Origin of the sequence: Arenibacter catalasegens (genome assembly GCF_002909235.1) — a bacterium.
Taxonomy (GTDB): domain Bacteria; phylum Bacteroidota; class Bacteroidia; order Flavobacteriales; family Flavobacteriaceae; genus Arenibacter; species Arenibacter catalasegens.
Genome location: NZ_PHQQ01000015.1, coordinates 1 through 115,343, shown reverse-complemented (window position 1 = coordinate 115,343; position 115,343 = coordinate 1). Strand labels below are relative to the sequence as shown.

Genomic DNA, 115,343 nt, shown 5'->3' with positions numbered 1-115,343 from the left:
TGAAGGGGTTGTTGTTGCTCCTGAAAATTCTACTTCTTTTGGTTTTTCTGCAACCGAAATAATATTTTACGGCGGTATGTTAATTGCAGCCTTGCTGTTTGGCTATAAACTGTTCCAAATAAACCGACTAAAACGTCAAGGTGAAATCCGTTATTTTAAGGACTTTACTAGGGTAGTGGTAAGAAACAGCAATTTGGCCTTTTCTTTTTTTAGGTCTATTTTCTTGGGGGACCAAGTGTTGGAAAAGGAACATCAGAGCATCATTCAGCACGAGTTGGTACATATCCAACAAAGACATAGTTGGGATTTGTTGTTCTTTGAGCTGATACGTATTGTGGGCTGGTTTAATCCCCTGGTCCATGTTTATCAAAATAGGGTTTCCGAATTGCACGAGTTCATCGCCGATGCAAAAGTGGCCAAGACCCAAAAAGCGGAGCAGTATCAATTGTTGTTGTCGCAGGTTTTTCAGACCCAACATATTTCTTTCATCAATCAATTTTTTAAATCATCATTAATCAAAAAACGAATCGTCATGTTACAAAAATCAAAATCAAAAAACGTTTGGCAGTTAAAGTATCTTCTAATAATTCCCTTGATATTAGGGATGCTGGTGTATACCTCATGTGAGGGAGAAAGTATTATTGTAGACAAAGGGGATGTAAAATTCCAATCAACTAACGATGTCCCCTTTGCAGTCATAGATAAGGTACCAATATTTCCTGGATGTGAAGACTCGGATAATAAAAGGGACTGTTTTAACACCATGATGCAAAAACATATTGGAAAGAATTTTAGGTATCCTGATGAAGCACAGGAAAAGGGCATTCAAGGACGGGTAAATGTAATGTTCACTATAGGGGAGGATGGAAGTATTGGCAATGTTCGGATGCGAGGGCCGGATAGGTTACTAGAAGTGGAAGTCGCACGTATTATTTCTTTATTGCCCCAAATGACCCCCGGAGAACAAAAAGGAAAGAAAGCTCGGGTTCCATTTTCTATTCCTATTACATTTAAGCTTGAGGGAAGTGAAGAGAAGGAAGCTCAACCTTTAACATATAAATATGACGGTAGCGGATATGTTCCATTTGCAGTTGTTGAAGAAGTTCCTATTTTTCCTGGCTGTGAAGAGGCCACGGATCCAAGGGCATGTTTCAATGAAAAGATTCAACGACATATTGGAAAGAATTTTAGATACCCTGAAGAAGCCCAGAATAAGGGGATTCAAGGTAGGGTTCATGTGATGTTTGTTATTGGAGAAGATGGTAGTATTGGAAACCTGAAGGTTCGAGGTCCCGATAAGTCTTTAGAAGGTGAAGCCGCCCGTATTATTTCTTTACTGCCCCAAATGAAGGGTGGTAAACATAAAGAAAAAGGGATAAAAGTTCCCTTTTCTATTCCTATCACCTTTAAATTGCAATAAATTAGTGATAAATATATTCAGGATTATTTTTTTACTAATATTCACCAAGGCAGGAGCCCAGTCATCGTCCTTGACGGTAGCTGACAGTCTTTATGCTATTGGCAATTATACTTTGGCTATAAATGAATATGCCAAGGTGGCAAGCCCGAATGCCCAATTACAGATTGCCCGAGCCTACAATGCTATAGGGAATTACGAAAAGGCACTGGCACAGTATGAAAACATAGTCCAAAAAACGAATTCCAAGAATTGGCAACATATGAACTTGGAAGGCTGTATCTAAAACTTAAGAAACACGCTCTTGCCAAGGAGGTCTTTTCTCAATTAGTAGATGGAAAGAATCCTAACCCTGAATACTTCTACTATCTAGGGGAGTCCTTAAAAGAATTAAATCTTTTTCCCGAGAGTATTGCTGCCTACAAGCATTCGGTAAAGGTTGATAGCACCCATTTGCGCAGTTTGTTTCAATTAGGGAAATATTATGTATTGCAAAGGGAACGGGACTCAGTTCTGAAATATGTGGATAAAGGATTGCATTTTTACGAAAATGATGTGAGCTTAATCAATCTCAAGGCCCTAGCTAACTACAATGATAATTTGCTATGGCTTGCTTTACCTTTATTTGAACGGCTGGTTGACTTGGGAGAGGATAAGGAATATATTTTTGAAAAAATGGGGTATTCATATTTTGCCATCGGAAAGTACGAGAAGGCAAAAGTGGCCTATGAGAATCTATTAGCGTTTGACGAGGAGAACCCTATTGCACTTTATGGCATGGGGAGTGCATATGCGAAATTGCAGCAACTGGATAGTGCCAAGATCTACATTAAAAAATCTATTGAGGTTCAGAAAGTGGTGTTGGACAAGGAGTATAATGCCCTGGCCAGACTGGCGGTTGAACAAGACGATTTAAAATTGGCGATCGAATATTATAAAAAGGCTTTTAAGGAAGATCCAACGGGATATTTATATAAATATGAAGTTTGCCTATTAACCGATCAATACTACAAAAATCCTCAAATGTCCCTAAAATGCTATCAGGAATATCAGGAGCAATTTGGTGGTAAAAGAGATTATTTTTCAGAATTCACCTCCAAAAGGATAATGCAATTAAAGGAGGAAATTCATATGGAAACTCCTTAAATTGATCAAAATATTGTAATTTTCGCCCAGAATCTGGCATACATGAGGAAAGTTGCGGTTTTGGCTTGTTTTTATCTTTTTACCTCTTGCAACTGGTTTACTTCCAATGAAGAAAAAACCCAAGAATTGGTAAATGAGGAAATGCGCAATATAAATTTCAATGAGGTTGATCGCTATCCCTTATTTGACGATTGTGATGAAATGATGGATAAATCAGGGCAATTGGATTGCTTTCAAAACACCCTTTTATCTCAGTATACGGAGACCTTGGAGGATTTTGAGTTTCAATTTGTGTCCGACATTAACACTACTATTTACGTGGATTTTATGGTGGACTTTAATGGGGAAATATCCGTGTTGGAAGTGCAACGAAATGAGGATATTGAAAATCAGATTCCAGAATTTCGCAGTATCATCACCCAAAGTCTAAAGGGGCTGCCCCCATTGTCGCCCGCATTAAAACGCGGGGTGCCCGTATCCTCAAAATTTAGGATTCCCATTATTGTGAATTCTAAATAAACAACGGTATAAACCTAAAATAACTCCTGAATTGGTAAACGAAAAGATAATATTGGGGATTGATCCAGGAACTACCATTATGGGCTTCGGCTTAATTAAAGTGGTGAATAAAAAGATGGAATTTCTTCAGATGAACGAGCTCTTGCTTCAGAAATATAACGATCCCTATACCAAGCTAAAACTCATTTTTGAACGCACTATAGAACTGATTGACACCTACCACCCTGATGAAATTGCTATTGAGGCACCTTTTTTTGGAAAAAACGTACAATCTATGCTCAAGTTGGGGAGGGCCCAAGGGGTTGCAATGGCCGCAGGCTTATCGCGCCAAATTCCTATTACAGAGTACTTGCCTAAAAAGATTAAAATGGCTATTACGGGCAACGGTAACGCCAGTAAGGAACAGGTTGCCAAAATGCTGCAAAGTGTATTGGGCTTAAAATCGCTCCCCAAAAACCTGGATAGTACCGATGGCCTTGCCGCTGCCGTATGTCATTTTTATAATGAGGGCCGAATAGAAGTGGGGAAAGGTTATAGTGGCTGGGATGCTTTTGTGAAACAGAACGGTGACAAAATCAATAAACAATAATCAATTACCAATAATTTATTTATGGGTACCGATAGTAATCCTTTAGCAGAGAAGTCCTATGCTTTTGCATTGAAAGTAGTATTGTTATATAAGGAAATCATTAGAAATGAAAAGGAGTTTGTATTATCCAAGCAATTGTTAAGGGCAGGAACATCAATTGGGGCAAATGTATCCGAAGCGAATGGTGCAATTTCAAAAGCGGATTTTTCCGCTAAAATTTCTGTTGCGTATAAGGAGAGTCTAGAAACAAAATATTGGTTACACCTTTTAAAAGATTCAGATTATATTTCTTCAATTGAAGCAAATAAGTTAATAGCAGAGGCAGATGAACTATCTAAAATTATGTTTTCCATTCTAAAGACTACAAGGATAAACAACGCAAAATGATTCATAATTCACATTGTTTATTGCTAATTGTTAATTGTTCACTGTAAAATGAGCGGCATCTATATCCATATCCCTTTTTGCAAGCAGGCATGTCACTATTGTGATTTTCATTTTTCGACCAATATGGGGAAGAAGGAGGCTATGATATTGGCATTGATAAAAGAGTTGGAGCTTCGGAAGGAAGAGTTTAAGGATGAGGTGGTACAAACCATTTACTTTGGAGGCGGAACTCCTTCGGTTTTGGATACGGTCGAAATCGACCAGATAATAGCAGCTGTTAATTGTAATTATTCCGTAGTAGCTAATCCAGAGATAACCTTGGAGGCTAACCCCGATGATCTGTCCAAGGAGAAAATAGAAGAATTAGCCAAGTCCCCTATCAATAGGCTGAGTATAGGTATCCAATCCTTTTTTGAGGAAGACCTGAGAATGATGAACAGGGCGCACAATGCCCAAGAGGCTGCAGCATGTATTGCTCTGGCAAAACTTTATTTTGATAACATTTCCATCGATCTTATTTATGGCATTCCTGGACTGACCAATGAAAGGTGGATTTCCAATATAGACAAGGCATTGGATTTTGGAGTTCCCCATATTTCCAGTTATGCCCTTACCGTGGAGCCTAAAACGGCCTTAAAATCATTTATAGACAAAGGGCTTATCCCACCCGTAGATGATGAATTGGCAGAAGCTCACTTCCATATCTTGGTCCAGGAATTGGAAGCGGCCGGATTTGTAAATTATGAGATTTCTAATTTTGGAAAACCGGGATTTTTCTCTAAGAATAACACCGCCTATTGGCAAGGAAAAAAATATTTGGGCATTGGTCCATCCGCACATTCCTATGATGGTATTCGTAGAGGATGGAATATAAACAACAATGCCAAATACATAAAAGCACTTGCCGAAAATCAACTTCCCATGGAAACAGAGGTTTTGTCCAGAACGGATCGTTATAACGAATATATTATGACCGGCTTGCGCACCATCTGGGGAGTGTCTTTAGAGCGGATAAAAACCGAGTTTGGCGCAAAATACCATACGTATATAATGGAACAATCCAGTAAAAAATTGGAAGACGGATTACTTTTTGTAGAAAAGGAGCATTTACTGGTCTCGAAAAAGGGGAAATTTTTGAGTGATGGGATTGCTGCCGATCTATTTTTGGTTAACTTGTCCTGAACTTGTTTCAGGATCAAAGTTCTTTTTATGACAAAAGGTTATTTCTATATCCTTAGTAATTCAACAAGAAATTTATTGTATGCCGGGGCGACTAGATATGTTATTAAACGATTGAGACTTCACGAACTAGGTATGGGTTCAGTTTTTACAAAGAAATATCATGTTAAATATTTGATATATTTTGAAGAATTTGAGGAGATTGGAGATGCCTTTAAAAGAGAAAAGCAAATAAAAAATTGGCATAAAGACTGGAAATGGAATTTGATAAAGGAAATGAATCCGGAATTGTTAGATTTAAGGCATCGATTTGAATAACTAGTGCGGCAATAAGAGTTACTGAAACAAGTTCAGCATACATGAAAACCATTATAAAATACAACACCAAAAATTATACTATAGACCTTTCCAAGCCCTTGGACATCTCTATTTCCATTACCGGTAAAAGTTCCAATGTAAATGCATGGTATGTGGATCCGCCTAAAATTGAGCCCCATAGTGAGGGCGAATTTATTGGCAAGGTCTCCGAAGGGGCCTCGACCAATTTTAACGATATTTATTTTAATCCACATGCTCACGGTACCCATACCGAATGTGTTGGGCATATTACCGATGAGTTTTACTCGGTAAACAAGAGTCTTTCCAAGTACTTTTTTATGAGTGAGGTAATCACAGTGGCGCCAGAAAAAATAAATGGAGATTTTGTTATCTCCAAAAAACAATTACAGTACGCCCTAGGAAATAAAAAAAGGGAAGCAGTAATCATTAGGACTATACCCAATCTCAAGGATAAACTTACCCGACAATATGCCCATACCAACCCCCCATACTTGATGGAGGAGGCTGTTCAGTTATTAGTAGACATGGGCGTAGAGCACCTACTGGTGGATCTTCCTTCCGTGGACAGAGAAAATGATGACGGAGCACTTTTGGCCCATAAAACCTTCTGGAATTACGATGGAAAACGGCGATTTCAAGCTACAATAACGGAGTTTGTTTTTGTAGCGAATTCCATTATGGACGGCAAGTATTTTTTAAATTTACAGATAGCGGCGTTTGAAAATGATGCCAGTCCCAGCAGGCCTGTTCTGTATTTAATAGAGGACTGATGCAGAATGGTATGGGATTACTTTTAAAAGTTGAAGAAATAGGAATGTTCCTACTAGGGGTTTATCTATTTGGTCTGTTGGATTATAGCTGGTGGTGGTTTATTGGTCTAATTTTGGTGCCCGATATTGGTATGCTGGGTTACCTCCTTGGAAATAGACTAGGGGCTATTGGTTATAATTTATTTCATCATAAAGGTTTGGCCATCGCAATTTATTTTCTTGGGATTTATCTTTCATTACCTTTGTGTCAGTTATTAGGGATTATCCTATTTTCCCATGCTTGCATGGACAGGATATTTGGATATGGACTTAAATATAATAAGGGGTTTAAATACACCCATTTAGGAGAAATCGGGAACAAAGATGAGTGATATATTGGAACTTTTTTTGGGTCTTGTTTTGGGGGCCATTACTATGTACTGGGTATTTTCTGTTTTTCGAAAAAAGAGGAGCAAGGAACTCACGGAACATCAGTCCACTATTCTATTGGATAAGATAAAGAGCGTATGTAAATTAATAACGGTGGAGGGCGATTTTGCGGAAATATATCGCTACGAAAATACTAAAGAACGTTTTCTAAGTTTGGTAAGTAGTAAGAAGAAAGCTTTGATTATTATAAACGCCAAAGCGCATATTGGTTTTGATTTAAAGAAATTACAAATGCATGCCGATAACGATAAGAAGAAAATTATTCTTACTAATTTTCCGCAGCCTGAAATTTTATCAATTTCTCCAGAACTTCAGTTTTACGACATACAAAACGGACTTTTCAATTCGTTTACGCCAACAGATCTTACTTCATTGAATATGGAGGCAAAGAAACATATAATGGATAAAATTCCCCAAAGCGGATTATTGGATACGGCCAATAAAGAGGCCTTGGAAGCGGTACTTTTAATAGAAAAAATTGTGGAAACCATTGGTTGGAAACTGGACTATACGGCCTTAGAAATGAACAATCGTAAAAAGCCGTTTTTGGATTCGTAATTTCCCTTTGTTCACAGGGTCTAAATAGGAAAATTGTTTTTTATTGTAGCAGCCAAAATGCATTTTTATAAAAGGCTGCTAAGGATAGATTTATAGGACAAACTATCTGTGAAAATTTAATTTATACTGTAATATTTTTAACAATGACCGTATATAGCTATGGTCAAAACAAAGAAAACATGAAGAATTTTGATTCCAATTATGTGCACACCGTTTATTTTTGGTTAAAGAACCCCGACAGTGTAGCGGATAGAAAGGCTTTTGAGACATCGATCTTGAAGTTTATGCGGGATTCCGAATATGCCAAGACCAATTTTGTGGGTGTACCCCCAAAAGCAACTCGCGATGTAGTGGATGGTTCATTTACCTATTCCTTGGTGGTCTCTTTTGAATCCGCAGATGCACAGTTAAAGTATCAAACAGAGGAAGCACACAACTTGTTTGTTGCGGAATCCAGTAATTTATGGACCAAGGTCATCGTGTACGATTCCTTGGGAATCTAGGGTGGTTTTATGATTACTTATAGAGAAGCCAAGTCCAAAGATTATATTAAAATTGCAGAATTGCATGTAATAAGTTGGCAACAGCATTACAGGGGTGATTTTAGCGATCAATTTTTGGATGAAGAAGCTGCTTCGGAGAGAGAAGAAGTTTGGAAAGATAGACTAATCAACCCCTCTCCCAATCAATTCGTCTTAGTTGCCGAACAGGACGGAGAAATCTGCGGATTTGCATGCGCTTTTATGGACGATAATGTCCAATTCGGTGCCCTTTTAGATAATTTGCATGTTTCAGAATCAGCTAAAGGCCGAGGAATAGGCAAACACTTAATCAGTTTGGTGGCTCAAGAGGTTTTAAGGAATAATCCCACTACCAAAATGTATTTATGGGTGCTGAAGAACAATAGAATTGCTATAGGGTTCTATGAGCGTTTAGGGGGAGTTAACATAGAAACTGTGATAGGCAATGATATAGGGGACAAAGAAGTGCTCAAATGCCGGATGGTTTGGGACTCGCTTCAACTGTTGGCAAAGGATGATAGTCATACAATTAAGTAGTTATGAACATCGAGGAATTTAGGGAGTATTGTATTTTAAAAAATGGCGTTACCGAAGAATTTCCTTTTGATGCTTCCACCTTGGTATTCAAAGTGATGGGGAAAATGTTTGCGCTTGTTCCCTTGGAAAGGATTCCATCCCAAGCCAATTTAAAATGCGATCCAGAAAGGGCCATTGAGCTTCGTGAAACCTATGACGGTAAAATTATTCCTGGATACCATATGAGCAAAGTACATTGGAATACCCTTTATTTGGAGGGGCTAGATCCAAGTTTTGTAAAGGAATTGATAGACCATTCCTATGCCTTGGTTGTGGCTGGACTTACCAAAAAGCAGCAAGCTGAACTTAAGACATTAAATTAATAATAATCGAATTATATACATTTCAAATTCCTAAATGGAGCACTTAAAAGTATTTTATAAAAAAAGAGTTGAAGTTCACCAAGAGTTGTTAGGCAAGGTGAAACAGCAACTAGCACTATCAAGTACCGTTCGATTGATACTTTTTGTTATTGCGACTACCTTGGTCTACCTTGTTTTTGGTGACACAAAATTGGTCCTCGCCGTAATTATCGTGACCATCGGGATATTTTTATATCTGGTTTCCAAGCATACGGACTTACAGTACAAAAGGGATAAATTATTGGCGCTGATTAAAATAAACGAAACTGAGATTCATGTGCTGGATAGGAATTTTCATCATCTTCCCGATGGTTCGGAATACAGGAATCCTACACATTATTTTGCCCAGGATATCGACCTATTTGGCAAAGGTTCATTCTATCAATACAGTAATCGTACAGCATTGAACCAAGGCAGTGATATGTTGGTGGAAATGCTCTTGTCCAATGATATCGATAATATAGAATCCAAGCAAAAATCGGTGGAGGAGCTTGCAAAAATGCCCGATTGGAGACAGCAATTTTCAGCTATCGCTATTTTGGTAAAAACGGATACCACCACTAAAACTATAGTTTCGTGGCTGAAGGGGTATAAGGCGTATGTTCCCAAGGCAATGCGCTTTCTGCCTAATGTATTTTCCCTGGTTTCCGTGATTTTAATTGGAGGTTACCTGCTAGGAATTTTGCCAGGTTTCCCCATTCTAATTATTCTTTTGGCTGGTTTATTGGTCAGTGGTTTTTACCTAAAAAAAACTTCAAAATTGGCCTCCGATGCCAATAGGGTGCAAAGCACCTTTCATCAATATCAAAAGTTGATATTAAAAATAGAGGAGGAGGAATTTACCACAGAACTTTTAAGGAAGAAAAGTAATGGTGTTGTTTCCAAAGAACAGCTGGCATCAAAAATTTTAAAGGAGTTTTCGGAGATACTAAGTGCTTTGGATCAACGGAACAATATGTTTTTCGCCTTACTTGGAAATGGATTTTTACTTTGGGATTTGCGTCAAGCATACAGGATAGAGCAATGGATAGGTAAACATGGATTAAAAGTTGAAAACTGGTTCCATACCATTGCTATTTTTGATGCCTATAATAGTTTGGGAAATTTTGCCCATAACCACCCGTCCTATTCGTATCCAAAGCTGGTGGAAAACGGGATTGTCCTGAAATCGGTGAAGGCATCACATCCTTTGTTGGATCCTAAAAAGGCAGTTCCCAATGATATAAACATTCTTAAGGAACAGTTCTTTATTGTTACAGGGGCCAATATGGCGGGGAAAAGTACATTCTTAAGGACAGTTTCCCTTCAGATTGTCATGGCCAATATTGGCCTTCCCGTATGTGCATCTGCAGCCGAGTATTCGCCGATAAAATTAATTACCAGCATGCGCACTACCGATTCCCTTACAGATGATGAATCGTATTTCTTCTCGGAACTAAAGCGGTTAAAGTTTATTGTGGATGAAATTCAAAACGACAAATATTTTATTGTTTTGGACGAGATCCTAAAAGGGACCAATAGCTTGGACAAGGCAATTGGATCCAGGAAGTTTGTTGAAAGATTAGTGACTTCAAAGTCGACCGGAATTATAGCCACCCATGACCTTAGTTTGTGCGAGGCTTCAGAAGAGTTGCCACAGATTAAAAATTATTATTTTGATGCTGAAATCATAAACAACGAACTTCATTTTGATTATACCTTCAAAACAGGTATCTGTAAAAATATGAATGCTTCTTTCTTGTTGAAGAAGATGGAAATAGTGGAATAGTCTGCTTGGGAGCAAGGATATTTACAAAACACGTAAGGTTAATATTTGCTAAGGCCTTGGGAATAAAGAACAACAATGGATTCGCTAACACAGATCGTATTGGGTGCCGCGGTGGGAGAAGCCGTATTAGGAAAGAAAGTCGGTAATAAGGCTATGTTCTATGGAGCCATTGCGGGAACCATTCCAGATCTCGACGTTTTGGCCAATTATGTTACGGATAGTGTAACGGCCATAGAATGGCACAGAGGTGTTAGTCACTCTATTTTCTTTTCGGTAATATTTGCCCCTATCTTCGGATGGCTGATCTTTAAATTGGAGCGTAATGGACCTGCCAGTTGGAAAGATTGGTCTTGGTTAATGTTTTGGGGACTCTTTACGCATCCCATTTTGGATGCTTTTACTACTTGGGGTACTCAACTGTTTTGGCCTTTTGACCTTAGATTGGCTTTTCAGAACATCTTTGTTATTGATCCCTTATACACCCTCCCCTTTTTGGCGTTTCTTATAATGGCCCTTAGACAAAAGCGCGACTCGCCAATTCGTGGACGTTATAATACTATGGGGTTGATAGTTAGCAGTGCCTATTTGGGACTGACCTTGGTGCTTAAGGGAATTGCCTTTAAAAAGATAACGGATAGTCTGGATGCCCAAGGGATAGCCTATAACGACATGGATGTGAGACCGTCTCCATTTAATACTATTCTATGGTCTGCCAATGTGGATGCAGGTGATGCTTACCTAATTGGGAACTACTCTTTTTTTGATAATAAGCCCATTGAATTCAGTAGATATCCTAAAAACCATGAATTATTGGGCAGCTTGGCTGGGAACGATAAGGTAATGCGACTCAAGAAAATTACGGAAGGATGGTTTACCATAAATGAGAAGAATGGAGAGCTATTTTTTAATGACCTACGATTTGGATTGATGAGTTTGGAGCCCAATGAGCAACAATTTGCCTTCAATTATAAGTTGGTTTCCAAGGACGGTGATCTATTGGTAGAAGAAACTCCTAAAATGAAGCGCGATGCCAAAAAATTACTCCTAGCTCTTTGGGGAAGGATGTGGGGGAATTAAAATGTTGATTTAAATAAGGGAATGGCTAAGAAGTTGTATAAAATAAAGCACATCATTTTTTGGTCTGGTATTGGCGGGGTAATATTCTTTGTAGTAGCTGTGGTAATTGGTGGCCATCTTTTGGAGGTGTACAGTCATAATCGGCAATTGATAAGTGAATCCTATGCCAAGGGTACGGAGTATGGGGCTGTTCTTAGATGGGGTGCAATAATCCCCAGTGGAATTCTTATGTCTGTCTTTGCGTTTCTTTCGCCAATGGTCTTGCCAAAGAGTCTATTGATCAAGTTGGGATTCTGGGGCCTAGGATTATTTTATGGTATGGCTACAATAGTGGTTGGTATTTTTCCCTGTGATGCCGGCTGCAACCCCGAACTTATAGATCCTTCCACTTCCCAGATCATCCATAATTTTTCAGGAGGAATTACTTATTTAACAGTGCCCTTCTGTATTCTTGCAGTGGGGTTGGGATCCAAGAACTTTTTGCGGATACTTTCCGTAATTTTTGGCTTGATGTCCATTGTTTTTACTTGGTTGCTACTTGGAAACTTGAATAGTTCCTACCTTGGACTTTTCCAGAGATTGCTGGAAGGGTCCATATTGGTTTGGATATGTTATGTATCTATATTCATCAAAAAATTATGATTCCTTATAAACTCTTCACCTGTACCTCGTGAAAGGCATTGGCTTGTAACTTAAGCAATTCCTCGGCCTTCTGTTTTTTATAATTGTAGATTTCTTCCTCCTCAACTATTTCACCATAAATTTTATTATTTAACAGCGTATCTGTTTCCAATACTTTTTCCCGTTGACTTACTTTTTGGGTAACCCAGGTCCTAACGGCACTTTCTTCATCTTCCAGTTTATAATCATACGCGCCTTTTGGTGATAATAACTTTGCGATTATGGGTGAAGTTTCTATAGCCAAGAATAACAGAAAGATAAAAAAGGAAGGCATCCAGGGTAGTTTGTCCAAGGCATTTATACGTGCCATTAATCCATCGAAACCATCAATAATAGGTTGTGTGGTTGTAATCTGATCGGCATATTCCAGATCCAAGGCCGCTATCTGTGTTTCCAGAGCTGTGATTTTAACAGCGTTGGTTTGTTTTAGTGATTGAAGTTCCGTCTGGGCGGCGTCGTGTTTATCCCGTTTTTCCTTATACACAGGTCCTTTTCCCAATAATTTGGTGCCAGCCGTGCCTTCAGCTTCTGAAATATAGGTATCGTACAGAGCGTTGGTTTCGGCCTCTTTAGTAGCTATTTCATTTCTTAGGCCCAAAATAGCGGCATTCAATTTTTCTGTTTTTGGGGTGTATTGGGTAGCGATTTGCTCTTTATTAACAAGTGTCATCGTATTTTTTTCTTCAAGAAGCACTTGATTGATTTCCTTTTCGAAAATTTTCATTTCCAAGGGTTTGGATATAACAATAGCGATGATCACCGCCAAAATTATTCTAGGGGTAGCCTGTAGAAATTCACTTTTAAAGCTATTGGTCTTCTTTATGGTGGAGACAATAAAGCGGTCGAGATTAAAAATGAGCAGACCCCAAATAAGGCCAAAGAAAACAGAGGAGTAGACATTGTCGAAGACAGTGAATAGGGCGTAGGCACTGGCGATAAAGGCCATAACAGCGGTAAAGAATACCGTTGCGCCAATTCCGGCATATTTGTTTTGCTCTCCCTTGGAGCAGGTTTTTAGAATATCGGCATCTGCTCCAGAGCAGAGAATAAAAAATTGCTGTAACATAGTGTTCTGATTTTGATTGATGTTCCTATAGGTTGTTAGAACGTAGAAACAAATGATTTGTTACAGAAAATTATCATAAATATTGGGTATTTTTTAGACGCTTTTGACTATTGGTAAAGATATGCTGTCCCAGGCTCAGATAAATTCTAGATGGCTGGCCATGCGTATCAAGGTGGCCGTATTTTTAGCTTCAAATTTTGCCAACAAGTTTTTTCGATGAGTGTCCACAGTAGTGATACTTATAAAAAGTTTGGTTGCAATCTGGTTATTGGTAAGGCCATCGGAAATAAGGGATAATACTTCTTTCTCCCTTCTTGTAATTATTGGTATTTTTGAGCCCTCATTTTTTTTGACAATCAATGCGGCTTCCTCACTTAAATATTTTTCACCGTCCATTACTGTTTCAATGGCATCCAATAATTCTTCTTTGGTTGCATTTTTCAACACATATCCGGAAGCTCCATTATCCATTATTTTGTTGATGTAGCTCTGTTGATTATATGAACTTAAACCTATAATTTCAATTTTGGGAAATTTCAATTTTATTTCCTTACAGAGGTCTATGCCGCTTATATCCGGTAGGTTTATGTCCAATAAGATGATATTTGGTTTATGGTTTTGCAGGAATGCCATGCAGGATGTTGCGTTCATGGCATGTCCCATCCACTCCAATCCCTTTTCATTTTGCAACAGTGACCTTATGCCCTCGATTATCATATAATGATCATCGACAATAAATATTTTTGTTGTCATTTAAATATTAAATTCAATGTGCATCGATGTTCCTTTTGTATATTCAGAGTCTACGTTTAAATTTCCTTTTAGAAATTCGACCCTATGCTGAATATTGGTCCAGCCCATTCCTTTCGATTTTTTTAAAATTAGAGTATCGAATCCGTCGCCATCATCCTCTACAGTTATGGCAAGTTGATGCTCCGTTTTAGTTATTTGCACAATGACAGTTTCTGCCCTTGCATGTTTTAATGTGTTGTTGATGAGTTCCTGAACAATTCTATAGATTGTAATGGCTACCGTTTGGTTTATCAGTGCACCCTCAAGTCCAATGGACAGATAGTTGATCTGTAATGCCCCACTCTTGTTTATATGGTTGCAAAAATCTTTGAGTGCAGTATCCAGCCCGAATTTCAGGAGGGATTCTGGCATCATATTATGGGCCACCCTGCGCATTTCTTTAATAGAACTGTCCAGCATATCCATACTCCGTTCAAATACCTGTTGATTTTCATTCGTCATGACCATATTTTCTTTAATAGTCTCAAAGGAGTATTTAATTCCAGAAAGCATTCCTCCCAAGCCGTCATGTAGGTCTTTGGCAATTCTAGTTCTTTCTTGTTCTTCTCCCTTAAGGACAGCTTCAGTAGCTGCAAGCTGCTTTTCGGTCTCCAGTTCATTAATACGTGTCAATTGAAGTTTTTGTTTATGGCTATAGCTTCGATACGAGATAAGACTTAAAAGCATGAAGGTGGCTATTACACCGAAAAGCAAATAATTCAATATGTTTTTTTGTTTAATGGTAAGCTCTTGAATTTTTTTATTGTATTCCAAATTGGAGATTGTGCTTTCTTTTTTTTCGGAATCGAACTTGGCTTCCAAAAGTTGGATATTCGTTTTGGTTTTATCCCCTACAACAGAATCATTCAAAATTTCAAACTTCTTTCTATATTCCAATGCTTCCGGAAATTGGTTTGTTATCTCGGCCAATTCAGAGGCTTTTAGGTACAGATCCTTAAGTTCGTATTTTGACTCTAATTTTTGTGCCAAGGATATTCCTGTTAGTATGTGGGATTTGGCATTTAGGTATTGTCCTTGGTTCTTGTACAGATCTGCCAATCCCATATAAGCATACATCTCATATTCCTGGGCATCTTTTTCCTTTGATAGGGCAATTACATCAGTGTAGTATTTTAGGGCTTGACTTTGGTCGTTTTTTGCATTGAACACATCTGCTGTACCCAGCCATCCGTCCAAAAGGACGATATAATCGTCGGTTCTTTTACCTATTTCGGTTATATGCGAATAGTGTTTCAATGCATTGTTGTATTCCTTTAAATAGAGCTCGGCTGTTGCTATATTAAATGTGGATGAAGAGATAGCATAATCATTTTTAAGTTCATGGGCGAGTGTCAATGATTTTTCAGCATATGCCTTTCCCTTTTTGTAATCCTTAAGATTGATAAAAATAGATGCTAAATTATTATTTAGAATCCTCTGTAATCTCTGGTCTCCCAATTCTTCGGCAATTTTTAAGGCCCGTAGATAGTGGTCCGTTGCCAATTGAAAATCTGATAGATAATGCCATTCACTGCCTATATTGATCAAAGCCACGGCAATGTCTTTCTTGCTTCCAATAGTTTCATAAATGGCAAGTGCTTCTTTACATAAGGTCAGTGCTTCCCTATATTTACCTTGGGAGTTTAGAATTTGGATGGCGTGACTGGCATATGCCGCCCTTCCTTTATCAAAATCTAGCGCTAATGAACGCTGTTTTGCAGCATTGAAATACCAAAGGGCAGAGTCGGGTAGATTATTAGCCAATTCCTCGCCATATTGGTAATACAGGTTTATAAGTACAGTATCATTGGGAGCTGTTTTTATTTGACGCCCTATACTGTCCAGTTTAGTGGTCTGGGCAAAGGCAAATTGCAATGGGGCCAAGTATAGTACCGACCAAACAATTAATTTGCACCAATAGTATAATGCAGACATAGCTTACAATTTGCTCCATTAAAGGTAAGCATAGTGCCGATACCTTATATCCCTTTTTTCCATGATTTTTAGTAGGATAAAAATCCTGTTTTTAGGGGATTGTACAAATGGTGTTTAATATGGAATTTTACAATGTATAAATTGTATTTGCGTCAATATTGAGTTGGAATGCAGATGCAAATAATTGGGGGGTTTCTTTCAAAGAAGTAACGGTTATTTATTGAAGTTTAACTATAAATTTTATTGGAATGAAAAAAAAACATGTTATGCTAGTGGCCATACTAGGCCTGTTAGGAATATCAGCCTATAAAATAGGGGAGGACATTATTGCCAAATTGGGAATGGACCATGCGAATGCCCAAAATTATATAATGGCAAATTTTACTGGGAGTTTTGGAACGGAATATGACGTGAAGAATAATTTCATGAGTCTTCCCAGATTGAAGATGTTATCATCTATAGTGGAAGGAGACAAGGTAGGTGCGGCCAAAGAACTCTGTGAGTATATAAGGAAGTATTGTAATAGCGAGGAGTTCATTGTTAAGTACCAAAAGAAAAGAGCCGACAGTAAGCCTAGTTCAGAGCCTCCTAGAATGGATGAGGCTGTACTGCAGGGAATGAGGGATGGGATTAAGGATTTGGAGGCAGCCATAACCGACCTCAAAAAGGCGCCTAAGGAAAATGCCCAGGCAATTGGCATGTACCAACCTATGGTGGATGAACAAAAAGCTTCCTTGGCCATGTATGAAGATCCAACACCCAATAAAACGAAATGGGAAAAAAATTATCCAGCAGACCCTGCGGTTCTGGTAAAAAGAAAATTAGAGGAATACCTTAGCCTAGTTGCCAAAGTGGATTTTAACGCAAAGCTAACTGCTCCCGATAATTATAAAATTAAAAAGTTCGTCAATCCGGATTATGAGAGTAAAACGCCCCAATGGAAAGCCTATTATAGGGCGGGTAAGGAAGTGAATAGTGAAGTTACTGCTTTTGTAAAAGCTTGGCTCCAAGGCGAGATTATTTCTTCAGTAAAAACTAAAATGCCTGTGTCATTGGAAGATTCCAATAAGGGTAATTCTACCGTTAGTAAGGCCTCCCCATCCGTTGCGGTGGAAAATGGCAATGATGACCAAAATCAAAATACAAGCACACCGGAGGGCGAACCAAAAAAATCACTTTTGGCCAAGATGAAGTCAAAGGCAAAATCGATTATTAATGAATAATGTTTTTAATGCAGCGGTATCCTTTTTTGGTAATTCGGTCTGGTCCAATACCTACAAGGTTTTAGAAATCATGTAGGTATTCATCTCCCATGTCCTGCAAGAGTTTTTTGAAACTTATGGGTATTTGGGTATGATCGTAGCCTTCCTTTTCGCTTTGGGTTTAAGTCCTACAAGGTTTTAGAAACCTTGCAGGACTACCGAATGATGTGTAGGTAAAGGAAGCTCCTTCCCCATGTAGGGGAAGGTGCCATCCCGACCTTTTTGTCGGGATGGCGGAAGGGGTAGTGTACATCCTTAGGCTATTGTAATGTGGCTATTTGGGTACCCCTAGTATTACTCACTTTCTACCCGCCCCATCTTCTTTCCCGACTCGTTGTCGGAAAAGAATCCACCCCTCTCTGTCCAGGGTGGGGAGCCACTTTTGGCAGATAAATCGATCAGAATATATGTCCCAATGTTGGAGAATTAATCTACCCTAATTAAGTATTGCAAAAACAGGGCGTCATTGTTAATAGATTTAGCGTTAGCCTTTGCAGTAACATCCTTTTTTGGCACAAATCCTGCAAGGTTTTTTAACCTTGTAGGTATGGTGTTAGGTCATGATTGATTATCTGATTTTTTCGATTAGTTTTGTTTCTAATCCTACAAGGTTGCCAAACCTTTTAGATATAAAGGTTTGGGTGGGGTTAAAGTCCTTCAAGGTTTTGGAAACCTTGAAGGACTACTTAAGTTTTGTTTGGAATGTGGTCGATCAACAGCCACCCAATTTTACGACAGGGTAATCGCTTACATCAATGCTAGGGTCTTTACTCTTTCTAACCAATTCGATTGCTTCATCTGTCTTATATTGATGGGGTCCAATATAAAAGGTCGCTCCTTTTTCGGCCAATTCCTTTATATATTCCACTGGATCTGAATTTTTCTGAGGCGGTGGTTGAGGTACAGTGTACAAATGTCCATAATATACAGAAGGCTCTTTTATAGCCTTTAATTTTTGATTGGCGCTACTTTTTAAAGTTGGTGATTGGATATTATCTTCTTCCACTTTTAGTGTAGAATTTGGTTTTCCAAATTCCCCTTTAGGGTCATTATATAATGGGACCGGATGCACATAATTATTTTCCTTATATGCCAATTTTTTATATGCATTGTATAATTGCATTACTTCAACATAGGTTTTTTTTATTTTATCAATACTACCCTTGGGCTCGTTGTGGTAACTGGAGACTTCAACCCTATAGCTATTTGCTTTTTTTAAATACCGATCAATAGCATTTTTCAGTTCTTTGGAATAATTTTCAGTATTGACGTGGGTTGCAATAGTTGGAGGAGGGGGAGGAAAATCGGAGCTTACAAAGGGTGGTATTTCCGATTTCAGCGCCATTTTTTTGGAGTTATGATTATTGTACTTCAACGCTTCTATCAGTTCAACTTTTTTTTCGGTTTTAGGTGGTGTTGGGTTTAGAGGAATAGGACTTGGCTCCCCTTTTTTTATGTTTGGAACCGGATCTGGAGTAGGTGGGGGTGGAGGACATTCTGGAAAGGGCTGTGCCTCCTTTATTTGCGTATCCGTCATGCGACCATAAATCTGTTCCAAGGTTTTTAAATCTTTTAGAGGAACAACCCTTTTTTCTTGGGGCTGTGCATTGTATTTTTTGGCGAGTGTGTTGAATTCCTGAATTTCGGTCTTGGTGGCACCCTCTTGGTGTTTAGGTATTGTATTTTCAACGACGTTGATTGTGGCCACGCCATAGTCCATTAGAATAGCATCCACTTTTTTTATGATATTGTCCGGTGTTTCTTTCTCCACCCTAATTATGGCCCTAACACTCTGAATTCTTTGTTCTTTCGTAAGGCCCTGGTTGTATTTAAGTAAGTGGGGTTTTAATTCTTCAAGTGTAACCAAATCAACATTGACCAACAGCTGTCCATTTCTATTTATGGCGATCACAATTTCATCCATTGTAATATTTTGGAATTTTGAATAATAAATTGCTTCCGGTTCAGTATCCTTTTCTATTACTTCCTTTTGGTGGTCCTGCCCAATTGGAACGGTCTCTATTTTTTGAATTTCAAGGATTTCTTTAGTACTAAAACTGTAAAGTAAGAGTGCCATTAAAGGCAATATCATTAAACTTTTTAACCATATGGCTTTTTGTGATGTTTGTGTTTTCATGATGATGATTCGTTTTTTGATTGATGAATAATGAATGGCATTTGCCAATGGTGGCGCTACGGCATTTGATGAGAATGCCAATACTAAGTTTTGATAGTTGGGAACACTTGCTCCATTTTTTAATACGGCCTGATCAGCTAAAAATTCGTGGTTGAGTTTTACTAAATGCTTTACCCAGTAAACCAAGGGATGAAACCAGAACAGAACATGAAACAGTTCCAAGAATAAGATATCCAAACTGTGTTTTTGTTTGGCATGGGTTTCCTCGTGCCAAAAAACTTCCTGCGGAATTTTCTGGGTTTCATAATCTTTTCGGTTGAAAAATATATAGCTAAAAAAGGTATGTGGAGCAATGAGTTCTCGAAGCAACACATGATGAATTCGTCCCGATTTTCGTCTCGGGTTGTTCTTGATGCTTTTGATCAATGACTTTAAGTTGGCTAAAAACTTAAGACCGAAAAGGATTGCTCCCAAACTATATAAACTCCATAACAAAATAGGGAGAATGTTGGTCTCAGCTTGTGGAATTGCCTCTAGATATATACCGCTTTGTTCAGGGTGTTGGTTAAATAGTATAGGTTCCACAGTAACCGTAACGTATTGGGTGAATGTAATTAGCGGGATGCCTAGCGAGATTATAAATGCAGATAAGAGGTAATATCTTTTAAAATGGTGTATGTGTATCTTTTCCAGTACCATCTTGTAAAACACAAGGAGTATGGCTAGGCAGGCACTAAATTTTAGAAGATAGATCCACATGGCTATTTGTTTTTAATTTCGGTATCTATCAAGTTTCTTAGTTCTTCTAACTCTTCCTTGCTCAAATCTGTTTCTTTTGCGAAAAAGGAGGCAAATTGGGAGGTGCTATCATTAAAAAAGGTTTTAATGAGTCCGTTTAAATGTTTGGAGAAATAGTCCTTTTTCTTTACCAAAGGAAAATATTCCCTAGCGTTCCCCAATAGGGTATACCCTACGAAACCTTTGTCCGTCATCCGTTTTAATAAGGTTGCCACGGTAGTAGTGGCCGGTTTGGGTTCTGGATAGACCTCCAATAGATCCTTCATAAAAGCTTTGTTTAGCTTCCAGAGGTGGTTCATTAATTCTTCTTCGGTTTTTGAGAGTTTCATGTTCAATTAATCGATTGTGTTCTACAAACATAGAATAAAAATTATAATTCTACAAGTGTAGAGGTGTTAATTTTTTGGGACCAAGTGAAGTGTTAAAGTGGTGAGGGTTAGATTGTTTATTGCCAATTGTTTATTGTTAATTGATTTTGCGTTAGCTATTGCAGCGGCATCCTTTTTTGGATAGAATCCTGCAAGGTTTCTAAAACCTTGTAGGTATCACGGTTAGTTTGGGGCTCAAGTCCTACAAGGTTTCCAAAACCTTGCAGGACTGCTTGAAATGAGCCAAAAAAGATATAGCGGAAAGAGCGACCCGCTAGGGGAACGCCCAAAAGAAAAAGAATAGTGTATGTGGGAATAAATGGAAAACCTTCTCCCAGGGCAGTGTCGGGAGAATTAAGGACCCGACCCTGCTTTAATGGAAGGTTGTTATTTATTTGGAGAGTTCCGTGAAATAGTGATAAAAATAAGGAATGGTCTCTATGCCCTTTAGGTAGTTCCAGACCCCAAAATGCTCGTTGGGCGAATGGATGGCATCACTATCCAGCCCAAACCCCATAAGGATGGTCTTGCTTTTTAATTCTTTCTCGAAAAGGGAAACGATAGGGATACTACCCCCACTGCGCTGAGGTATTGGGGTCTTACCAAAGGTAGTTTCGTAAGCTTTGGATGCGGCTTTATAGGCGTTATTGTCGATAGGCGTTACATAGCCTTGTCCACCGTGATGCGGGGTAACCTTTACGGTAACTCCGTCCGGGGCCAGATTTTCAAAATGTGTTTTAAACAGTTCTGTTATTTCTTTCCAATCCTGATGTGGTACCAAGCGCATGGAAATTTTGGCAGAGGCCTTACTGGCAATAACGGTTTTTGCTCCCGCCCCTATGTATCCACCCCAAATGCCATTAACGTCCAAGGTAGGTCTAATAGAATTACGTTCGTTGGTGGTGTACCCCTTTTCACCGTAAACTGCGTTTATATTTAGTGCTTTTTTATAGTTCTCCAAGTTAAAAGGAGCCTTGGCCATTTCGGCACGCTCTTCTTTGGAAAGGTCTTCCACCTTGTCATAAAACCCGGGGATGGTTATATGGTTGTTTTCATCGTGCAATGCGGCAATCATTTTGGTCAATACATTGATTGGGTTGGCCACTGCACCACCGTATAGGCCCGAATGCAGATCTCTGTTGGGTCCGGTTACTTCAACTTCCACATAGCTAAGTCCTCGCAAACCTGTGGTTATAGAGGGCACATTATTGGCAATCATGCCGGTATCCGAAATTAAGATGATATCATTAGCCAACTTTTCTTTGTTCTTTGCAACAAAAGTGCCCAAGTTTTCACTTCCTACTTCCTCTTCCCCTTCGATCATAAATTTTACGTTGCAGGGCAATTGGTTGGTTTTTACCATAAACTCCAAGGCCTTAACGTGCATATACATTTGTCCTTTGTCATCGCAGGCACCTCTAGCAAAAATGGCACCTTCGGGGTGAATGTCGGTAGGCTTAATAACTGGGTCGAAAGGAGGGGAGTTCCAAAGGTCGATAGGGTCCGCTGGTTGCACGTCATAATGGCCATATACCAATATAGTAGGCAAATCGGGATTAATTATTTTTTCACCGTAAACTATAGGGTACCCATTGGTTTCACAAATCTCCACGGTGTCGCACCCTGCTTCTAAAAGTGAAGCCTTTACGGCTTCCGAAGCATTGATAACGTCCTGGGAATAAGCAGGGTCGGCGCTAACCGAGGGTATCTTTAATAGCTGTATTAATTCGTTAATAAAACGTTCTTTGTTTTCTGTTAGGTACTCCGAAATCTCGCGCATAAAATGGTTTAATTGAAGGCTAAATTTACAAAAAAGAACTTTTTAATGCCTAAGTATTTTAAAATTGAAAAATTACTTTATATTTGCATCCCGATAATAATCGGAGTCAATGCAGGCGTGGTGGAATTGGTAGACACGCTAGACTTAGGATCTAGTGCCGCAAGGTGTGAGAGTTCGAGTCTCTCCGCCTGTACAAAGGGAAAGCCGACTTTTAGGAGTCGGCTTTTTTTGTTTCAGGTACAACATAGGTACAACATTTTGACAATTCTTTTTTCAAAATATAACCAGTAAGAAGAGAGTAATTCGAACTTCGGAACGAAAGTAGTGTGCGCCCTATGCCGTTTTTACTTTTCGCTTATATTCCCGAACGCTATAAAAACGGCACAGGATCCGCGCGTAAAGTTTTGGTAAGGATTTGGGGTCATTCTAACTTATGATAAAATTCTTAGCCTAACCGAGCATATAATTTTTAAAATTCCAACCGATATCTTGTCAATATTATTAGGGTCTATTGCCGCAACTTGTGAGATTGCTAATCTCTAAGCCTGTAAGCATGTGAATGAATTCTTACTTTTAGAAGTAGGCTTTTTTATTTTGTCAAACATTGGTCAAACATTTGAATGATTTACAACTGCCCAAAACTCACAACTTTTTTACTCGATCCCCAAAACAAAGGATTACTTTCTCATTGATACTTGTAAACTTGATTCAATCTCACTCCTTTTATAATATACTCTGTACCCAACCCCATAGGCGTTAAGCTTTCCTTTTTTGGTCCAATGCCAAAGCGTACTGCTGTCGATTTTGAAATAATCAGCAACTTCTTGCCTTGTCATCAGCTCTACTGGTTCCTTGGGTTGGAAGTGTTTTTTTAAATTTTGAAGTTCTTGTTCCATAATGGATAATTTTTCTAGAACTGTTTCCATTGCTTTTGGTAAATCTTCGAATCGTAACTGGTTCATAACAAATGATTTTAAAAGTGGTTCTATAATTTATTTTTTGCGTTCATAAACGCAAGCAATCTCTAACCGAACAGTCAAGCCCTACTTTTTGTTGATATTTGGGATACCCATGCAGACTTATTGTTTAATTCTAAAATATATAGGGCAATCAAATTGCTTAATATTTGTAAATTGTTAGCGCCAAATAATTTTTAATGTATACAATTCGGATAGCCATTTAATCGTTAGAATTCCTAGATGTCCATCATCGAAGGGCTATAGGTCATAGAAAGGAATTTTTGCACTATAAACAGTCTATTAAAAATGAAGCTTACGGATAACCTTATTGCCGAATTACAAAACCGTCTTAAAGTTGGTAACAGGAGAGGGGTACATTTAAATGCCTTACCGGGCCGCTCACGTTATAAATTTGATATCAGTCGGTTAAGTTATATCAATGAAGACCTGCCTAATGAATTTGTTTCGGCTTTATTAAGTGAGAATCCGTTAAAATTTAAAGTGTCTTGGAAGAACAATGTTTCAGACTTTAATAATCTTTTTGAAGAGGATCAAATTAACCTTGTTCAGATAAAAAAATCGTTTGAGAACCTTATCAACCAAACAGATGCCATAGAATCTGAAAAAGGCATCAATACCTTTGGTTTTGGATATCCGTTACTGGTACGCCGTGATGTTTCGGATAATAAACTTACGGTAGCACCATTACTTATTTGGTCATTGCGTATTAAAAGAACAAGTGATTTTAACACATGGGTTATTCAGCGTAATGATGATGATCCTATTTACTTCAATGAGATACTTATAAATCACCTGCAAAGTGATGCAGATGTTAAGTTAGATCAAATTTCATCTGAAATGATGGATGATGGCTTAATAGATTTGGACGAATTAGTGGCAATATGTCAAGGTGTCATTGAAAAAATCAATACCAGCCCAGATCCCAATTTAAAAACAGTTTTAGAATCTAGCCTTACCAAAGTAAAACGGATAAAAGAGAAAGCCCATTATGAGAAGCTGCCTTTAACAGTTAATAATGCAGAAATTGAGTACGGCGGCATTTTTTCAATTTTTGAAGTGCAGAAGCAAAGTATCATCAATGATTATGAACAATTATTGGGAGATGATGAAGCTCTGGAAGAAGAGGATTTAAAAGACCATATATTTCAATCGATTTCTTCAGTAGATACTGACCCATCCCAACAGGGCATTCTAAATGCACTGGGCACCAAACGACATTTACTTATACAGGGACCTCCAGGAACAGGGAAAAGTCAATCTTTGACCGCAATTCTTGTCAATGCTTTAGAAAACAAGAAAAAGGTAATTGTTGTATGTGAAAAAATAACAGCTCTTGAGGTTTTACAAAAGGCATTAATTGAGCTTGGCTTGCAAGATATGGTGCTCATGATTAACGATGCTGTAAAGGACAGACGTAAAGCGGTTAATTCAGCACGACAAAAACTTGAGGATTCCAAGAACTTCTATACGTCCACTAGCCGATTGGAATTGGATACAATAATTACAAAGGCGCAAGAACTAATAGATGCCATTAACGCTAAACATAAAAAAATCAATGAAAAGATTATTGGTGATGATGATTGGACACAAGTAGTTGGCAAATTTTTAAAAAATAGAGGAATAGTTGAAGGGCTTGATGATTTAGATTTAGAAAACATTCCTTTTAAGTTTAATTATGATGAATTATACGATCATATTGAGGATATTAAGAAGGCAGAGACACTATATAAGAGTTATGAACCATTCGTTAATAAATCATTCATAAACACATTAAAATATTGCAGTGAAAATCCATATGCTATAGAGAACGATTTGTTAACCGACTTTAAATCATATAAATCTCAGTTTACTATTGTTAACAGCCAAATTCAAGAACTTCGCGAAAAATATGCTGGTCTGACAGATGTTTTAGATTTAAAAAAGACGAGTACAATCTGGTATAAATTTTTAGCCTTATTCAGTAAAGAGAAAGGTGAATTTATAAAAGATCAAAACGATGTTAATATATCTATACAAAAGTTATTCGAAAAAATTAAGGGAGATGATTGGTTTGGAGGGTTTCATAATTATAATTTTGAATTAAAAACACAAGTTGAATATCTTGAAATTGTTCTTAATGATTTTGATGAATTTATAAATAATGAAAACGACTTATTTACAAAAGAATATAAATGGTTTAATTTTTTAAACGCTTTAGACGATTACAAGAAATTGGTAATTATTCCCAAATTAATAGGTAAAGAAAATTGGGAGAAAATCTTTTTATGGGGTTATCTCAATAAACTGCTTTATAAATATTCTTCTAATGATTTGCCAACAGATGATAAAGAGCATAAGGAATATACACTGGCAGTAAAAGGTTTAAAAGGAGAGCAACTTAAGTTTATCAAGTTATATTGGAAGGCCAGATTCGTAAAGGATTCTGATAGGTTTAATAACAGCTTTCTACTTAAGGTTCGTAACCTATACAATAAACGCAGTAGTTCTGTATATAAGCGCCATTCATTAAGACAGATAGTAAATTATGATATTGATCTATTTACATCTTGTTTCCCTATTATTTTAACAACGCCCGATGCTTGTTCTACCTTGTTTTTGAATCGACGAAAATTCTTTGATCTCGTGATGTTTGATGAAGCCAGTCAATTGCGATTGGAAGATAATTTACCGGCATTATTAAAAGGTAAGCAAGTGGTGATTGCAGGCGATGAACATCAAATGCCACCGTCCAATTATTTTAGTAAAATATTTGAGGGTAGTATAGAAGATGAGGACGAGTTAGAGGAGGAAGAACAAGAAGAGCAAGAACGCGTATTGGATAATTCGCTCTTGGGCTGTGAATCATTATTGGAATTTGGAGAGCAATTGGAATTTCAAAAAAGCTATTTAGATTTTCATTACCGTTCCAGACACCCATATTTAATAGATTTTTCCAATCATGCTTTCTACAATAGCCGTTTAAAACCACTACCCAATCAATTTGAATACAATCCTATTAATTTTATTCAAGTAGATGGAACTTTCTCAGATCACACCAATGAACTGGAAGCTGAGATGGTACTGTCTATTATTGAAAATAATATCAATCCATACCCTAATGGAGAATACCCTTCTGTAGGTATTGCCACTTTTAACATTGCGCAACGAAACTTAATTTTAAGTAAGATTTATGAGCGCAATAAATTTGTAAAATACCGAGATTTCAATGATAAAATGCTCCATCTACAGGAAAATGGATTTTTTGTTAAGAATCTAGAGAATATTCAGGGAGATGAACGAGACATTATTATTCTATCCACAACCTATGGTATTAATAAGGATGGAAAATTTACACATCGCTTTGGTCCTTTAAATCAAGGAAAAGGTTATAAGTTATTAAATGTTATCATAACAAGGGCCAAGTATAAGGTGTATGTGTGCTCCTCCATACCTCAAGAAGTATTTTTAGATTACAACCAATATTTGGTCACGCAAGGAGATAATAATAGGAGAGGTGCATTTTTTGCTTATCTAGCCTATGCAAAAGCGGTTAGTGAAGATAATAATAAGCTAAGGGAAAGGGTTCTTGAGGACTTGTCTGCAAATATTAAGGAAGAAATAAGGCTTGGAGACGCTTTAGGGGATTTGGAATCGCCTTTTGAAGAAGAAGTTTATCAAGTATTGGTCAATCATTTTGGAGAAGATAAAATAAAACCCCAGGTAAAATATGCAGGATTTAGAATAGACATGGTATTTGATGCAGGAAATCCGACTATTCCAAAAATTGCAATAGAGTGCGATGGCGCAGCTTATCATAGTTCTAAAGAAGCGTACTTAAATGATATTTACCGACAGAAAATACTGGAAAGTAATGGATTTGTGTTCCATAGGATCTGGAGTACCAATTGGTGGCGTAACCATAAAAATGAAACCAAAAGGCTGATCAACTTTATTGAAGAAACATGTAAAACTAGGGAAAATGGAAGTACTTCAGATAAAAACCTTGTGAAAGAGGCTTTTACTGATATCATTGTTGCAAAAGAGGATTCGTTGGTTGATTTAAAGAAAGAATATCAAACCGAAATACAAGAATTTGTAGAGCTTGATGAAATACCTACTGAAGTAAATACTAAGGAAGAGAGAGATCAGCATATTCAAAAGATATTTGGGCGCATTCAAAAGGAAGTTCAGCCTATTCAAAGGGAATTATTTGAAGACCGTGTGCAGCTCAATAGTAAGGTTGAAATTAAATATATCAATATTGGAAAAAATTTAAATGTCCACTTAGTTGACGAACGGATTAAGAAATTTACCATGAACATTGATCTTCAGAAAATTGATGTTAAATCTCCATTAGGAGTGTCATTAATGGGAAAATGTGTTGGAGATACGGCTCAAGTTGGTGATTTAGATAATTATGTTGAGGTTTTAACTCTTGAAAATCAATAATGAATGATACCGTATATTAACATTGAATGAGCAACAGAACATCTATCTTAGTTGCTGATCTTCATATTCTGTATTGAATTCAATATCTTTTCCTTCTATTCTTAGTTGCGGTCCATTTGGCACATCTTTTCAGGAAGGTTGATCAGGAGTGTCGTCATAAAAATCACCACCAGTTTTTAAACCTTCTTAATTTTTCAAATTAAACCACCCGCCTTGAAGGTGGTTTTCTTATTTTTAGGTTTTCAAAATTGAATTCATATTTATGACCAACGTAAAGGAATCTGCCAATTTTATATGGTCCATAGCCGACCTTTTAAGAGGGGATTACAAACAAAGTGATTACGGAAAGGTGATTCTGCCGCTTACCGTTTTAAGACGATTGGACTGTGTCCTTCAGGACTCAAAGGCCGATGTTCTAAAAAAGTTCGAGCAGGTTAAATCCATGAATATTCAGAATTTAGATCCCATTCTGAACAAAGTGGCCGGCTACAATTTTCATAACAGCAGCTTGTTCGACTTTGATAAGCTCATTGCCGATCCCAACAACATTGCCGCTAACCTTCGCAATTACATCAATGGCTTTTCGGAAGAAGCTAGGGAAATTATTGAACAATTCGAGTTTGACAACCAGATTACCAAACTGGACGAGTCCAACTTGTTATTTATGGTATTGAAACGCTTTCAGGAAATCGACCTACATCCAAAGAACATCTCCAGTATGGAAATGGGCTATATGTTCGAGGAATTGATCAGAAAATTTGCCGAGATTTCCAACGAAACGGCAGGGGAACATTTTACCCCAAGGGAAGTTATCCGCCTTATGGTGAATCTCCTATTTATGAACGATAGGGATATTTTGACCCAAAAAGGTATAGTAAAAACTATTTTTGATTGCTGTGCGGGAACGGGCGGCATGCTGTCCGTGGCCGAGGAATATCTACATGAGCTAAATCCGGATGCAAGATTGGAAGTGTTTGGACAGGAACTCAACCCGGAGTCCTATGCCATCTGCAAGTCGGATATGTTGATTAAGGGACAAAAACCCGATAATATTGCCAAGGGCAACAGCTTACGAAACAAGAGCGATACCAAGGTGAAAGGAGATCAGTTCATAGACCATAAGTTCGATTATTTGATTACCAACCCACCTTTTGGGGTTAAGTGGAAAAAGGTAGAAAAAGAGGTAAAGGAAGAACACGAATCCCTTGGCCATGGTGGGCGTTATGGAGCCGGATTGCCTTCTGTTAGTGATGGCTCCTTTTTGTTCCTGATGAACCTGATGTCCAAGATGAAGCCCAAAGGTGTAGGCGGCTCTCGGTTGGCCATTGTGTTTAATGGTTCGCCCTTATTTTCTGGCTCCCCTAGCAGTAAACAGAACGAAAGCAGCATACGTCGATGGATCATTGAAAACGATCTGTTGGAAGCCGTTATAGCCCTGCCCGATCAATTGTTCTACAACACGGGGATAAGCACGTATATCTGGATCATTAGCAATCATAAGGCAAAAGAGCGAAAAGGAAAAGTACAGCTTATAAATGCCGTAGCCTTCTCAAAGAAAATGAGTAAATCTTTGGGAAATAAACGCAACGAGCTATCGGATGACCACATTGCCAATATCACTAAATTATATGGTGATTTTGTAGAGACCGACTGCTGTAAAATATTCGACAACAAAGATTTTGGCTACTCCAAGGTCACGGTAGAACGTCCTTTGATGAAAAATGGTGAGGTAGTAAAGGACAACAAAGGTAATCCCAAGGCCGATTCCGTGCTAAGGGATACGGAAAACATTCCGCTAAAGGAAGATATTGACGCCTATATGCAGCGTGAAGTATTGCCGCATGTGCCGGATGCTTGGGTCGATGATAGTAAGACCAATATTGGATATGAACTAAACTTCACCAAGTACTTTTACGAATACAAGCCGTTGCGCTCCTTGGAAGAAATAAGGGCTGATATTTTGGCCTTGGAAGCAGAAACGGAGGGATTGATTAAAGCGGTGATATCCTAGGATGAAGATATACAATAAATATAAAGATTCCGGGGTAGATTGGATTGGGGAAATTCCTGAACATTGGGAGATCAATAGATTGGCGAATTTTGGAAAATTTTTGAAAGGTAGGGGGATTACGAAAGCCGATTTAACGGATAATGGTGTTCAAGTAGTTTTATATGGGGATATATATACAAAGTATGATTTATATACGAAGAAGCTAGAGCGAAGAACGTCATACGAAAATGCACAGAGAGCAATTGAAATTTATAAGGGCGATTTGTTGTTTACTGCATCTGGCGAGACTAAAAAAGATATAGGGAAATGTGTTGTTTTTTTGGGAGAGGACGAAGCTTATGCGAGTGGTGATGTTATAATTTTTAGACAGTTAAAAAATAACTGGATGTTTTTGGCTTATGTTTTTAATTCTTATCACGTAAACATACAAAAGGCGAGATTATCCAAAGGTGAAATTGTTGTTCATATATACGCTTCTCAATTAAGAAACATTCATTTTGTCCTACCTCCCCTCGAAGAACAAACCCAAATAGCCAATTACCTCAACCAAAAAACGGCAGAAATTGACACGCTGATCGCCAAAAAGGAGCAATTAATAAAACTTTTGGAAGAAGAACGCACGGCCATGATCAACCAAGCCGTCACAAAAGGCCTCGACCCCAATGTACCCATGAAAGATTCGGGTATAGATTGGCTGGGGGAAATTCCGGAGCATTGGGAGTCAAGGAAAATTGGTCACGCTTTTGACAGAATTGGTAGTGGTACAACTCCTGAATCTGGAAATCCATTATATCACGAAAACGGAACGATTAATTGGTTGAACACCGGAGATTTAAATGATGGCGTTCTTTTTTCATGCGGGAAAAAAATAACTGAAAAAGCAATAGATGACTATTCCTCACTAAAAAAGTTTCCGAGCGGATCTCTTGTTGTGGCAATGTACGGCGCAACCATTGGAAAAACTGCTATAGTAAAGTTCGAAACAACAACGAACCAAGCCTGTTGCGTTTTGTGTGAAAATAGTACAATTGGAGTTGAATTTCTTCAGCAATGGATTATCGTAAACAAAAATCATATAATCAATTTGGCTATTGGTGGTGGTCAACCAAATATTAGTCAGTATATTATTAAAGACATTAGGGTTTGCTGTCCGGTTATATATGAGCAGTACGAAATAGTAAAGTATATAAAGAAAATTGCCAGCAATATGGATGGTATAATTTCAAAAGCACAACAAGAAATTGACTTACTAAAAGAATATAAAACCGCCCTAATCAGTGAAGTGGTTACAGGCAAGGTAGATGTAAGGAAACAAGTTAGTAAAGGCCAATTATAGTAATAAGGTACGACATGGGAGATAAATATCGTTTAGAACATATTAAGGATACTGAAAGTTTGGTTGCTTTAACAGCAAAATTAATCGAACAGATCGGTTTTAAGGCTATTAATATAATAGACCAAAATACTTTAGAGGCTTATGAAGAGGGTATTGTAAGCGAAAGACTTTTTAAATTTTTCTGTTTTTTAAGCGAGCTAGGCGGAAAAGTTCAGGTAGTACTTGATAAAATAAAAGCTGGCTACAATGAAGGTGACAATATTATTTTAATTAGTACCCACAGAAAAAAAATTTCTCCATATTTCCAGGCCTGGATAAAGAAGGAAATTGGCACAGATAAGATTGATTTTTGGAATTCTGAAACTTTTTCTAAGACGTTGGACAAGCATTTACCTGAATATTGGGGACATAACGACGTTTTTTTGAAAACTTTTGAGGACTCTTTTATCCAGTCTATATCTGGCAATTCAGAATTGAAACAAATACTCAAGCTTGATAGTAAGTTTGAAGATCTTCTGAACATCTTCATTGAACCGAAAATCTTTTATATTAAGGAAAGTACAGAGACCCAAAGACAAATTCGAGTTCGATTTAAATTGGAAGATTATCTTCAAAAAGGAAATTATATTATCTCTGGTGATGCCGGAACAGGCAAATCAACTCTCCTTAAAGAGATTGGCAAATTAGCAATAAAAAATAATGAGACTTCACAGGAGAAAATACTTCCTATAAGATTAAAAACTGGGTTAATTGCGACCCTGGATTACAGCATAGAAAACGCTGTAGCCAGTGAAATCAAGGACTTTGTTGGCCAGGAAAACTATAATAAAGTATTTCACGATTATAAGGTTTTGTTACTCGTCGATTCTATTGATGAATTTGAAATAGACAAACAAAATTCCATACTTGCCGAGTTGGATAAGATTCTTTCTAATGAAAACACGAAGTTCATTTTGGCTACAAGAAATTACGAATCTTTATCTAAAGAGTGCACCATACCTGTTCATCTTTTGACTTATGTCTCAAATTTTGATTTGAGACAGGTAAAGCAATATTTAACCACTTTTTTCAAACAAGATTTAAAGAAATCTGACGAGTTATGGGACAGCCTTCTTGATAACAAAATACTTGATAAAATACCTGCCACTCCACTAACAATATCACTCTTATCAATTTTGTATGAGGAAAATGGATACGAGGTACCTGCTACAATTACTGACGTTTATGATAACTTCAATACTTTTTTATTAGGACGGTTAAATGTAAATTCTAATCTCGATTTTTTAAAAATCAATCTCAAGGAGAAGGTTTTATCTATGTATGCTTTAGAAATTATCCAAACACCTAACAGAAATAGAAAAAAGAAAGATGAGTTTATTGAATACCTGATAAATTACTTTAAAGGCCAGTCTATAACTATTGAAAAAGGAGTGATTCCAGAATTAATAAAAGGTATGACCGATGGAACTGGGGTGCTTTTAATAGATGAACTTGGTTTTGTTACTTATCAACACGACCATTTCTTAGAATATTATGCTTCCCGTGAAATCTTTAATAGTGAGGACAGAGTAGATTTAGAGAATCAAGTAATCGACAAGTTTACCGAATATAACTGGCAGAACACGGCTATATTCTATACTGGCAGAACAAAGAATATGTCAAAGTTTCTGGATAAATTAATTGAAAGGGTTGATAAGTATAAAAGACTACCAGACCAATTGTTATCTATTTCCGGACTGGGGTACGTTCTGCAATCCCTTTGGATGACCGATTCAAATTACCGAAAAAAGGCAGTGATAAAAGCGTTGAACCTAATTATAAAAGCCGATACCGGTGTAAAACAGTTAGCTGAACAAGATTTCCCTTTTTTTAAAGGTATTAAAGATACTGACATTGCCTTGTCCAATCTGGCTTGGTTCTTTTTGCATTATAATTCAATAACCTTGAGAGATCCGTTAAATCTAGCGTTTGATGAACTTCATAAAAACGTTCAATTACTAAAGGGGACTTTATTTGAAAGCGATTTATATACAGAATACTACAAATTATTCTGTATTGCTTCCACACTAAATACTGGTCGTGTGGCGGACAATAAAAAGCTTGATTTGCTTTTTGATGAAGATAAAATACTTTCAATCCCACTCTTTGTTTTCCTTTTTAATGAGGCCATAGAACTATTGGAGTACAGCAACCAATCAAAAGTTAGGAAAGATTATAAGTTGGAATCGAAAAAGCGTAAACACATAAACGGAATTCGCTTTTTGCTTGATCATCCTTCTTCCGAATTGAGGCACACCAACTTTGAAAGATTACAGGTGCCTAAAAAAGTTGAAATTTTTACTGAGGGTAAAACAGATGCATCAATTATAAGTCATGCTTTCAGAGTATGTACGATGAATGAAGAGCCATATTGGAATATTACTGCAGTTGAAAATATTACAACATCTAAGGCAGGAGGAGCACAACAATTGGCCCAACATTTAAAAACGTTATCCAATAAAATCCATACGGAGTCAGATAAGACTAAAATTGTAATTGGAATTTTCGATAATGATGCAAAAGGGTATCAAGAATTCAATGGATTAAGCGGTGATTTTGTGAAATCCAATGGAATAGTTAAAAAGCACGAATTTTTAAACATCTTTGCAATTTTACTTCCAATACCAGAAGATTTGTTGGAATTCAGTCAAAATAAGCAGGTTTTTAAGTTTTTCGAAATAGAGCATTATTTTGACAAAGTTCTTCTTCGAGAACAAAAAATGATAAGTGAAACGTCTATTGTCGGAGTTTATGAAATTACTGGAGATAAAACTAAATTTAATAATCATATTTTAAATCTAGTAGACCCAAGTGTTTTTAGTCGTTTTTTGTCTCTTTTTGAAGAACTGGATAGAATTTGCAATAAGGAAATTAACTATATGGAGTAGAACCTAGAAAATATATGTAGCCTTAATTTTTGATGAATAATATATTGAAGAAAGGAGCCTATATTTTGAAACTAACTTGAATTATTTCTCCCTCGATGATTTTCTTTAAAAGTATATGCAAAGTCAATTTCAAAAGGAGAAATATACACGTATTGCCGAAATGGTCATTGAAAAGTTAACCTATTGCGGTAGATTTATTTTGAATATATGAGCATATTAATCAGCATTGAAGATTTAGTATCAGGAAACGTGGTGGAAGGTACGCGTATGGAGTTTAAAAAGGGATGGAACCCTTCTGCCATCATGCGTTCGGTCTGTGCTTTTGCAAATGATTTTGAAAACGAGGGTAGTGGCTATATTATTGTCGGCGTAGAAGAAAAGGATGGCAAACCTATTCGACCAATTTTCGGTTTCGACCCCACCCAACTCGAAAAGGTTGAAAAGGAATTGGTGGGATATTGTAACCTTATCAAACCTTCATATTTCCCAAGATTGTCCCTAGAAGCCCTAGATGGGAAACACGCATTGGTTATATGGGTGCCTGGGGGAAGTAATAGACCCTATAAAGTACCAGATGATGTAACTGCCAAGCACAAAAACTATAATTACCGTCTCCGTTTTCAATCTAATAGTATTGTTCCGAATGCTGAACAGGAAGCGGAACTGCTACAACTAACGGCCAAAGTTCCCTTTGATGATCGGGTGAATACGCACGCCAGCGTTAGCGACATGAGTTTTCCTTTGATGCGCGGACATTTGGAAAAAACCAAAAGCCGGTTGTATGGAGAAAGCAGCCATATGACGGTAGAAGAACTTGCCGAAAAAATGAACCTTTCACAAGGTGCCAATGAACATTTGTTTCCTAAAAATGTGGGTTTACTAATGTTTTCCGAGACACCCGAGGAATTTTATAAAGGGGTTCAAATAGATCTGGTAGAATTCCCTAAAGGTCTTGGAGGGAAGGATTTTAACGAGAAAATTTTCAGGGGGCCTATTCAAAATCAATTGGTGGATGTTCTATCTTATATCAAGACCAATTTTATAAAGGAAAAGGTGATCAAGTATGACGACAGGGAGACTTCGGATAGGGCTTTTAATTATCCTTACAATGCCATTGAAGAGGCACTTTCCAATGCGGTATATCATCGAAATTATGAACTGCAAGACCCTATTGAAGTACGAATATTACCGGAAGCCATTGAAATAATCAGCTATAATGGTGCCGACCCATCTTTAAAGCAAGAAGATTTTGATAAAGGGGTTGTTAGGGCCAGACGGTATAGAAATAGACGTATTGGGGAATTTCTAAAGGAACTAAGACTGACGGAAGGTAGAGGCACTGGTATTCCTACTATTGTAAAAGCCCTAAAAGATAATGGTTCCAATGCTGCCGAATTTGATACGAACGAACCTTCTAGAACACATTTTTTAATCGAAATTCCAATTCATCCAAGTTTTAACGACCAAGCTAACGACCAAGCTAACGACCAAGCTAACGACCAAGCTAACGACCAAGCTAATAAGCTAATTATAGAACAAATAAAGGTACTAAAGTATTGTGAGAAACCCAGGTCTAATAAAGACATACAAGAGAAAGAACTTCAATTAAAAGTACATACTGATAATTTTAAGCGGTACATAGAGCCACTTATAGAGCAAGGTCTTTTAAGCAGGACTATTCCAGATAAACCCAGTAGTCCCAATCAAGAATATATTACGACAAAATCGGGCAAAGGTGTTCTTGACATCCTAAAAAATAAGGTTGGGGACAAAAATAACGATGATTATGGTGATAAAGGTGGTAACGGAGAAGTAACTAAGAGGTAACTAACAGGTAACTAAGATGGTAATTAAGTCAGGAACTAGGAAAACAACTGAATAAGGATATTGGAATATGTCAAAGGGAATACATACTGAACTTACATTTGAAGAAGCCATAGAAACCTCCTTATTGGAGAATGGGGGCTATATAAAAGGATATTCCCAAGATTTTGATGCGAAATTAGGCCTGTTCCCCATGTATATTATTCAGTTTTTGCAAAACTCTCAGCCTGCGCTTTGGGATAAGATCGTAAACATCCACAAGGAAAATGTTGAGCAAAAAGTAATGCAACGTTTATTGAAAGAGTTGGACAACCGTGGTACTTTGGATGTGCTGCGCAATGGTTTTACGGACTATGGGGTGAAGTTCAAAATGGCATACTTCCGTCCGGAAAGCACCTTGAACCCAGAGGCCGAGGTTTTATATGCAACCAATAATTTATCGGTCACCCGCCAGCTGTATTACGAGCGAAACGGCAGCAATTCGTTGGATATGGTTTTAAGTCTAAACGGCTTGCCAGTTGCCACCATAGAATTAAAGAACCAGTTTTCAGGTCAAAACGTGTCCAATGCCAAAAAGCAATACGTTTATGATAGGGAACCAACGGAACCTATCTTTCAGTTTAAGAAACGTACTCTGGTCCATTTTGCCGTAGATACCGACGAATGCTTTATGACCACTAAATTGGCCGGCAACGATACAAGATACTTGCCCTTTAACCTAGGCGACAATAATGGGGCCGGCAACCCACTAAACAAAGAAGGTTACAGAACAGCCTATTTATGGGAAAATGTTTGGGCCAAGGATAGTTTTATGGATATTATTGGAAAGTTCCTGCATTTGAATGTAGAAACATTCCAACTAAATGGTGTCCAAAAAACGAAGGAAACCCTGATCTTCCCGCGCTATCATCAAATGGATGTCGTTCGCAAACTTACAACAGATACCAAACGTAAAGGTGCTGGCCATAATTACTTGATACAACATTCCGCAGGTTCGGGGAAATCCAATTCCATTGCTTGGTTGTCGTATCGATTGTCCAGTCTGCACAATGCCAATAATGAACGAGTTTTCGATTCCGTTTTGGTTATAACCGATCGCAAGGTATTGGACAGCCAGTTGCAGAGTACCATTTATCAGTTTGAACACAAACAAGGGGTGGTCCAAAAAATAGAAAAGAACTCCCAACAATTGGCCGATGCTATTACAGCAGGATCCAATATCATTATTACTACCCTACAGAAGTTTCCCTTTATCCTAGAAAAAATAGGAGAGTTGCCAGCTAGGAAGTATGCCGTAATCATAGATGAGGCACACTCCTCCCAGGGCGGAGAGGCCACCAAGAAAATGAAAGAAGTCCTTTCTGCCAAATCGTTGGAAGAAGCAGCATTGGAAGAGCTTGATTCTGGATTGGAAGAAGATGCGGAAGATCAAATCCGGAAATCCATGGAGGCCAGGGGAAAACAGGATAATCTCAGTTTTTTTGCTTTTACGGCCACCCCGAAGACCAAAACGGTCGAGGTTTTTGGCACACCCGATAAGAGCGGTATTCCAAAGCCTTTCCATCTTTATAGTATGAAACAGGCAATCGAGGAAGGTTTCATTCTGGATGTACTTAAGAATTATACCACCTATAAAACCTATTTTAGGCTGTCAAAGGAAATAGAGGACGACCCAAAAGTCAATAAAAAACAGGCAGCAAGAGCTATCGGGCGTTTCTTATCACTGCATCCCCATAACCTGGCCCAAAAAACAGAAGTAATCATTGAGCATTTTAGGCAGGTCGTTTCCAAGAAGATCGGCGGTATGGCCAAAGCGATGCTGGTAACGGGTTCTCGATTGCACGCTGTGCGCTACAAAGAAGAGTTTGACAAGTACATCCAGAAAATGGGCTACCTCGACATCAAGACAATCGTAGCATTTTCTGGTAAGGTGATTTATGACCTATATCCGGAAGGAGTAACAGAGGTAGGGATAAATGGCTTTAAGGAAAAGGAACTGCCACGAAAATTTGCTTCCTCGGAATATCAATTGCTCATAGTGGCCGACAAATACCAGACCGGGTTTGACCAACCTTTGCTGCATACGATGTATGTAGATAAGAAGTTGTCCGGTGTAAAATGTGTCCAAACATTGTCCCGCTTAAACCGGATGCATACAGGAAAGGAAGATACTTTTATACTGGATTTCGCCAATGAGGCAGAGGAGGTATTGGCTTCCTTTCAGCCCTACTATGAGCTTACCTCAATAGAATCGAATACCGACCCCAATCATTTATTCGACCTAAAAACTGAAATTGAAAAGGCACATATAATTTGGCAGACCGAAATCGATAACTTTTGCAACGTTTTCTTTAAATCCGCGATTACCCTATCCGTAAAGGAACAAGGTAAATTAAACGCCTACATAGACCCTGCCGTTGAACGGTATAAAAAATTGCCTGTAGAAAATTCTAAAGAAGATATATTTGGCACCGAAGTTACCCAGGATAATTTTAAACATGCTTTGCAGTCGTTTACCAGGTTGTATTCATTTTTGACCCAGATTATGCCTTTTTCGGATGTGGAGTTGGAAAAGCTCTATACGTATGGTCGATTCTTATTGAAGAAGTTACCTCGAAAAAGTCAAAACGACCGCTTTAAATTGGGGGATGAAGTGTCCTTGGAATACTATCGGTTGCAGAAGATAGGAGAGCAGCGATTGTTGATGGAGAGCGAAGGAGAATATCAATTGGAGGGAATTTCCGGTGCCGGAATCCGTTTGGCAAATAAAGAGGAACAAGAAGCTTTATCCGAAATTATTAATCTATTGAACAAAAAATTTGGCACCGAATTTAGTCAAGCGGATAAGTTGTTTTTCGACCAAATAGAGGCAGAGTTGGTGGCCGATGATAGATTGTCCGAACAAGCCAAAAACAATTCGTTGGACAATTTTAAATTTGGCTTTGAGGACGCTTTTATGGATAAGCTGATAGGTAGAATGGAACAAAACCAAGACATTTTCAGTAAAATGATGGACGACAAAGATTTTGGAATGCTGGTTAAAGAGTATATGTTGAAAAAGGTTTTTAAACGCTTGAATGGGTAGTTTGTTAAGTATTGGAAAGGACGGCTGATAAACATCACTTGATATATCTTGCGTGTTTTCTGTGTGCTAGGATTTTGACTATAGACCTAATTATTAATCGACTTTAGGCATTTATAATTTAATTACGGGTCTCGGGTTCACTGTGAAAGTTCCTTAAACCTACAAAAGGCATTCGCCAATTTTATTTGGTGTGGGCTTTTGCACTCCGCTTCAAAAATAGCTGGGTTTGCCACCATAATAAAACGTGTACGGGCTCTAGAAACGGCCACATTAAATCGGTTGGGGCTAAATAGAAAGTCCATTCCACGTGGAGCTTCATCCAAGCTGGAAGTGGCTACAGAGTAAATAATTACGGGAGCTTCCTGACCCTGGAATTTGTCAACCGTGCCAACCTCCAAATTGGGCAAACGTTTTTTGATGGCCTGTACTTGTGCATTGTAAGGAGTAATGATTTTTATATCACTGATCGTCAAGGTAACTTCTTCATTCTTTTCATTAATAAAAGTAACATTGCCACCAGTCAGGTGCTCCACAATTTCCGACACCATATCAACCTCTTCGGAAGAGGAATTGGTATTTCCAGTGTGTTCGACTTCTTCAAGGTACAATCCAGCTCCAGCATACTTTGAGCCTATAATCTGCTGTTGATCGAGATGGTCTTTTGATTGTAATCTGTTCTCATAAAAGAGTTCTGATACAAACGCATTAATAGATGAATGCATGCGCCAGGTTTTATCTAAAAAGACCCCTTGTTCATCAGAAATTGTTTTCTCGCCCTGTAATACGTGTTCCAGAGCTGATACTTCAGTGCCGTCCGGATGTACGCCTTGCTGGGGTTGTTTCAATTGTTGTGGATCGCCCAAAAGAACGAGGTTTGAGCAGCAGTGCGAAACAGCAAGCGTATCAATCAAAGACAACTGGCCAGCTTCATCTACAAAGAGGTAGTCCACACTATCTTCATAAGGTGATTTGCTCCACATAAAAGATGTTCCGGCAATAACGTCCACACTGCCTATGGCTGATTGGATAGCATTTTCATCATTATTTACCGACCAAGGGGAAGGATTATCCGGAATAGGCTCGGTCTTTTGTATCATTTGAATGTTAAATCCTTCCTTTTGAGCTACCTCCCAAACTTTAGTCAGCAAGTTTGTGATAACCTTGTGACTAAGTGCTGTTATCCCGATTTTCTTTCCTTGCTGAGCCAAACGAACAATAAGCAGACTTCCCGTAAAACTTTTGCCCGCACCTGGAGGGCCTTGAACAGGCAGATAACTATGGTCTAGTTTGGCAGCAAAGTCAAATGTTCTCTCCAGAATACCCTCAGTGAAGATTAGCGCCTCTGTTAAACTTGGAGGAGCATTCAAGAGCAATTGTCTCGCTGCTCGGTATGTCTCATCTTTACTGTCCATACCATTGGCCACAACCCATTCCGCCAACCTGATGATGGCTTCTTCTTTGGTACTGGAATTAATGCTTTCCAAACTCATAACGGAAATTGGGTGGGGCAGGTCGATTTTAGATGGCCCCTTTTTGATTCGGAGTATACCAGAATCAATGTCAATCTCATGAATGGTGCCCAGCTTATTGTCTTCCTGATCCTCTACAGTCTGACCTGGACGCAAATCACATTCTTGAGGTGGAAATGTATACGTATCAACTACACTTCTTTTTTCAGGCTCTCGATTACCTGTATACTCTAGAAAAGAAATTGCCTTTCGCTCTTCCAAGAGCTCATCTTCAGGAAGCTCTTTTAATCGGAAAAACTCCCACCAAAATGTCTTCTTCTCTCTGCGATACCAATCCAGCATATGAGCCAGAATATATCGAGCCTGCTCAACTTCGCTTCGTTCAGCCTTTATTGGAGGCACACCATCAAGTAAAGCATTCATAATGGGCTGAATGCGCTCTTGATGCGCAGTGATATTATCACTGGCATCACCATCACCATCTTCAGGTCTTGTAATGTTTTCACCATCACCAATTAGCCTGGCACGAATATCCTCCAACCATGCTTGAAGTCGAACCAATGATTCGCAGTCATCTTGGTTGTAGAGCTGGACGGCATCTTTGGTTTCCTTTGTTAATTTATCAATATTACCGGTTTGAAGGAGTAACTCTAGTTGTGATTTTTGACTTGAGAGATCGCGTAAATTCATCTTGCGCTTGTAGCCAAAAAACGCTTCCAAGTCTTTGATTGAGTATTTCTCAACGCTAGCTCGTACAGACTGCCGAATAACACTATAGAGATCTACAAATGTGTTTGATCTTAAAAAAGTATCAATTTCATTTTCACGCGATGCATATTTACCCATTAGCCGCTTAAAAGCCATGACTTCGTAAGGTGCATAATGGTATATATGGAGTGAGGGGTCTTCTTTTTTTAGCTTAAAGGCAAAGTCAATGAATTGCTCAAAAATTTCTTTTTCTTCAGTTTCGTTTTTAGCCCAGAAGGCATGGTATATACCTTTGTGCACATAACCAATCATGTACTCAAGACCATCTGGCTCAACCATCCGGTCGCCTTCAAAATCGAGGTAAATATCATTCGTGGAAGGCTCTGGTAGTTTGTTCAGGCCTTTGCCTTCTTCAATGTCTAAAGTTTCGTAGTAAGGTTCATATCCGTTTTTTCTGCTCTTATGCTGTAAACGAGCCTGCTCTCGAAGTTTGTTGTAAGTTTCTTTAACACCTTTAGAAGGATTAAAAGGCACAGGTAAATCAAGACAGGCCAGTTTCTCAAGGGTGTCAACATCATGCAAATTGAGTTCCTTCATTTGTGATTTACCCATTCCAGCCACAAAGGTTAGGTGATCATCTCTTCGTCTAATAGCATTACAGTTCTTCCACCACCTGCAAATATCGCAATGGCTGACTGGCTCAGGGTAGGTCTCTTCATCATTGGCAATTGCTTCTTCCAAATTCCGTTTTACAACCCGTATATATGCCGTATGTTCATCATAGCGATAGTATTCTTCACCATCAGGTTTTATAACACCCATGTACTCTGGAGTTATACCTTGGATTTGAGCTACGCGCTCTGAATAAAGGCCAATTTGTAAAATTGTTCCGGCCTTGGTTTCATTCGCCAGCTTGGTATCCCATACCTCATAAGACCAATCTCCTAAATCACTTGGTTTATCAACCTTCTTTAGAAAATCAGCCCATCCGCTCCATTTACCAACTTCTTTCAACCTTGCCTGGTAAATAACATCAATACCAGCTTTCATGGCATCTATTGTATGCTTCTCAGCATGGGAATCATCAGTACTAATTTCTGATACAGTCCTTCCTTGATCCTTGATCTCCTGTAGGTGATTCTCTTCAAACTCGATACCTTTCTCCTTCAGCATTTGCAAAACACGATTCGTGTATTGTTCTGGATCTGCAATTTCGCCTCTGGCATGCTGTTTGTTGAGCTGACTAAGATGTTTGCAGCTGCTGTGAGAAGATAGGTCGGAAGGGCTATAAATAATCTGGTTGTTCTTGTATTTCATATAAAAATTTGAGAAAAGCTATTTATTGAAAAACTATTTTATTTGAAATAAGTCATTTTGCTTAACCTTCCGGATATGGTTTCGGAAGAGAAGATCCGATGGGGCCTATCATTCCGAGATCGGGCCAGGTTAAATGTAAGGATTTTTATTTTTTGATAGATCAGAAGGCTGAATTATAGCCATTCTGTGTGTCCAGCATGGGCATCTTTATCAATGTTATTAATGTCATGAATCCCAAGCCCCTGCGGAAGCCAGAAAACCTTCCACTATGGTCCTTCTATACGGACAGGCTCCGCCGCCCGAATGAAAAGCCCCTCCGTTCCAGATTTTCTGGCCCCCTCGGTGCCGCTCGAAAGCACAAGGGGAGAAAAAACCCCTTGACCTTTCTTCCCCTATCCACAAGAATTTCTTTCAGGTGAAATGTTACATAGCCCCGTGTTTGTATGGAGAACGTTGGAAATTTTCATGATATATCCATGCAATGCTTCCGTCACGATATATGGATATATTTAAATATGATAATATAAATATATGGAAATATGTATATAGGTAAATATGATTTGCGTAATCGGAAGGTTATTTTTGTTTTAAAATAGGAACAAATCCGACCCGCCCGTTTTGAGAAAAATACCATTAAAAAAATTGAATAAATATTAATCTTCGGAGAAGATAGCAAGTTATGTTTTGCGCAACGCAAAATGCCTACTTCTAACGAAGTGAAAACCCTGCTTGAAGCAGGTAAGAAATGAATAATAAGCTTAAAAATGGCAATCAATAAAGGGGGAAGAAAACGCTTGGGGGACAGGAAGCGGGAACATGCCATAACGCTTCGGTTCAATGGTGCCGAACTGGAAAAGGTAAAGACTACCCTGCAGTCCTATAATCTTGATTTTCGGAAAAGAGGAACGGTCGGGCCATTTTTGAGAAAGCTGATCCTGAACAGGGAAACGAATAAAAAGAAGCGGTTCCCAGATGGTAGGTCGAACCTCAGTTACCAATTGAACAGAATAGGCACCAACATCAACCAACTGGTCAAGGTGGCCAACTACAAGAACATGGGAAGCCCGAACGCCAACCTAGAACGGGAGATGCAAATGGCCAGCGAACTGATGCTACAATTGATAGAAACGATCAACACCAAAAATCAAGAATCATAGCAATGATACTATATCGGAACAGTGTGCAGGGAGTGCTCAACTATGTGCTGGGCAAGACCGAAAGCACTATACTCGGCTTCCAGAACACTTATGCCGATACCGATACCAACACAAAGTTTTTGGAAGGGTGCTCTACTATCTGGGCAATCGGCACGATTCGGAAAGACGATATGTAGGGAATCCCCATACTTTTCACAGACATAACAATAAATTTTCACTAACTTGTAATCCTTGTTGGCATTCATACTTACATGCTGTTTGAAATCACATTTAGGTTACTGATAATCAAAAATATAAGCAAGTTTTAGGCGTTATTTTTCAACAAATCGGACTTGTTTTCTAATTTATTTCAACCCTTGATCCGCATTATTAATAATTTTAAATATCAATTTGCAATAATTTTTATTTAAAAAGATTGATTGCCAGACCTTTTTCTAATACAAATAATCTTGCGGCAATTTATCCCATTAGTGCTCAATTCTTCGAAAGATCGTAATTTAAATAGCTAACCTAAATACACTGAAATTTCCTTCATAACAATCATAAAAATCGACATGGAATGCTGCAAAACCTCGTTCTAAAGCTGCCAACATTTCTAAAAAGTCGGGTCTTTGGCGGAGTTGTTTAAAATTTATCCTGTAAGTACTCATAATATATTTTTTCTGCGGTTTCGGCACATCGTCTATCCCCCTTCATTATTAGGTCAGCGTAAGCGAGCAAAGGATGAACCGCATCTTTTTCCTCGGTATTGTCTTTCCAGAATTTTTCATAAACCTTCACATTGCCGCCTTCATGGGGAACAAGTCTGTAGTTCTTCATCAGTTCGTTTCTTGGTTCGGTGGTGTATAGCGTCAACTCTTCCGGTCGTAGGTAATTGGTATAGATATCCCCAGCGGGTTCGCCTCCCCATAAAGTTTTCACCTGTTTTAATTTAATGTCCTTCCAGTTAAAAAAAGCATCATTATCGGCAAAACGGTATGTTCCAATGGCCAGATTTGGTTTTAACTTTTTTTCATAGGCCATAATCCATTTCTCAAGGAGCTTTTTTTTGTTATCAATTATATAGGTATCCTTGGTAAGTGGAATGAGGAAACCATCATCCTTTAGGCCATTGAAGATGTTCGTAATAGTACCGATACCTGTATCCGTTTTATCGGCTATTTCACGATAGGTGTTGTTGACCCAAGTATCGTCCAATAAGAATTGGTAAACAACCTTTAGGCCGGTTTTGGTAAATGCCCTGTTGGTAGTTTTATGTTTGATTGCGATCGTTTCGTTGGCATCCAACCAAAGAAAGGTTTCTTTTTCGTTTAGGTAAATATTACCGTTGGCCTCAAGATAGGCGATGTTCCTTTTGCGAAGTTCTTGTTTTATTTTGGGGAATATGCTTTGTGCAACAATCATAAATGGATGATACTCCTTGGCGAATGCCTCCAATTTTGGAAGATGGATATTTCTCAGCTCTTTTTTAATTTCTATGCCAAGCTTGATAGTCCGGTCGTTCAGGGTAAGGGCTATCGTTCCATCTAAGACTTCATTAGGGGCTTTATTAAGCCATGTGGCTTCGATTTTACCTGTTTTCTGAAGGTTGGCCAATGCGTATTGCACAATTCCTTGATCGTTCATTGTTCACTTTATTTTATGTGTTCACGAAAACGTGAACACATAAATATTATGAACAAAAATACATAATTATTTTCAAATGAAAGAATATCGGCAAAACACTAGGTTGATATCTTAATTTAAAAACAACCTGTCGGAATGCCTAAATACACTAAAGGCCGATTACAATATCAAGAGCATCGTCCAAATCTTTATTTATAAAGTTCTGTTGGTAGTCGATGGTTGTTTTAATATCAGAATGATTATAAAGTTTCTGCAAGACTTGTAACGGAATTCGGTCTCCAGAGATATTACCAAAGGAATGGCGTGATACGTGCATTGTAATTTTCTTTGTTATTCCCGCTCTGTCGGCAATTTGCCCTAAATACCTATTAAGTCTTTTGTTCGCCGTTTTGCTAACCCTTAGAATATCTTTCGGATTATTTGCGGCTTCTTTTAATTCAGGAAAGATATAATCCGTATGTGAGGTTTTTGTCGCGAGGTACTCATCCAATATTTTTTGAAGTTTACCATGTATTTTGAGGGATAGGTTTTTTTGATTCTTGTTCATGGTATAGTAGATTCTTTCTCCCTGCACGTTTGCCCACTTCATTTGAACTACATCGGAAACCCTCATTCCGGCGAGATAGAAACTAAAAAGAAAAACATTGCGAGTGTGGTGCTGTTTTGGGTTGTCAGAAAGATCTAGGTCTTCGATAATTTTGATTTCCTCGGAAGTAAGACCGATTTTAATAGATTTTGGAATTCTTATTTTAATCTTTCCGTCGTGATTTCCAAAAGGATATTTGTCTTTGGATATTATACTTTGTTGTGTAGCCCTGTTATATAATGTACGTATAAAAATTAGCGTGTTCACTATGCTCCTTTCCCCTACAGAATCTTTAGTACTTCTTAAATAAGAGATAAATCCTCGCAAAAAAAGAGGGGTAATAGCTTCGAAGGTCAAGGTTTTTGCACTAGGGTACCCTTTAATCCTATTCAATAATGGTCGTTCACTATTGATGCGAGAATACTTTTTGTTCTTTTCCAATTCCACAAAATAAGCTTCGGCAAATGTGTAAAAGGAATGATTCTTATGCTTATTTTGAATCGTGTTCTTAATTTCTTCTATTCGGGCAATGGGCTTGGCATCGCTCTCAATATCCAAAAGCGATTTGTTGATTTCTGCCAACTTAACAGAAATAAGATTGTTAAGCCGTGCAGAATTTGGATGATTTTTTTTGACATTATTCTTGACAGAGTCCCAATATTTTTCATCCAAGTATTGCCCTGTGTACATATAAGTTGATTTCCTATTTTTGGTGATACGGATAGAAATAGGATAAAGCCCTGCATTATTTTTCTTTCTTCGGAGTGTCGCCTGAATTGTTGCCATTGCCTTCTTTTTTCTAAAGATACAAAATTTGGGTACAACATAGGTACAACAAATGATGGTTTTATATGGTTTTAAGTGGGTTTATTTGATTTATGATTTTATGTAAACATTTGATAATAAGATGTTTTAGTATTTTTGGAATCAAATTGGACAAAACTTAGGATCTAGTGCCGCAAGGTGTGAGAGTTCGAGTCTCTCCGCCTGTACAACAAGGGAAAGCCGACTTTTAGGAGTCGGCTTTTTTTGTTTTGGTAAAACAATGTCAAAACAAATGGAAGTTTTACCATTATTTAAAAAAAGTAGAACATTAAGAATCAGAAATTATTGAAGGGAATAATTGATTTGCCTTACAAGCAGGGGGTCACTGGTTCGAACCCAGTAGGGCCCACGGTAACAAAGACAAGGCTTCCAAGAAATTGGGAGCCTTTTTTGTTTGCCTTGAAATCACCGATTACGCGCACTTTTGGCTCACTTTTATTGCATATTATTTGAAACCATATTGAATAAAATTTATCAAAATACATATAAACATCTAAAATATAGGCCTTTATGTATTCTATTGTTTGGAGTTATACTTGAATTTCGATAATCTAAAAGCAGGGGGTCATAAGTACAAACCTTTAGAGCCATCGGTAACATTGAAATATAAAATTAGAGGAAGGAAATATGTCAATTTTCAGGTTTATTTAAAATCTTATTTATTTTTTCGAGAGAAGTGCTGGAACCTGGCTTTCTATCGAATTCTGAAGAGGTCAATTATTTAAGGAATTTTCATAGTTTGGCTTCAAAGATTAAATCAGGAATAGTTGCAGTAAATTTTTAAAGTAAATGTATTCACTCAAATTAAATTTGCGGTTCATATTTCAAAGTTCTTCACACAAAATATTGGCTAAATTTTCGGTAATATCTGAATTTATTTTTTAGATGAAATACTTCTAAATTGAATATATGGTTGTTTGGGTCAAGCTCAATTATCTAGCTTTCACTTGTGAGTACTTTATAGCCAATTCTTTTATAGCTGCATATTGGACTCAATAGATATTCATTATTTATGTCCATTGGCCAGAGTAGATTCAATTGAGAGTTATTTTGCCAAACCTTCTTCTAACGCATTGACAATTTTTATTTCCTTGAGCGAGAACCATCGAATGGCGTCATAAGTACCTTGTGAAATGCAATGTCGCGGTAGGCTTTGCCCAGACCAGGAGTGTGCGTTGTTCTTTATCATTTCAGCAAAATTCATTTGAAATTTTAGACGCTTTATTCAAAAACCTAATGGTTGCCTAAGATAATGGGGGTAGAATTCCGAATATGTGCTAAATTTTCTTAAAAATGTGTTAATGCCTCGAAATTATGTTACATTTTTTTGAATCTGTTCTAACAAAGGGGACTAGGTCAGGACTAATATTGTACATATAAATAATTCCAATTTTGTTTCTTATACAGATTTGACATCTACTGAATCTTATTATCCAATCTTTCAAGTCGAATATGTTAATGGGCAAATTGTGATTATAACTAACAACCAATTTAAACTAAACTTAAGTATGAGAAAACTTAGAAGGTGTAGGCTCTTTTTATTTAAAAAGCCTGAAAGTCAAAAATTAAAAATAAACCTTGTGTTATTCCTATTTGCACTTGCTGCAATTACCATGGAAGCTAGGGTTATTTTGGAACCCATGGTAGATAAAGGTCTAATTGAAGGCATTTTTCAAGACCAGGTTATTACAGGAACGATTCTGGATGAAAACAACAGGCCTTTGCCAGGAGCCACGGTATTGGTGGAAGGAACAGTAATTGGGACAACCTCTGATTTTGATGGTAACTATAGTATATCGGTACCGGAAAATGCTACAAAACTGGCCATATCTTATATTGGTTATGAAACGCAAATTGTTTCTATTAATGGAAGAAGTGATATTGACATTCAATTGCAGGTAACTGCAAATGCTTTGGATGAAGTTGTGGTTACGGCTCTTGGAATAGAAAGGTCAAAAAGATCCTTGGCTTATTCCGTTTCAAAAGTTGGGGGAGATGAGTTTACCGAAGCTAGGGAAACAAATATTGCAAACGGATTGGCTGGTAAAGTAGCTGGTGTAGATGTGACAAGAACTGCGTCAGGTCCTGCTGGAACAGCACGCGTTTTAATTCGTGGGAACTCATCATTAACAGGGAACAATCAACCATTATATGTTATTGATGGTATTCCAATAGACAACTCAAACAGAGGCTCTGCAGGTGAATGGGGTGGATCCGATGGTGGTGATGGTATTGGTAATATCAACCCAGATGATATAGAATCCATGTCAGTACTAAAAGGTAATTCAGCCGCGGCACTTTATGGGTCTCAAGCATCTAATGGTGTTATTCTAATTACAACCAAAAGAGGTAAAACCAATCAAGGACTACAAGTGGAAGTAAATTCTAACTACGTATTGGAAAATGCTATTAATCATCTAGATCCACAGACCCAATACGGATCGGGACTTTTAGGAGTAAAACCTTCAACACAAACCGAGGCTTGGGCTGCTGGGGAGTTTTCATGGGGTGCAAAATTGGATGGGTCCAGTGTTGTGCAATTTGATGGGGTTAGCAGACCGTACGCTTATTCCGGCAATAATTTTGATAAATTCTATAGAACGGGAAGTACGTCTACAAACACGGTTTCCTTAAGTGGTGGTTCAGCAGATTTGGGGTATAGATTTTCTGCTTCCACTATGGATAACGAAAGTGTTATGCCTAATTCTGGAATGAAAAGACAGACGTTTAGTGTGAACTTGCACGGAAAAGCATTGAATGATAAATTGTCATTTCAAACAAGTGCTCAGTATATTTTACAAGATGTAAAAAACAGAGCTCAATTAGCGGATTCTCCTGGAAATTCTCACTATAGCGTTTGGCAATTGCCAGTAACAACAAACGTCCTTGATTTAAGAGGGGATCCTGATAGATTAGGGGCAAATCCAAACGATGCAACTGATTTATATGGTTCTACTTTTGGACAAAAAGGATATGAGTTGTTACCATCTAGTTCTATTTGGTATCAAAACCCATATTGGGCCGCTTATCAACAAACTGACAAAGATTCCAAAAATCGTGTAATAGCCAGTGCTTCCTTGCAATATGATATTAATGATTGGGTATATGTAAAAGGTAGAGCAGGTATTGACCAATCCGATCGTATTTCTGAAAGTATTAATCCTACTGGAACTGGATATAATTTAGATGGGGGTATGAGTCAAAGTCAAAATAAATATCAACAGTCAAATTTTGATATAATGCTAGGTTCACGTCATGAATTTGACAACGGTATTGCCTATGATTTCTTAGCAGGTGCAAATAAAATGAGATTACAAGAAGATGGAACTTCTGCATCTGGAAGTAATTTTGCCTTACCATTTTTCTACTCGATAGCAAATGGTATTAATAATGGAGGAGGTAGCTCTTTCTCAAAAATAGGTTCACATTCAGTATATGGCCAAGCAGAAATTTCTTATGATAACTGGCTGTTTTTAACAGGGTCGGCAAGGAATGACTGGTTCTCTGTAATGGATGGTAGAGATGTGTTTTATCCATCGGTCGGATTGAGTGCGGTATTATCGGATGTCTTAAATTTACCAGAAGTTATCGACTTTGTAAAAGTTAGAACATCTTGGGCACAAGTTGGAAGTGTTGGAGACATTGGTGCTTATTCTTTAAATCAAAATTACGGTTTAGGTAGGGCACAACTAGGAATTCCTCGTGGTTCAATAAGCGGTAGCTCGGTAAGAAATGCAAATCTTAGCCCACTACTTGTAACAGAGTTAGAACTAGGCTTTAACGTACAGTTTTTAAACAATAGATTGGGAGTAGATTTTTCTTACTACGACAAAAAAACCGAAGATGATATCCTAAATGCAGGAATTTCTTATACTTCTGGATATAACTCAACCATAGTAAATGTGGGTGAACTTACTAATAAAGGAGTAGAATTGTTGCTGACCGGTGTGCCAATTAGAACTGAAAACTTTTCTTGGAATGTTTCCTTTAACATGAGTAACAATACAAGTAAAGTAGTCAGTTTGGTAGATCCTGATAATGATGAAGAGCGTTTTAATATAGGATTGAGTAGGGCTAGACATGCCTGGGTTACACATATTGAAGGTAAACCTTTTGGGCAAATAACAGGAAGTCAATTTCTTAGAGGCGCAAATGGAGAATTAACCCTTGATGCCAACGGATTACCACAAGTAGATGAGGTTGCCGGGACAGTGGCTTTTGGCACAGGTGTTCATCCTTTTGTCGCTGGTTTGCAAAATAGTTTCAGATATAAAGATTTCGCTTTCAGTTTTTTGGTGGATATGAAGGATGGAGCTGTGGGACACAGTGGAACCAATGCGCAATTATACAGAAGAGGGGTGCATAAGAATACTTTAGTAGGGCGTGAAACTGGTCTTGGTGTTATACCTGCTAGTGGTATTAGTGCTTATTACGAGAAAATTTACAATGACATTGCGGAAGAATTTATTTATGATGCAGGTTTTGTGAAATTAAGAGAAATAACACTTGGCTATAACGTTCCTTCCAAATACTTGGCAAAAACCTTTATCAGTAAAGCAAATTTATCACTTGTAGGAAGAAATCTTTGGCTAATCCATTCAAACGTTGATAATATTGACCCAGAATCTAGTTATAATGCAGGAAACGCACAAGGATTGGATTTCTTTGCTATGCCGCAAACAAGTTCATTTGGATTTAATGTGAACCTTACTTTTTAGTAATTAATAAAATAATAGTATTATGAAAATAAATAAAATTAGCATAAAAATTGCCTGTTTTTTTGTTGTAATTATGGCTATTTCAATGTCATCTTGTACTGATGAATTAGCTGAATTGAATGAAAACCCAAATGCAATTGCAAACTTACCTCTTGGACTTCAACTGACACAGATTCAATTAAGTGCAGCTGGTGCACAATATGAAATGCGTCGGGTCGGTCTTGGGTGGGCGTCATCGGCTATTCAACAGTTGGCCGATATAAATATTGCGACCAACCTTTTGCCTGGAGATAAATACATGGACTTTATCGATTATAGCTATGCAGTTTTTGATCAGTATTGGGTAAATGAAGCCAAAGATGTAATTGACTTTGTAACTCGTACTTCTGAAGATCCAGCAGATGTGAATTACAACGCTATTGGACGTATTATGAAGGTAATCTCTTTTCATAAGGTAACTGACCTTTATGGTGATATTCCCTATTCTGAAGCTGGCCAAGGTTATTTAACCAACACTTGGTTTCCGGCATACGATCCTCAGCAAGACATTTATGCCAACATGTTAAGTGAATTGGAAGCAGCGGCATTGCAATTAAGTGCTTCAGCTGAAAACCCAGGGTCTCAAGATGTAATCTATGGTGGTGATATTACAAAATGGAAAAAATTATCGTATTCGATGATGTTACGATTAGGCCTTAGGATGTCTAAAGTAGATCCAGCAGCGTCTGAATCATGGGTTAAGAAAGCTATCGCAGGAGGTGTTATGACCGATCTGAATGACTTGGCTAAAATTGAACATGAAGAAGGCGGTGTTGAAAGTCCTATTGGCTATTCATTTGTGGTTGATAAATTCATGCGTATAAGTGATACCTTCGTTAGTTGGATGCAAGATAATGATGATCCAAGATTGGAGATATTGTCCTTTGTGGAGTCTGGTGCGCCACATCAGGGCTTGCCAAATGGCTTGGATCCCACAACATTGGCATCCGACGGGCCAGCAGGAGGCAATCTTTTAGATTATTCACAAGTTAATCAAGCCTTGGTTGAAAGAAATTCACCTTCTATGTATATAACTTATGCCGAAGTAGAATTAATGTTGGCAGAGGCTGCAGTAAGAGAATGGTCTACAGGCGACGCGGAAACACATTACAACAAAGGAGTGCGTGCTGCCATGGCAAACTGGAGCTTTTATGGTGTAACGGCACCTGCAACAGCAGATGTTGATGCTTATTTAGTAGCGAATCCTTTTGTAGAGGCTAACGGTCTGGAGATGATCGGTGAGCAATATTGGGCCGCGACCTTTTTAAATCCATTGGAAGCTTATGCCAATTGGAGAAGAGTTGAATACCCTGTTTTGACACCCATAAATTATACAGGAAATGCTACCGGAGGAACTATTCCCAGACGAATGAAGTATCCTTTGGTGGAATTTACAGTAAATGCAGAACATGTAAATGCTGCTATATCAAATCAAGGCCCAAACACGTACACTACCCGAGTATGGTGGGATAAGCAATAGTATTAATATTCTTATTACATAAACAATTTTATTTTTTTTTAGTTAGATTAATAAAGGAGGGGAAACCCTCCTTTATTTTATTTTTATTTACTAGGTTTATTAGGATGAAAACATATGAATCGACAATTTGTATTTGGCAACTTACAGTAACTATAATCCTTCTTTTGCCAATATTTGCCTTTGCCCAAGAACATAAGCAATTTACTTTATTGGACTCTGCAACTACTGGTGTAACTTTCGAAAATACAATAGAGGACACCAAGGAGAGTAATATCCTTATATATTCAAATTTTTACGGTGGAGCAGGCGTAGGAATGGGTGATTTTAACAATGACGGCTTACAAGATATCTTTTTCGCTGGAAACTTGGTCAGTGATCAATTGTATCTAAATAAGGGCGAAATGCAGTTTGAGGATATAACTCAGTCTTCGGGTATCGAAGATAATGGAGGGTGGTCTTCTGGCGTTATAATTGGAGATATTAATAACGATGGTTGGCAAGATATTTATGTAACTAGAGAGCTTTATGATGGCAATCCTGAAATTCGAAAGAACAGACTGTATATAAATACCTCTAAAGACAATTCAGATAATAAAACAACATTTAAGGAATCTGCGGCAGAGTACGGACTGGACAATAGCGAAAGGACTAGACATGCCACTTTTTTGGATTACAATAAAGACGGCTTGCTGGATATATTTATTCTTAATAACCCACCCAATCCAGGAAATTTTTCAGAAATGTACGATGTAGATCGCAACCAAGAAAGATTTGCTCCGAAATTATATAAAAATAATGGGGACAGAACTTTTACGGATGTTACCTTGGATGCTGGGATTTTAAAATTTGGTAACGCTAATAGTGTTTCCGTATTTGATGCCAATAATGATGGATGGCCAGATATTTACATAGCGCATGATTTTGGACCTCCAGATGCCTTTTTCTTAAATAATACTGATGGGACCTTTACCAATATCATAGATAAATCCTTAAATCATATTTCCTATTTTAGTATGGGTGTTGATGCGTCGGATATTAATAATGATGGCTATTTAGACCTTATGGTCTTAGATATGGTGGCAGAGGATAATTTTCGTATTAAATCCAATATGAGCGGAATGAACCCGAAATCGTTTTGGAATATTGTGAATAATGATGGACATTATCAATATATGTATAACACCTTGCAATTAAATCAAGGTACTTTCTCTGGAACACCCCAGTTTGGAGATATTGCACAGATGGCAGGCGTGTCCAGTACCGATTGGAGCTGGTCCAATGTTATTGCCGATTTTGACAACGATGGATTAAAAGATATTTACGTGACCAACGGACTTCTACGGGACATTCGCAATACGGATTCTGATAAGGCCGTTTCAAACTATGTCACTCAAGTGGCCAACGATTTTGTAAAAAACAATCCTACGGCAGGAGATGTTTCAATTTGGGATATTCTTGACTTGGAGAAAACACTTGATCATATTCCTTCCGTTAAGTTGTCCAATTATGCGTTCAAAAATAAGGACGGAATGACCTTCGAGAAAATGTCTGAAGAATGGGGCCTGTCCCAAAAGACTTTTTCAGCAGGTTGCTCTTACGGCGACCTCGATAATGATGGGGATTTGGACCTAGTAGTAAATAATGTTAATGACCTGGCATTTATTTACAGAAATAACGGGGAGAAAAAAGCAGGTCAAAATTACTTGAGAATCAAATTAACAGATACAGAAAAGAATACTCCAATGCTAGGTGCAAGAGTGGAGGTCCTACAAGGAAAAAAAAGACAGCTTTATGAATTTACAAGTGTTCGGGGAATGTATTCATCAAGTGAACAAATGGCCCATTTTGGATTTAATGAAAACAAAAAAATAGATACCCTAAAGGTGACATGGCCAAATCTTAAAATTAGTATTTTCACCGATCTAGATGTAAACCAATTGCTAAATATTGATATCATCGAGGCCGATACAGTCAAGGTGAATAATATTTCCAATAGGAGCCCATTGTTTAGCGTGGTTAAAAATATCCAATTTGAGCACGTAGAGAACAAAATCAATGATTTTGACAAACAAGTGCTATTGCCCCATAAACAATCCCAGTTTGGTCCCGCATTAGCAGTTGGCGATGTTAACGGGGATGGTTTGGAAGATTTTTTTATTGGAGGGGCAGCGGGATATGAACCAGCACTTTTTCTCCAAAATAAGGCGGAAGAATTTAAGAAAGTCCCAAGCAAGACCTGGAACCAAGCGTTAAGATATGAGGACTTGGATGCCGTGTTTTTTGATATGGACAATGATGGGGATCAAGATCTTTATGTAGTGAGCGGTGGAAATGAATGGGCACCGAATTCCGAATATTACCAAGATAGACTATATATCAATGATGGGAAGGGGAACTTTAAATTAACCACAAATAGACTCCCCACGTTTACGGAAAGTGGATCGGTTGTTCGGCCTTACGATTATGATAATGATGGTGATCTTGACCTATTTATAGGAGGGCGACATATGCCATGGGATTATCCATCGCCGGTAAGCAGTAGAATATTGAATAACCATAAGGGGACTTTTAAGGATGTTACAAAAACCATAGCCAAAGAATTATTGGATATAGGCATGGTCACGGATGCAGAATGGATCGATTTTGATGAAGATGGTAATATAGACCTTGTTCTTACCGGAGAATGGATGCCTATTACCTTTATTAAAAATACGGGAAAGAAATTCGTTAATGTAACCGATTCCCAGGGGCTGCCCGATACCGAAGGATGGTGGTACAGTTTGGCAGCTGCTGATATGGACCATGATGGGGATATAGATCTGGTAGCCGGTAATTTAGGACTAAATTATAAATATCAGGCTACTGTGAACACTCCTTTTGAGGTGCATTATAGCGATTTTGATAAAAATGGCTCCAAAGATATAGTGCTTAGTTATTACAATTTTGGGGAGCAGTTTCCGCTTCGTGGAAGGTCCTGTTCCTCTGAGCAAATACCTTTGATCTCTCAACGATTCCAGACCTATGATATTTTTGCATCCGCCAATTTATCAGAGGTCTATGGGGAGGATAACCTGCAATCGGCATTACACTATACGGCAAAAACCTTTGCCAGCGCATATTTCGAAAATAAAGGTAACGGAATGTTTAGTATGAAAGTGCTGCCAAATGAAGCGCAGGTTTCCAATGTGGATGCCATTCTACTCGAAGATTTTGATGGTGATGGGAATAAAGATATTCTGTTGGCCGGTAATTTGTATCCGGTAGAAGTAGAGACTACACGAAATGATGCCAGTGTTGGCCTGTTCTTAAAAGGTGACGGCAAGGGAGGGTTTATTCCGGTATCACCAACGGAAAGTGGCTTGTTTCTAGAAGGGGATGTTCAGAAATTGATGCTGATTAGCACACCCACAAATAGACTGATAATAAGTGCAGTTAACAATGGGATGATGGGGAGTATAAAAATAAATGGTAATTCAAGTTTGCATGAAGAATAATAGAAAAATAATCAAAATTGCTTTGTTTCTCGCTATTCTCTGGTTTGGAGTACAATTTGGTCACACCCAAACCCCCCATAAAAGAGCAAACGAAGAAAAACTATTCTCCTTATTGGCCAGTAGCCAAACGGGTATAAATTTTAACAATTCGGTAACCGATACTAAGGAGGCCAATGCCCTTATTTATGAATTGTTCTATAATGGCGCAGGTGTGGCCATAGAGGATATCAATAATGATGGATTGCCTGATATTTACTTCGCGGGTAACCAAGTACGAGATAGGCTATATTTAAATCTAGGAAACCTTAAATTTAAGGATATCACCGAATCATCGGGAATATTGGATAGAGGCGGATGGTCTAAGGGCGTTAATATAGTAGATATTAACGGGGATGGTTACCAGGACATCTACGTATGCAAGAATTTGTTCGATGATAATCCTGAACTTAGAATAAATGAACTGTACATCAATAATGGGGACTTAACATTTACGGAGTCTGCACGTAAATATAATTTGAACGACCCCTTTAGAGCAATCCACGCTAATTTTTTTGATTTTGATAAAGATGGGGATTTTGATATGTTCTTGATCAATCAACCTCCAAATCCTTCCTTATTGTCCCCTTTAAAAGGTCGAAATTGGCTTAGCCCGGATCTTACCTATCGGTTTTTGGAGAACACAGATGAAGGATTTAGGGATATTACAGCAGCTGTAGGTCTCGAGAATGTGGGGTATGGCCTTAGTTCTGTGGTGGGCGACTTTAATAATGATCAATGGCCTGATCTTTACGTGACCAATGATTATGAGGGCCCCGACTTCTTTTATATTAACAATGGAGACGGAACCTTTACCAATAAGGCCAATGACTATTTAAAGCATATGTCATTTTTTAGTATGGGTTCTGACGTTGGTGATATTAATAATGATGGCCTGTTAGATCTGGCAGTGGTAGATATGGTCGCAGAGGACAACTATCGACTTAAGGCAAATATGGGAGGCATGAACCCACAAGAATTTTGGAACATAGTAGATCTTGGCGGGCATTACCAGTATATGTTCAATACCCTGCAAATGAATAATGGGGCAGATGCCGATGGTAACCTTGTATTTAGCGAGATTGGGCAATTGGCAGGTATGTCGAACACAGATTGGAGCTGGTCCACCTTATTTGCAGATTTTGATAATAATGGTTTTCAAGATATTTATGTTACCAATGGTATTAAGAGGGATATTAGAAATACGGATGCCCTTAAGAATATTGATACTTATCTGGCCGGTATCGTTGAAAAACACCAAATTAAGGATGCTGCTGCCAATTTGGACAAAATTAGGGAGTTAGTCTCATTGGATACTATTTTAGCGTTTTTTCCAACACAAAAAATATCCAACTATGGTTTTAAGAATAGGGGTGGGTTAAATTTTGTGAAAGCGGTAGAAGAGTGGGGAATTGACCAACCTTCATTTTCTTCTGGGGCCGCCTATGGAGATCTTGACAACGACGGGGATTTGGATCTAGTGGTGAATAATGTTGATGATATAGCATTCATCTATGAGAATAATTCTGACAAATTGACCAAGAATAATTTTCTTAATTTAAAATTTACAGAAGATAACAAACACAAAAGCTTTTTTGGAACCAGGGCTACTATTTACTATAATGGAGGTATACAGCTAGGGGAGTTAACAAGTGCGAGGGGATTTTATTCGAGTAGCGAAAGCCTTATTCATTTTGGATTGGGAACTGCCAAGAAAATTGATAGTTTGGTAATCTCATGGTACGATGGGGGAAACTCGGTGCTACATAAAATCAGACCCAATCAGACTATGGTCCTTGATCGGGCAAAATTGAAAATTACAGCTGTAGGTATGCAAAAAACAACAAACAGACCCTTTAAGGACATTTCCAAGGAGATTGGCCTAAATCATATTCATCAAGAGAACACTTTTGATGATTTTGAAAGGGAAGTGTTGTTGCCCCATAAAATGTCTGCATTTGGCCCAGGACTCGCCGTAGGTGATGTTAATGGGGATGGGCTGGATGATTTCTTCGTTGGTGGAGCAGTGGGGCAAAGCGGAAGTGTCTTTTTTCAAGCTAAGGATGGAACATTCACCAAGACAGGGTCTGAAACGTATGCTGGTTATCCCTATCACGAGGATATGGGTGCCGTATTTATCGATGCTGATCTGGACGGGGATTTGGATTTGTATGTAGTAAGTGGCGGTAATGAATACGAAAAGGGAATTGACCTATATCAGGACAGGTTTTATACAAACGATGGCAACGGCATTTTTTCCTTGTTAAAATCTGCCTTGCCGCAACTAACGGCCAGCGGTTCTCGGGTAATAAAGGTAGATTATGACAAGGACGGAGATATAGACCTTTTTGTCTGTGGCAGGCAGGTTCCTGGCCATTACCCCGAGCCAACAGAAAGTTACCTTTTGAAAAATAATAGGAAGGAAACAGGATCACTTGAGTTTGAGAAAGTTATTATTAAAGACCTAATTGATTTGGGTATGGTAACGGATGCTTCCTGGACTGACTATGATCAAGACGGGGATTTAGACCTTATAGTTGTGGGGGAGTGGATGCCGGTAACCATACTGGAGAACAAAGAAGGTAGTTTTAAAAAACTGGCCCTGCCAAATTCCCTCCAAAACACTACAGGCTGGTGGTACAGTATAAAAGCTGCCGATTTGGATGATGACGGGGATGATGACTATATAATTGGGAATCTCGGGCTCAATTACAAGTATAAGGCCAATCCAGAAGAACCCTTTACGGTGAATTATGGTGATTTTGACCAAAATGGGAAAAGTGATATTGTGCTGGGATACTATAATTACGGGGAGCATTATCCTTTGAGAGGTAGATCCTGCTCATCGCAACAAATCCCTGGATTAAAAAAAATCTTTCCGAACTACGATACTTTTGCCTCCGCATCCCTAAGCGAAGTATATGGGGAGGATCAATTAAACCGATCCTTGGAGTATAAGGCCCATACGTTCCAAAGTATAGCCCTTGAGAATTTAGGAAATGGAAATTTCAAAATACATGAGTTGCCTATAGAGACGCAAGTATCCAGTATAAATGATATTATAATTGCCGATGTGGACAATGATGGTGCATTGGATCTTATACTAGCCGGGAACATGTATGGTTCAGAAGTTGAAACACCTCGTAACGATGCGGGCATTGGACTCTTTTTAAAAGGAAATGGAAAATGTGGTTTTAAAGCCATCCCCATGGCTGAAAGTGGCTTAAGCCTGCCTTATGATGTAAAGGAATTGAAATCGATAAAATTGGGGCCGGATAGGGGTATGCTAGTAGGGGTAAATGATGGGCCATTGAAAATTATTAAATATTAAATACGCTACTTTAGGTGACTAAAGGTCATTTATAATTCAAAATTATATTAGCCCGAACAAGGTATAGTATCTGCTGTCTAATCATGCTCATTTTGTATCAACGATGCAGAAGCAGATGGACTGTATTCTCTAGGGAGCACTCCAAATTCAGCTTTAAAACATCTAGTAAAATAGGATGGATTGTTGAATCCAACTTTAAATAAAACTTCACTAACGGTATAATCACTGTTGGCAAGCAATCGGGCGGCTTTTTTTAATCGAACTAGACGTATAAAATGGTTAATAGACAGTCCGGTCAGCGCTTTTAATTTCCTATAAAGTTGGTCTTGACTCATATTCATGTTTTCGATAAGACTTTGTACAGAGAATTCCGATTCCGAAATATTGGATTCTATGTGCCCAATAATTTTTTCAATAAACCGTTCGTCCACTGATTGGGGTTGGGCCTCCCCTAATAAATTGTCAGATTGCAACATTTTCATTCTTAAAGCCTCCTTTTGTTCTATTATTTTTTTGACCCTGGTCAATAAAAACCTACTATTAAACGGTTTTTCAATATAGGCATCGGCACCTTTTTCAAACCCTTCAATTTTGGAGTCTATAGACGTTTTGGCCGTCAATAAAATTACAGGAATATGGGAGGTATTTAAATTGGATTTTATCTGTTGGCATACCTCTGTTCCATCCAAACCTTTCATCATAATATCACTTATTACTAAATTTGGCATATTTTTATTGGTCACACAAAGCCCTTCTTTCCCATTATTAGCGGTATAGACCTTATAATCGCTTTCAAGGATTTCCTTTAAATAATCTCTAATATCCTCACTGTCGTCTATTACCAATATGGAAAGTTTCTTTGGGTTTATAGATGCAGGCTTAATTTCAGGGGTAGCATCTATACTAAATTCAGGATTGGAATTTATAACATGATGTGGATAATCTGAAAGTGCATTGATAATTGGGAAATGAACAATAAATTCGGTCCCTTCATTTTCTATACTATGCACTTCAATTTTTCCATTGTGCATTTCTGTATATTTTTTTATTAAGGTGGTTCCAATACCATTGCCTTGTAATTCATTGCTTTTCTTTGATCTGTAAAATTGGTTAAAAATTAAATCTAATTCATCTTTTGGGATACCCATGCCCGTATCCATAATGCTAATGGAGATATATTCGTTGTCATTATACACTTGTACAATGACTTCTCCGTATTTGGGAGTGAATTTTATGGCATTGGAGATTAAATTTATTAGAATGGACTCCAATTTGTTGGAATCTGCCAAAAGAATCAATTTCTCTTCAGGACACGACACCTCAAAATCCAAATCGTTTTTTTGTGCCAATTCATAAAATTGGGAGCAGGTATTCTTAACAAAAGCATTAAGGTCTATTTGCTCCAATTCCAAATCCATTGTATTGCTCTCGGCCTTTCTAAAATTCAGGATCTGGTTAACAATATTTAAAAGCATTTGTCCATTTTTATGCATTCGAATCATCTTTTTTTGGAGTTTTTGCTCTAGCTCGCCACTCGAAATCATTTCCTCGAGGGGACCAATAATAAGTGTTAAGGGAGTTCTTAAATCATGTGAAACATTAGTAAAAAAGGATAGTTTCTGTTGGTAGAGTTCATGGTTTCGCTCCTGTTTTATTTTTTCTATTTTCAATGCTTGATTAATTTCCATACGAGCCCTTACCTCTTTAATTATTATAAAAAGAATTAGTACTAGGCAAAGAAAGTAAGCCAAATATGCCAGCGAAGTTGCCCACCAAGGTTTTAATTTAATGATGGTAAGCTTTCTGGACTGAGGATTTAAACCAACATATTCATGCCCTACCTTTACTTCCAGTTCGTAAGTTCCCGACGGCACATTGGTGTAATTGGCAATACTGGATATACCGCGTGATGTTTTCCATTCTTGTTCAAAATTATTAAGCCTATGTAACAATTGTATTTTTTTCTTGCCGGTAAAGGCCAATGCATTAAAGCTTATGGAAAAGGACTCAATATTGTGAGGTAGAACAATGGTGTCGCTATAATTTAGATTTTGATGCAAGATTACCTTTCCATGTAATTCTTTTTGCGGCAAGACTGTTTGATTTAGAGTTTGAAATTCAGATAACATTAGTCTAGGAAATGGTGGAAGACGAATTGGTTCATCAGGTGCTATTTTTAGCAGCCCATTGTCCGAAGCTGTGATGAGCGTGTTGTCCAAGGAGTTGTAAAGCATACCGTAACAAGAGAATTCGGATAAGAGATATGTTGCGGTCAATGCTTCGGGATTTATTTTAAAAATGCCCTTATGGGTGCCTGCCCATAAATTTCCTGATGCATCTGATGTCATTCCTGTGACAACACATCCATTAATTAAAGTATTTCTTTTGGGAACCTCGTTGGGTTTTAGAGTACCGAAGCCATTTCTACAAAGTATCCATAAATCTCCATTATCCTGAAGATAAAGGTTTTCAACAAATATTTTATCATTTTCAGAGGCAAATAATTCAAACTGCTTTATGCTTTCAATGGCCCCATTTTCATTAAGTTTTAGGGAAAAAAGGCCGTTTTTTATAGATCCGGCCCATATTTGTCTGTTTTTGTTATCGCTTATGAGACTCTTTATATCCGTAGGTTTTTTTGTCGTTTCCTTCGGAAGGTCTATTTTTTGCAATTGCAAATTGTCTTTTGAGAATCGATATAGACCATTCTCCGAGCTGCCAATCCACAAGTTATTACTGGGTCCGCGTGTTATACTGTAAATGCGATCTTTAGCTAATAGGCCCAGATCATATTTGTTGGGCACTAATTTATGGGTATAGGGATCGTACATTCTGATTCCATTTCCCCATGTGCCGATGAGCAGGAGATTGGTTATGGGATCGTAATAAAGGGATGAAATGGATTTTATTTCTTCGTTGGTTACTATGGATTTGAAATTCTTCTGGTGCGTGATATATTCCCCTAGCCCATTGCCGTGAGTGCCTAGAAAGATTCTACCATCGGGTAACTTGGCCATGGCCCAGATAATATTGGAAAAGAGATTCTTCTCATTTTCCGCATCATAGACAACGGAATAATTCTTTTTACTTAAATCAATTACGTTCACTCCTCCAAACCAAGTGCCTATCCAAAGATTATTATTGCTGTCAATGTAAGTATTCAATACGTAATTGGAGTTCAGATTGTTTTGTTTGAGCTGTTCATAAAGGAAATGCTCCAGCTCTAAACCATTGGTTGAAAAATTAAAAATACCTTCCCCTTCTGTTCCCACCCATATGGAGTTCTGATGAATGCTTAGAGAACTTATAATAGAATTGTCCAGTTTCCAGGAATCTGTAAGGGTTTGCACATTATTGTTTTCTTGAGGCGCGAAATCCATTATTTTGAAAAGGCCTTTGTCCGTACCTACAAACAGTACTTCCCTCTTAATGGCAAGACTAGTTATGTTAGTCGGCGCTTCCAATTCTATCGGTTGATCAATAATGTAATTGTTATTTGCTTTCCTGATCCTGGTGATTTTGGAGCCTTCAGTGCCAATGAGCATTGTGCCATCTATTTCCAGGATAGTATGAATTGCCCCAGAAAGCATTGTGAGTGCCTCAGCCTCCTTTAAAAGGTAATCAGATGAGTTTGAATCGATATCCGCGAGTGGAAACGAAAATAGGGTTCCATTATTAGTGCCTACCCATACAACATCATGGCTATCCAAAAATAATGTGGAAATGTTTACAAGGGAATGTAACGGCTCCTTATCTATGACTAAAGGAATAATCTTTTTTTTGAGTTTATCCCATAAAAAAAGGCCTTTGTCACGGGTTCCGATTAATATCAATCCTTTTTTTAAAAATAAGGCTTGGGATATTTTATTGCTAAAGCCATCAGTATTATGCATATTGAAGAGCGTAAACTGGCTACCATCAAAAATATTTAAGCCTTCCCCTGTAGAAATATAGATAAGTCCTTCGTCATCCTCACTTATGTGGTCCACGTTGTTAAATACCAAACCATCCTTGGTATTGTAGTTGACAATTTGTGTATAGGTCTTATTCACTATTAAAAACGTAAATAGAGCGACTAGTAAAAAAATCTTCCTAAAACTCATAAAGCTTATTCTGGTCTTTACGTAAAAATAGGGATTTGTAAGGATTTCATATTGCCTTTCCGAAAATATGGTAGACAATCCTGAAAATGTTGTATTCCATGAAATTGTGCCATAGATATCGGAATCCGTTATAACGAGTTGTGTTCTTAGTTATGTATTATTGAAGAATAATAATTGTGGTCAATAATGGGTGTGTTGGAAGATAATAGACAATATAGCAATTGTTGAGGTCAACAAGTATTAAAAGTAATAAGTTAGTTGTTTTGAGTTAATTTGTAGTAACAAAGGGTGATTTTGATCACCCTTTGTTTATTACAATTAAAAAGTAAATATCCAGAGATTTACCGGGTTTAAAAATGTTAAATGTTTATCCCAAATTATTATTGGCAATGCGCGGAATTCCGTTTCTTTTAGTTTAAGTAGTAAGGTTGATAATTAAAATGCCGATAAAAATTGATTTAGAATGAATGTAAAAATGAAAATTAGGATTGTTCCCATGACTGTAATGTTGCTTGGGATTTTTTTTATGTCTTGTAAAAATAATGGGAATTCTACAGCTTTGGTCGGTGAAAAATTTCCAAAAACCATAACGATTAACGGGAGTTATTTTGTTGATAATAATGGAAGACAAGTTATTTTAAATGGGATAAACATTGTTAGCAAAAACAAGGAGGAAGGCTATATTTTTCAAAGTGGGCCGGAATTGTATGAGAATCTGGCAAAATGGGGAGTCAATTGTATTCGGTTTATTATTATTTGGGATAGATTGGAGCCCGAACCCGGAGTGTATAACGAAGAATATTTAAAAGAAATAGATCAGCGGATCGCACTAGCGGAAAAAAATAACTTGTTTGTTGTGTTGGATATGCATCAGGATCTATTTAGTGTGAAATATTCCGATGGAGCGCCGGAATGGGCTACTTTGGACGACGGGAAACCACATACCACGGGTGTCATATGGAGTGATGCCTATATGATGAGTGAGGCGGTTCAAACTTCTTTCGACAACTTTTGGTTGAACAAACCAGCAAGCGATGGTATTGGTCTTCAAGACCATTATGCCTCTCTATGGCAACATATAGCAAAAAGGTATGTAGACAATTCAACGATTATCGGGTTCGATATTATGAATGAGCCTTTTCCTGGATCTTCAGCCTTGGAATCCACCAAAATCTTACTAACCGCTTATGGGGAACTGCATTATTCCTTAACTGGGGAAAAGTTAAATGAAGAACAATTGACCATTATATGGCGAGATGAAGGGAATAGAATGGAGGCTCTTAAAATTCTCTCCAACACTGAAAATTATCATTTTGTTTTTAGTCGACTTTTTGAACTTAATAAAGAGTTTGAAACAACATATTTGCAGCAAATGTATCAGAAAGTTGCACTAGCTATCCGAGAAGTGGATACAAAACATATTTTATTTCTTGAGCATAGTTATTACAGTAACACAGGGGTGGGGAGTAGTATCGAAAGGGTTAATTTACCCAATGGGTCACCAGATCCATTGATTGCATATGCACCACATGGTTACGATTTGGTAACGGATACAGAGTCAGTGGCTATGGCATCCAATGAGAGGGTGTCCTATATTTTTGATCAGATTGCCAAAAAAGGGGAGCAATTAAAAATGCCTGTCTGGTTGGGTGAATGGGGTGCTTTTTATGGAAATTCAACGAGCGTTATTCCCGTTGCAAAAAATTCTGTTCAACTGATTGAAAAGCATCTTTTTGGAAATGCCTATTGGTCTTATGACCCTGGGACGGAAAATTTGGAATATTTTAAACAAGCTTTGGTCCGGGTGTATCCGGCATATGTAAGTGGGGAATTAATCAGTTATGGCAATGATTTTGAATCCCGCCAATTCACTATGACATGGAGGGAAGGTAAAAAGAACAATGCTGTGACCATGATTTTTGCATCCTCACTATCCAAACTTGATATAGACGCATTAAATAAATGGGGTGATGTTAAAATTGAAAAAATTAAATACTCGGATGCAGGTTGGTTAATTATTCCTCCATTAAAAGATGGAGGGGAAAGAAAACTGACCTTTGATATAGGTGATTAACTTTCGGTTTCCATTAATTGATCGTTAAGTCAAACTATCGCCGAATTTTCTATCTTCAATGTTTGGATCATAGAATCCATTAGTTCTGTATGCATTTGTTCTCTGTAAACGATTAAGCGAGATAATTAATATAAACAGTTAAATGAAAAAATTTATTTCACCCAAAGCATTATTCCAGAGCCTATTATTGATGTTTTTAGTTTCTTGTAATCCTGCGGTCCGGAAAGAAAAAACTAATGTAGTATTGCCTATAATTCCACAACCCCAAGAGATTCATGTGTTTGAGGGGTCATTTGTTATGGATTCCATGACTCAGGTGGTATTTTCTACAGAAGAACAGCACAGAGTGGCCAACTGGTTCAAAAGAGAGTTGGAGAATTTGGTTGGATTGTCTTGCCGTATTGGAACAGAATCATTAAGGAAGAATTCGATTGTATTAATCGAGGATAGTTCCATGGTCAACGAAGCATATTTGCTAGATATTAATGACACTGGGATAACTATAAGAGCATCTTCGGAGTCCGGATATTTTTACGCTTTTCAAACGATTTTGCAGTTGGCTCCGGTTTTAACAGAAAAAATTATATTAACGGAACTTAAGTTCGATCAACTTACTATAGCTGATCAGCCCAGGTTTGCATGGCGAGGCGCACTGCTGGATATTTCTCGACATTTCTTTGGCCCTAAAGTAATAAAGAAATTTATAGATCAGATGGCGGCTCAAAAATTGAACAGGCTGCACCTTCATCTTACGGATGATACTGGATGGCGAATAGAAGTAAAGGAATATCCCAAACTTCATGAAATTGGTTCAATGGGGGATAGGACCGATCCTAATGGTCCAGCTATGTACCTTGCCGAGGAAGAAGCCAGGGATATTACGGCCTATGCAAACGAAAGGCAGATTATGATAATCCCTGAGGTGGATATTCCTGGTCATTCGGGAGCAATAGAAAGAGCTTATCCAGAATTTAGTGGTGGCAATAACACGCTAAATATTGCCAATGATGATGCGATAAAAATGATAGAAACGGTAATCCTGCGTTTGTCCAAACTTTTTAACACCACCTATATCCATTTTGGAAGCGATGAGGTAAGACACCATAATTGGGAGGGAAGACCTGATATGAAGGCCAAAATGAACGAACTAAACCTTAAAGATCAACGTGAATTTGAAGGCTGGTTCGACCGTAGAATGGCCGATTTCATTGTAAGCTCAGGATTAAATCCAGTAGCCTGGGATGAAGCTTCCGTTTTTGGTATAAATAAGGAGACCACCTTGCAATGGTGGCGTGGGGAATTCCCTGAAGTATTATATACTGCCGCCCAACAAGGCTATGATATTATTTTATCCCCTGTAGATTTCCTTTATTTGGACTATCCCTCTGATTTAAAGGAGGCAGGTGCACAATGGGAAGGATTGCACAATGGACCAAATTCATTGGAAGCAATATATAGATGGCTGCCAATTCCAGAAACTTTTAACGATACTATGTCTGCCCGTATTATTGGTATTGAGGCCGGTATCTGGACCGAATTTATTGCCGATGAAAAGCGATTGGAATATATTGCCTATCCAAGGCTATCTGCAGTAGCTGAAAAGGCATGGACCTACGAGGATAATATTGATTGGGATTCATTTCAAGAAAGATTGTCCATGCAGTACTTGAGATATCAAAGGGCGGGTATTAATTACCGAATTCCGAATATTGGAATTGATGAACGTAAAATACGTCAACCAGAGGCATTTAATGGGCCAATAATGGAATGACTTTTTGAATTTATTATTCGTGATTTAACCCTAGGAAATGACAAATAGTTTCTTATAGTCAAGTTGAAAATGACTGCTGAAATTTAGAAAAGCTTGATAAATTTTTAGTAGCTAAAACTGTATTCGTGAGCATTCAGCTATTTTTGTTGTAATTCAATGTTGAATTAAATTATGGGTTGTATTTAATTTTCGCTGTTTTTGGCTCATAAAATAACAAGCTCATTGGCCTCATCCAAAACTGTGTTGGTAAAGCTTTTCAAGTAAATCTCTGTGGTCCTTAAGGAATTATGCCCAAGACCTTCACTTATGATTTCAGTTGATATTCCCATATATTTGGCTATCGTGGCCCAAGAATGACGAATGTAATACGTCGTAAATACCCCTTCTATCCCTGCATCCTTTGCGATGATCTTAAGACGTTCGTTCATTCTCCTCCTTTGGGATTTGTACTTTTGATAATGTTTGGTGCTGCCGTCATAGTTGGTGGGAAACAGAAAATCCTCAGGTAGTTTCCCCTTAAGGTAGAACTTCAGGATGATGCTAAGATTTTCTGTAATCTTGACCGAAAAAGGGTCACCAGTTTTGCTTCTGCCATATAGAAGACGGTCGCCCTCAATATTTTTTACTTTGAGCTTTACCAGATCAATAAAGTTCATTCCCCTGCAGTAGAACATGATAAGGGCATAGTTCTTGGCGTGCCAAAGCGGGCTTTCCCGTTCGTATTCCAATGTCCTTAGTTCCATGATCCTGGCCTTTGCCACGGCCTTTTTTTTAGTGCGGACCATTGAGGGCGTTCTGTAATGGTCGAACGGATTTTTTAGCGGAACAAATTGGTCCTCTTTGATGGCGCTATTGTACATGGACCTGATCGCCCTAATGTACATCCCTATCGTATTTTTGGAATTTCCCCTGCTCAATTGTTGGGCCTCGAAGTCCTTGAGAAAGGTCACCGTAATATCATATAACATTATGTCCTTTCCATTGTTGAATTTGGTTATGGCATCTACTCCGCTTTGATACCATTGTGCCGTTCCAGGAATATTAGCTGACCGTTTTCTTTTTATCATCACACCTGCCCATTGGGATAGGGAAATATCATTTTCGACCTTCTTTTTTATTTCAAAGTCCTGTTCACCGTCCCATCTGACCTTTATGTGGTCAAGTAGTAGATCAACACCAATACGGGCGATACTTTCACCAAGCTCGTATACCATTTGCCTGGCCCAATGGAATTTATTGCCAAGTTCTGCATTTATCTTATGGTAATCCAGCCCATTGTCCATAACCGCTGATTTTCGGAGCTGTTGGGTTTTTCTATCCCATCCTGTAAGGTTGGTAGAGTAGCCAAGAACGATCAGCCGGCTCTTTTTATGAAAGACCTTGAGGACTATGGGATATAGTCCTGTAATGCTGCTTTTGGATTTCTTCCTAGTGTCCAATATTAAACTTACCTTGGCCATATCAATTCGAATATTTCAAGGAAAAGGTAAGAAATAATTACGCTCACTTTTTTTGTATATCAAATGGATGCAAATGATATCAAATAAAATTTAATCGCTATAAAACATTGATATTCAGATATATATGATGGGTGTTTGATATGATTTGATGTCCTTTCTTTTAGGCTTACAAGCAGGGGGTCACTGGTTCGAACCCAGTAGGGCCCACAGTAACAAGAACAAGGCTTCCAAGAAATTGGGAGCCTTTTTTGGTTTTTCATAAAATCGCTAAAAACGCGCACTTTAGGCTCACTTTTCTTCTATTTTGTCGAAACTGAATTGTACTCTAGACTATTACATTCATTATAATCAACTTATAATCAATATTTTATGAATATGCTGAATTGAAATATATTTGGTTTTGAAAATCTAAAAAGCAGGGGGTCATTTTTTGTGATCATTTAGAGTCTCTAGTTGTGGTTAGTATGTAAATTAGAGGAATGAAATTTACCAATTTTCAGGGGCTAAGAGAGACCCAATACATTTGTCCAGGGGTGCTGTTGGAATTGGGGTTTTTATCTAATAGGGAGGAGGCGTAGCATAGTAGTAGGAAGTCTAGTAATTCTGGGTATGCCATGGGTATGTTACAAGTCCTAATGAAAGAATAAAACAAGTAATAATTAGAGGTCATCTTTTGTTGTTAATAATAATTATAAGAGAAGTTGTAGTGACTTTTATAAAGTTATGTAGGAAAAAATAGTGGAATGAAAATTCTCTATTTGATGGACAGTTTTAGTTTAAATTTAAGGTATTAAAACTACAAAAACATTTGTTCGAAAGGCGAAAGAACGGCAAATAAGCGTCTGAAGGTGTGTCGGACATTGATAAGCAAGCACCTGAAAAGCTTATAATATATGAAATTTATACTTTCATGAAAGAAGGTTGTCTATTGGATATTACCGACATCAGCATAAAATATCTTTTATATTTTATGCTGACTAGGATAATGAAATAGTATCACTTTTCAATTCTCTAACATAATTCCTGCAGCTCCATACTGTTCAACCGTTCAAAATTTCTAATTGAGTTATAACCTGTTCTTGTGTTATAGAATACGCTTTTCCATCCCGAATGGTTGCGTGTACTGCATCGAACATATTTAAATAATTCGATTTGGAGGAGACAATAGTTTCAGTTTTTTTTGAACCATCCTCGGCCATGGTAACAAGCATACCTTCATTTCCCTTTTCCTCAACACCGTACAAAGGGTCTAGGGGACTCATATTTTGCAACAATTGTTCTTCCTGAATATCAGTTCGATGTTTTGTATATGACCCCTTAGTACCGTTTAATATGAAGGCAGGTTTTGAATCGGCGACCAATAAACTTATGGTAACAAAAACCTGCAGTTCATTGGGATAAGTTAAATGTAGGTGAGCGTAATCGTCTACTTGCGTATTCGGACGAAAATGGCCCACAGTCTTGGTCCACTTCAAAGGTGTGCCAAAAAGCGAAATTATCTGATCAAGAACATGGGGTCCAAGATCGAACAACAGTCCGCTGCCATCAATGGGAGTCTCCATGCCGGCTTTCTGACCAATTTGTAACGAATACCGGTCAAAACGAAAATGCACTTCTACCAACCTGCCCAATTTTCCCGAATCCAAAACTTTTTTTACAGATAGGAAATCGCTATCAAATCTTCTGTTATGATAAGGAAGTACGTGTCGATTGTTTTTCTTGGCCGCTTGAAAAAGTTGGTCGGCCTGTCCAAGTGCAGTAGTAAAAGGTTTTTCAATCAATACGTGCTTACCCATTTGAAGTGCTTTTAGAGCTAATTCAAAATGTGTAACGTTGGGCGTATTTACAATAACCAGTTCTATTTGGTCATCCTCCAAAAGAGCATCTACAGAGTCGTAACTTTTTATGGTCGGATATTTTTGATGTGCGCGTTTTTGAGATCGCTCCACAATGGCTATAAGTTCAAATCCCTTATGAGCATCTACAAAAGGGGAATGGAACAGCTGACCCGACATTCCGTAAGACAATATTCCAGTTTTTATTTTGTTTTCCATTTTCTGATGTTATTTTTATAAATGGTTAATTATAAGCTATACCCATAATTTCAAAAACCCTGTCTTCTTCCGCCAGCTTTAAAGTAGCTTTTTCTCCCACTTTTTTATGAATCAGTATTTTGGCTATCGGCGAGATAAAAGAGATCTTCCCCTTGGAAATATCTGCTTCGTCTACCCCAACAATCTGGTATTTTTGAGTTTTCTTCGTATCTCCTATTTTAAGGGTAACCCTAGCGCCAAAACGAATTTCATGTTGGGGTTGTTCATTCAAATCGATTATTTTGGCCGTAGAAATCCTATTGTTCAGTAATTGCAATTTTGCATTGATATGGTTCAGTGCTATGCGTCTTTCGTTTTCATCTGTGCTTTCTAGCTGCTCTCTTTCATTTATGAGCATTTCTTTTTCAATCAAGAGTTCATCCATACCAATTCGCGTAACGTAATTAGTTACACCTTCAGGCAAATCAGCTCTTGGTGGCACTATCGGAATTTCTTCTTGGTCATCTTCCTTTACAAATCCTCTGCTCATGGCCTACTTAGTTTTTATTGTTTTTTCTTTCCTCTTTATTCAGGTTCAATACTTTTAACCCTACGGCCATTAAAATAATGGAAATAGGAAGAATCAGTAGGTTCCATTTTAAATTATCAATATTCACAAAAACCACTTCAAGAAATTTTACAAATAGAATGATAACGATTACTTCGGCCAGGACGTTTTTTAAATGCCCAATGTTTGGCGTTTGAATCCAGTTAAGAACACCACTGTTTTTGTTACTTGAAGTATTCGAAATAAATAATGTATAAATGCCGTGTGCAAAAATAAAGAGCACTAAGGCGATTAAGAATGTGTCCAACGATTTAATAAGAAAGGTGATTCCTATGTCTGCCGTGTGCAAATGTTCCTTGCCTACTGGAATATAGCCCAAAAAGAATACTTTAAAGGCATTTAGCGTTTTTAATGCTCCCACGATAAAAAGAAGCAAAGAACCTAGAAGCGAAAAGATGATCGCGATCCAACTGATAAAACGAAAGATATAAAATGGTTTTTTCATAATTATAAAGTGATTAAAGCGCGTTAACCCTTGATGTTAAAACAGTAAAACCCCGGATATTCCGGGGTTTTACTTGAAATTTAATTGCCAGTTTCAATTAAAAGAACCCCATAGGTTTCTTGTCGTAAGAGATCAACATGTTTTTTACTACACGGTAATGATCTAAGGCCATTTTATGGTTTTCACGACCAAATCCTGATTCCTTAACACCACCAAAAGGGGCGTGTGCAGGATAGGTATGGTATTGGTTTACCCAAACTCTACCGGCTTGGATAGCACGGGGAACTTGGTATAATTCGTGAGCATCACGAGACCAAACTCCGGCACCTAAACCGTATGGTGTATCATTTGCGATTGCGATAGCTTCTTCAGTAGAACTGAATGTTGTTAAAGCTACAACTGGGCCAAAAATTTCTTCTTGGAACACACGCATATTGTTGTCACCTTTTAATACTGTAGGTTGGATGTAATATCCTTCAGAAAGTTCACCTTCGTAGTTACCGGCGTCACCACCAGCCAATACTAATGCACCTTCTTCTTTACCTATATTGATATAGCTAAGGATTTTTTCGTATTGTGCTTTGGACACTTGAGAACCGATCATAGTTTCAGGATCTAATGGATTACCTGTTTTGATACCTCGTAAGCGCTCTTGCATTCTTTCAATGAAAAGATCTGCAATATCTTCGTGTACTAAAATACGTGATGGAGCAGTACAAATTTCTCCTTGGTTAAGTGCGAACATTAACGCGCCTTCAATAGCTTTGCTAAAGAATTCATCGTCTTGATCTGCTACCGATGGGAAGAAAATGTTTGGAGACTTACCGCCTAATTCCATGGTTACTGGAATAATGTTTTCGGCTGCATTGTGCAATACTTTATGACCTGTTTCCGTAGAACCAGTAAAGGAAAGTTTTGCAATACGCTTAGACGTTGCCAAGGCTTGTCCAGCTTCTGCGCCAAAACCAGTTACGATGTTCAATACACCTGGAGGTAAAATGTCACCAATTAGTTCCATTAATGCAATAACACTGGTAGGAGTCTGTTCTGCCGGTTTAACAACTGCTGTACAACCTGCTGCCAAAGCTGGAGCAATCTTCCAAGCCAACATTAACATTGGGAAGTTCCAAGGAATAATTTCACCAACAACACCAATAGGTTCGTGTAATACGATGCTTACAGTGTCCTTGTCATGTTCTGAAATACTACCTTCATCTGCACGGATAACACCTGCGAAATAACGGAAGTGGTCAATACAGTAAGGGATATCTGCTGCACGGGATTCACGAATTGGTTTCCCATTATCTATAGTTTCCAAAGTTGCCAAGTATTCGAAGTTATCTTCCATTACTTGAGCAATCTTTAATAAAGCATTACTGCGCTCAGTTGCTGAAGACGTGCTCCAAGATGGGAACGCTTCGTGTGCTGCGTCAAGAGCAAGATCAATGTCTTCTTGTGTTGAACGAGCAGCTTGGGTAAATACTTTACCGTCTACTGGAGATACGTTATCGAAGTACTGACCTTTTACAGGAGCTACGAATTTACCGCCAATAAAGTTTCCGTATCTTTCTTTGAATACAGGTTTAGTTACATTTGCCATAATATTATATTTTAATTTGATTCTTAATTAATGCTTGCCAAAACAAGCGCTGTGTAATTACAGTGCAAATGTACGTTGGGTTGTTTCCTTCTTATTTATTGATACGGTTCAATAACTTATGAAAAAAGGTCAATGTGAAGATTTGTAAAAAATAAAAACTTTTCTAAACAGTTAAAATACTAATAATCAGGTATTTAAATAAAATATATTTCAATTGGAAATATCTGTTGGACTAATTCCAAACTTGTTTTTAAAGGCTACACTAAAGTTGGAGAGGTTGTTATATCCAATTTCCAGATAGATGTCAGAGGCCTTTAAATTGCCGGTCTGTAATAATTCCTTTGCTCTTTGTAGGCGTTTGTCTTGAAGCCATTTTCCTGGTGGTTCATTGTATTCGTTTGTGAAATGACGTTTAAAAGTTGAAAGGCTCATATTACAGAGAAAGGCAATTTCCTCCAATTTTAAATTGGAGTGCACATTACTTTCAACAATGTTTTTGAATGGGGAAACTTCTTTTGAGATTAAGGAATGTAAATAGTATTCAAAATCAGATCCGTACTTATTGAGTAAATACAGCATAATTTCTTCAAATTTTAAGACTAACAACGCATCGCTAAAACTGTGATCAGTAAAGGTGCTAGATGATAAAGAGGTGATAAACGTAGCGATATAATTGTCGTTTTCAATCACGAAATATGGAATTTCCTCTTTATATGGCTTTACATCATTGGTGTACTTGCTCAAAAAATCCGTGAGTTTTTTTTCTGAAAAAAAGAAAAGTTTACAATAATAGATAGCTTCCGTATCCAATAATTCGGTCCACAACCAATTTCCCTTTTTTAATAGAAGCGATTGCTGGCTATTTACGGCCATTGAAGTATTAGCGAAATGCACTTGCTTTTTTCCAACTTGAAGAAAGCTAAACATATTCTTGCTTAAATTGACCTTACTTTTGACCACATCGCTGGTCATTTTAAAGTCGTACACAAATAAGTCTTGATTTGCTTTTGGATCTTTAATGTAGATTTCAGGTATGTTTTCTATTGGCATATTACACTTTGGTATTGGCTAAATATAGTTTATTGTGAAGGATTGTATTCCATTTTAGGTTTAGAAAATCTTCCGAATAATTTACGACCAAGGTCTTTCGGTTATCGTGCTCTTGATAAAAGCCTGATTGATGTACTGGCCTAATATCAAATGCACCTATTTGCTTTTTAGAATAGAATACGTCTTGCAACAAACCCTATATTTGCAGTCTAACCGTACTGTTTTGAGCACTGTAACTTATTTTATTTCAAATAGTTTTAAGGAACTGCAACGGTTTTTGAACAGCATTAGTTTTTCAAGGGCCATCAGGGTCGGAATTGCGGTCACCCTGCCGGCAGTAATAGGCACACAACTCGGGTATTTTGAAATTGGGATGGCACTCAGCTTTGGTGCCTTTTGGAGTTCGTTCAGCGATGTCATTGGTAGTTTTGGACATAAAAAAATAGGTATTTTTATTTCTGCTTTTTTGGTTATGATTGTCAGTTTTATAAAGGGCTATCTACCTGCGGAACTCTGGTTGTCACTTTCCATTTTGGGGTTGCTCACATTTGCCATTGCTTTTATTTCGGTCTATGGCTTTCGGGCTTCGCTCATAAGCTTTTCAGGCCTTATGGCATTGGTACTGAGTTCTGCCCACGATTCTGAAGGAGTGGAAATCTATCAATATGCTTTGTTGATGGGAATAGGCGGGCTTTGGTATTTACTCTTATCCAAGGTTTGGCATCGATTAAACCCAACAGCAGAGACCGAGGAATTTTTATCTGAAACTTATGTACTTACTGCCGAATTTTTAGAAACGCGTGGAAAATTGATAAACCCATTGGAAGACCACGAAAAATTACAGTCTCATTTACTGGAGCTGCAGAGCGGGCTTACAGAGAATCATGAGACCCTGAGAGAAATTTTGATTCTTTCCAGAAAGACTTCGGGTAGGTCTAATTATCAGGATAAACGCCTGTTGATATTCGTGCAATTGGTGGAAATGCTGGAAACGGCAATCGCCAATCCCGTAAATTATGACCGATTGGATGCGCTCTTTAATGACCATTCGCAATTCATTAATAGACTTCAGTCACTGATTTTTGAAATGTCCTATCAACTGCGGATGATTTCTATTGCGGGAAGCAACAAAAAAATGCTTCCTAAGAACGATTATTTAAGGCAATGTTTTCAGGAAGTAAGAATTGAAATAGCCTTACTACGTGAAACCCGGGATTATGAGGAATATTTTATGCTTCAAAATTTACTCGAATACCAGGAAAAACAGTTCGAAAAGCTCAAAAGAATAAAATGGCTTTTAGGTGAGCCCAATACAACCGAAATCGATTTTATCGACAGAAAAACGGCCAAACGCTTTATAGCACCCCAAGATTATGACCCCAGGATATTGCTAACAAGCTTTAGTTTTAAGTCTATCATTTTTAGACATTCGTTACGGCTGGCAGTTACAGTTATGATCGGTTATGCGCTGGGTTCGATCTTTGCTTTTCAGGATCCATACTCGATTTTGTTGGTCATTATCGTAATTATGCGACCCAGCTACGGCCTCACAAGGAACCGGGCAAAAGACCGTATTATTGGTACGCTGATCGGCGGGGGCATTGCCTTTGGTTTGGTTTTCCTGATTCAGAACCCTTATATTTTCGGAGCCATGGGAGTGCTTTCTTTGGTGATTGCACTTTCCTTGGTTCAAAAAAACTATAAAGCTGCGGCAACCTTCATTACTTTGAGTGCGGTATTTATTTATGCTACTCTTAGTCCGGACGTCTTGAACTTAATAAAATTCCGCGTATTGGACACTTTTGTAGGGGCCGGACTGTCCTATGCCGCCATGCTGTGGCTGTGGCCTACCTGGGAGTTCGTTGGAATCAATGAGAGCATAGAAAAGAGCGTAAAAGCCAACAAGGATTTTCTTCTTAAAATTACCGAGTATTATCAGCGGAAGGGAAACATACCCACCTCTTACAATATAGCTCGTAAGGACGCATTTTTGGAAACATCCAATTTGAGCTCGGCATTTCAGCGGATGGCACAGGAGCCCAAGTCGAAACAAAGGGAAGCTGATAAAATTTACGAAATGGTCGTCTTGAACCACTCCTTTTTAGCTTCACTAGCTTCGTTAAGCACCTATATACAGAATAACAAAACTGGGGAGGCATCCGAACAGGTCGAGGTTGCAACAGAAAAAATAGGGAAAAACTTGGAGAAGGTACTCCAATGCCTAAATAATAGTAAGTGCGATGCTGCGGAGGCTTCTTTTGAAAACGAAACTCTTTTTGAGGAGCAGTTGCCTGCTTTCATTTCTTTAGAAATTAGTAAGTGGACATTTAAGGAAAAAGAAACACTACGTGATCTTCAAGAGGCCCATTTGGTTTGGGAACAACTGCAATGGCTGTTTTCCTTAAGTGGTAAAATGTTCAGACTGGCTGCATCAGTTAAACTGGATTAATACTAATTTACATTTACTTTTATTTTTTCAATATTCCTCCTAGAAAAACAGGCGATTTTTTGGGCTAATGGACAATTACAGGCTTTTTATTTTTTAGTATTTGATGGATAAGGAATAAATTCCGTTTCGTCTCCTTTAATTTTAGGAAATGATTGTGACTTCCATTTCTGCTTGGCTTGTTCAATTAGATCTTTGTTAGATGAAACAAAGTTCCAGTCAATAAATCGTTCTTCGGGAAAAGGCTCACCACCAAAAATATAAATGGTGCTATTTTCCTGAATTGTAAATTCGCAAAGGGTACTGTCTTTTGCCACTAATAATTGCTTAGGGTCATAAACGTTCCCTTCACTTTCAATAGCTCCTTCAAGAATATATAAACCTGCTTCACCATAAAGCTCGTTACCAATATTAACAAGCTGTTTGGTTTTGCTTTTTATTTCGAGCATAAACAATTTGCTAAAAACAGGCACTGGTGATTGTCTTCCAAAGGCTTCTCCAGCCACCAGTTTAAATTGCAGGTCACCTTCTGTCCATCTTGGAATTTCTTTCTCTTCGATATGAGAAAATTGTGGTTCCATTTGTTCCAGAGCTTTTGGCAGTGCTACCCAGATTTGTAAACCGTGCATATATAGTTGGGATTTTCGCAAATACTCAGGTGTTCGTTCTGAATGTACAATCCCCTGTCCTGCTGTCATCCAGTTGACTGCACCTGGTTTTATTTCTACTTCGTTGCCCAAGGTATCACGGTGCATAATACTGCCTTCAAATAAAAAAGTAAGGGTTGACAGTCCAATATGTGGATGAGGCAGTACGTCAAAGTTGTCTCGTTCACTTAATTTAACTGGACCCATGTGGTCTATATAGATAAAAGGACCTACCATTCTTTTTTGTCTAAAGGGCAATAAACGACCTACCATAAACTTCCCGATGCTTGCGGCTCTTTCTTCAATTATTAGTTTAATGTTTGACATAATTAAAATTACCTATTTGGTGTGTTGAGTTTTTGAACCAGTTTAAAAGATGTATAATCTGCATAAATACCGTATGCGTTTACTAAAAGCCCCTTTAAACCACCTTCTTTTGAAGAAATGGCATATAAAACACTTTCATTATCAACATCCGACATTTCTTGAAAACGGTGTTTTTTATCGATATTAAACTCTTCGGGCTCTAATTGATATTGTTTTTCTGCACATTCAATACAATCTTCCTTCAAATTAAAATTATAGGTATAGCCTTTTTTTGTTAGGTCATTAATGGCTTCAGATAAAGTTGTGTATTTTCCCATTGTAAGATAGTTTTATTTGTTATTGTGATATTATTTAATTGTCCAAATAGACCCGTTTTTTGTTGTCAACTTTTGCAATTTTCCTGAATTAGAGAGTCCATTCAAAATCTTTTCACTTTCGTTTCTTGGCGTACCTGAAAGTTCAGCATACTCTTTTGCCGTGAGCGAATGATACATTGAGAAGAGTGTTTCCCATTTTTTACTGTACTCACTTTTTGTAGCATTCGGATTAAGCTTTAGAATGGCCATTTCGTAAAAAGCATAAGGTTTTGTGCCGTAAACAATTTCTTTATTACCAGAATCATCTAAAAAGAACATTGTAGGAAATCCTCTTACCCCCAATTCACTTCCTAATTTTAAATCTTCTGCAAACAGTTCTTTGGCTTTACCTTCAAAATCAGTTTTCAATTGCTCAACGTTTAGCCCTTTAATTTTACCCGCAGTTGCTAAATGCTCCCACTTTGAAATATTTTTCTTTTGTAGAAAAACCATTTCCCTGATCTCCCTAAGAAATAGAATTGCTTTTTCATTGTCTTGCATTTGTGCGGCTTTAAATGCTATGGATGGGGGATAAGAAGAGTCCAAAGGATCTTCCAACCAGAGGTCTCCGTCAATAGGCATATCGTAATGCACGCTTACTTCGTCCCAATGTGAAGCTACGTCTGAAGGTTTGCCAATTCCACCGCTGTTATAACTCCAATCTGGTAATAAGCCTCCCATTCTATATTCTATCTCAATAGCATTGCCATATTCCAATTTAAGTTTCCGCAATTGTGGTTCTATTCCCCAACATGACGAGCAAATTGGATCCGTATAATAAATTAGCTTTACGGATTTTTCTGTTGATTGGAAATTACTGTTGGATGTGATGTCTGTATTTTCAGCGGATGTTTCACACATTCCGGTTTCAATGTCGCATAAAAGCGGATTATTTTTTGATGTTTCGTTATTCATATTTTTTGTTTTAAATTACCTCTTATAATATGTTATGTTTCCCAAAGAAATCAATGTTATTAAATTAACTTACTTCTTCCGAAGTTGCAAACTCCTCCATTTTTGAAATTAAATCGTTTTTAACGGTATATATCTGTACCCATTTTTGTTTTAGTTCCCTTCCCGATTGTTTTACTTTTTGATGTTCTTTGCCTAATATAACAACCATATTCCCTTCAACGATATATTGTTGTGGCTCAAAATTGATGATTTTAGTTCTTTCGAGAATATTAGTAAAAAATGTTCTTACACCTTCCTTCTTTTCAAAAGTTCTTGCAGGAATAATTTACGTACCGTGATAAATCCATACTGTGTCTTCGGAAACTGTTGCCACGAATTTTTCAACATCGCCACTACCAAACGCCACGAACATTTTTTCTATTACTGCTTTTGCTGAATTTTTCATATTTTTTCATATTAATTTTTCAATCTCAATATCTGTACAAACATCAACTTAAAGTCTTCTTGGAAAAATAGGAAATGATTATACCTGGAATAGACAAAGCAATTGCAAAATAAACCAAGCTCATGGGAGAATAAATTCCGAGCAACAGGCCTGCAACTGATGATGCGATCATAATGGATAAGTTGAATACAGAGGACTGGACTGATGTGGCCACGTCTTTGGCAGTTTCTACCTGTCTGCTTACGGCTGCCTGTAACAAGGTTACCAACGGACCAAATGAAAGGCCCCATAAAAAGAAAGCAAAATGTCCCATCCCTTTTGTTCCTCCATACCATATAAAAATAACCATGGAGATAATCAGCAAGGCAAACATTAATATAGTCAACAGTCTCAAGTGTTTATCGGTGTATTTTATGGCCAACAACACCGAAATCAATGATCCTATTCCAAAATACAATAAGGCACTTTCAACACCTCCTGCAAGCTGAATTTCATCAACAAGACTTGTGATATACACATAGACACCATAATGTGCTATTACGCCAAGTAGCGTAAGCAGTAGCACAAGTAGAACTGCCGGTATTTTTAAGAGCGCAAATGGTGATGAACTTTTGGTAAGTTTCTCTCCTGGCATTGATGGCAATGCAAAAAAACTGATTAAAGCGATAACAATAATAAACCCTCCGAGTCCAATAAATTCTGTTCGCCAGCCATAATCATTACCAATGGAGGTCATGATAGGCATCCCAATACTAATGCCCAAAGTAGTCCCTGCCATAATTACTGCGATAGCCTTACCATGATTCTTTTCATCTACCAATCGCATTCCATAAGCAGCAATCATTGGCCACATTACCCCTGCGCAAATTCCACCGATAACTCTAAGAGCAATAATAATGGTATAATCGTAAACAAGTCCTGCGATGATATTGGAAATAGCGAACCCGCTAAGTAATATCATCAACAAATATTTGCGGTTGAATTGCATGGTCATTGAAATTAGAGGAATGGCAAAAATAGCAGAAGCTATGGCGTAGTAACCCACCAGATTGCCAGTTTGCACTTCACTGATATTTAAATCTGCCATCATTAGTGGGAGCACACCCGAAGGCATCAATTCGGACAGTATTCCTACAAAAGTCACGGACGACATCAAAATCATAATCAGCCACGGAAAAACACTTTTAGTTTGTTCCGTATAATTTTGTTTGCTCATAGTTCTATTTTTTATACATAATGAAAGTTGCCGAAGTCTTTTTGGTTTTTATGTACTAAGAAAAGTACAAAATTAAAGAGGCCTCGGCCACAGTCTTTTTTTGATATTTATGTTTTACTATTAATAAGAAAAACAGATTTAAAGATTCAAAGGAATATCATACGCCATTTCTTTACGACGGAATAAGAAATCACCATTGCGTACAGATGCTAACACATCTACTCTTTTACGAATAGCCTCATAAACAGAACTTTCATTTAAAACGATGAAGTTCGCTGCTTTACCAACTTCTAAGCCATAACGGTCTTGAATATTTAAACAACGCGCTCCATTGTATGTGATCAAATCAAAATTCGTTTTTACTTCTTCTGGAGACATTACTTGAGCTAAGTGAATTCCATTGTCAAGAATATTCATCATATTCCCATTCCCCATAGGGTACCATGGATCGTTTATTGAATCTTGTGCAAAAGCAACATTAATTCCTGATTCTATAAATTCTTTCACTCTAGTTAATCCACGACGCTTGGGATAGGTGTCTTGACGACCTTGTAAATAGGCATTTTCAGTGGGACAAGAGATAAAGTTCATCTTGCTTTTTTTGAATAAGTCCATCATTCTAAAGGCGTATGAGTTATCTGCAGAACCAAAGGAACATGTATGACTTGCAGTAGTTCTGGTGCCGTAATCTTCCATAAGGATAAGGGCATTTAATAGCTCCACAAAACGTGAATGAGTATCATCTGTTTCATCACAATGTACATCAATCATTTTGTCGTATTTCAAAGCAAGATTAACAATATCATGAACGGATTTGTCTCCAAATTCTCTTGCAGGTTCATAATGTGGAATTCCTCCCACAACATCGGCACCCATTTTCAGCGCTTCTTCCACTAAATCACGTCCTCCCTTATACATGTACATACCTTGTTGTGGAAAGGCCACTATTTGAATATCCACGGTTTCTTTTAGATCTTCTTTCATTTCCAGCATCGCTTTTAGTGCCGTAAAGTTTGGATCTGTAACATCTATATGCGTACGGATATGTTGGACCCCTTGGGATACCTCGTCCTTTATTCCCTTCATAGCAAGTTTTTTAACGCTTTCCACAGTCAAAGTTTCTTTGAATTTTGGCCATAATTCAATGGCTTCGAACAAAGTTCCTGAACCAGCTCCCTCTTGCCCAAGTTCAGATAATGTATATACATAATCCAAGTGCAAATGTGGATCCACATAAGGTGCCATAACAAGCTTTCCGTTTAGGTCAATTTCCTCGTCACATTGAGGTAAATTCGTTCCCATATGAGTGATTTTTCCATTTTCTACAATCATATCGGTAGCGGAATCGTTGCGATAAATTATCGCATTAAAAAACTTTTTTTTCATTTCCTTTCATTTTTATGTTGACACTTTAAATTTTATTTAATCTATTAATGCTCTTAGTCCAAGATTCGCTTAGTAAGTAAACTTTGGATATTTGTCCAATAGACAGGATATCCCTAATGGCTCCGAACAAGGTATTGTGGGTCCTGATCGTTTCGTAAAAAATATAGGGGTTGGTATGGCGTAGACGTAGTACTTTTATTAATTTTTCGAAGTGTTTTTCCATTTTTCTATTTCATAAGAACGTTGGCCCGGTTCCGATCTATATGCAAAACATTCAATGGAATAGCCTTCTACCTCATATATGTTCAGAAAGTAAAAGGAACATTTTTGTCCCGCTTACAGAACCAATGAATATCGAACAGTATTGAGGACGTGCTTTGAAAAATCGGTGAGAAGTAATTTCCTTTTGCCCATAACGATAGCTTTAAGTTAAAGGCAAATTTAGGATGTTTAAATAACCTCTGAAATGATTATGGTCAGTCGCTACAGGAAAAACCTTAGAAAGGAATTCCATTTCCTTGTCATTCCTAGATGGTCAGTGAACTTGCCCAATCGCACTAGGAATTTATTGGACGGCGCAAGGTCTGTCCAGTCAGAAAGTGCGTTCAACCAGCCAATATTGAGTGTCCCAACCTTACTCGACACAGGCTTCGTCGACAGGTTTTCTGAAACGAGTTGTGCACGGGCTGGATGAATAAACCCGCGCATCAACTTTTTATTTCTTCCAGCAACTGCCCACGTCACTTTTTATCCACATGCGGAATTACCATAAACGGAATTTCAATTTGAAACCCTATTTTTTTGATGATAGGCTCAACGAACATACGTTCGAAAAAAGTATGTTTGTTCCGCACCATGCTTAAAAGGTCCATTGCTTTCTTGGTCTGAAATTGGTTTATAGCATCGATAACTCCTTGATCGGGCAGGTCGTTAAAAACATGGTCAGTAGGTACAAGAATATCTTTTAGTTTTTGTTTGTTCCGCAATTGCTCTTCCGTTAAATCGTAACCTGAGGATATATGAATCACATCTATTGTTGACCCATACTTTTTGGAGATATTCAATAGTTGTTGCAAATTTTCCCTATTATAATCGATTTCATAATCCGTAGGAAATAGAATAGCCTTCGGGGTCTTATAAATAAAGTCGGAGGGTACAGCAATCACAGGACAAATGGTCTTATTCAAAACATGGGTGGTATTGGTGCCCAAAAGGATTTCCTTGGCCTTTGTTACTCCTTGGGTCCCCATAATGACCAAATCTGCATTTTCGTTCTTGGTCATTAAAAGAATTTCGTCGGTCAAAGTATTAAAGGCTGCCCGCATCCTAAAGATGTGTTCCGGAATTTCGAATTCATCTTGTAACCGCTGTTTTAATGCTTCCAATTGCTTCATCGCCCTCGTTTGATAGAGGTCTTCGAGTCCGTTTTGGCTTGGGCTTTGAAAGACATACTCCACTTGAAAAATTGGTGGGGTATAGGTGTGGAGTAGATAGAAGGTTGTCTCCACATCCTTATAAAGTTGTACAGCATAGCGTATAGCATTATACGCGTTCTCGGAAAAATCGGTGGGAAGGATTATTTTTTTCATATGTTCAAATTTTATGTTTTGTACTTCTAACTTTTTTTATCTAGAATTGTTTTGGAGTGCCAAAAAGGGTATCTTTAACTACATACCTATTTTTGTAATTGTGGTTAAGGATAGGACAGTAAAATAGATACGATTCTCTGTTTGTCATCTTTAATTCTTCGAAAGAACTCCCTCCCAATATTTTTTGGCATACCTTAATGATGTGGTCAATCACTATGAAAATTTCGCTAGTCTCATATTAGAATATTAGACAGGCATATTTTAAAAGACTGAAAACATTATCCAGGAAATAGGTAGGCACTGAAACCGTTCGCATTGTACTTTAATTTGACGCGAAAATAAGTTTGATAAAAGCCTTACGCAATGATATTGGTCACTTCAGATTATGGATTGATGCAAATATTTATGGCGACTGATCGTAATCATTTCACATCTAGAAACAAGTATATACTTTCGCAGTAAAACAAGTAGAAGGATGTAATTCAGGATAAGGGTCAAGGAGTCATTTTGGGTATCGTTCATAGGATAAGGGCCAATTATTATGACCTCGTTGACAAAGAGAATACAGTCTGGAATTTTTAGTGTAATATCAAGAATCGGTAAAATTTCAACAGTTATGGGAACATATAAAAACACTTTCAAAAGCACCTTAAATGTAGAGGGCACAAAACTCGAAATCATCAGTCTCGAAAAAGTAGCCGAGGTATATCCACAGTTAAAAAAACTGCCGTTTTCCATTCGTATTTTATTGGAAAATGCCTTACGAAACTATGACGGTTTTTTGGTAACTGATGAACATATCGAAAACCTGATTAATTGGAATTCGAAGGGCAGCGATGCTTCCATTCCCTATAAACCGGCTCGCGTGCTCATGCAAGATTTTACTGGGGTACCGGCCGTAGTCGATATTGCCGCCATCCGTTCTGAAGCCATCCGAAAAGGTAAGGATGGAGCAAAGATTAATCCGAAAGTTCCTGTAGATCTGGTCATTGATCATTCGGTTCAGGTCGATTTTTTTGGTACCGATTACGCTTATAAAAAGAATGTGGAGTTTGAATACAAGCGTAACAGCGAACGCTACGAACTGTTAAAATGGGCACAGAACGCCTTTGAGGATTTTACTGTTGTTCCTCCAGGAATGGGTATTTGCCATCAGGTAAATTTAGAATACCTAGCAAAGGGTGTTGTTTCAAGGGATGGCTGGGCATATCCCGATACTTTGGTTGGCACTGATTCACATACCCCCATGGTCAATGGTATTGGTGTAGTAGGTTGGGGTGTTGGTGGTATTGAGGCGGAAGCGGCATTGTTAGGGCAGCCCATTTATTTTTCCAGTCCCAAGGTTATCGGTTTGGAATTAAATGGTAAACTTCAAGAAGGTATTACAGCTACCGATATGGTATTGGAAATCACGAACCGACTTCGCAAATATGGCGTAGTGGGCGATTTTGTGGAGGTGTTTGGAGCCGGTCTCGACCATTTGTCCGTACCGGATCGTGCCACCATTGCCAATATGTCTCCGGAATTTGGATGTACCATCACCTATTTTCCGATTGACGACCAGACCCTTCGGTATATGGAAAAGACCAATCGCGATCAAAAACAAATCGATTTGGTGGAACAATATTGTAAAAACAACCTCTTATGGCGAACTGGAAAAGAAAATATGGACTACTCTGATGTTATTAGGGTGGATTTGTCCACATTACAACCGTCTTTAGCAGGGCCTAAACGACCACAGGATAAAATATTGGTCAAGGATTTGAAAGACCAATTCGGAAACCTTCTAAAGGAGATGCATGGTAGGGATTATGTGCCCTTGGAAGAACGTGAAACCTGGTATGCCGAGGGTGGTTCTGGCACCCGTTTCAACAAACGATTCCGAGATAAAGAAGTTGCAGATGATGTAGAAGTAGAGGTACAGAAGGATACAGCATTGCATTCCGTTCGGATTAGCAAGGGCAATCAAGAATATGCATTAAGTGATGGCTCCATTGTTGTGGCCGCCATTACCTCCTGTACAAATACCTCCAACCCTTCGGTTATGTTGGGAGCGGGTCTGGTAGCAAAAAAAGCCATAGAAAAAGGGCTGGATGTAAAACCTTGGGTAAAGACCTCCTTGGCGCCTGGGTCAAAAGTCGTGACCAATTATTTAAGGCGTGCAGGTCTTTTACAACATCTTGAGGCATTGAAATTCCATGTGGTGGGTTACGGCTGTACCACATGTATAGGTAATTCGGGTCCCTTGCCGCCCCATATAGAAAAAGCGATAGACGAATGTGATCTTGTGGCCGCTTCGGTCTTGAGCGGAAACCGGAATTTTGAGGCCAGGATCCATCCCAAGATTCGGATGAACTTCTTGGCATCGCCCATGTTGGTGGTAGCTTATGCCATTGCAGGACGTGTAGATGTCAATCTGATGGAAGAACCACTGACTCAAGACGTAAACGGACAGGACGTATATCTAAAGGATATTTGGCCCAGTCAAGAAGAAATTCAGGAGGCCATTGAAAGTGCTACGACCAAGGAAGATTATGCCAAGGAATATTCTGTAATTTTTGACGGGGAAGAACAATGGAAAAACCTACCGGCCCCCACAGGACTGGACTATGAGTGGAAAGAAGATTCCACCTATATCAAGGAAATACCGTTCTTTAAGAACATTAGCGAAACACCAGATCAGCTAAAGGACATTGCCAGCGCTAGGGTACTGATGAAGTTGGGTGACTCTGTCACAACAGATCATATTTCGCCTGCTGGCTCATTTTCTGAGGAAAGTCCAGCAGGACAATACCTTAAATCGAAAGGTATCGAGCGATCCATGTTCAATTCCTATGGTTCTAGAAGGGGGAATCACGAAGTGATGATGCGGGGCACTTTTGCCAATGTGTTCATCAAGAATGAAATAGCCTCAAAACAGGGTGGTTTTACAACCTATTTCCCCGAAAATAGGGAAATGAGTGTATACGATGCAGCTATGAAGTATATGGAAAGCGATACTCCTTTGATTGTTCTTGCGGGCAGTGAATACGGTTCCGGATCTTCGCGAGACTGGGCGGCAAAAGGAGCCAGCTTATTGGGCGTAAAAGCGGTCATTGCCAGTTCGTACGAACGAATCCACAGGTCTAATTTGGTGGGGATGGGCATTTTGCCCTTGAAATTTAAAGAAGAGGAAGATGCCAACAGCTTGGGGTTATCAGGGCATGAAACCATTTCCATTACAGGGATAGCGACGGGCCTCAAACCTGGCAAAGAACTCGATGTAACCGCACGAAAGGAAGACGGGTCAGAAATCACATTCAAGGTGATCATTCGATTGGATTCGGAAATCGAAATTGAATACGTAAAGCATGGCGGTATTTTACAATATGTGCTTCGACAGTTTTTGGAGGAATAGGAGTAATATTCCTAAATGCAAATCTTAAGCCTACTTAAATTTAAAACTATGAAATATTATTTACTCAAAATAGTAAAATGTAAATATGACGAAGATTTTTCCAAAGCCTAGAACAAATGACTTCAGACATGACCTAAAGACTAAATTGTGAGTTGGATGGCGTATGATTATCAATTATATATAAACTTATTATAAATTTAAATTCGAAATAAAATGAAAACGAACATTGGAATTACAAAAGAGAATAGGGAAAAAGTAGCAGACGTACTGGCCAAATTATTAGCGGACGAATTTGTACTGTATACTAAAACATTGGGTGCACACTGGAATCTTGAAGGTCACGATTTTCATACGAAGCACCTATTCTTTGAGGAACACTACAACAGTATTAAAAAAACAATCGATAGCGTTGCGGAACGAATGCGTAAAATAGGATCGTACGCCCCTGCAACTTTAGAGCAATTTTTGGACTTGACCCATTTGACCGAAAAGTCAAACAGTGGTAATACGAGCCAGGATTATATAAAAATCCTGTTGGGAGACCACGATGCGATTATTCAGTTCATCAGGGGGAATATTTCCCAGGTGGAAGAGGAATTCGGTGATGTTGGTACAGCCGATTTCTTGACCGGACTATTGCAGGAACACGAAGAAATGGCGTGGATGCTTCGGGCTAGTATATCGAAGCAAACTGTGGACAAAAAACCACTTGGAGTATAATCCAAAATAGTGGAACTTAATTATTAAAAAGCCATCCGTCTTTAGCCTTTTTTATTAAGAAGGAAAAGCGGATGGCTTTTTTGGGATTTAATCAGGTCTATTCCGGAGCTTTTTCGTATTGCGAAATGTCTTTCGTGACAGCTTTTTTATTCTTAAACCTGCATGACCGTCTTGATTTTCATCCTTCCTTACCCTTAACAACAATAGTCCGATATGGAAATGGTATCTCGATACCTTCGGTATCAAAACGCTTTTTGATACTTTCAAAGACATCACGTTTTAGGGCAATGGAATCCCCGAAAGTCCGTGCCCATACCCATGCGCGAAGCTTTACTGAAGAGTCATCAAATTGGACAAGGGCCACCTTGACCATTGATATACCATCTTGTTTTTCAAGCTCGGTACGGTTATCGTAAATGAGAGGGTGCTTCTCGCATTCTTCCCGCATGATCGTTTTGGCCAGGTCTACATTGCTGTCGTACGAGATGCTCATCTCCACATACTCACAACATTTTTGTTCGCCCAGATCATAGTTGACCAATTTTTCTTTATTGATTATTGAATTGGGAATAACAATCATCCTATTCTTAAAATTACGAATTACGGTATGCCGTAACGTTATATCGGTTACGGTGCCTATCATGGTGTCACTTATTTCAATGACATCACCTACCTTAAAAGGTTTAAAGGAAATAATGAACAAGCCGCCGACAAGATTCGAAAGGGCCTCTTGAGAAGATACGCCTACTATAAGTGCAATCACCCCCGCTCCCCCCAGAATGGTCTGAGCAACCCCATGCAGGGATGGGATAGCCAGAAGACCAAAAAGAGCTCCTGTAATATAAATACCGTAAACCGATACATACTGTAAAAATTTAAAATTAGTAGGATCGTCACCGGTTTGGATCTTCCTTCGAATACTTCTTTTAAACCACATATTTGAGGAAGTTGCGGCCACGATTGTAATAATAGCTACAAAGCCCAAATACAATACCAGTTTAAAATGTTCGTTCATTGCAGCAAATTCTTCCTCTTCTATAAAAATGAAGGTGAGTGCAATAAGGCCGAGTACAATCCACAAGGTATTTACTACCCGCTTTACAAGATTGATGGGTGTTGTATCAAGACTTGCAAATTTATTGAGTCTCCTCCTCAATAGCCATTTGTGCAACAAATTAGTCAATAGGTACAAGACAGCCACTGCCAAAATAATGACGGCTCCGTAGATTAGGTCCGAACTGTGGGTTTTGAAATATTCTTCCATGGGTATTAAGAAATATGTTTTCTGCGTTTTATTGGTATTTTTGATTCGTTATCCTTACTCGTGCAGTACTAGAAATGGCACTTTGGTATGGTAACTAATTTCTTCAACGGCTGGCCGAAATAAAATCTTTTGGAAAAAGTTGAGATTCTTGGCCACCATTGAAATCATATCGATGTCCCTACTTTCGGTAAAACATTGCACGGCAGTTTCAAGTTTTGTACCGGTAAGAGAGTGGAAACTATGGTCTACATCCAATAAATAATCCTGTAGAAAATCCTTGTTTTTAAGTTGTTCCTGGTTCAGTTCCTCTCCTTTTTTGGAAATATGCAAAATCCTCAGTACGGCTTTATTCATGTTTGTCATTTCTATCAAGGAATCCAAGACTTTTAGGTCATAACCTATTTGATAATCCGTAGGGAAAACGATCTCTTTTGGTCTGATATACTCCACATCTTCGGGAACGGCGAGCAGAGGGCATTTTACCTTGGTAATTACATCGCCAGTATTACTGCCTATTGTTGCTTTTTTGAGTCCTGTAGCGCCTTTGGTTCCCATAATGATAAGGTCTATATTCTTGTGTTGTACTTCACTTTTTATCGTATCGATAAAATAGTTAAAGTGGATTAGGGGAAAGAACATATGCTTTGTATTCACTGGAAGTTTTTCGATACGTTCCATCCATATGCGCATTTCGCCCATACTGGTGTTCAAAAGGTTTTCTTTCAAGGTAAGGGACGTTTTTTGAATGGTAGAACTAGCACCAGAATATCCTGTTACTGGATTTACGTGCAACAAATAGAAAATACACTTTGTATTTTGAAAAAGGTCAAGTCCATATAGGAGAGCGTTCCATGCATTTTCAGAGAAATCGGTGGGTACAAGGATTTGTTTCATCTGGATATATTTATTAGTTTTTAATAGGGGCACCCCGATAATTATTGGGAAACATCGCCATAAAACATATCGCTTTGATTCGGAGCAGGATTATGACTCATTTCATTGCGACATGAATCTCGGTTTGATGCTGTAAAATTAGGCCCTCAAAACACGATGCGAAATGATAATGGTCATGCAGGCAGCATATTCCAAGGTTTGTTTATTATACTTAACATAAGACTAAGGCTGAGAAAAGTTTAATTGCAAGGAGAGAAGGGATTTTTATTTTTTTGTGTAAAATGCTGCAAGTATAGAATCTCGTTTTCGATAATCCGTTCCGGATTAATAATTCCGTCTTCTAATGCTTATCAACACTAAAGGGAGCTATAAAACAAAAAATTCCCAAAGTAATCAATCCACTTGATCAAGACCGTTAACGTCGACAATTCTAATTCTATGGTTCTCAATATCAATAAGGCCTTCTTTTTTAAAGCTAGAGAGTGTCCGTATCATGGTCTCTGTGGCCATACCCGCAACGCTGGCTAGATCGCTTCGTAGTACAAGTATGTTTCCATTGGAGTCTTTTTGAAGTTTCTCGGCGAATTTTAAAAGTGTCCCAGCCGTTTTCCGTCTAACAGAGCCATAGGCCATTTCCAACAATTGTGCCTTGGCCTCAGTTAGGTTTTCTGATAGAATTTGCATCAGTTCCATCGTCAATTCATGGTTTTCCCGCAACAATGGCTCCAGTTCTATCGTAGGGATAGCCACCAATTGGGTTTTAGTCATGGCGGTTGCATATTCTTTGTGCAAGGTGTTGCTGGTAAAGGAAGTAAAGCCAAAGAAATCATCGGCCTTGTAAATTCCCGTAATCAATTCCTTCCCTTTCTGATCCAGAATATGGGTCTTTACTGTACCTTTTATAATGAGATAGACCGTGTTTGAATACGTGCCCTCTCGGTATATGTTTTCCTCTATTTCAAAATTGTACTCAGATCCGTTGTCGTCTATGAAGTTTTTAAGCTCATGAATGGTTTCCATTTTGATGCCTGAAAGCTTCCTGATACTTTTGGTTGAAGCTTCGGTATCATTGAGTATTGCCATTCGCGCCAATCGGCTTTCAATGGCACCAATAAGTTCCGTTTCCATAAAGGGTTTTGTGAGATAATCGTCCGCACCTAGGTCCATGCCCTTGCGCACATCTTTTCGTTCTGTCTTGGCAGAAAGGAATATAAAGGGAATGCTCTTGGTATGGTTATCTTGAGATAGTGTTTTCAATACCCCATAACCATCAATCTCGGGCATCATAATATCGCAGACAATTACATCTGGCATATATTCTTTAGTTATTTGAATTCCATTTTTACCATCTGCGGCAGTACGTACCTCGAAACCCGAAAGCTCTAAAAGCTCGGCCGTGGTTTCCCTTAAAACAGTGTCGTCTTCGATCAATAGGATTTTTCTCATAGGAATTAATTTTATTCTTGATAGCTATTTCCAACTATAATTACACAAATCTGTCAGTTTAACCACTAGGATAGCCTTAATTTTTATTATAGTTTCTTTATTAATAATTACAACTAGTTTTGTTATAAACTCAAAATTTTTTCTTCTGTTCGCTGCAATTTCCGGCGCCTAACTCTCTATTGGCAATTCCACTGTAAAAGTGCTGCCTTGATTTTCTGCACTTGTAAAATAGATACGTCCTCCTAAATTTTCCAAATGTGTCTTTACGATGTTTAGCCCAATACCTGTGCCTTGGGTCAAAAGCACATTTTCGGATCTGAAATACCGATCAAAAATATGCTTATGGTCTTTTTTGGAAATACCGATGCCTTCATCCTTGATTTGGAAAGTGATCTTGTCTTCCGACAAATCCACTTTTAAGTCTATTTCGGTATCCTCGGGGGAATATTTTATGGCATTGTGCAAAAGGTTGGTCAAAGTCAGGGCTACTATACGCTGGTCTTGATGTATGGTCACATCTTCAATATTGTGTGGATAGTTGATGCGTTGCCCATTTTTGAGAAGCATATTTGAGTTGTAAACGACCTCGTTTACCAGTTTACTGAGTGAAAAATCGGAAAGGTAGTACACCTCCTTACCCTTTTCCATTCGTTCAATAGAAAGAAAATCATCCAAGATATTTGTAAGGTGCTGTACACCTCCCATGATGGTCTTTAAGTGTTTTTCCCTTTTATCCTGTTGGTCCTCCCTTTGATACTTACCTACCAATGTTGCAGAGTTAAGGATGCCGCTCAAGGGAGTTTTGAACTCATGCGAGACCAAGGACAGGAATTTGCTCTTTAACTCGTTCAATTCTTTTTCCCTTTCAAGTGCTTTTTTTAACTGTTCTGTACGTTCCGCAACGGTTTTTTCCAGTTTTTGGGTATAATACTTTCGGTCCGAAATGTCAAGAATTATAGCAACGATGACCTTTTGATCGCCCAAGGTAGATGATTGCAGATGTACCTCTACGGGATAACTTGTACCGTTTTTGCGCCGGTGTACCGCCTCGTATTCCACTTTTTCCTCTTTGCCGTTGAGTAGGGGAGCTATTAACCCACGCAAATCTGCTTCCGAAAAATCAGGTTTAAGATCCAAGGGCGTAAGTTGCAGAAATTCTTCCAAGGTATAGCCCGTGTTTTTTTGGGCTCCGTAATTGGCATTCAAAAACTGTAGTTTTTCGGCATCATAAACATAAAGTTCGTTGAGCGATTCATCAAAGATTCGAATTAAATGTCCAATTTTTTGAAGAGCCAATTTCCGCTCGGTAATATCATTCTGTATTCCAACAAAATGGGTGATAGTTCCATCTTTGTCCTTGATAGGATTTATGGAAACCTCGTTCCAGAACATGGTACCATCCTTTTTATAGTTCCTGAGTTGTACTTGACAGCTTTTGCCTTTTGAAATGGCATAATGCATATCCCTGACACCTTGCTGGTCATTGTCCCCTGACTGTAGAAACCGACAATTTCTATTTTGAATTTCGTCCGAGGAGTATCCGGTAATTTCCTGAAATGCCGGGTTGAAATAAATGATAGGGTTGTCTTCCTTTAAGGCATCGGTAATGGTAATTCCGTTCAGAGCGGCCTCAAGGGCCGCAGTTTTCATCAGGTAGCTTTTTTCGATTTTTCGGCGTTCGGTAATGTCGATGACCAGAATAAGGGTATAAGTATTTCCATATAGCGAAAAGCGGTTCAGACTAACTTCCAATGGAAACTCTTTGCCGTTCTTTCTGAGGCCAAAGAGGTTTTGATCTGCCCCGATCCTTCTTTTTTCATGTTTATGGAAATACTCCTTAAGGTACTTTTGGTGTACTTTTCTGTGGGTTTCTGGCATCAAGATTTCCAAAGGGCGGCCAACCAGTTTATTTGGTCCGTAGCAGAACAATTTGTGAGCGAGATGATTGGCGGCCACGATTCCCTGTTCCTCATTTACCACGATAATTCCTTCCGATACGGCCTCGGATAACAACATAAAAATATCACTGTTCTTTTCAAAAACATGCATAGGCTGTGAATAAATCTTTTGGCTTCTGAAATGCTTGGAATTTTGTATTGCTGTGATAATCCCTAGATATTCTTTTTTCAGATAAACTATTTGATTCCTAAAAATTATAGAATACTTCCTACTACTAAAATAAAGAATATACTCCGGTTAAAACAAGGCTTTTCCTTTATTTAGTCATTTCCTTTGGTAGACAGATTAGTTAATTTTTTTTTGAATGTAAAACTAAGTCCATCAAAATTATTGGGAACTGATATTTATCATATTGCACGCTGTCAGATGATATGCATCATGGCATGATCCAAAGGTTTTCAATAGGTTTGTGACATAACTAAAAATTGAAAATCATGAAGGATTTAGTTTACAGTACGGTTATGCCTGTAGCAAAAAAATGGTGGATCAATCTTTTGATGGGACTGCTTTTTGTTTCACTTGGTTTATGGGTTTTCATTACGCCTTTGGCCAGTTATGTTTCTTTGACCATCTTCTTCAGTCTTGCCCTGGCCACGGCCGGGGCCTTTGAAATATTCGCTTCTATTTTCTACCGAGAAGGAATCAAAAATTGGGGATGGTACTTGATCGGAGGTGTCTTTGACCTTCTAATCGGGGGGTATCTTTTGTTAAATCCGTTAACAACGATGGCCGTATTGCCTTATATATTGGCTTTTTGGATGTTATACAAAGGAGTTTTAGCAATAGGTATTTCTGTGAAATTGAACTCTTGGAATTGCCCTAGTTGGGTGTTGACGTTAGCCTATGGAATAGCAATAATGGTCTTTTCGTTATTGATTATGATATATCCTATTTTGGGCGGCACAATTATCGTTTATGCTACGGCGCTTGCCTTTTTAACTTTAGGGATGTTCAATATTTCAAGTGCATACCATTTCTATAGGATGGGAAATAGAAAATTCAAACTTCAAATACATTAAAAATTAGAGATTTTAAAATAAAAATAATGGAAAATTCAACGATAACTATTTCATACAAGATAAAAGGAGTAATTGATCAAGAACATATTAATGAATTTTTTGAACAAATGGCGGCAATCGGAAAAAAAGATCGCATGATTAATTTGGTGCTGGAAGTGTATCATATAGATGGTTTACGTAATGTAAACAAGTTCTTTTCGGAAATAAAATCGAAACAGAGTTTCCTCAAGCATTTAAGAAAGTTTGCCCTGATTGCCGATGCAGATTGGATAGGGGATCTTGTCGATTTTATCTTTTTTTTGACGCCGAATGTAGATGTGGAAGTCTTTGACCTAGATGAAAGGGAAGAGGCGAACGCATGGGTGAATGCCCCTACGAAAGAGGAAGATCAAAACTTGCAGGAAAGGGTCAAGCAAGGGTATGCACATCTGGTGCATTTATGATAAAAAATACAATTAAATAGATTAAGATAATACCCGTTAATACCTCGGGTATAAAAGTCCTTGATGATGGTATAGAATTTAAAACCAATCCGGAAATAATAGCTTTCAACTCTATAATACTATACAGAGAGTGCCCATACGTTTTAAAACTTAATTTATTTTGTCGGAGTTCTTTTGCGATACGCTTTCCATGCAAGCGTAGCAGGACCTAAAACGGCATTCTCGCTTGGGGTTTTTGAGATTAGCACCTTAATCTTGCCTTTATAAGCATTGAACAGGTTTCGTTCCATGGCGGCAATGGTCGGTTTAAGAAGGATGTCACCTGCTTTGCTGAGTCCGCCCAATAGTATAAAGGCTTCGGGGTCCAGATGTGCCGCGGTGTCAGCCAATTGTATGCCAAGGGTTTCGGCGGTCTGCTCAAAAGCGCTTAGGGCGATGGCATCGCCGTCGAGGGCAGCATCGGAAATAAGCTCGCCCGTCATCTCGTCGAAACTGATGCTTCGCAGATTGGAATCCTCGGTCATCTTGGCAATCAAATCAAAGATGGTACGCCGTATTCCTGTTACCGACACATATGTCTCCAGGCATCCGTTAAGCCCACAATTGCACTGCCGCGCATTGGGATTGGAGTTTACATTGACATGGCCGATTTCAGCTGCCATGCCATGTTAGCCGATCAACAGTTCGCCATTGGTGATGATACCACCACCCAACCCAGTTCCCTAGGTAAGCACTACAAAGTTTTTCATGCCCTTTCCCAAACCGTATTCCAATTCGCCCAAAGCAGCCGCATTGGCATCGTTGGTCAAGGCGACGGGTAAATTAAATATTTTCTTTATGGACTTTACTAGTGGCACCGTTTGACCCCACCTAAAGTTGGGTGGATTCTCCATATTTCCGGATTGCGGATTGGCATTGGGTGCCCCAATTCCGATCCCGATCAGCTGTTGTCCCGAACCCAAAACCGATTTTAGGGCGTTGACCTCCCCTTCCAATTTTTTTAAAAAATCATGGAACGAAAATTTTGCTTTAGTATCAAACCTTCTTACGTTTAAAATACTCCCTGTTTTGGTTACTAACCCTAATTTGGTGTAGGTGCCTCCCAAATCGATTCCCAAGACCACTTCTTTTTCCATAGTCATTAAATTTACACAAATCAACTGAAAATAATGATAAGACCGCATGACCAGAATCATTCCGCAACAGGCTTATATGTAATATGTTTATGCCTTCAATAAAACCCATGAATCATGAGAGCGTTGGCACAATTAAAAAATCTTAAAACAGATAATTGCAAGCACACAATCGTTCGAAACCTAAGCCGCATCCTTGACATCCGTATTTTGGATATCGATATCGAAACCCGCACGATTTCCTTTCTCTATCAAAATAATTCGACTTTTGAAAAGGCAAAGCGGGAATTGTACCATATAGGTTTCCCAATTACGCAATGTACCTATCAGGAACCAAAACGAAGGACAGATTTTGTAGAATATACAGAAAGCACGGTCTCCTTTTAAAAATTAAATATCGAGATGATACAGAAAGGCAACTTATGATTCAACTGTGCCGATTTCTTGCGCATGGTTGTAGATTTCTATTTCAACCGAATAATCTCGGGCAGGCTTCCATACGGTGGTCATTGCCGTGTCCTAGATAGGCGATGTAAAAAATAGGCGACTTTGACTGGCCTCAAGATTTTTGGGCTCAAAACCCAAGCCCATTTTTAGTTAGGCAAAGTCCTTGACACATTTTTTTGATGAACAAAACTGGTACATAGGCCGTACAGATTATTCTTTCAGTATTGGAGTTTCCGAAGATTGCGATAAGTATGCACATATAGTGTGATCCTATATCAACTAGGTCGATCCCCTTCTTACAGGGGACTTTGGTGATTTGGCTAATGATTTTATAGTTCTGTACCCTTTGAGTAGTCTTGATGGGCTTGGAGAGATGGTAAGTTTGAGATAATGTCCAAACGTTTTATGACCAGCCCCATATTATATTGAGCTATGGCGAATACCGGTTATTCGCCTTTAGTAAATACAGCTTCAGAAAGCTCCATCCCAATAGCTATACAATTTTGATATTGCGCCCATTTGCCTAGGTGGGCACCGCCTGCAACTTATATTCGGAATGTTCATGAAAATCAAAAGGAAACAATATTTTATTCCTCGATCAGAGATTTGAAATAGGTTGTACCCGTTGTTTTTGGAACGCTGTTTTTCTTTTGCGTAGCTTTCTCTTTAGGTCTTTTAAAGATTCGTTCAAAGATTTTTCAAAATGGTCCGAATAGGATCTTACATAAAACCGTACCCCAGGGGCACTAACCTCTATGCTGCAGCTCTTGCCATTGCCAGTGGAATTTTTTTCTTGTTTAAAGGTGACCTCGGCTCTGACAATGGAATCAAATTTTTTTCCAAGTTTCTCCAGCTTTTGATGCACTCTGGTGTTCATCGTTTGGCTAACGGCCATTTGTATATATTCAATTCTTACAATCATTATGGTATGTTTTAAGCATTTACAAGCAATTAAAATAGGAACAAGGAAGCATCTCTTTTTATGTGAAAATACAGGCTCAATATTCTGTTATTTATTTTTTGAGAAACTATTCCATATTGTTTTTAACAAACAAATCCCTGAGATGGTAACTCCACTTTTCAAAAGTGTCTATGTTATTCCTAAGACATTTGGGATAATTCTTTTATTAAAAGACCGGGACACGCAGGAATCCCGGTCTTTCAGAGGGGTGCCGTTGGACCTACTTAAATCATTATTCTATTAAACCTTATATCAATTTATTCATAGAAAACAAGCGTATGACCGGGCACCCTTATATTGTTGCAAAGGCATTACTGCTTGGCAACCTGAAATTTCAACTTATTCCAAAGAACGTTATCCTTTTTATAACTGTAAAAATACGATAGCTAATGGACTCTTGGAATGATAATTATCAGTTGGCAGGAAGTTTCATCCTGGTTTAGGTTTAATATCTTCTTTCTCAAATGCATGATAATTTCGGCTAGTTTTAGGTTTGGAACGGTAAAGACATTATAATTTCAGAAGGTGTTTTGCATCAAAGGTATTTTAAATTGAAAAACGTCCGCAAAAAAAACATTTTACGGACGTTATAGTTAATGGATATCTATTTTAAACTCTAGATTTGCGTTTTTTCATTATTTTTTCCTCTAATTTTTTTTGAATTTTTTCTTGTCTTTTAGCCTTTAAATCTGACTTGGAGAGCTTTTTTTTAGCAGCAGCCATAATAGAATATTTAAATTTATAAATTGACCAACGAACTGACCCTATATTTGGTACTATTTTTTTACATAACGAGTAGGCCTTTCCAAAATATTTGGACAGGAAAGTGTATTGAATTTTATAAATATATAGGGTGGTTACAGGCACACTCGCGAGTGCCCGGTATTACAGAAAGATAATTTTCTCTTTAATTGGTTCCATTATTAAAAAAAATAAAATATGCCCTGTGGGGACAATGTTATAACTACAGATATGTATTTTTATTCCTTCTTACCATGACCACAAAGTATTAAATGGCCTCGTTAATGCTCAGCAACGGAATACCTATTTGCGTATCCAGTTTTTTGACTAGACTTTTGTTAAACAGGTTTTGAAAGAAGCCTTTTTTTTCCCTATGCAATAGGGCCAAAATATCCGCCTGAATATGTTTCGAATAGATTTTGAGTTCTTCCTCGATATGGTTAGAGAGGATTATCTTGATTTCAATATTGTCATAATCTACCTGTTTCATGAGCGTTTCCTTGAACCATTCCATTTGGTCCTTTCCGGAGTATTGCTTTTCTGTGGCGATATGAACGATATGTATTTTCGCGTTAACGGACTTTGCCATTGGCACCAAATTCTTAATGGCCGCAATATCCGCTTCCCCAAAATTCGAGGCATAGAGCATAGTTTGGATTGGAACGCCACCTATATTGTTCGGCATAATTAGAATCGGGCAAGCCAATCTTTTCAAAAGACCTTGTGCAATATTACCTGCGAACAATCCTCTTTCCGTATGTTTGGCCTTTCTACCGATCAACGCGATGTCTGGATTTACTTCCTTCGATTTTTCAATAATACCATCCAAGACAGAATCATTACATACGACGTCTAGCCACATTCTTCCTTTGTCAAAATTTTCACCCAAATGTTTGGCGCAATAGGCCCTCAAAATATCCTTTTGTTCTTGGATTACTTGAAGTTCTATCTGGTCAGGTTGTCGGGCCACGGAGACCCGTATATGGGGTATTTGATGGATATATAAGACAATTAGTTCGGCCCCCAATCTGTTGCTCAGGTCGTAGGCGTAGCGTAAAGCCGGTACCGCTTTTTCGGTAAGATTAGTTGTATAAAGTATAGTATTCATTACTTTGAATGTTTAAGAAACAAAGCTATCTGATTTCGTGGAGGCACCAAATGATTTTGGTCATGGCAGGTTATTTTGTCTAATTAGATTCCAAGAAAGTCAATGCTTGGATAATGCATTAAGATAAATTTAGTGGCGAGTATTTAAAGATTCTTAGTTCACAAGGGAAATTAATGCAACTTTCAGGAATTCATATAATACATTGCAGATACATTACCGAGGTTTACCTAATTTCGCAGTTCCATTTATCCTTTTTTATAAATTTGAAATGCCAAAATCCAAATCGGAGATCAACAATAACCAGTCTAGGCCCAGATATGTTTTATTGCTGGTCGGTATATTGTTTATCGCCATCAATTTACGACCTACACTTGCAGCGGTAGGGCCATTGATAAACCATATTCGCCAAGCTACTGGACTTTCAAATTCGATGCTCGGTCTGTTGACAACCTTGCCATTGATAGCTTTCGGTGTCGTTTCTACTTTAACCCCCTTGTTCACTCGTCGTTTTGGCATTGGAGGTACGCTTCTTGGAGCGATGCTTTTGTTGGTGCTGGGTATCGGGATTCGGTCTTTGGACGGAACATTTCTGCTTTACTTCGGTACACTATTATTGGGTATTGCCATAGCCTTTGGCAATGTACTGCTCCCCGGATTGACGAAACGTAATTTTTCGTCGAATTCAGGGTATATAACAAGTTTGTATTCCAGCGTCATGGCGGTCGGTGCTTCCTTGGCAGCGGGCATCAGTGTTCCCTTAGCCGACAACTATGGGTTGGGTTGGAGGGTCTCGCTCGGTGTTTGGGCAATTTTGGCTTTAATTGCATTTTTTGTTTGGTTGCCACAATTGTCCCGTTTAAAAAAATCTGAAGAAAAACGCAGTTTTCCAAAAGCAATGAAGTCTTTGGGCCAATCCGGTCTGGCATGGAAAATCGCCCTTTTTATGGGCTTACAGTCATTGACTTTCTATGTAATTCTAGCTTGGTTACCGGCCATTTTGCAGAGTAGGGGATACGATGCGGAATTTTCGGGGTGGATGCTTTCCCTATCACAAGCTGCAGGTATTCTAGGATCTTTGGTTGTCCCGACTTTAGCAGGTAGAAAAAATGACCAGCGTGGCATCGTGTGGTTTCTGATTATTGTAGAGGTTATCGGCCTAGTTGGCCTACTATTTCCCCAAATTGGACTCGTTCCAGTATGGGTCTCGCTCATCGGTTTTGTGTTGGGTGGAACTTTCGGATTGGCCCTGCTTTTTTTGGTACTTCGTTCACAAAATGCGGAGTCTGCCACCGAACTGTCCGGTATGGCACAATCCATAGGTTATATAGTAGCGGCTACGGGACCGATTATCTTCGGCAGTATTTTTGATTTTACGGGAAGTTGGACCTATTCCCTTCTTCTACTTATTTTATTTGCTGCATTGAAATTGTATATGGGATTAGGCTCTGGAAGACCCGGGAAAGTATAACTTTCCGTACACCATATGACGCTTATATATTATCTTTAGGCCTATTAATTTTTCTTGTATTTTCTAGAGTTACTGTAGGCATGGAAAGTAATATATGTATCTTTAACATCTAGATGTCAAAAAATGAGGGCAAGCTCTTCTTCGAATGGTCTTCCCCCGACAGAATTCATGAAGTTTCGCACATGATTTTAGCAAAATATTTAGGAGAATTAACTAAATGGTACGGTAGTATAAATACCGATAGCGATTGGGGGAGTATTCAAATCATCAAGAAAATAGAAAGTAATTTAGGCTTGATTTTTATGCCGGAATTAGAGGAAGAAGGCAATGTCTGTATGGTGCATAGCCCCGAGGTGCGAAATGAATATAAGCAAACCTTTACGTCCATAAATCTCCTCGATTACATCTATGCTGTACTTTACTCGCCCGACTACCGTAAAAAGGGTAAGGAGTGCTTAGATATAGATTTTTCACAAGTACCGTATCCTGTCGACCTTCTCCATTTTTGGAACTTTGCAGGACTAGGCTCCCAGCTGCGGCAGCTACACTTGTTGGAATCGCCTAAGGTAGAAGAATTTATTACTAGCTACCCCAAAGAAGGTGACAATACCATCACCGCCAATATCGGAGAAAGCGATTGGGAGCTAATCGCTAATGCTCATGATGGGTTGTGGGAGGAAGGCAGAATTTGGATAAATGAAGCTCAATATTTTGATAATATTCCCTTAGTGGCTTGGGAGTTTCATATCAATGGCTACAGGCCAGCCCAAAAATGGCTGAAGGACCGCATGGGCGGAACCCTAAGTTTTGAGGATATTCAGTTCTATCAAAGAATGATCGTCGCCTTGACCGAAACGGATCGGTTGATACAAGAAATCGCTATTATTGCAAAGACAACACTACAAAAACGATGATAAAAAAGATAATTCTGACCCCCTTTCAAAAATTCGTAAAAATCGAAAGCTTTAGTGGTATACTACTGTTCGGTGCGACCTTGGTTGCAATGATTTGGGCAAATTCGGGCTACAGCGATTCATATCAAGCTTTGTGGCAATTGGATATTGGTATAAGTGCCGAGAGTTTTAGGTTTTCCAAACCACTAATTCTTTGGATAAACGACGGTTTGATGGCCGTGTTTTTCTTCTTGATCGGATTAGAAATCAAACGAGAACTACTGATTGGAGAACTCAACAGCCTGCGAAAAGCTACATTTCCGTTGTTCGCTGCCGTTGGAGGAATGCTCTTTCCTTTGGCTTTATTTCTAGTTTTGAACAATTCGCCAGAAACGGCTGACGGTTGGGGAATACCGATGGCGACCGACATTGCCTTTACCTTGGCGATATTGAAGATTTTGGGGAACAGAGTGCCTTTGAGCCTAAAAATATTCCTGACTGCCTTTGCGATTGTTGATGATTTGGGTGCGGTACTTATAATAGCCCTATTTTATAGTTCGGGAATAGATTGGTGGTTGATCTTGTACGCCATGATTCCCTTGGCATTACTTTTTTTCTTGGCGCACCGGGGTGTCTACATCAAGTATCTATCAATTAGTATTGCGATTATCATTTGGTTCCTGTTTCTTGGGTCGGGAATCCATCCAACGATAGCCGGGGTACTGATGGCATTTACCATCCCGATACGGCAAAAGATAGCAATTGAAGATTTTACCGAGAGCTTAGCCGATATCTCCAAAAATTTTGCAAAAACAAAACGCGATTATCTCCCTATCTTATCCAAGGAACAAATAGAACAAATGGACGACCTGGAGGATCTGACGGAAAAATTTAATTCGCCACTACAGCATCTTGAACATGGGCTTCATGGCTGGGTAGCCTATTTTATTATGCCCATTTTTGCTTTGGCAAATGCTGGGGTGGTATTCAGTGCGGATATGGAATTGGATACTCCATTAATCGTGAATATAGCCATTGCCCTCTTTGTAGGAAAATGTATAGGTGTAACACTAATGTCATTCCTTAGTGTGAAACTGAAAATAGCGGCATTGCCCAATGGTATAAATTATAGACAGATCATCGGGGTCGCTATTTTGTCTGGAGTCGGGTTTACCATGTCCATCTTCGTTGCGAATTTGGCATTTACTGGAAATTCGATATTTATCGATTCTTCAAAAGTTGGAATACTTATTGGCTCTGTAGTTTCGGGAATCGTCGGATATATGATTTTGAGATGGAGCGGAGGAAAAAAAACACCTCTAAAGTGATTTAGAAAAGTGATGGTGTATAAATGCAATTCACATAGCACTGTCGTCAATGAAGTTGGTGGATCAAAGACGACTAGATCAAAAAAGGCAACACCGGCAAAAGATGGTTAAAGCGTTGTTTTATTTAGATCCTTTCTTGAACATGTTTTTAGTTGGATGGTCAAATTGGATTTAAAGATCACAAGATAGTTTAGCCATGCAATGCCAACACAGCGGTATCCTTTAAGTAGCCCATTTTTCCCAAGGTGGGTTTGCCGAAGCCCAATATTTCCCAAAGTGATGGTTTTTTGTCGATATAGCTGAGCATATTCCCCGATCCCATCTCCAAACTGTTCAACGCTTCTTCCATTTTAATGTTTTGCAATGTATGAAAACTATAATCCACCCCTTCGAAATGCTTACTAAGACGTAGCTTGTTCTCTTTTTGCTGTTGGTCTAGTACATCATTATCGGCAAGGCTCAGCACCTTTATCTTGGCCTTGGTCAATCTGGCGATCTCGGCGAGATGCTCCATTTCCAAAAAGTCAAAATCAGCATTGAAATTGGTGGCAAGAATGATTTTTTTAGGTGGGTCAAGAGTTACATTATTGGGCACGACCATTACCGGGCATCGCCTGATGTTCTGTATAATATCCAAGGTGTTCTTTCCATATTTGTTTTTTTGTTCATTGCCCATGCCCTTGCCGCCTATAAAGATCATATCGATTTCTAGGACGTTGACGATATCCTTTACGGCATCGATTACTGAGCCTGGTCGCGATATTACATAAAAACGGTGATCAACATACCTATCGATTTCCGAGATCCGGTTCAAAATATCCCCCAAACCTTCTTTAGAACGATTTTCAGACAACTTGTTAAAAGCTTCTTCGGGATCTAAGGTTATGCGGTCAAATCCATGGCTATCCTTGGTATAGGTATTAAGGATATAAAAATCACAGGGATGACCTTCATAAAGCATAATCGCATATTGAATAGCGTTCCATGAATTCATTGAAAAATCGGTAGGCAATAACAGCTTTTTTCCCATGACCTTAATGTTTTTAATTTTAATGTTTGGCCTCCAACAAAATGTTAGATAGCACTTTTGATTTTACGTTCCTATATTTTTTTTTGTGATTTAAGTACAATTTGCGATTCCTCTCGTGTTTGCTTAGATAAAATGCATCACATTCTACCGTATCGCATTCCAAAGCGCCTTTTATAGCGCCGTTATATCGGAACAGTGTTCTTAAGTTTAAGGTATTTTCCTTTTGAAGGGTCTGCAGTTCTTCATATAAAGCGGCATTGTTCAATATACGATCTTCAATTTCCAACAGATACTCAAGTTCCTCGTTCATATATTCCAAGTCGTCCATCCAGTTATTGACTTCGTCCTTATCTTTTTTTATCATAATCCTGCTATCGGACTCCTGGCTGTGAAATAAATTTGAAGTGTTCATAATATCATATTTACGTTAATATATTTATTCTCTTGTTCGACCTTTTCAATGGTCAATTTTTGTTCTCCGGACGGGAATTCCCATGATAGCGAATCGCTTTCAGCATACCCAATAACAGCTGCTCCCATAGGGGTTAGGATCGAAACTTTATCGTTTTTCACATCACTGTCGTTGGGCATGACCAGTTGGAATTTTCGTCTCCACCCGTTTTCAGATCCAATGTTAATTTTTGAGTTGAAACGGATAACGTCTTTTGGCATATCCATTTCGTCGCATATTTGGGCCGATTCCAATTCACCTAACAACTTTTCTACCGATTTACGTAGGGTAACGTCCTTATAATATCCTGAAAGGTTCATAAATCGTTTTAGGACTACGTATTCCTTTTTTTCTATGATCAGATTCTTGTATTTCATTTTTGTCTTTTTATTTAAAGGGAATATACCCTGTTGAGTAATCTATCCATGGCAACTTTCATTAATGACCGATTTTCACTGCCAATTGGTTCTATGTTATTTCCAGTCCTTATCGAATGTTGCTATAAACCAAGAAATATTTTTTTGATTTTTCGATGGGCACAGGATGTTGTCCAGTACACCTGATGTGGTAATTATTGGTTCAGGTGTATAATTTCACCATTAGTTCTATTTAATCGATAATTGTCTTTTTCTTTTGATTTGCCTATACGCTGGTTGTATTAACGGCCGTTCCAATTTGGTCTTCCCTTTTGGTAGTTCCACGTTATGGTCATATTCACTACACGAATGAATGTTGCTCTTATCCTTAGTCAAACTGCAAACGAATAGGAAATTGCAGGTGGAGCATATGCTCCTTTTATATTGCTGTCTCATAGTTTTATATATTAAATTTTAAAAATTGCCTGACTTTCAATTGGTTTTCAATTAAATCAGCGGTTCGAAAGTCAGACAAGTCCGATAATTAACTAATAAACCAAACTAACTTATGTGAGCTTGCCCTCTATTTAAAAGGCCCTCTGGAATCGAAGTCTCGCAATAATTTGCGGTTTGCGCGACCTTCGTAATTTTAAGAGGTATTACACCAATCGGTGTACTATAACGAACTATATCACCTTCAGATCTTCCTATTACAGAAGCTCCCAAAGCACATTGTACAGAAATCCTGTTAGCCATGACGTCATCTTTTAAGGGGAGCACCAATTGAAAGGTTTCGCTCCATCCAGATTTTGAGGTTACTGTTACGATGGAATACAAGCGTATGATATCAACGGCCATATCTTCCACATCCATAACCACAGCTTTCGTCATGTTTTCTTCAAGCATTTCCAACGCATCCTTATGCGAATAATCTTCGATATGGTAATTTATATTTTGATACTGTTTTATCATAGCGAGATCTTTTTTTTCCAAGATTAGGCTTCCGTATTTCATTTTTCTCGTTTTTAATTTCCTTGAAATATCATACTTCTTCGACCCATCACTACTTTTGAATTTTATTAAACCATCCTTTATTTAAAAAATTAGAAAAAGATGTGCTTTTGAGCTTATGATGAATTGATGAAATATAACATCAACAGGGTTTTGGATTCATGCCATTAAAAGCAAAGTGCATGCCCTAAAATTGAAATTCAGCGGAATAATATGTAACCACTTAATAATCAAGTAATAATGATAAATTTAGAAAGGGAACGATATTAAGAAAGCGGGGAGAAATTCCTCGATATAGGAGTTTTACCTCAGGAAGTTAGTTCAACTTATCACGTAAGGTCTTACGGTCTATTTGAAGGATTGCAGCCGCCTTGGTTTTATTGCCACCGACATTTGCAAGCACGCGTTTTACATATTCCTTCTCCATTTCACGAAGTGGAAGGAAATCGGCATTGGGAAAATCAATCTGGAATTTTAAGTTTTGTGGAAGGTCTTTAACATCGATAGCACCATCACACATAATGACCGCCCGTTGAATTATATTCTCTAATTCCCGAATATTACCTGGCCAATGATGGCGTTGCAAAACTTGTAGGGCATCTGAGGAAATACCCATAAGACGATCTTTATATTCTATCCCATATTTTTGAACGAATTTATCGACCAACAGTGGAATATCTGATTTTCGTTCGCGAAGTGGAGGCACATTGATTTCTACAACAGTAAGTCGATAGTAAAGATCTTCACGGAAATCCTTTTTTTTGATGGCCTCTAACAAATCGGCATTTGTTGCAGCAATAACACGAATATCGACTTTTTCCGCCCGTCGGGAACCCACTTTTGTGATTTCCTTTTCTTGAAGGACGCGGAGTAGTTTGGTCTGAACGGAAAGGGGTGCCGTACCAATTTCGTCCAAAAAGAGCGTACCCCCATCAGCAGCTTGAAAGAATCCGTTTCGGTTGTCGTTGGCACCCGTAAAGGCTCCTTTAATATAGCCAAAAAGTTCGGCCTCCAATAGATTTTCTGGAATGGCTCCGCAATTTACCGCCACAAAGGGCGCACGGGAAAATTGGCCAGAATAGTGGATGGCCCTTGCTACCAATTCCTTGCCCGTACCGCTTTCTCCTTGGATCAAGACTGTAGCTTTGTTATTCTTTACCCTATCTATGATGTCCGTAATTCTTTGAAATGCTTCCGACGTACCGATCATATCGGCATACCCTCTGCCCTTATGGACACTTAAAGGGGGTTGAGGTTTTTTTCTTTTTGCGCCGCTTTCAAAAGACTTTTGGACAGCCAGTTTTAACTCGTCCTTGGTAAAGGGTTTGGTTAAATAATCAGTCGCACCAGATTTGATGACTTCTAGAGCACCATCCACGGAAGGGTAGCCAGTAATGACTAGTTTGGGTATTTCAGGATAATGTTCATCGGCGAACTTTACCAACTGCAGCCCGTCCACTTCGGGCATTTGTATATCGGTAATCAACAAGTCGATATAAGTGTCCTTTAAAATATAAAGGGCCTCCTTGACCGATACGGCCTTATAGGTATGATAGTCCATCGATTGCAAATGCCTCTGCAAAAGTTCTAAAATATCGATATCGTCATCGACGAGCAGTATGTTTTCTTTACGTAATGCCATTTCTACAATTTTGGAAAATCTATGGTAAAAATAGCTCCTTTTGGGGTATTCGCACTATGGGTTATCGTTCCCTTATGACTACTTATAATACCGTGCACCACACTCAGGCCCAGTCCCGAACCCTCTCCCAAAGGTTTTGTCGTAAAAAAAGGTTCAAAAACTTTATCTTCGTTTCTTGGGTCGATACCTGGGCCTTCATCTGAGATTCGAATTTGTATTTTTTTTCCTTTCTCATTGATGCCAATGTCAATTCTCCCACCTTTAGGGGAGAAATAGATGGCGTTCATAATCAAGTTGAATAATACTTGGGTCAATTGCACTGTATCGGCACGGAGTTCTATGTTATCATCGCCGAAAGACTTGGTCAAATTTATATTTTTCGTGTGTAGGGAAGGCCCAAGCAGCTTCAATATATTTTCAACCACCGGAATTAATACTACCGACTTCATTTGTTGGGGCATTTCGCACGCAAAGAACATTAGTTTTTTAACCACCTCGCGACTGAAGATTGCATTGTCCACAATTTTATCGAGATCTCGTATGGACTTCGGGTCTGTTATCCTTTCCTTCAAAAGTTCCGTAAAACCTAAGATATTCGCAAGGGGCGTATTTAGTTCATGGGCTATGCCAGCTGTAATCTCTCCCAAAATATGAAGGCGGTCCGCACGCTCGACTTGTCGTTTGATAGCCTCTTCGTTATCGTGTACCTGCTTTTTTTCAAGTAGGTTACCAACTTCCAAGGATACGTTTTGAAGTAATTTTTCCTCTTCTTTCAAAAAGTCGGATTTCGCATATTTGTCCTTTGGATATCCCACTTCAATAAAACCATCCAATTTATTGAAAACCTTAATATCGGATTTTATAGAAACCATGTCCGATATATACCCTTCAGTCCCGATGTCATATACGCCACTTTTCAATAGCACCTCGGTATCATGTTCAAATTGCCATGCTTTTTTCAGGCAATAAGCAATAGCCTCAAGAGAAGCCTCCAATTGGTTGTAATCTGAGTTAACGATGATGGAAGTAACCTCGTAGAGACAAGTAAGTTCCTTGATGCGTTCTTTTAGTTGTGCTTCAGTTGTAGCCATGTTTTTTTAACCCCTATTCTATATATTGAAAAGTAAAGTTCTTAAATATTTGATCGGAATGGAAATTTACAATAGAAAATCTTGCTATGTTTCCCTAGCTCCTGTCGAGGTTTAAAAAACCTTCCACTTTAAGACTTCCTTAGTTAACGACCTTTGTCTGTCCGTAAATCAAGAAACAACAAGCTCATTGGCCTCGTCCAAAACATTGTTTGTAAAGCTTTTCAAATAGATTTCTGTAGTCCTTAAAGATTTATGGCCCAAGCCTTCACTAATAACCTCTGTAGGGATTCCCATGAACTTGGCTATTGTGGCCCAGGAATGGCGGATGTAGTAGGTTGTGAATTCACCTTCTATCCCCGCATCCTTTGCAATGACCTTAAGACGTTCGTTCATTCTCCTCCTTTGGGATTTGTACTTTTGATAATGTTTGGTGCTGCCGTCATAGTTTGTGGGAAACAAATAATCTTCGGGTCGTTTCCCCTTTAGGTAGAACTCCAGGATGTTGCCAAGACTTTCGGTAATCTTGACGGAAAAAGGGTCACCAGTTTTGCTTCTGCCATATAGAAGACGGTCGCCCTCAATATTCTTCACTTTAAGCTTGACCAGATCTATAAAGTTCATTCCCCTGCAGTAGAACATGATAAGGGCATAGTTTTTGGCATGCCAAAGCGGGCTTTCCCGTTCGTATTCCAGTGTCCTTAGTTCCATGATCCTGGCCTTTGCCACGGCCTTTTTTTTAGTACGGGCCATTGAGGGAGTTTTGTAGTGATCGAACGGATTCTTAAGCGGAACAAATTGGTCCTCTTTGATGGCGCCATTGTACATGGACCTAATGGCCCTAATATACATCCCTATTGTGTTTTTCGAATTTCCCCTGCTCAATTGTTGGGCCTCGAAGTCCTTGAGAAAGGTCACCGTAATATCATATAACATTATGTCCTTTCCATTGTTGAATTTGGTCAGGGCATCTACGCCGCTTTGATACCATTGTGCCGTTCCAGGAATATTAGCTGACCGTTTTCTTTTTATCATCACACCTGCCCATTGGGATAGGGAAATATCATTTTCGACCTTCTTTTTTATTTCAAAGTCCTGTTCACCGTCCCATCTGACCTTTATGTGGTCAAGTAGTAGATCAACATCTATACGGCCGATACTTTCCCCAAGCTCGTATACCACTTGCCTGGCCCAATGGAATTTATTTCCAAGTTCTGCATTTATCTTATGGTAATCCAGCCCATTGTCCATAACTGCGGATTTTCGGAGCTGTTGGGTTTTTCTATTCCATCCAGTAAGGTTGGTAGAGTGGCCAAGAACGATCAGCCGGCTCTTTTTGTGAAAGACCTTTAGGACTATGGGATATAGTCCTGTAATACTGCTTTTGGATTTCTTCCTAGTGTCCAATATTAAACTTACCTTGGCCATTGCAATTCGAATATTTCAAGGAAAAGGTAAGAAATAATTACGCTCACTTTACGCTCACTTTTTTTGTATGTCAAATGGATGCAAATGATATCAAATAAAATTTAATTGCTATAAAACATTGATATTCAGATATATATGATGGGTGTTTGATATGATTTGATGTCCTTTCTTTTAGGCTTACAAGCAGGGGGTCACTGGTTCGAACCCAGTAGGGCCCACAGTAACAAAGACAAGGCTTCCAAGAAATTGGGAGCCTTTTTTTTGCCTTGGCAAATTCTAATTACGACCTTATCGTTCATTTTTTGGCGGATTTGTTAAATCAGGTAAGGACAGACTTATTGATGAGAGATTTGGACTCGGCATCGACAAGTTTCATATGTTATGAAGCCAATATCCTCCACACTTAAATGCAACAGACATATTTCAAAATTAGAACCACTTTATCGTCTACTCAGATTTCCAATCCCTGCGGAAGTCGGGCAACCCTTCCGCTCCAATCCTCCCCAAGCGGAGACGCTAAGCTGGTCCGCTTGGGAAGTCTTTCCGTTCCAGTTTTGCCCGACCTCCTCGGCCGCTGAAAAGCACAAGCGATGAAAACCGCTTGCCCTTTTTCTCCCTAACCACATTTATTTTTAGCCGTTGAAATGTTCCATAGCCTCCAGGTTGCACTTGTACAATTAAACCCTCCAAAGAATAAATAATAAAGGGAATGCTGCTTTCGGGATATATTGAAATATAAATATATAAATATATGGGTATATGTATATATGCACATAGGATTTACGCATTCGGAAGGTATTTTTGTTTTGGAGTTGGAATAAAACAGACCCATCTGTTTTGAGTAATATATCCTTAAAAAAAGAATTGGAAATATTAATCTTCGGAGAAGATAGCAAGTTATGTTTTAAGCATCCTAAAACTCCTACTTCTGGCGAAGTGAAAACCGATAAGAATATCGTATAATAAAACGGTAATCAACAAAAGGGGAGGTAAAACGTTTTAGGGAAAGGAAATGGGAGTCTACTATAACGTTTCGTTTCAATATCACGGAATACGATAATTTGAGAAAAATATGCGAAGCCTATAACTTGAATATTTTGGAAAGGGGCGTGATAAGTCCTCTCCTTAGAAGATTGGCCTTACAACAAGAGGCTGAAGAAAAGGATATGCTCCCCGTTTCATATTCAAGTCAAGAAAGCGTAAAATGAAACGGGGAGGTTAGGGGTAAAGTATGGACTGGTCAGCCAAATGGATTGTCGGGCACGGTTCATCAAAGGTTTTACAGTACATAGAAGACTGGGCGGCCCGAATCTGCAAAAAGTATTCGATATACATTCCAAATCGAATCTGTTGCTGATGTGGAGCGAAAAGGCATTGCATGCCCAGTCAAGACTTGATTACGACCTACAAAGTTTCGTCTTAACTCTTATCTATCGGAACGCTAAAGAAACTCTGCAGGATCCACGTGCAGTTAAGTTATGGTATGGTTTGGGGGAGGACGGAAAACTAATTTTTAATCGCCTTGAAAACCGAGCTGAATTTCAACTAATGGTTTTAGACTTTCGGCAACAGTAGTGTTTGCCATATTTGCCAGAATCTTCCCAATTTCGCTTGTATTGACATCCATCGTATTTTTTTCTAGAAGATTGGTCAGCCTTTCATAGAGTTTTTCATTCCTCATCGCTATTTTTTTCATCTCTCGACCCATCACTCGTGCTGCAATGAGATGAAGCCCAAAATCATCGTCGCCAAATAGATCTGAATGATGCTCGTAAATTTGGTTGGTGTACATTTCAAAAAAATGAGTCAGTATTGTCAGAATGTCTTTTAGGTCATCCCTTCGGATTTCAGGACGGTCTTCCCAAGCGATGAGCTTTAGAATAACGATTCCGGGCAAGGTGCAGAACTTGAATCGATGTTCCCCTTCTAATTCTACTTCGGGCAATCCGCTCTCATAGATTTCTTTGAAGCCAGGCATGTTCAAACTGGTAAGGCCAGTACCTTCCAAACTTACCTTGGCATTTTCATCTTCAATGTTTCCGAAAGGAAGGAGGTCAACCTGCATTCTGCCCTGCCAAAATAACACGAAGTTATTCTCTATGGAAGGTTGAAAGTGTTCTATTTCAATAAGGTGCCGTTTTAGTTTTTCATAGATTCCCTTGTCTTCCATAAAAACGGCAAAATCAATGTCTCTTGTAATTCTGCTTGGCGGGATTTCATTAATTGCCGTCATCCATATATCACGGGCGACGGCACCGACCAAATAAAAGTCAACATGGAATGCTGCAAAACCTCGTTCCAAAGCTGCCAACATTTCTAAAAAGTCGGGTCTTTGGCGGAGTTGTTTAAAATTTATCCTGTAAGTACTCATTATATATTTTTTCTGCGGTTTCGGTACATCGTCTATCCCCTTTCATTATCAGGTCGGCGTAAGCGAGCAAAGGATGAACCGCTTCTTTTTCCTCTGTATTGTCCTTCCAGAATTTTTCGTAGATCTTGACATTGCCGCCCTCATCGGGAACAAGCCTATAGTTCTTCATCAGTTCGTTTCTTGGTTCGGTGGTGTACAGCGTTAACTCCTCCGGTCGAAGGTAATCGGTATATATGTCTCCGGCGGGTTCTCCTCCCCAGAACGTTTGCCCCTGTTTTAATTTAATGTCCTTCCAATTAAAAAAAGCATCGTTATCAACAAATCGATATGTTCCAATGACCAGATTTGGTTTCAACTTTTTTTCATAGGCCATAATCCATTTTTCGAGTAACTTTTTATTGTCCTCTAAAATATAAGTGTCCTTGGTAAGTGGAATGAGGAAACCATCATCCTTTAGACCATTGAAGATGTTCGTGATATTGCCGATACCTGTATCTGTTTTATCGGCTATCTCACGATAGGTTTTGTTAACCCATGTATCGTCCAATAGGAATTGGTAAACAACCTTTAGGCCGGTTTTGGTAAATGCCCTATTTGTGGTCTTTTGCTTTATTGCGATGGGTTCATTGGCATCTAGCCAAAGGAAGGTTTCTTTTTCGTTGAGGTAAATATTACCGTTGGCCTCAAGATAGGCGATGTTCCTGTTACGAAGCTCTTGTTTTATTTTGGGAAATATGGTTTGTGCAACGATCATAAATGGCTCATACTCCTTGGCGAATGCCTCTAATTTTGGAAGATGGATATTTCTTAGCTCCTTTTTAATTTCTATGCCAAGCTTGATAGTCCGGTCGTTCAGGGTAAGGGCTATCGTGCCATCTAAGACTTCATTAGGGGCTTTATCAAGCCATTTGGCTTCGATTTCACCTGTTTTCTGAAGGTTGGCCAATGCATATTGCACAATTCCTTGATCGTTCATTGTTCACTTTATTTTATAGTTCACGAAAACGTGAACAAATAAAAATTATGAACAAATATACATAATTATTTTCAAATGGAACTATTTATAAGGCCGATAACGTATTTAGGGAAAGCGCCATGCGTGAATAGATCAAAAACCAATGACACTATCAAGCGCATCGTCCAAATCTTTATTTACAAAGTTTTGCTGGTAGTCAATGGTTGTTTTAATGTCGGAATGATTATAAAGCTTTTGCAATACTTGTAACGGAATGCGATCTCCAGATATATTCCCAAAGGAATGACGAGATACGTGCATCGTGATTTTCTTTGTTATTTCCGCTCGCTCGGCAATTTGCGCCAAAAATCTATTAAGTCTTTTGTTGGCCGTTTTGCTAACCCTTAGAATATCTTTCGGATTATTGGCGGCTTCTTTTAATTCAGGGAAGATATAATCGGTGTGTGCGGTTTTCGTCGGGAGGTATTTATCCAAAATTTTCTGAAGTTTACCATGTATTTTGAGCGAAAGGTTTTTTTGATTCTTGTTCATGGTATAATATATTCTTTCTCCTTGCACGTTCGCCCAAGTCATTTGAACTACATCGGAAACCCTCATTCCGGCGAGATAGAAACTAAAAAGAAATACATTGCGAGTGTGGTGCTGCTTTGGATTGTCAGAAAGATCTATTTCTTCGATAATTCTGATTTCCTCTGAAGTAAGACCGATTTTGATAGATTTTGGAATTCTTATTTTAATCTTTCCATCGGTATTCCCAAAAGGATAATTATCCCTAGAGACAATGCCTTGTTGGGAAGCCCTGTTATGCAAGGTGCGTATGAAAATCAGCGTGTTTACAATACTTCTTTCCCCAACGGAATCTTTAGTGCTTCTTAAATAGGAGATGAAGCCTCGTAGAAAAAGAGGGGTAATGGCCTCGAAGGTCAACGTCTTTGCCCTTGGATACCTTTTAATCCTATTCAATAGGGGTCGTTCACAATCGATTCGAGAATACTTTTTGTTTTTTTCAAGTTCCTCAAAATAAGCTTCGGCAAATGTGTAAAACGAGGAGCTTTTATATTTACCTGAAATTGTTTTTTTTATTTCTGCAATTTGTCTTTTGGAATTGACTTCGGTCTCTACGTCTAAAAGTGTTTTATTTATTTCTAAGACTTTGGAGGATATAAAATTGTTTAAACGATTCGAGTTCGGGTGACTTTTTTTAACTTTACTCGTTACTTCATCCCAATACTTTGGCTTAATTTTCTGACCTGTATGAATATAAGTCGATTTCCTATTTTTAGTAATGCGAATGGCGATGGTGCATTCCCCTGCCTTATTTGGATACGCTAGAGCAAGCTGACCCCTCTACCTGGGGTTAAAAATGGTCAGAGAATGCATCTGCCGTTCTGTCGGATGCTGACCCCTCTACATTAAAAAAGATAGTCAAATTTTGGGTCTAGATT

At 38.3% G+C, this 115,343-nt stretch carries 83 protein-coding genes, 2 tRNA genes and 2 pseudogenes (1 of these 87 running past the window's edge); 43 read left to right on the top strand and 44 right to left on the bottom strand.

Features of this window, described 5'->3' with window-relative positions; all coding sequences use genetic code 11:
* From CWD90_RS13085 to CWD90_RS13005, 17 genes are all read left to right on the top strand, one after another.
* Window positions 1-1,420 carry the 3' portion of a TonB family protein gene (locus CWD90_RS13085; protein ID WP_103476522.1) on the top strand. It extends 224 nt beyond the left edge of the window, so the window shows 1,420 of its 1,644 coding nt (coding positions 225-1,644); its start codon lies off the left edge, out of view; it ends in the stop codon at window positions 1,418-1,420.
* A gap of 4 nt (window positions 1,421-1,424) precedes the next feature.
* The gene (locus CWD90_RS13080; RefSeq protein WP_103476521.1) at window positions 1,425-1,703 is read left to right on the top strand and encodes a tetratricopeptide repeat protein; all 279 of its coding nucleotides are present in this window, start codon (window positions 1,425-1,427) and stop codon (window positions 1,701-1,703) included.
* Window positions 1,670-2,563, top strand: a complete 894-nt coding sequence (locus CWD90_RS13075; protein WP_103476520.1) for a tetratricopeptide repeat protein — start codon at window positions 1,670-1,672, stop codon at window positions 2,561-2,563. Before CWD90_RS13080 ends, CWD90_RS13075 begins: the two co-directional genes overlap by 34 nt.
* A gap of 42 nt (window positions 2,564-2,605) precedes the next feature.
* Window positions 2,606-3,082: a hypothetical protein gene (locus CWD90_RS13070; RefSeq protein WP_103476519.1), complete on the top strand. Its 477-nt coding sequence runs from the start codon at window positions 2,606-2,608 to the stop codon at window positions 3,080-3,082.
* Window positions 3,083-3,113: 31 nt separating this feature from the next.
* Window positions 3,114-3,671, top strand: coding sequence for a crossover junction endodeoxyribonuclease RuvC (gene ruvC, locus CWD90_RS13065; RefSeq protein ID WP_103476518.1), 558 nt, complete (start codon window positions 3,114-3,116; stop codon window positions 3,669-3,671).
* Between the two features lie 21 nt (window positions 3,672-3,692).
* Window positions 3,693-4,058, top strand: a complete 366-nt coding sequence (locus CWD90_RS13060; protein WP_103476517.1) for a four helix bundle protein — start codon at window positions 3,693-3,695, stop codon at window positions 4,056-4,058.
* Between the two features lie 48 nt (window positions 4,059-4,106).
* Window positions 4,107-5,240, top strand: a complete 1,134-nt coding sequence (gene hemW, locus CWD90_RS13055) for a radical SAM family heme chaperone HemW (protein WP_103476516.1) — start codon at window positions 4,107-4,109, stop codon at window positions 5,238-5,240.
* Window positions 5,241-5,267: 27 nt separating this feature from the next.
* Window positions 5,268-5,555, top strand: a complete 288-nt coding sequence (locus tag CWD90_RS13050; RefSeq protein ID WP_103476515.1) for a GIY-YIG nuclease family protein — start codon at window positions 5,268-5,270, stop codon at window positions 5,553-5,555.
* A gap of 41 nt (window positions 5,556-5,596) precedes the next feature.
* On the top strand, window positions 5,597-6,346 hold the full coding sequence (locus tag CWD90_RS13045) for a cyclase family protein (protein ID WP_103476514.1): 750 nt from the start codon (window positions 5,597-5,599) through the stop codon (window positions 6,344-6,346).
* Window positions 6,347-6,357: 11 nt separating this feature from the next.
* Window positions 6,358-6,717: a DUF4260 domain-containing protein gene (locus tag CWD90_RS13040; protein ID WP_103476537.1), complete on the top strand. Its 360-nt coding sequence runs from the start codon at window positions 6,358-6,360 to the stop codon at window positions 6,715-6,717.
* Window positions 6,710-7,333 (top strand): DUF4230 domain-containing protein, encoded by a 624-nt coding sequence (locus CWD90_RS13035; protein WP_103476513.1) that lies wholly within the window; start codon window positions 6,710-6,712, stop codon window positions 7,331-7,333. The genes CWD90_RS13040 and CWD90_RS13035 overlap by 8 nt, the downstream gene beginning before the upstream one ends.
* Before the next feature lie 179 nt (window positions 7,334-7,512).
* On the top strand, window positions 7,513-7,836 hold the full coding sequence (locus CWD90_RS13030; RefSeq protein WP_239986514.1) for a Dabb family protein: 324 nt from the start codon (window positions 7,513-7,515) through the stop codon (window positions 7,834-7,836).
* Window positions 7,837-7,845: 9 nt separating this feature from the next.
* Window positions 7,846-8,391: a GNAT family N-acetyltransferase gene (locus tag CWD90_RS13025; RefSeq protein ID WP_103476511.1), complete on the top strand. Its 546-nt coding sequence runs from the start codon at window positions 7,846-7,848 to the stop codon at window positions 8,389-8,391.
* 2 nt (window positions 8,392-8,393) lie between these two features.
* The gene (locus CWD90_RS13020; RefSeq protein WP_103476510.1) at window positions 8,394-8,753 is read left to right on the top strand and encodes an MmcQ/YjbR family DNA-binding protein; all 360 of its coding nucleotides are present in this window, start codon (window positions 8,394-8,396) and stop codon (window positions 8,751-8,753) included.
* A 34-nt stretch (window positions 8,754-8,787) separates the two neighbouring features.
* Complete coding sequence (locus CWD90_RS13015) at window positions 8,788-10,560, top strand: MutS-related protein (RefSeq protein ID WP_103476509.1); 1,773 nt, start codon at window positions 8,788-8,790, stop codon at window positions 10,558-10,560.
* A 75-nt stretch (window positions 10,561-10,635) separates the two neighbouring features.
* Window positions 10,636-11,637: a metal-dependent hydrolase gene (locus CWD90_RS13010; protein ID WP_103476508.1), complete on the top strand. Its 1,002-nt coding sequence runs from the start codon at window positions 10,636-10,638 to the stop codon at window positions 11,635-11,637.
* A 21-nt stretch (window positions 11,638-11,658) separates the two neighbouring features.
* The gene (locus tag CWD90_RS13005) at window positions 11,659-12,279 is read left to right on the top strand and encodes a DUF998 domain-containing protein (protein ID WP_103476507.1); all 621 of its coding nucleotides are present in this window, start codon (window positions 11,659-11,661) and stop codon (window positions 12,277-12,279) included.
* Window positions 12,280-12,283: 4 nt separating this feature from the next.
* Here CWD90_RS13005 and CWD90_RS13000 read toward each other — a convergent pair whose 3' ends face one another.
* The 3 genes from CWD90_RS13000 to CWD90_RS12990 form a co-directional block, all read right to left on the bottom strand.
* Window positions 12,284-13,384: a DUF4407 domain-containing protein gene (locus CWD90_RS13000; protein WP_103476506.1), complete on the bottom strand. Its 1,101-nt coding sequence runs from the start codon at window positions 13,382-13,384 to the stop codon at window positions 12,284-12,286.
* A gap of 135 nt (window positions 13,385-13,519) precedes the next feature.
* On the bottom strand, window positions 13,520-14,137 hold the full coding sequence (locus tag CWD90_RS12995) for a response regulator (RefSeq protein ID WP_103476505.1): 618 nt from the start codon (window positions 14,135-14,137) through the stop codon (window positions 13,520-13,522).
* Window positions 14,138-16,111 carry a tetratricopeptide repeat-containing sensor histidine kinase gene (locus tag CWD90_RS12990; RefSeq protein ID WP_103476504.1) on the bottom strand — a complete coding sequence of 658 codons (1,974 nt, stop codon included), beginning with the start codon at window positions 16,109-16,111 and terminating at the stop codon, window positions 14,138-14,140.
* A gap of 248 nt (window positions 16,112-16,359) precedes the next feature.
* On the opposite strand from CWD90_RS12990, the gene CWD90_RS12985 reads away from it, so the two are divergent.
* Window positions 16,360-17,334: a hypothetical protein gene (locus CWD90_RS12985; RefSeq protein ID WP_103476503.1), complete on the top strand. Its 975-nt coding sequence runs from the start codon at window positions 16,360-16,362 to the stop codon at window positions 17,332-17,334.
* Window positions 17,335-18,085: 751 nt separating this feature from the next.
* Here CWD90_RS12985 and CWD90_RS12980 read toward each other — a convergent pair.
* The 3 genes from CWD90_RS12980 to CWD90_RS12970 all read right to left on the bottom strand — a co-directional run bounded on the left by CWD90_RS12980 (window position 18,086) and on the right by CWD90_RS12970 (window position 22,456).
* A complete protein-coding gene (locus CWD90_RS12980; RefSeq protein ID WP_103476502.1) occupies window positions 18,086-20,269 on the bottom strand; it encodes a M56 family metallopeptidase in 2,184 nt (727 codons plus the stop codon).
* A gap of 2 nt (window positions 20,270-20,271) precedes the next feature.
* Entirely contained in the window at window positions 20,272-20,637 is a 366-nt protein-coding gene (locus tag CWD90_RS12975) for a BlaI/MecI/CopY family transcriptional regulator (protein WP_103476501.1), read from the bottom strand.
* 430 nt (window positions 20,638-21,067) lie between these two features.
* Entirely contained in the window at window positions 21,068-22,456 is a 1,389-nt protein-coding gene (locus CWD90_RS12970; protein WP_103476500.1) for a dipeptidase, read from the bottom strand.
* Between the two features lie 111 nt (window positions 22,457-22,567).
* Here CWD90_RS12970 and CWD90_RS12965 point away from each other — a divergent pair.
* Window positions 22,568-22,649, top strand: a tRNA-Leu gene (locus tag CWD90_RS12965).
* 484 nt (window positions 22,650-23,133) lie between these two features.
* Here CWD90_RS12965 and CWD90_RS12960 read toward each other — a convergent pair.
* Window positions 23,134-23,418, bottom strand: coding sequence for a helix-turn-helix domain-containing protein (locus CWD90_RS12960; RefSeq protein WP_103476499.1), 285 nt, complete (start codon window positions 23,416-23,418; stop codon window positions 23,134-23,136).
* 303 nt (window positions 23,419-23,721) lie between these two features.
* Between CWD90_RS12960 and CWD90_RS12955 the strand changes: the two genes are divergently transcribed.
* The 6 genes from CWD90_RS12955 to CWD90_RS12930 all read left to right on the top strand — a co-directional run bounded on the left by CWD90_RS12955 (window position 23,722) and on the right by CWD90_RS12930 (window position 39,047).
* Window positions 23,722-27,864: an AAA domain-containing protein gene (locus CWD90_RS12955; protein WP_103476498.1), complete on the top strand. Its 4,143-nt coding sequence runs from the start codon at window positions 23,722-23,724 to the stop codon at window positions 27,862-27,864.
* Window positions 27,865-28,126: 262 nt separating this feature from the next.
* Window positions 28,127-29,875: a type I restriction-modification system subunit M gene (locus CWD90_RS12950; protein ID WP_103476497.1), complete on the top strand. Its 1,749-nt coding sequence runs from the start codon at window positions 28,127-28,129 to the stop codon at window positions 29,873-29,875.
* 1 nt (window position 29,876) lies between these two features.
* Entirely contained in the window at window positions 29,877-31,211 is a 1,335-nt protein-coding gene (locus CWD90_RS12945; RefSeq protein WP_103476496.1) for a restriction endonuclease subunit S, read from the top strand.
* Between the two features lie 14 nt (window positions 31,212-31,225).
* Window positions 31,226-34,138 carry an NACHT domain-containing protein gene (locus CWD90_RS12940; RefSeq protein ID WP_103476495.1) on the top strand — a complete coding sequence of 971 codons (2,913 nt, stop codon included), beginning with the start codon at window positions 31,226-31,228 and terminating at the stop codon, window positions 34,136-34,138.
* A gap of 207 nt (window positions 34,139-34,345) precedes the next feature.
* Window positions 34,346-35,965 carry an RNA-binding domain-containing protein gene (locus tag CWD90_RS12935; RefSeq protein ID WP_103476494.1) on the top strand — a complete coding sequence of 540 codons (1,620 nt, stop codon included), beginning with the start codon at window positions 34,346-34,348 and terminating at the stop codon, window positions 35,963-35,965.
* Between the two features lie 67 nt (window positions 35,966-36,032).
* Complete coding sequence (locus CWD90_RS12930; RefSeq protein ID WP_103476493.1) at window positions 36,033-39,047, top strand: type I restriction endonuclease subunit R; 3,015 nt, start codon at window positions 36,033-36,035, stop codon at window positions 39,045-39,047.
* A 137-nt stretch (window positions 39,048-39,184) separates the two neighbouring features.
* On the opposite strand, the gene CWD90_RS12925 is transcribed toward CWD90_RS12930, so the two are convergent.
* Window positions 39,185-42,541 carry a TM0106 family RecB-like putative nuclease gene (locus CWD90_RS12925; protein ID WP_103476492.1) on the bottom strand — a complete coding sequence of 1,119 codons (3,357 nt, stop codon included), beginning with the start codon at window positions 42,539-42,541 and terminating at the stop codon, window positions 39,185-39,187.
* 764 nt (window positions 42,542-43,305) lie between these two features.
* Between CWD90_RS12925 and mobC the strand changes: the two genes are divergently transcribed.
* Window positions 43,306-43,698, top strand: a complete 393-nt coding sequence (gene mobC, locus CWD90_RS12920) for a plasmid mobilization relaxosome protein MobC (protein WP_103476491.1) — start codon at window positions 43,306-43,308, stop codon at window positions 43,696-43,698.
* A 2-nt stretch (window positions 43,699-43,700) separates the two neighbouring features.
* The gene (locus tag CWD90_RS23060; RefSeq protein ID WP_157941220.1) at window positions 43,701-43,874 is read left to right on the top strand and encodes a hypothetical protein; all 174 of its coding nucleotides are present in this window, start codon (window positions 43,701-43,703) and stop codon (window positions 43,872-43,874) included.
* Between the two features lie 448 nt (window positions 43,875-44,322).
* Here CWD90_RS23060 and CWD90_RS12910 read toward each other — a convergent pair whose 3' ends face one another.
* Both CWD90_RS12910 and CWD90_RS12905 read right to left on the bottom strand, forming a co-directional pair.
* Window positions 44,323-45,324 (bottom strand): type IV toxin-antitoxin system AbiEi family antitoxin, encoded by a 1,002-nt coding sequence (locus CWD90_RS12910; RefSeq protein WP_103476489.1) that lies wholly within the window; start codon window positions 45,322-45,324, stop codon window positions 44,323-44,325.
* 148 nt (window positions 45,325-45,472) lie between these two features.
* On the bottom strand, window positions 45,473-46,696 hold the full coding sequence (locus CWD90_RS12905; protein ID WP_103476488.1) for a site-specific integrase: 1,224 nt from the start codon (window positions 46,694-46,696) through the stop codon (window positions 45,473-45,475).
* Window positions 46,697-47,017: 321 nt separating this feature from the next.
* Here CWD90_RS12905 and CWD90_RS23055 point away from each other — a divergent pair.
* The 5 genes from CWD90_RS23055 (at window position 47,018) to CWD90_RS12885 (ending at window position 59,833) form a co-directional block, all read left to right on the top strand.
* Window positions 47,018-47,084 (top strand) — tRNA-Val (locus CWD90_RS23055).
* A gap of 1,159 nt (window positions 47,085-48,243) precedes the next feature.
* On the top strand, window positions 48,244-51,453 hold the full coding sequence (locus CWD90_RS12900; RefSeq protein ID WP_103476487.1) for a SusC/RagA family TonB-linked outer membrane protein: 3,210 nt from the start codon (window positions 48,244-48,246) through the stop codon (window positions 51,451-51,453).
* A gap of 22 nt (window positions 51,454-51,475) precedes the next feature.
* Window positions 51,476-52,972, top strand: coding sequence for a SusD/RagB family nutrient-binding outer membrane lipoprotein (locus CWD90_RS12895; RefSeq protein WP_103476486.1), 1,497 nt, complete (start codon window positions 51,476-51,478; stop codon window positions 52,970-52,972).
* Between the two features lie 104 nt (window positions 52,973-53,076).
* A complete protein-coding gene (locus tag CWD90_RS12890; RefSeq protein WP_103476485.1) occupies window positions 53,077-56,466 on the top strand; it encodes a VCBS repeat-containing protein in 3,390 nt (1,129 codons plus the stop codon).
* Entirely contained in the window at window positions 56,456-59,833 is a 3,378-nt protein-coding gene (locus tag CWD90_RS12885) for an FG-GAP-like repeat-containing protein (RefSeq protein WP_192878025.1), read from the top strand. The genes CWD90_RS12890 and CWD90_RS12885 overlap by 11 nt, the downstream gene beginning before the upstream one ends.
* 77 nt (window positions 59,834-59,910) lie before the next feature.
* On the opposite strand, the gene CWD90_RS12880 is transcribed toward CWD90_RS12885, so the two are convergent.
* Window positions 59,911-63,936: a hybrid sensor histidine kinase/response regulator transcription factor gene (locus CWD90_RS12880; RefSeq protein WP_157941219.1), complete on the bottom strand. Its 4,026-nt coding sequence runs from the start codon at window positions 63,934-63,936 to the stop codon at window positions 59,911-59,913.
* Between the two features lie 475 nt (window positions 63,937-64,411).
* Between CWD90_RS12880 and CWD90_RS12875 the strand changes: the two genes are divergently transcribed.
* Together CWD90_RS12875 and CWD90_RS12870 are read left to right on the top strand one after the other, a co-directional pair.
* Window positions 64,412-66,010, top strand: coding sequence for a cellulase family glycosylhydrolase (locus tag CWD90_RS12875; protein ID WP_192878024.1), 1,599 nt, complete (start codon window positions 64,412-64,414; stop codon window positions 66,008-66,010).
* A gap of 142 nt (window positions 66,011-66,152) precedes the next feature.
* Complete coding sequence (locus tag CWD90_RS12870; protein WP_103476481.1) at window positions 66,153-67,781, top strand: beta-N-acetylhexosaminidase; 1,629 nt, start codon at window positions 66,153-66,155, stop codon at window positions 67,779-67,781.
* 203 nt (window positions 67,782-67,984) lie between these two features.
* Here CWD90_RS12870 and CWD90_RS12865 read toward each other — a convergent pair whose 3' ends face one another.
* The 6 genes from CWD90_RS12865 to CWD90_RS12835 form a co-directional block, all read right to left on the bottom strand.
* Entirely contained in the window at window positions 67,985-69,241 is a 1,257-nt protein-coding gene (locus CWD90_RS12865; RefSeq protein WP_103476480.1) for a tyrosine-type recombinase/integrase, read from the bottom strand.
* Between the two features lie 1,040 nt (window positions 69,242-70,281).
* Complete coding sequence (locus CWD90_RS12855; protein ID WP_103476479.1) at window positions 70,282-71,295, bottom strand: Gfo/Idh/MocA family oxidoreductase; 1,014 nt, start codon at window positions 71,293-71,295, stop codon at window positions 70,282-70,284.
* 25 nt (window positions 71,296-71,320) lie between these two features.
* On the bottom strand, window positions 71,321-71,824 hold the full coding sequence (locus tag CWD90_RS12850) for a GreA/GreB family elongation factor (protein WP_103476478.1): 504 nt from the start codon (window positions 71,822-71,824) through the stop codon (window positions 71,321-71,323).
* A gap of 7 nt (window positions 71,825-71,831) precedes the next feature.
* The gene (locus tag CWD90_RS12845; protein WP_103476477.1) at window positions 71,832-72,347 is read right to left on the bottom strand and encodes a YqhA family protein; all 516 of its coding nucleotides are present in this window, start codon (window positions 72,345-72,347) and stop codon (window positions 71,832-71,834) included.
* A 97-nt stretch (window positions 72,348-72,444) separates the two neighbouring features.
* Window positions 72,445-73,947: an aldehyde dehydrogenase family protein gene (locus CWD90_RS12840; RefSeq protein ID WP_103476476.1), complete on the bottom strand. Its 1,503-nt coding sequence runs from the start codon at window positions 73,945-73,947 to the stop codon at window positions 72,445-72,447.
* A gap of 210 nt (window positions 73,948-74,157) precedes the next feature.
* Window positions 74,158-74,997, bottom strand: a complete 840-nt coding sequence (locus CWD90_RS12835) for a helix-turn-helix domain-containing protein (protein WP_103476475.1) — start codon at window positions 74,995-74,997, stop codon at window positions 74,158-74,160.
* Window positions 74,998-75,220: 223 nt separating this feature from the next.
* Between CWD90_RS12835 and CWD90_RS12825 the strand changes: the two genes are divergently transcribed.
* Complete coding sequence (locus tag CWD90_RS12825; protein ID WP_103476536.1) at window positions 75,221-77,446, top strand: FUSC family membrane protein; 2,226 nt, start codon at window positions 75,221-75,223, stop codon at window positions 77,444-77,446.
* Window positions 77,447-77,532: 86 nt separating this feature from the next.
* Here the strand turns inward: CWD90_RS12825 and CWD90_RS12820 are convergent, their stop codons facing one another.
* From CWD90_RS12820 to CWD90_RS12790, 8 genes are all read right to left on the bottom strand, one after another.
* The gene (locus CWD90_RS12820) at window positions 77,533-78,417 is read right to left on the bottom strand and encodes a pirin family protein (protein WP_103476473.1); all 885 of its coding nucleotides are present in this window, start codon (window positions 78,415-78,417) and stop codon (window positions 77,533-77,535) included.
* 8 nt (window positions 78,418-78,425) lie between these two features.
* Entirely contained in the window at window positions 78,426-78,734 is a 309-nt protein-coding gene (locus tag CWD90_RS12815; protein WP_103476472.1) for a phosphoribosylpyrophosphate synthetase, read from the bottom strand.
* A gap of 30 nt (window positions 78,735-78,764) precedes the next feature.
* On the bottom strand, window positions 78,765-79,688 hold the full coding sequence (locus tag CWD90_RS12810) for a ClpXP adapter SpxH family protein (RefSeq protein ID WP_103476471.1): 924 nt from the start codon (window positions 79,686-79,688) through the stop codon (window positions 78,765-78,767).
* 64 nt (window positions 79,689-79,752) lie between these two features.
* The gene (locus CWD90_RS23050) at window positions 79,753-80,010 is read right to left on the bottom strand and encodes a nuclear transport factor 2 family protein (RefSeq protein ID WP_262494953.1); all 258 of its coding nucleotides are present in this window, start codon (window positions 80,008-80,010) and stop codon (window positions 79,753-79,755) included.
* A 166-nt stretch (window positions 80,011-80,176) separates the two neighbouring features.
* Window positions 80,177-81,349 carry an MFS transporter gene (locus CWD90_RS12805; protein WP_103476470.1) on the bottom strand — a complete coding sequence of 391 codons (1,173 nt, stop codon included), beginning with the start codon at window positions 81,347-81,349 and terminating at the stop codon, window positions 80,177-80,179.
* A 138-nt stretch (window positions 81,350-81,487) separates the two neighbouring features.
* Window positions 81,488-82,735, bottom strand: a complete 1,248-nt coding sequence (locus tag CWD90_RS12800) for an amidohydrolase family protein (RefSeq protein ID WP_103476469.1) — start codon at window positions 82,733-82,735, stop codon at window positions 81,488-81,490.
* A 25-nt stretch (window positions 82,736-82,760) separates the two neighbouring features.
* On the bottom strand, window positions 82,761-82,958 hold the full coding sequence (locus CWD90_RS23045) for a hypothetical protein (protein WP_157941218.1): 198 nt from the start codon (window positions 82,956-82,958) through the stop codon (window positions 82,761-82,763).
* Between the two features lie 517 nt (window positions 82,959-83,475).
* Window positions 83,476-84,324, bottom strand: coding sequence for a universal stress protein (locus CWD90_RS12790; protein WP_103476467.1), 849 nt, complete (start codon window positions 84,322-84,324; stop codon window positions 83,476-83,478).
* 616 nt (window positions 84,325-84,940) lie between these two features.
* Between CWD90_RS12790 and acnA the strand changes: the two genes are divergently transcribed.
* Both acnA and CWD90_RS12780 read left to right on the top strand, forming a co-directional pair.
* A complete protein-coding gene (acnA, locus tag CWD90_RS12785; RefSeq protein WP_103476466.1) occupies window positions 84,941-87,721 on the top strand; it encodes an aconitate hydratase AcnA in 2,781 nt (926 codons plus the stop codon).
* Between the two features lie 213 nt (window positions 87,722-87,934).
* Window positions 87,935-88,441: a Dps family protein gene (locus tag CWD90_RS12780; protein WP_093978974.1), complete on the top strand. Its 507-nt coding sequence runs from the start codon at window positions 87,935-87,937 to the stop codon at window positions 88,439-88,441.
* 178 nt (window positions 88,442-88,619) lie between these two features.
* On the opposite strand, the gene CWD90_RS12775 is transcribed toward CWD90_RS12780, so the two are convergent.
* From CWD90_RS12775 to CWD90_RS12760, 4 genes are all read right to left on the bottom strand, one after another.
* On the bottom strand, window positions 88,620-89,705 hold the full coding sequence (locus tag CWD90_RS12775) for a mechanosensitive ion channel family protein (RefSeq protein WP_103476465.1): 1,086 nt from the start codon (window positions 89,703-89,705) through the stop codon (window positions 88,620-88,622).
* A gap of 54 nt (window positions 89,706-89,759) precedes the next feature.
* Window positions 89,760-90,599, bottom strand: coding sequence for a universal stress protein (locus CWD90_RS12770; protein ID WP_103476464.1), 840 nt, complete (start codon window positions 90,597-90,599; stop codon window positions 89,760-89,762).
* A gap of 393 nt (window positions 90,600-90,992) precedes the next feature.
* Entirely contained in the window at window positions 90,993-92,045 is a 1,053-nt protein-coding gene (locus CWD90_RS12765) for a response regulator (RefSeq protein ID WP_103476463.1), read from the bottom strand.
* Between the two features lie 168 nt (window positions 92,046-92,213).
* A complete protein-coding gene (locus tag CWD90_RS12760; RefSeq protein WP_103476462.1) occupies window positions 92,214-94,094 on the bottom strand; it encodes a sensor histidine kinase in 1,881 nt (626 codons plus the stop codon).
* 344 nt (window positions 94,095-94,438) lie between these two features.
* On the opposite strand from CWD90_RS12760, the gene CWD90_RS12755 reads away from it, so the two are divergent.
* Together CWD90_RS12755 and CWD90_RS12750 are read left to right on the top strand one after the other, a co-directional pair.
* The gene (locus CWD90_RS12755; protein ID WP_103476461.1) at window positions 94,439-95,023 is read left to right on the top strand and encodes an HdeD family acid-resistance protein; all 585 of its coding nucleotides are present in this window, start codon (window positions 94,439-94,441) and stop codon (window positions 95,021-95,023) included.
* Between the two features lie 26 nt (window positions 95,024-95,049).
* Window positions 95,050-95,466 (top strand): SpoIIAA family protein, encoded by a 417-nt coding sequence (locus CWD90_RS12750; RefSeq protein WP_103476460.1) that lies wholly within the window; start codon window positions 95,050-95,052, stop codon window positions 95,464-95,466.
* A gap of 155 nt (window positions 95,467-95,621) precedes the next feature.
* Here the strand turns inward: CWD90_RS12750 and CWD90_RS23460 are convergent.
* Window positions 95,622-96,602, bottom strand: a pseudogene (locus tag CWD90_RS23460) (ROK family protein).
* Between the two features lie 114 nt (window positions 96,603-96,716).
* Here CWD90_RS23460 and CWD90_RS12735 point away from each other — a divergent pair.
* Window positions 96,717-96,986, top strand: coding sequence for a hypothetical protein (locus CWD90_RS12735; protein WP_103476457.1), 270 nt, complete (start codon window positions 96,717-96,719; stop codon window positions 96,984-96,986).
* 658 nt (window positions 96,987-97,644) lie between these two features.
* Here CWD90_RS12735 and CWD90_RS12730 read toward each other — a convergent pair.
* The gene (locus CWD90_RS12730) at window positions 97,645-97,968 is read right to left on the bottom strand and encodes an HPF/RaiA family ribosome-associated protein (protein ID WP_103476456.1); all 324 of its coding nucleotides are present in this window, start codon (window positions 97,966-97,968) and stop codon (window positions 97,645-97,647) included.
* Window positions 97,969-99,016: 1,048 nt separating this feature from the next.
* Window positions 99,017-99,856 (bottom strand): universal stress protein, encoded by an 840-nt coding sequence (locus CWD90_RS12715; RefSeq protein ID WP_103476453.1) that lies wholly within the window; start codon window positions 99,854-99,856, stop codon window positions 99,017-99,019.
* Between the two features lie 268 nt (window positions 99,857-100,124).
* On the opposite strand from CWD90_RS12715, the gene CWD90_RS12710 reads away from it, so the two are divergent.
* The 3 genes from CWD90_RS12710 to nhaA all read left to right on the top strand — a co-directional run bounded on the left by CWD90_RS12710 (window position 100,125) and on the right by nhaA (window position 103,545).
* Window positions 100,125-101,324 carry a CynX/NimT family MFS transporter gene (locus CWD90_RS12710; protein WP_103476452.1) on the top strand — a complete coding sequence of 400 codons (1,200 nt, stop codon included), beginning with the start codon at window positions 100,125-100,127 and terminating at the stop codon, window positions 101,322-101,324.
* A 182-nt stretch (window positions 101,325-101,506) separates the two neighbouring features.
* Window positions 101,507-102,238, top strand: coding sequence for a type ISP restriction/modification enzyme (locus tag CWD90_RS12705; protein ID WP_239986513.1), 732 nt, complete (start codon window positions 101,507-101,509; stop codon window positions 102,236-102,238).
* Window positions 102,235-103,545: a Na+/H+ antiporter NhaA gene (nhaA, locus tag CWD90_RS12700; RefSeq protein WP_103476450.1), complete on the top strand. Its 1,311-nt coding sequence runs from the start codon at window positions 102,235-102,237 to the stop codon at window positions 103,543-103,545. Before CWD90_RS12705 ends, nhaA begins: the two co-directional genes overlap by 4 nt.
* Before the next feature lie 190 nt (window positions 103,546-103,735).
* Here nhaA and CWD90_RS12695 read toward each other — a convergent pair whose 3' ends face one another.
* The 12 genes and pseudogenes from CWD90_RS12695 to CWD90_RS23715 form a co-directional block, all read right to left on the bottom strand.
* Window positions 103,736-104,575 carry a universal stress protein gene (locus CWD90_RS12695; protein WP_103476449.1) on the bottom strand — a complete coding sequence of 280 codons (840 nt, stop codon included), beginning with the start codon at window positions 104,573-104,575 and terminating at the stop codon, window positions 103,736-103,738.
* A 19-nt stretch (window positions 104,576-104,594) separates the two neighbouring features.
* Complete coding sequence (locus CWD90_RS12690) at window positions 104,595-104,987, bottom strand: hypothetical protein (RefSeq protein WP_103476448.1); 393 nt, start codon at window positions 104,985-104,987, stop codon at window positions 104,595-104,597.
* The gene (locus tag CWD90_RS12685; RefSeq protein ID WP_103476447.1) at window positions 104,984-105,403 is read right to left on the bottom strand and encodes a GreA/GreB family elongation factor; all 420 of its coding nucleotides are present in this window, start codon (window positions 105,401-105,403) and stop codon (window positions 104,984-104,986) included. Before CWD90_RS12685 ends, CWD90_RS12690 begins: the two co-directional genes overlap by 4 nt.
* Window positions 105,404-105,943: 540 nt before the next feature.
* Window positions 105,944-106,396 (bottom strand): GreA/GreB family elongation factor, encoded by a 453-nt coding sequence (locus CWD90_RS12680; RefSeq protein WP_103476446.1) that lies wholly within the window; start codon window positions 106,394-106,396, stop codon window positions 105,944-105,946.
* A 313-nt stretch (window positions 106,397-106,709) separates the two neighbouring features.
* Window positions 106,710-108,035: a sigma-54-dependent transcriptional regulator gene (locus CWD90_RS12675; protein WP_103476445.1), complete on the bottom strand. Its 1,326-nt coding sequence runs from the start codon at window positions 108,033-108,035 to the stop codon at window positions 106,710-106,712.
* 2 nt (window positions 108,036-108,037) lie between these two features.
* The gene (locus CWD90_RS12670; RefSeq protein WP_103476444.1) at window positions 108,038-109,126 is read right to left on the bottom strand and encodes a sensor histidine kinase; all 1,089 of its coding nucleotides are present in this window, start codon (window positions 109,124-109,126) and stop codon (window positions 108,038-108,040) included.
* A gap of 168 nt (window positions 109,127-109,294) precedes the next feature.
* On the bottom strand, window positions 109,295-110,551 hold the full coding sequence (locus tag CWD90_RS12665) for a tyrosine-type recombinase/integrase (RefSeq protein WP_103476443.1): 1,257 nt from the start codon (window positions 110,549-110,551) through the stop codon (window positions 109,295-109,297).
* A gap of 440 nt (window positions 110,552-110,991) precedes the next feature.
* On the bottom strand, window positions 110,992-111,177 hold the full coding sequence (locus tag CWD90_RS23040; protein ID WP_157941216.1) for a hypothetical protein: 186 nt from the start codon (window positions 111,175-111,177) through the stop codon (window positions 110,992-110,994).
* A gap of 887 nt (window positions 111,178-112,064) precedes the next feature.
* A complete protein-coding gene (locus CWD90_RS12660; protein WP_103476442.1) occupies window positions 112,065-112,922 on the bottom strand; it encodes a hypothetical protein in 858 nt (285 codons plus the stop codon).
* Window positions 112,897-113,898: a type IV toxin-antitoxin system AbiEi family antitoxin gene (locus CWD90_RS12655; RefSeq protein ID WP_103476441.1), complete on the bottom strand. Its 1,002-nt coding sequence runs from the start codon at window positions 113,896-113,898 to the stop codon at window positions 112,897-112,899. The genes CWD90_RS12660 and CWD90_RS12655 overlap by 26 nt, the downstream gene beginning before the upstream one ends.
* A gap of 132 nt (window positions 113,899-114,030) precedes the next feature.
* Window positions 114,031-114,969 carry a tyrosine-type recombinase/integrase gene (locus CWD90_RS12650; RefSeq protein ID WP_239986515.1) on the bottom strand — a complete coding sequence of 313 codons (939 nt, stop codon included), beginning with the start codon at window positions 114,967-114,969 and terminating at the stop codon, window positions 114,031-114,033.
* 45 nt (window positions 114,970-115,014) lie between these two features.
* A pseudogene (locus CWD90_RS23715) lies at window positions 115,015-115,209 on the bottom strand (Arm DNA-binding domain-containing protein); the annotation flags it as partial.
* Window positions 115,210-115,343 lie beyond the last annotated feature (134 nt).

Coding starts and splice junctions, on each gene's coding strand:
- CWD90_RS12960 (WP_103476499.1), bottom strand. CDS start 23,418: ATGAACCAGTTACGATTCGAAGATTTACCAAAAGCAATGGAAACAGTT.
- CWD90_RS13040 (WP_103476537.1), top strand. CDS start 6,358: ATGGGATTACTTTTAAAAGTTGAAGAAATAGGAATGTTCCTACTAGGG.
- CWD90_RS12900 (WP_103476487.1), top strand. CDS start 48,244: ATGAGAAAACTTAGAAGGTGTAGGCTCTTTTTATTTAAAAAGCCTGAA.
- CWD90_RS12835 (WP_103476475.1), bottom strand. CDS start 74,997: ATGCCAATAGAAAACATACCTGAAATCTACATTAAAGATCCAAAAGCA.
- CWD90_RS12905 (WP_103476488.1), bottom strand. CDS start 46,696: ATGGCAACAATTCAGGCGACACTCCGAAGAAAGAAAAATAATGCAGGG.
- CWD90_RS12690 (WP_103476448.1), bottom strand. CDS start 104,987: ATGAACACTTCAAATTTATTTCACAGCCAGGAGTCCGATAGCAGGATT.
- CWD90_RS12850 (WP_103476478.1), bottom strand. CDS start 71,824: ATGAGCAGAGGATTTGTAAAGGAAGATGACCAAGAAGAAATTCCGATA.
- CWD90_RS12865 (WP_103476480.1), bottom strand. CDS start 69,241: ATGGCCAAGGTAAGTTTAATATTGGACACTAGGAAGAAATCCAAAAGC.
- CWD90_RS12910 (WP_103476489.1), bottom strand. CDS start 45,324: ATGAACGATCAAGGAATTGTGCAATACGCATTGGCCAACCTTCAGAAA.
- CWD90_RS12855 (WP_103476479.1), bottom strand. CDS start 71,295: ATGGAAAACAAAATAAAAACTGGAATATTGTCTTACGGAATGTCGGGT.
- CWD90_RS12875 (WP_192878024.1), top strand. CDS start 64,412: ATGAAAATTAGGATTGTTCCCATGACTGTAATGTTGCTTGGGATTTTT.
- CWD90_RS13060 (WP_103476517.1), top strand. CDS start 3,693: ATGGGTACCGATAGTAATCCTTTAGCAGAGAAGTCCTATGCTTTTGCA.
- CWD90_RS12705 (WP_239986513.1), top strand. CDS start 101,507: ATGATTTTAGCAAAATATTTAGGAGAATTAACTAAATGGTACGGTAGT.
- CWD90_RS13000 (WP_103476506.1), bottom strand. CDS start 13,384: ATGTTACAGCAATTTTTTATTCTCTGCTCTGGAGCAGATGCCGATATT.
- CWD90_RS12930 (WP_103476493.1), top strand. CDS start 36,033: ATGTCAAAGGGAATACATACTGAACTTACATTTGAAGAAGCCATAGAA.
- CWD90_RS12660 (WP_103476442.1), bottom strand. CDS start 112,922: ATGAGTACTTACAGGATAAATTTTAAACAACTCCGCCAAAGACCCGAC.
- CWD90_RS12770 (WP_103476464.1), bottom strand. CDS start 90,599: ATGAAACAAATCCTTGTACCCACCGATTTCTCTGAAAATGCATGGAAC.
- CWD90_RS12800 (WP_103476469.1), bottom strand. CDS start 82,735: ATGAAAAAAAAGTTTTTTAATGCGATAATTTATCGCAACGATTCCGCT.
- CWD90_RS12940 (WP_103476495.1), top strand. CDS start 31,226: ATGGGAGATAAATATCGTTTAGAACATATTAAGGATACTGAAAGTTTG.
- CWD90_RS12845 (WP_103476477.1), bottom strand. CDS start 72,347: ATGAAAAAACCATTTTATATCTTTCGTTTTATCAGTTGGATCGCGATC.
- CWD90_RS12985 (WP_103476503.1), top strand. CDS start 16,360: ATGAAAAAAAAACATGTTATGCTAGTGGCCATACTAGGCCTGTTAGGA.
- CWD90_RS12885 (WP_192878025.1), top strand. CDS start 56,456: ATGAAGAATAATAGAAAAATAATCAAAATTGCTTTGTTTCTCGCTATT.
- CWD90_RS13020 (WP_103476510.1), top strand. CDS start 8,394: ATGAACATCGAGGAATTTAGGGAGTATTGTATTTTAAAAAATGGCGTT.
- CWD90_RS12670 (WP_103476444.1), bottom strand. CDS start 109,126: ATGGCTACAACTGAAGCACAACTAAAAGAACGCATCAAGGAACTTACT.
- CWD90_RS13035 (WP_103476513.1), top strand. CDS start 6,710: ATGAGTGATATATTGGAACTTTTTTTGGGTCTTGTTTTGGGGGCCATT.
- nhaA (WP_103476450.1), top strand. CDS start 102,235: ATGATAAAAAAGATAATTCTGACCCCCTTTCAAAAATTCGTAAAAATC.
- CWD90_RS23040 (WP_157941216.1), bottom strand. CDS start 111,177: ATGTGGTTAGGGAGAAAAAGGGCAAGCGGTTTTCATCGCTTGTGCTTT.
- CWD90_RS12935 (WP_103476494.1), top strand. CDS start 34,346: ATGAGCATATTAATCAGCATTGAAGATTTAGTATCAGGAAACGTGGTG.
- CWD90_RS12815 (WP_103476472.1), bottom strand. CDS start 78,734: ATGGGAAAATACACAACTTTATCTGAAGCCATTAATGACCTAACAAAA.
- CWD90_RS12790 (WP_103476467.1), bottom strand. CDS start 84,324: ATGAAAAAAATAATCCTTCCCACCGATTTTTCCGAGAACGCGTATAAT.
- CWD90_RS12890 (WP_103476485.1), top strand. CDS start 53,077: ATGAAAACATATGAATCGACAATTTGTATTTGGCAACTTACAGTAACT.
- CWD90_RS12810 (WP_103476471.1), bottom strand. CDS start 79,688: ATGAATAACGAAACATCAAAAAATAATCCGCTTTTATGCGACATTGAA.
- CWD90_RS12975 (WP_103476501.1), bottom strand. CDS start 20,637: ATGAAACTCTCAAAAACCGAAGAAGAATTAATGAACCACCTCTGGAAG.
- CWD90_RS12805 (WP_103476470.1), bottom strand. CDS start 81,349: ATGAGCAAACAAAATTATACGGAACAAACTAAAAGTGTTTTTCCGTGG.
- CWD90_RS12715 (WP_103476453.1), bottom strand. CDS start 99,856: ATGAATACTATACTTTATACAACTAATCTTACCGAAAAAGCGGTACCG.
- CWD90_RS12950 (WP_103476497.1), top strand. CDS start 28,127: ATGACCAACGTAAAGGAATCTGCCAATTTTATATGGTCCATAGCCGAC.
- CWD90_RS23045 (WP_157941218.1), bottom strand. CDS start 82,958: ATGGAAAAACACTTCGAAAAATTAATAAAAGTACTACGTCTACGCCAT.
- CWD90_RS12665 (WP_103476443.1), bottom strand. CDS start 110,551: ATGGCCAAGGTAAGTTTAATATTGGACACTAGGAAGAAATCCAAAAGC.
- CWD90_RS12870 (WP_103476481.1), top strand. CDS start 66,153: ATGAAAAAATTTATTTCACCCAAAGCATTATTCCAGAGCCTATTATTG.
- CWD90_RS12655 (WP_103476441.1), bottom strand. CDS start 113,898: ATGAACGATCAAGGAATTGTGCAATATGCATTGGCCAACCTTCAGAAA.
- acnA (WP_103476466.1), top strand. CDS start 84,941: ATGGGAACATATAAAAACACTTTCAAAAGCACCTTAAATGTAGAGGGC.
- CWD90_RS12880 (WP_157941219.1), bottom strand. CDS start 63,936: ATGAGTTTTAGGAAGATTTTTTTACTAGTCGCTCTATTTACGTTTTTA.
- CWD90_RS12675 (WP_103476445.1), bottom strand. CDS start 108,035: ATGGCATTACGTAAAGAAAACATACTGCTCGTCGATGACGATATCGAT.
- CWD90_RS13050 (WP_103476515.1), top strand. CDS start 5,268: ATGACAAAAGGTTATTTCTATATCCTTAGTAATTCAACAAGAAATTTA.
- CWD90_RS12710 (WP_103476452.1), top strand. CDS start 100,125: ATGCCAAAATCCAAATCGGAGATCAACAATAACCAGTCTAGGCCCAGA.
- CWD90_RS12925 (WP_103476492.1), bottom strand. CDS start 42,541: ATGAAATACAAGAACAACCAGATTATTTATAGCCCTTCCGACCTATCT.
- CWD90_RS13030 (WP_239986514.1), top strand. CDS start 7,513: ATGAAGAATTTTGATTCCAATTATGTGCACACCGTTTATTTTTGGTTA.
- CWD90_RS12945 (WP_103476496.1), top strand. CDS start 29,877: ATGAAGATATACAATAAATATAAAGATTCCGGGGTAGATTGGATTGGG.
- CWD90_RS12955 (WP_103476498.1), top strand. CDS start 23,722: ATGAAGCTTACGGATAACCTTATTGCCGAATTACAAAACCGTCTTAAA.
- hemW (WP_103476516.1), top strand. CDS start 4,107: ATGAGCGGCATCTATATCCATATCCCTTTTTGCAAGCAGGCATGTCAC.
- mobC (WP_103476491.1), top strand. CDS start 43,306: ATGGCAATCAATAAAGGGGGAAGAAAACGCTTGGGGGACAGGAAGCGG.
- CWD90_RS13025 (WP_103476511.1), top strand. CDS start 7,846: ATGATTACTTATAGAGAAGCCAAGTCCAAAGATTATATTAAAATTGCA.
- CWD90_RS12730 (WP_103476456.1), bottom strand. CDS start 97,968: ATGATTGTAAGAATTGAATATATACAAATGGCCGTTAGCCAAACGATG.
- CWD90_RS12755 (WP_103476461.1), top strand. CDS start 94,439: ATGAAGGATTTAGTTTACAGTACGGTTATGCCTGTAGCAAAAAAATGG.
- CWD90_RS13070 (WP_103476519.1), top strand. CDS start 2,606: ATGAGGAAAGTTGCGGTTTTGGCTTGTTTTTATCTTTTTACCTCTTGC.
- CWD90_RS12750 (WP_103476460.1), top strand. CDS start 95,050: ATGGAAAATTCAACGATAACTATTTCATACAAGATAAAAGGAGTAATT.
- CWD90_RS13015 (WP_103476509.1), top strand. CDS start 8,788: ATGGAGCACTTAAAAGTATTTTATAAAAAAAGAGTTGAAGTTCACCAA.
- CWD90_RS12765 (WP_103476463.1), bottom strand. CDS start 92,045: ATGAGAAAAATCCTATTGATCGAAGACGACACTGTTTTAAGGGAAACC.
- CWD90_RS12775 (WP_103476465.1), bottom strand. CDS start 89,705: ATGGAAGAATATTTCAAAACCCACAGTTCGGACCTAATCTACGGAGCC.
- CWD90_RS12685 (WP_103476447.1), bottom strand. CDS start 105,403: ATGAAATACAAGAATCTGATCATAGAAAAAAAGGAATACGTAGTCCTA.
- CWD90_RS12695 (WP_103476449.1), bottom strand. CDS start 104,575: ATGGGAAAAAAGCTGTTATTGCCTACCGATTTTTCAATGAATTCATGG.
- CWD90_RS12970 (WP_103476500.1), bottom strand. CDS start 22,456: ATGCGCGAGATTTCGGAGTACCTAACAGAAAACAAAGAACGTTTTATT.
- CWD90_RS13045 (WP_103476514.1), top strand. CDS start 5,597: ATGAAAACCATTATAAAATACAACACCAAAAATTATACTATAGACCTT.
- CWD90_RS12895 (WP_103476486.1), top strand. CDS start 51,476: ATGAAAATAAATAAAATTAGCATAAAAATTGCCTGTTTTTTTGTTGTA.
- CWD90_RS12840 (WP_103476476.1), bottom strand. CDS start 73,947: ATGGCAAATGTAACTAAACCTGTATTCAAAGAAAGATACGGAAACTTT.
- CWD90_RS12780 (WP_093978974.1), top strand. CDS start 87,935: ATGAAAACGAACATTGGAATTACAAAAGAGAATAGGGAAAAAGTAGCA.
- CWD90_RS12820 (WP_103476473.1), bottom strand. CDS start 78,417: ATGTCAAACATTAAACTAATAATTGAAGAAAGAGCCGCAAGCATCGGG.
- CWD90_RS12680 (WP_103476446.1), bottom strand. CDS start 106,396: ATGAAATACGGAAGCCTAATCTTGGAAAAAAAAGATCTCGCTATGATA.
- CWD90_RS23060 (WP_157941220.1), top strand. CDS start 43,701: ATGATACTATATCGGAACAGTGTGCAGGGAGTGCTCAACTATGTGCTG.
- CWD90_RS13010 (WP_103476508.1), top strand. CDS start 10,636: ATGGATTCGCTAACACAGATCGTATTGGGTGCCGCGGTGGGAGAAGCC.
- CWD90_RS12995 (WP_103476505.1), bottom strand. CDS start 14,137: ATGACAACAAAAATATTTATTGTCGATGATCATTATATGATAATCGAG.
- CWD90_RS12980 (WP_103476502.1), bottom strand. CDS start 20,269: ATGTGGATCTATCTTCTAAAATTTAGTGCCTGCCTAGCCATACTCCTT.
- CWD90_RS13005 (WP_103476507.1), top strand. CDS start 11,659: ATGGCTAAGAAGTTGTATAAAATAAAGCACATCATTTTTTGGTCTGGT.
- CWD90_RS12735 (WP_103476457.1), top strand. CDS start 96,717: ATGAGAGCGTTGGCACAATTAAAAAATCTTAAAACAGATAATTGCAAG.
- CWD90_RS12990 (WP_103476504.1), bottom strand. CDS start 16,111: ATGTCTGCATTATACTATTGGTGCAAATTAATTGTTTGGTCGGTACTA.
- CWD90_RS12760 (WP_103476462.1), bottom strand. CDS start 94,094: ATGCATGTTTTTGAAAAGAACAGTGATATTTTTATGTTGTTATCCGAG.